The sequence below is a fragment of the Thermodesulfobacteriota bacterium genome, assembly GCA_040754335.1.
Taxonomy (GTDB): Bacteria; Desulfobacterota_D; UBA1144; order Nemesobacterales; family UBA2774; genus 2-12-FULL-53-21.
The window spans coordinates 403,699-518,639 of the sequence record JBFMCV010000002.1 but is presented as its reverse complement, the minus strand read 5'-3'; the positions used below and the strand labels follow the sequence as shown (position 1 = coordinate 518,639).

Here is a 114,941-nt window from a genome sequence, read left to right as displayed (position 1 = left end):
AGTTATCCTCACGTTAAGAGTCGCTGACCTCGGCGTGCAGATGAAATCGAGCGGCAGGAGGTCGTCCGTCTGGGGTATGGGAGGCTCCGTGTCGAAGTCGGTCGGGAGCTCGCCGCCAGTGACTTCTATCTCGAACTCCTCGCCCCCGATTACCGCCGTCCCTTCGCCGGCGGTGTTCCCGTTCTCGCGCTGTGCCCTTATCTCGATGAAGAGGTCGGTCGTCGTGTTCTCGCCCGTGCCCTCGGCGGTGAAGTTGGGCTCGTCAGACGGGCCGCCGTCGAACACGTCCCCGGCTTCGTCGCACGACCCGAACAGTAGAGCGACCGCGATGAGCAGAATAATTATCGTCGGTGTAATAAACCTGTGCATGTGCGGATACCTCCGTATCGGCATACTTGCCAGATACGTAACAGGCAACGCCCGTGCCGTGAGATCGGTCTGCCGAATTCAGAACGAGCACACGCAGTTACAAGTATAAATGACGGGTGCCGGGGTCAAAGCGGTTTTTTCTGCCGGATTTCGGACAGACAGAGATGTAGGATTTCATACACACAATGTGTGTTTCTACGATTCTTCCGGAACTCCTCAGGGCGAACGTGCTTATAATAATTTGTCATTGCGAGCGTAGCGCGGCAATCTCGCCTTTGTTTTCCACCCGACATTACAGAATCGGGCACACATTGTGCGCCTACTTCCCCCACGTTGCGGTCCGGTCGTGGAGGGTCTTATTGCCAGTGTAGGATTTAAGCCGTCACCTTCCTTCTCCTAACAGCCATGAATCCTGCAATGCCGAGGACGGCGGCCATCGCCATCAGACCCCACTCGGAGAGGGTCGGGATATTGGTTGGTGGTATATCGGAACTGAATACGCCGAACGTGAGCACCTGAGAGCTATTATTGTTTCCATTCGTTAAGACAGAAAGCGAGCTCACGGGGCCCGAGAACTGGAGTATCCCGTTTGCGAAGAAGCTTCCCGGTATAGAGAGCAACGTGTTGCCGTTAGAGACCGTCGTGCCGCCCAGGCCGGAGAGCACAGTAAACGATTGATCGAATTGATACGTGACGGGGTCGGGTCCGCCGGCAATCCCTCGCCAGAATATTATGTAGAGCAGGAGGTTCTCTACCGGCGGGTCGAACGTCGCCGTCCAATCCGACAGCACGTCGTATTCCACGACGACCGTGTTGGACGAAAGCGGGGCCGCCGCGAAGTCAGGCCCGGACAGGTCAACGATTTCAAGACCCGGTCCCGAGACATTGAGGAGATTCACGGTAGACCTTGCGAGGTTACCCTCCGTAACGGCGAATTCATCCCAAACGACGGGGATAGCAACGCCCGCCGAGGCGCTCGACGACCAGCCGATCATTGCGAGCAGGGCGGCTGAAATTATCCAGGAGTACGTGAAAAACCGAATCGATTGCTTAACCATTTTGAATCCTCCATTCAAGATGATATTTGCTTGATCCGTATTATCCGCCCAGCGTAAAGCAGCTATAAGCGCCGGCTGCCATCCATAATTGTCATGATAATACTTTCAGCAAACGCGTTAAAGCAATCAAAGTCTAAAACAAATATAATTGAATATACAACATAATTTTGGATTTTAAAACAAGCGTCGGGGCTGCGTGGCGGGGGGGGTTGGCGCTATGAATCCGGCTGCCGGAGGAACCAGGCATAGAGGAATGGGGGGATTTTGGTTTATTGTCATGCTGAACCATGTCCTGAACTAGTTTCAGGATCTATTCAGCATCTCGTTTTTTAAGCAGTTCATCGTCATACCAACCCTTCGATAAATCCTCAAGCGTGGGGTTCATGGATTTTATCAAGTTCCACTTCCATTCGCGGTGCCATCTCTTTAACTGCTTCTCTCTGGCAATTGCATCCTCTATCCTTACGCCTTCCTCGAAATAAATCAGCCGATCCAATTTATATCTCGTTGTAAAATCCGAGCCTGTTCCCAGCTTATGTTCCAGCACCCTCCTTTCCAGATCATTTGTTACTCCTATATAAAGTGTTGTGAACTTTTTATTGCTCATAATGTAAATATATGAACGGAACATGCGAATATATTAAAAGAATTTTAGATGCTGAAACAATCCTGAAATAAATTCAGGACATGGTTCAGCATGACAGATGGTAGGAATCCCGAAACCTCCCTGCCATAACCATGCCAAGTGTATGGAGACAGATCACCGTATCTCGGCCGCAAGGTCCAGAGTCCAGTACGTTTCCGTATTGCCCGCGAACTTGCCCTTGGCAGACCCGACCCCGACGTCTTCATAAGAAGGGTCCATTATGTTAGCACAGTGATCGGGGGATTTGAGCCATGCGTCCATGACAGCGGCCTCGCGATCGTACCCGACCGCGATATTCTCCCCCCAGAGCATCGTGTCATAGCCCTCGTTCATAAGCCTGTCCCCCGGGTCCGAGCCGTCGGAGCCCACGTGTCCGAAAAAATTGGTCCCGGCCATATCGGTCGAGTGGCCGAGTGCCGCCGCCGCAACCCTGTCGTCCCAGTTGAGCGGGGGAGCCGCGGGGAAAAACGTATCGCCGCAGTTCCTTCCTTCCGCCCGCGCTTTATTGATCAGACCGAGCATTACGGCCGCGTCGCGCTCTTCACAACTCGTGACGGCGCGTAATCCCGTATCGTCCAGGCAATCGTCCATATCGGGACCGCCGTTTAGGAAATCGTTTCCAATGCCGCCTCTCAACGTATCGTTGCCGGCCTTGCCTCTTAAAGTATCGGCCCCTGATTCCCCGAAAAGCTGATCGTTTCCGGCTCCGCCCACGATTAAATCATTACCCGATCCCCCGCATATCACGTCGTCGCCCCCGAGGCCCCTGATCACATCGTTCCCGGCGAGTCCGGCGATTACATCCGGACCGGGCGTACCGTTAATCACGTCATTACCGGGCGTGCCTGTGATCGTGGCTTCGAGACCGCTGCATTTGGGTTGAGCAAAAACCGGATCGGCGTACGATGCGCCGACTGCAAACGATAGAAATAACAAAACAATCGACTTCCTTAATCTCATGAAGATATTCATGTACCCGCAGGCCTCATGCGCAATACCGGCCCATAACATAATTCTCCGATACTAATTCTAATGCTCTTAATTTGTTTTTGTTGAGGTAATTGCAAGCCCTTCGTGTTTGGGCTTACGTTTAAATGGCCCGATCAAACTAACGGATATTATGCAATGCAGTTTGAAACTGCTTTCCCCGGTTACCGGGGGCTTGCTAAAACCGGGTGAAGAGCCAAGCAGGACAGGGTGTTAACTTTCAAGAGTAAAGCAGTATATTAAGTTATAGTGAGCAGTAATTTCATCTTTTAATTCCCTCCTTTGTAAAGGAGGGTTAGGGTGGATTTTTCTTTTCATTATTCAAATCCCCCTGAATTTGGTTCAACCACTGTATCGCTCAAGTTAAGAAATTTCTTTGGCTTCAATCATCTCCGACCAATTCCTCCGATTTGTCGGAATTGTTCCCCTTTACGAAAGGGGGAAAAATGATTTTTCTCCCCTCCCCCTACTTCCCCAACGCTGCGGTCCAGTCGCGGAGCGTCTTCTTTTGGGCCTACGACAGCCTGGCCTCGGGGCGTATGAAAATGTAGTACCACTGCGGCATCTCGCCTTCCTCCACTTCCTCCCATATCTCTTTATCTTCTTCTGCTTCTTCTTATCGTCGTACCCGTTCCCCAAGGGTTGTCGCTTGCCGGTCTCGACGAAGGACCGCCTCAGGTACGTCAGTAGAACTCACAGGAGAACGCTTCGTCTGAGTGAGAAAACACGTCATGCTGTCGGGTTTTTCAAGCGAGTGCAGACTCAAGTGTCAAGCCATGCTGTGAGCCTTGATCTTTTGCGGATCAAGCCGTCCTGATTGTAGTGATGCACGCAAAACATCGCCCAGGAATCTTCGAACGCCATCTCCAGGTCGCCCGTCACCGAGGTCGTGCCTCGTCCGATTTCCGCGTAGGTAAACTCGAAGCTGCCGCTCGGGCGTGCGATTGCAATGTGGAATGGCTCGCCATTGAACTCGTTGATGATCGGTCGGGCGACACTAGTTACGACACCGGGAATGTCGACCTTAGCCGCTCTGCCCTCAAGGTCTACCTCCAGTCCGATCGGCAGAAACAGCGTCTGGAAAAACTCCGTGCATAAGGAACCGAAGACCGAGAAATGATTGCTGAGGGGTTTGCACGCCTTGCCCGAGATGATTGTCTCGAGAGCCCTACGTTGAGCGTCGTCTGCTCTCTCGTCGATCACGATCTGGCGCTTGCCGTTTCCCTCCGCAATCTCGCCGGGGAATTTGCAAATCAGCGCCCAATTCAGGCCCGCGAGCGGCGTGTCGTTGAAATGCCCTTCGACGATGGAGCCGACATAGGCGAACTGACAATTGCCATGTGTCGTAGGCTCGTTGAATTGACAGCCGCAGCTCACAGAACAATTGCAGTTGTCGTAGGTATGGCTTTTGAATTCCCACTGGTCAGGCATTTGTTTCACCTCCAAGGGTCATCGCTGCGATTCAGCTGAGCATACGAACGATCACTGGCGTCCAAGATACGCCGGGTGTGGCACGGCACGGGCTGAATATCCTGAACGTAGAACCACGATACGCGACTATTCCACCACTGTGGCGTCTGCTTCTGCCCCACTGCCGTCATTGACGGGAGTCCGGATTCATGCGCCTAGCCATGCTGTGAGCCTCGATCTTTTGCGGACCAACCCATCCTGATTGAAGTGGTGAATACAAAAATGCGCCCATGAATCTTCGTACGCCATCTCCATATCACCCGTCACCGAGGTCGTGCCTTGACCGATTTCTGCATAGGTAAACTCGAAACTGCCGCTGGGACGCGCCAGCGCAATGTGGAACGGCTCGCCATTAAACTCGTTGATTATCGGTCTGCCGCTGCTCCGCATGATGCCCGGTATATCGACCCTTGCGGTCCTGAGCTCCAGGTTCGCTTCGAGACCGATCGGCAGGAACAATGTCTCGCAAAATTCCGAGCATGTGGACGCGAATACGGCGAACAAATTGCTCAAGGGTTTGCACGCCCCGCCCGAGATAATCGTTTCAAGTGCGGCCCGTTGAGCATCATCCGCACGTTCGTCGATAACAATCTGGCGTTTGCCGTTTCCATCCTTGATCTCGCCAGGCCACTTGTACAGCGCCGCCCAATTCAGCCCCGCGAGCGGCGTATCGTTGAAGTTGCCTTCGACGATGTTACCGACGAAGGCCGACTGGCAATAGCCGTGGGTGCTGGGCAAGTTGAACTGGCAGCCGCAATTCACAGCGCAATTGCAGTTATCGTAGGTTTCGCTCTTGAAAAGCCATTGATCGGTCATTTGCCGGTCCTCCCCTCAGTGCGTCTCAAAAAAAGGTTTGATAGGGCATCACCGCTGTCAAGGCGTTCAGTTTGAACGGTCGCTTAGGTTATATGTGGCCCGCCCTTCCCAATTAGTGTCGGCGACCGGCCGTCACTCATCTCTGCCACATAACTAACAGGAGACTTCGCTGGATCGATAAAATTATAAAACTTTCAGGCCGTATAGTCAACAGAATGTCAAGCCCCCGGGATCCCCCTTTTCAGTCAGATTTCTGACGGAAATCCCGCATAATGGTATTCACAAAATTGAGCCTGAAGTTGATGTGCTTCATAGTCTCTGTTCAAAGGCGACCGAATGCTCACTTGTTCGCCTTCGTTCCACGCTGGGGCGAGGGGATAAAAAATTGGACGAACGGGCAAAACTAAATCCTCCCTACCCCTCCTTTTTCTAAGGAGGGAATAAAAACGCAAGACGAAATCGTCGCTATTGCCGATCCAGGTTAAGAAAGAGGGGATAAATCATCCATGAGCACACATTGTGTGCCCTACTTCCCCCGCGCCGGAGGAAGAGGGTAAGAGGAAGGGGCGAATTTGGTTTATTGTCGTCCTGAACCATGTCCTGAACCATGTCCCGGACGTGATCCGGGATCGTTTCAGGATTGTTTCAGGATCTCGTTTTTAAATTTGTAGGAGCGGCTTCCAGCCGCGACAACAAATCACCGTTCGTCCTAAGTATGCTATTTATTTCCCCCTTAGAAAAAGGGGGAACAATTCCGAGCAACAATTCTGAGCAAGCGAAGAATTGGTCGGTCAGGGCTAAATGCAATGACGCTTAGGTTCCCCCGTGCAGATTTTCCTGAAGTCAAAATAAGAGGAATTGGTCGCAGCTGGCTGAAAGCAAGTCAGCATCTTGGCCGAAGTGCCTCACTCGGTTAAATTAAATATGGGGATTTAAAATAAGAAAAGAAAATCCTCCCTAACCCTCCTTTTCCAAAGGAGGGAATAAAAGCGCAAGACGAAATTGTTGTGATAGCTGGCTTAGGCTGGTGAGGTGCGGAATTATCATCCATGAGCACACATTGTGTGCCCTACTTCCCCCGCGCTGCGGTCCACTCTTGCAGCGTCTTCTTGTCGGCCTCCGACAGCCTGGCCTCGGGGTGCATGAGAATGTAGTACCACTGCGGCATCTCTCCTTCCCCGACTTCCTCCCACGTCTCCTTTATCTTCTTCTGCTTCATCTTCTCGTCGTACCCGTTCCACTCGGAGAAGTTGAGCTCCGCCCTCCCTTCCGTAACGTCGTCGGCGAGGAGCCAGGACGCGGGCGCGATGTACGAGTACCACGGCCACACGGTCTCGTTCGAATGGCAGTCGTAGCAGGAGCGCCTCATGAGCTCCTTCACCTGTGCGGGCGCGTCTATCTCGCCCGCAACAGGCGGGTTCGACCTCTCTACGGGAACGAACTGGATACCTATGAACGCAACGATGAGCAGAGCCGCGATTATCTTTAAATAAATCACCGCTTATCCGACCTCCGGTTTTGGTTATATCAGGGACCGCTTCTCTTGAATCGGGGATTATTATAATGGAAATTAAACCCTTATCCAGAGCGCGCGGCCGAAAAAATCACTGGAAACCCTCGCGCCTGTAAATGGTCTTCCACGTTTTGGGAAGGACTTCGGCCTCGAGCTCGTAGACGTTCCCGCCCCAGTCGATCTTCGAAGCCTGCGCCGCGTTAAGCGACGTGGTGAGCACGGGCACGGGGGGCGTCGGCTCCTCCCTCTCCCTGTACCCGGCCGGGAAGAAGGCCGTTACTGTCGCGTCCTTCACGTCGTACCCGGACGTGTAGAGCGCCTTGTACACCTTCGTCATATCGGACTCGGCCTTTATCCTGAAAAACGAGGGCAGCATCACGTCGTCGATGTTGAACTCGACGAGCACTTCGTACCCGCCTCCCGGCGCTTCCGTCACCTCAATCTTGCGCACACGGTCGAGCCCTATGTTGTTCTGCCCCTTGAGCTCGGCGGCGGCCCTGTATTTGAGCGTCCTCACCGGGTCGGCGGCGCTCAACTCGGCGGGCGGAACGTAGTACCTGGGGTCCACCTGCCGCGATGCGTTCGCGTATACCATCGCCGCTATGAGGAGCACGGCGGGGGGGAGATAGAACAGGAGCACCCCGCTCCGGGTGGCTTCCCTTGCCCACGGGAGCACGAGCCTCGGGTGCGCAAGCCCCGCGGCGAGCGCGGCGATGCAGAGGAAGAAAAGGGCGTAGAGCCTGCTCTCGAGGTTGGTGCGCGGGAAGAACACGATGCTGAGCGCGACCATCGCGAAGAACGCGTAGCCGTATACCATCGCCGCCCTCTTCCTGGTCTTTTCCCTCGACCAGGGCAGCGCGATCGCCGGGTCTATCAGCCCGACTACAATCATGATGAGGGATGCGATCGTGAGCCAGGCTATGATGATTTCCATGTAACAGTGCGCTCCGGTTCGTTAATACCCCCGCCCGCCCCGGACGAATCGCCCGAGGCGCGGCATCCCGCGACAACAAATTTACCCCTCCCGGCGCATTAACTCAAACACATAATGTGTGCTTCTACGATTCCATCCAGATCTTTTGGCCGACCGACAATAATAATCCCCGTATCTGTCTTCAATTCCGTCTTAGAAGAAGGAGGCAATTAACCGCAAATGATGAGATTGCCGCGCTTCGCTCACATCCGTTCGTTGCGCTCGCAAAGACAGGGTAAGGGGGCGATGAGAGAGACGGAGCGGGGCAGGCCGCGGCTGGAAGACACTCGTGAGAATTTTTATTGTAGGAGCGGCTTCCAGCCGCGATTAAATCTGATTATCGCGCCAAGATGGCGCTCCTACAGTAAGGTACACCTCCACCCAACTAGTGGAGGGAAATTATATTAATCCTGGCGCCCGTGCTAGAAAACAATCAGCTCGCAGGTGTATCCGAAGTTCCCGAGGTCGTCCGAGACCTGGTTGAACTTCATCTGCCCGAACTCTTCCCCGCCTATGATTCCGCCCGTGACCTGGAGCCCCTTGAGCGTCGCGAAATCCCCCGAGTCGGCAGAGAACTCGAGCTGCTTGCATTCGGTCTGCTCCCAGACGAAGTCCCCTATGTCGGAGCGCGTCCCCGTGCCGTCGGCGAAGAAGGCTATCGTGTACTCGACTACCCCTCCCGTCCTGCACTCCCACTCGGAGTCCTGGCTTGCGAAGCTGCCGCCGTTATAAATGCTGGATATGCCGAAATTGCACAAGTTGTCGCCCCCGCACCCCCCTATGTTCCCGAGCGAAACGGCCGCGACAAGAACCGCGAGCGCGGCTGACGATAATAGAAATTTCCTCATGGCCTGCATCCTCCTTCAGATGGTATTAGGCATATGATGGTATTACTCCCCCGAAGCAAAGGCAGCCCCGGGAAAGTTACATCAATTATATATCAGAATGCGGGAGAGAAATATGGCGGCGGAGCGGGATTTGAAAATAGGGGACGGCTGCCCGCACATCCTCAGCTTCCCTCGCATTGCCCTGAACAACCGTGCTTCGACAAGCTCAGCACGAACGGGGACTGGAGTGCCATGGATAAATATAAGAGTATCGTAGGTGCAGAGAAGTGACGGAAGGTTCATCTGACTAACCTGCATCTGATCCTAACCCGTTCATCCTGAGGCGCAGAATCTGCGCTCATATATGATTGCTCCGTCACTCCTCAGCTTTCGCCAAATAACGGAGCAAGGACAATACTGATCTGCGAGCCTGTCCTGAGCGAAGTCGAAGGGTCGAAGGACGAACGGGTTGAGGTTCGTCTATGGTTTAAGCCCAACCCATTTCTCCCGGAATAGATGTATATGTCAGCCGCGTATCGCCGACCGGAGCCGGGACTAAAGACGGAAAAATGAAAAGCCCCGCTCAATCCTCTTCGCCCGAGCCGAGGAACGCGAGCGCTATTCCGGGGAGCTCCCGGTTCCAGAGCACTGAGCGGCTGTCGCCGCATATCGACTCCGCGCTGCCGCGCCTGAAGTACGAGGCCGCCCTGTGGGCGTCGGCCTCGTCGTCGCGCCCGTTCACGACGAGCACGGGCGAATCTATCTTCATGAGGTCCCTGCCCGTGAATTCCGGCAGGAGCGCCCCTTCGAGCCTGGCCGCGAACGCCTTCCTGTCCCCGTGGTAAAGCTCGGCCGTGAGCCTGTACGCGTCGCCCTTAGCGGGCTTCCTGCTGAGCATGTTCTTTATGCGCGAGAGCCGCTCCGCCTCGCTGTACTGCCAGTCCCTCTCGTAGACTGCGAACCCGACGAGGACGAGCTTCCTCACCCGCTCGGACATGAGCGCCGCCTCCACCGCGACCTTGGCCCCCATCGAGTATCCCATGAGGTCGTATCCGTAGAGGCCGAGGTGCCGGGCGAGCGCCTGCACGTCCCTCGCCATCGCCCTGTTGCAGTACGATTGCGCGCTGTGGGGCTTGGCCGACTCCCCGTGCCCGCGCAGGTCGAGCATTATCACCCGCCGCCCGCTCGAGGCGAGGGCCGGATACACGCAGGTATCCGTCCAGTCCGCGGCTGACGATGTGGTGAAGCCGTGGAGCAGTATCAGGGGGAACCCCTTCCCGCGGGAGTCCTCATACGCGAGCTCGACCCCGTCGAAGCTCGTGAACTTTTCCATAAGCGCCCGCTCCGATGACGGATTTCCGGCGCAGGGAGTTCCGTTCGGGGATTCGCATCTATGTCGGAAAGGAGTTACGGAATGGAATATCAGGATCCGCCGTAAAGATGGTGAGGCCCATTGCCGGGCCGTCTGTGATGTATCCGCAAGTATCGCCCAACGCCCATATCCATTATACATCCGCGCGCGCGAAGTTTGAAGCAGCGGAGAATCTCCGCTGATAACCGGTTCTACCGTCGCATATGTGCTCGACCCGCGAACAAAGCCTATACCGTCCGTCCTGAGCCGCAGAATCCGCGTTCGTATACGATTCCTTCCAGCTCCCCTGCTCAATCCGCCGATTCCTCCCGACCCGCTCTCACAATAAACACGTACGTCAGCCCCCGCCCCCGCCTGAAAAATGCAGTATTCATGCGGGGCGCAATGTAGTATTATAGGGTGTGCGGGGTGCCTGCCGCAGTCCCCCCCGGCGGAGGTGAGAGAGATGAAGAAAACATGGGTCTTGTGCCTCCTTTGCTTATTCATAGCGCGGGCCGCCCTTGCAGCTCCCTACGCCTACATCACGAACGAGATGGACGACACGGTCTCGGTCATCGACACCGCGACCAACGCCGTGGTGGCGACGGTCGCGGCCGGGGACGAGCCGAGGGGCGTCGCCGTGAGCGCGGACGGGAGATATGTCTATGTCACGAACTATCTCGGCGACAGCCTCTCCGTCATCGACACGTCGGTCAACCGGGTCACGGCTACCATACGGGTCGGTGAAAGGCCCCAGTGCGTGGCGGTGAGCCCGGACGGCAGGCGCGCATACGTGACCAACTTCAAGAGCGGCACGGTATCGGTCATAGACACGGGGGAGAACAAGGTCGTCGCATCGGTGCCAGTCGGGAGCAAGCCCGACGGTGTCGCGGTCACGCCAGACGGGAAATACGTCTACACGGCCAATTTCGACGCCGACACGGTCACCGTCATAGACGCGTCCGAGAACACGGTGAAGGCCACGGTCCCGAGCGCGCACAGGCCCTCGGGCATAGTCGTAAGCCCGGACGGGCAGTTCGTTTACGTAACGAATATCGCGAGCGGGGACGTATCCGTTATAAGAACCGCGGACAATATGGTAATACGCACGATAAAGTCGGGGATGCTCCCGTCGGGGGTCGTCGTGAGCCGGGACGGCAGGCTCGTCTACACGGCCAATTCCGGGAGCAGCGACGTGACGGTCATAGACACGTCCGACTACGAGGTGAAGGCGACGATTCCCGCGGGCCCTCTCGCATCGGGCGCTGACCTCACGCCCGACGGGAAATTCCTCTACGTCGCCAACTCCGGGGATGATACGGTCACGGTCATAGACACGGAGAAGAACAAGGTCGAGACATCGATCAAGGTAGGCGAGAGCCCCCTCGCCTTCGGGAAGTTCATCACGCAGGGGAGCCCTCCGCCGCCGCCGACACCGGCAGCGAGCCCGGGGATGCCGACGGCTACGCCGGAGGCGGAGTAGTTGAGACTGAAGCGGCCCGCACCTTGGTGCTTTCTTTCATTCCCTCCTTTTGTAAAGGAGGGAAAGGGTGGATTTAGTTTTTGCATTTCCTATTTTAAATCCCCCTGAATCCCCCTTTTTCAAAGGGGGAAATGTTATCCCTCACTTTTAGCTATTAATTCCATCCTTTGGAAAAGAACGAATGCGAGCAAGTAAGCATTCGGACGCCATTACAACAAAGGCAACAAGAAAATTAACTTCAGGCTGAATGTCGCTAAGTCAAAAATAGGTTAGGGAAGATTTGTCTTTCATGTTGTCATTCCCGACTTGATCGGGAATCTCGTCTTTTCGATTTAAATAATCGCGCCAAGATGGCGCTCCTACATAAAAGAGCTATAAACCCCGTAGGAGCGGCTTCCAGCCGCGATGATAAACCCCTCACATCCACGCACCCCCGCCCACCTCACTCCCCGGCCATCTTGAGCCCGGCCTGGGAATAGCTCCCGACCTCCTGCCCGGTGTCGTTGTCGTATATGGTGACTACTTTCGAATTCCTGTCCTCCGTGATGTAGTAAGACCAGACGACGTTCATTAGCGAGGCCTGCTCCTCGAAGCTTAACCCGTAAAACGGCCTCATCACGTAGACGAACGGCTCCCCCGCCGGGTTCTCTATCCTCTCGGCGATCCCGCCCTCGACCATCTCGTCCATGAGCTTCTTCCGCTTGTCCTGGAGGTGACGCGTGTTCTCTATGCTCTTCTCGAGGGCCTCCTCCGAGCTCGCCGCGTCCTGCCCCGCGGCAGGTTGCGCGTCCGCGCTCCGGGCCGCCTGCTCCTCGGCCTCTATATCGTCGTCCGAGACCTGCTGCCACTGTATTATGTAAGCGGCCATAATGCCGACACTCAGTATCAGCAGCAATACGAACGCAATCCCGCTCCTCTTCATGTAAACTCCTTATCAGTCGAATTGTACGTAGTCGCAGACGACCGTGATGTCGCCCAGGTCTTCGGAGGTCTGCTCGAACGTGAGCTCCCCGAACGTATCACTGCCTATAGTGTCCACGAACCCTTCTATGTTGTCGAGGGTCGCGGTCTCGTCCGATTCCGTATCGATGTTGAGCGACCTGCACTTGGTCTGATCCCAGGCGAAATTGCCCGCGTCCGACCTCGTACCTGTGCCGTCCCCGAAGAAAGCGATGGTGAATACGACCACGCCGCCGTTTTCGCAGGACCACTCGGAATCCTGAGCCGCCTGGGAGGAGCCGTTATAGAACTCGTTGAACCTGAAATCGCAGGTCTCGCCGCTCGAGCATCCTCCTATATTGCCTAGAGCCGCGATCGTAATGAGCAAAGCGGGCGCAATCGTCAGAATAATCCTCTTCATGGCATGCATCCTCCTTTGATATAATCGTCCGGTTCAACCGCCGGGCGGACGCGTACATTATTATAAAGCAGTTTTAAGGAGGTGAAAAACCGGCGCCCCTGTTAAGCTCATCTCCCGGAGCCTACGATCAGGTCCCTGTTTATAAGCTCCGCTCCCGCCATATCCCCTAGAGCGAGCACGGCGTGATAGTAGGCGGGGGAGCAGCTCTCGGGTGTGAGCTCCCTCCCCTCCGCCCTTATCTCCATCAGCTCCGCCCTCGTCAGCGAGTCCATGCGCGCGAGCATGTCCCTGAATAATTCGACCGATACCTTGACCCTGTCTTCTGCCATGAGATAACCCCCTCCTCGGAATGTAAGTAATCGACTTGAAGGGCGGCCGCCGCCGTTTCCGGGCGGGCAGACCCGGAAGCGTTCGATCAGCCCTACCGGCCGCCGCTATACCGCCAGAATCCTTATCCCCGGTCCCTGAGAATCGTCACGAACCGGATTTCTGCCTGCGAATCAACAAAATGTTGATTGCTGTTTGCAGATTGCATATTATAATATTACATTAAAACATAATTAGATGAATTTTACAAGATGCATTTTACATTTTGATGAATAATACACGCCCGGTCCCCGGAGCGGAAAGGAAGGAGGAGACTGAATTGAGGAAATCCGTAGAGGAGATAATAGATACGATCAAATCCTTAAAGGGCTTCACGAACGATTACGAGGTAGCCGAAACGCTCGGGATCGCGAGGGCCGCGCTCTCGGGCGCGAAGAAGAGAGACAGCATCTCGTTCCTGGACGAGCTGGTCACGTTCTGCGGCCGAGAGAACCTCACGCTCGACTTCATAAGGCGGGGCACGCCCGTCCCGGGCGAAGGGATAACCAGGGTACCCGCGCCCGCGGGCATTCCTCCGGGATATGAAGAGAGGTACGTCGAGGTCCCCGTGATGTCATACGCGGGCAGCGCGCACGGAGCGCCAGAGCCCGTGGAGGTGGACACCGTCGTCGTACCGAGGGGAGTATACGGAGAGGGCTCGGTAGTGATACGGGTTAGCGGGGACTCGATGGAGAAGCTGCTCATGGACGGCTCGAAAGCCGTCGTGGATACGGGCACGAAGGAGATAATCTCGGGCTGCATCTACGCGTTCGTGATGCCGTGGGAGGGGTCGGTAGTGAGGGAGTGCGTCTCCGAGCCCTCGGGGCTGTCGCTCATCCCATGCAACAGGAACTACCCCGCGTCCTCGATCAAATGGGACGAGTTCGACCCCGCGATCGTCATAGGCAAGGTCTCATGCAGCGTGATGAACGTGTTCGGGTAGCGCAGATTCTGCGCTCATAAACGATTCTTCCGCACCTCTTCTGCCGAAGCCAGCGACAAAGCTCACCCGTTCTTCAACCCTTCGACCCTTCGACAAAGCTCAGGACAGGCAGGCTCAGGGCGAACGGGTTGGGTTTCGGTTGTAAGTTAGACAGATGTGCCCCCCATCACTCTCCCTTCGGCACGACCTTCACAACCCCCGCATGAAGTTATGCCTATTATAGAAGTACGGTTACTCCTCAGGCTGCAGTCCTAATCCGCGCTCCCGCCGATCATTCCGTCGAGGGACCACTTGCCGCCGCCGCGCAGGAGAACAATCAGCGCGAGACCCAGCGCTAGGATGTGGAACTCGAACCCCTCCCCCCTCTGCGCGCCCTCCCAGTTCATGAAAAACCCGTTCGGCAGATGCAGCAGGAACACCGCTCCGAGCATGATGAGGGTTATTCCGGCTGCGGACACCCTGCTTATGAGCCCGAGTATAAGAAAGAGCGCCCCGAAGGAATCGCCCAGTATTACCAGCACCGCTATGAAAGCGGGCACGCCTATGCCGGAGAAGAACTCCACCGTAGGGCCGAAGCCGTATCCCCCGAACATTCCGAGGAGCTTCTGCATCCCGTGGGGGAGTATCACTATCCCGAGGAACACCCTGGCAATCAGCGCCGCAATATCGTTTCCATCAGTTTCAATCAATTTCCTCAACATTGTTTTTCCTCCTTTAACTTTCTCCGTTCCTTTTCCCTCCCCCTTGAGGGGGGAGGGTTCGGGTGGGGGTGATAATTTTTTCAGTTCACTTCCAACACTTCACAAACAGCAGATCCGTCATACTTCAATTCTCCGATACAAGCGGCAGCCCGGCCTCGGCCCAGTCCTTCTTCCCTTCGACGTACTCGTAAACGTCCGTGTAGCCTAAGGCCTCGAGCGTCCTCGCGGCCTTCGTCGAGTTCTGGCACTCGGTGCTGGCGCAGTAGACGACGACCCTCGCCCCCTTGTCCGGAAGCAGATCCCCGGCCTTCTCCGCGACCTCCGTATGGTCTATCTGTATCGCGCCCGGCAGGTGCCCGTCCCTCCAGTACTTCTCCGGCAGGGCCTCGACGAGCGTGACCCTTGCCCCGTTGTCGAGCGCGTCCCTCAGCTCTTCTCTCGTAATGTGTCTCATGTGCAATACCTCCGCTTTTTTATTGTAGTTGCTATTGCAACTACTATTATACAGCTTATGATGGTTGCAATTGCAACATGGATTCACGGATTGCAAATAATGACGGATACTCGCGCGGCCATGCCGGATAGATGCCTCCGCCCGGCCTATGAGAAACCCCGGACTCCGGGCATACTTAGTAGCGCGGAGGGGACGTCATCCGACGCATAACGAGGCTTAAACAATGGATATTCTATCCGACCCTAAGCTTATAATAGAAGCAGCTCTCCTCTGCTTCATACCCATATTCGCGGCTATAGACCCGGTAGGGATAGTGCCCATGTTCCTCACGCTCACGAGGGGCTACGAGGCCCCGGAGAGGCGGAAGATAGTGCTCGACTCGGTCCTCACGGCGACGGTCATAGGGATAATCTTCGTCCTCGCGGGGAAGACGATATTCCTCCTCCTCGGCATCACTATCCAGGACTTCGCCATAGCGGGCGGGGCGCTGCTGTTCATACTCTCGATCATAGACCTCCTGGGCGACGGGAGCGCGAGGGTGCACGGGGCCGAGCCGAGGGCGCTCGGGATATTCCCTCTCGGCACGCCGCTCATAGTGGGCCCGGCCGTGCTCGCGACGCTCATAATACTCGTCGACACTTACGGGTTCCTGCCCTCGCTCATAGCTTTCGTGCTCAACCTGATTGTGCTCTTCTTCGCCCTCTTCAAGGCCGACGCGATACTTTCAGTGCTGGGGGAGAACGGGACCAGGGCCTTCGCCAAGATAATGAGCATACTCCTCGCGGCGATAGGGATAATGATGGTGCGGAAGGGGATAATGGAGCTCATCGCGCTCGCCGGGTGACGCACACGATGTGTGTGATTATATGTTTCCACCGATACTGCTCTGCTCTCTCAATACTCACGCATGCCGGCGGCAGCCCGCTTATAATCGCGCCAAGATGGCGCTCCTACACGAACGAGTTAAAACCTCGTAGGAGCGGCTTCCAGCCGCGATATGTTTTTATCTGTCATTGCGAATGCAGCTAACGAAGTTAGCGTAATGCGGCAATCTGGCCTTTAACCCGCTAATCCTTCGACCCTTCGGCTAAGCTCAGGACAGGCGCGCAGTTCAGTATTATCCTGTCTCCATTATTTGGCGAAAGTTGATGAGTGACAGAGGAATCGTACATGAGTGCAGATTCTGCGCCTCAGGACGAACGGGTTAAAGGTCATCATCCGCATCGTACATTCCCATCGTTGCATTTGCAACAAGGGTGTATTATATTATGCGCATGAAAAAAAAGAAGGCGGGCGGAAGCGGGCACGAATGGACGGACAAGGAGACCTCGGCCTGGACGGGGCTCGTCAGGGCGCAGCAGTACCTCGTAGGCGCCGTAGAGGACGCGCTCAGGGAGGAGGGCTTCCCACCGCTCCCCTGGTACGACGTGCTGTGGGAGCTCGAGAGGGCCCCCGGAGGCAACCTCCGGCTTAACGAGATCGGAAAGCGGGTGCTCCTCGACAAGTACAACGTAACGAGGCTCGTCCAGAGGCTCGAGGACGAGGGGTTAGTCAGGCGCGTCCCCTGCCCGCAGGACGGGCGCGGAGTCTTCGCCTACATCACGCCCGAGGGCAGGAGGCTCAGGAAGAAGATGTGGCCCGTGTACGAGCGCGCGGTCAAGGAGCGCTTCTTCTCGAAGCTCGGGAAGGAGGACATCGCCCGGATCGACGTCCTCATGCGGCGCATAAGGGGCGAGTCCGGGAGCTGACGCGCGCGATTGTGCGGGCCGGATATTGACAGTATAATGCTTGGAAACGTCCCGGCATACGGGGCTCGTCACAGGAGGATGTTCCGTGAAGATTATTTCCCTGCCTCTATTATTCCTCGCGCTTTCCTCGCCTGCATACGCGCAGAACCAGTCCGAATACCCGATCGCCGCCATAAAGGACGGCTTCATGCTGATAGGGCAGAAGCCCTACAGGATGACGAGCGAGTGCCCGGAATTTCAGGTCGGGGACATGGTCACGTTCTCGGAAGACCCCATAACCTGCGAGATGGTCACGGCGATAGACACGCTGAGCCTCTCCGAATGCAACCTCATATGCGTAGAGAACCTCGGCACCCCCGACCCCGATTGATTTCGGGCGGGTGAGCACCCGCGTGTAAATCAATTTGCTCAGGCACCGGTATTTATTTTCCATGACATTACAGAATTGGCGTTAATAAAATACGCACGCCTGAACGCCGTCCTGAACTTGTTTCAGGGTTTATTTAAGTAAGGGCAAAGAACACACATAGTGTGTTTTATGAAAGGTACACCCCCATCCTGTCCTTCCCCCTGATCAGGGGGAAGGAAATCAAGGAATCGCGGCTGGCCTGTCCCGGGCTTGACCCGGGAACTCGCTCCTACAAAGAAGTTATCGATCGGGATCATCTGGCTATTCAATACATGATACCTCTATCCCCCTACTCCCCGCACCGCCCGTCGTGCGCCTTCCTGACCCCGGCGTCGATCCTCATACAGTCGTTCCCGTAGACCCTGCCGTCGCACCCGCAGACGAGCTCGAATTTCCCGTCGCATAACTTCTGGAGGTCGACGCACACGCCCGCCATATTCTCCTCCCCGCAGTCCCCCGTGCCAAGGTCGCACCAGAGCCCGTCCGGACACACGGTCCCCTCGGGCCCTCCGCACGGAGATCCCTCCTTATACATCTTCTTGATATCTCTGCACCCGGCTGCGGACAGCGCCGCAGCGAACGTAATAATAAGGAGAACGGCCGCTCCCTTCGATATATTCTTTATCATCCTTCTCCCGGTCCCGTTATTCGGGATTCGGGACGCCGCAAGCCCCGGCGGCCCCCCGGTAATGAATTAAACAAATAATAAACCCCCCGGCGGCCCGGTACAAGAGCCCCGCGCCAGGGACAAAAGGCGCAAGGCCGCGCGAGCTTACACTACTCCCCCGCCCGATTTCTGGTTATAGTTAATCTTTTGCTCGTTTCGAACGGCACCGGAGAAGAGACGTATGCCCCAACCCGAAGAGAAACAACCGAGCTTCCTCACGAGGGCCCTCGCGCGGTTCAGGGCCAGGAGGTTCGCCTACCTCGCGAAGTCTATCGTTATTCTCATCGTGGCCTACCCCTACCTTGAACTGGACATCCCCGGCCAGTTGATACTGACCGTAATAACCATATTCGTGATGGTATCCCTCGTCATCGCCGTGAGCGACAAAAAGAGAAACATAATCATCGCGCTGTGCTTCGCCCTCCCCTGGTTCGTGTCTCTGATGATCAACTTGCCGCTGTTCGAGAGCGCGAGGTCCATACTCGTGAGGAAAGAGATAGTGTTCGCAGTGCTACTTTTCTCCTTCACCACGTTCAACATATTCATACACCTGCTGAAGTCCCGCGAGGTGACTACCGAGATACTCTTCGCGTCCGTGTGCGTATACCTCCTCGTCGGCCTCACATGGGCGACGCTCTACATATTCCTTGAATACGTTTCACCGGGCTCGTTCATAGACACTAGCGGCAAGATAGCTATCGACGCGCCCAGGTTCCTTTTCTTCAGCTACATCACCCTCACGACCACAGGTTACGGCACGCTCGTCCCGGTCACCGACCCCGCCCGCTCGCTCGCTCTTATGGAGGCGATAGTAGGGCAGCTCTACCTCGCCATACTCGTCGCCAGGCTCGTAGGACTCCACATATCGAAGCCAAAGGCCACGGACGGGGGGTAGGATCTAATCCCGTTAGGCTCGCTTCTCCTTACTTCGGCAAGATGCAGCGGAGTACCGGGCAGAAGTTAACCCGAAGCCGGGATTATTTCCTTCCGCAGCATTAAATTATCAAACGATCCCGACATAGATTGAATAAAATCCAACGCTATTTTATAATCTTTACAGGGTATAGGACGCCGAGAGACACGGGATAACACTGACGAAAAGCAGTTCCGCTTACCGGATATGGTTTCCGGTGCGGACCCTGCACGGAGGGTTGCGGCCGGAGGGGCCGCCTTTCTCCCGCACTGATGCGAAGCCTGATGCTACCCCGGGGTCATACGGTCCTCCGCCGGGGTGAACGGACGTGCATGGTTCTTCTCTCAGACAACAAGCCGTCAAGATCCTGAGCCATTTGAGAACGTACAGGAGGTTCTATATAGTCCTGGCCGCATTCTCCTTAAATATCTTCACCGCATTTTCCAATTTCACGATCGTACATATAAAACAATATTCATACGGAGGCTTTATTTTATACGGAATATTTTTCATATTAAGTTTCCCGCTCCGCCTCGTGCCCGGCCTGCTTTTCTTAGGCGCCGGGCTGTCCTATACGCTCTGGTGGATAAACGAAGAAAAAAGCGGTCTGACGCAGCTCCCGCTTACGGTTCTCGACTTCAGAATCACGATGTCGAACCCGGAAGGTGTTGTCGAGGCGATAAAGGCGCCCGTCTGGACGTTATATATAGTCGCCGCCGCGGCAGTAATTATCGTCCTCGTCACCGTATGGGCAGCGGTGTCCACCTTGCGCAGCATCATATCCGGTAAAAGCAAAGGCATTTACAGAAAGCTGATCCCGAACCTGCTCGCCGTCGCGTTACTCATCGTATCCGCAAACATCTTCCTCTCCCAATTCCTAAACGTAGTAAGGGAGCTCGTGCACGAAGACCACTACATGTGGGAAAGCGTGCGCTTCTCCGGTCTTTCGAGAAAAATAGGCATCTGGGGATTTTTGTTCTACTCGTATCACCTCGAGCGGATAGATTCGGGAGACTTCCTGGGTCCCAGGAAGGGCGCGCCGCCCCCGACTAACGACGAGATCGCGGAAGCGGTTCATGAATACATAAATATCGGAGGGTTGCAGCAGCACAAGAAACCGAATATCGTGGTCGTGCTCGCCGAATCGACCTTCAACCCGGAAGACGCTTTTAAACTGAGCAAACCCGTACACAACAAGTTATTCGAGCCGACTAAATACACGCAAGCCGTCGGGCCGATGCTCGTCAATGCGGTCGGCGGAGGCACATGGATAACGGAATTTGAGTTCGTCACCGGCATAGATTCCCGCCTCTTCGGCTACTCCGGATTTTATACGCATTCGTCACTCTCACCTTATGTAAAAGAGTCGTTCGCAACGTATTTAAAAAAACACGGTTACGTCACCGAGGCCTACTACGTGGCGGACGGTGATTTTTATAACGGCTCCAACGCATACAAGAACTACGGCTTCGATTCATTCCGCGGAAATATCGGTCCGGCTGGCTGGGGCACCACGGACGAGCAGGTGGCCGATATAGTAATCAGCTTGTCTAAACCGGAAGAAGCGCCGTTTTTAAAAGTCATAATAACGATCGAGAACCATTCTCCGCACGTATGTAAAAATTTCAGCAGCAAGGAAAAGCTTGTTACTACGTTCGAGGGCTCAGACGAGTTCAACGAAGCCAACTGCGCCCTAAACGAGTTCATACGTCATACCAGGTCTACCGAGCGCGGGTTCCTTAAGCTGATAAAATATCTCGAGGACCAGGAGAAGCTGACGGGGCGACCTTTCGTACTTCTTATTTACGGCGACCACCAGCCGTACACGTTCGCAAAATACGCACGGATTATGGAGTCTGAAGAGGTTATGCAATATCAGAAATTCAGGTCGAAGCTGACCGACCGCGAAACATTTTTCCACATTGTCTCGTCGATACCCGGCGTGCTAAAGTGCTGCGGCGGCACAGTCCCTCACATTACGATGATGCCTACGTTACTGAGCGCATACGTAGCCTCCGGAATCGGCGATTTGTACATGGGGGTAAATCTCTACAATTTCCGGCACTGCGGGTCAGACTTTATGAATAACCAGATTTCTAACGGCGCGTACGGAATACAAGCGCAGGACGAAAGTGAGTCGGGCAAATGCGCGGTTTATGACAAGCTCCTGACCGCCTACCGCAACTCTGGCGTATTTTAGAGCCTGACCCATCCCGTACTCCTCGTATAGGGGCCCGGAGCAGGGGACTCGGGCGGCTGAATCCGCAGCGCCCTGCTTCATCCTGCATCGTGCATCGTGCATCTTTATGTATATTAATACTTACATTCCACAAACGGAGGTCATTCCATGAGACTCGAAGGTAAGACAGCCCTCATCACTGGCGGGAACGAAGGCATAGGCAGGGCGACCGCGCTCATGTTCGTAAAGGAAGGGGCGAAAGTGGCCGTCACGGGGCGGAGGAAGGAGATGCTCGACGACGTGGTAAAGGAGAGCGGAGGGAAGATAACGGCCATACAGAGCGACGTCTCCGACGAAAAGCAGGTGAAAGCCGCGGTCGATGAGTTCATGAAGAAGTTCGGAAGGATAGACATACTCTTCAACAACGCAGGCGTGCTCGAGACGGGTACCGCCGTCACGACCAGCACGGAGTCCTGGGACAAGATAATAAACATCAACGTCAAGGGCATATACCTCATGTGCAAGTACGTTGTGCCCCACATGGTGAAGCAGGGCGGCGGCTCCATCATCAACAACGCGTCCGTCGCCGGGTTCATAGGGTGCCAGAACGTGTTCGCGTACAACACGTCCAAGGGCGCGGTCATGCAGATAACAAGGAGCCTCGCGGTCGACCACGCGAAGGAAGGCATCAGGGCGAACACCATCTGCCCCGGCTTCATCAGGACGAAGATGAACGTGGACTTCATAGGCAACCCCGACGACGCGCAGACGAAGCTCGACGAGATCGCGGCCCAGATAGTGCCCATGGGATACCGCGGCGAGCCCGACGACATCGCGTACGCGTGCGTATATATGGCGAGCGACGAGTCCAAGTACATGACGGGCGCGAGCATAGTGGTCGACGGCGGCTGGACGACGTATTGATTCATTATATCAAGTAACAATCAATCGCGGCTGGCCTGTCCCGGGCTTGACCCGGGAACTCGCTCCTACGAATGCTTGGATCCTCTAATCTGTAGGAGCGGCATCTTGCCGCGATTCCATACATCCCTTCCCGCTTGAGTGGGGAGGATTCAGGTGGGGGTGAGATTTTTTCCCATCCTTTGCGTTTAATTCCCTCCTTTAGCAAAGAACGGTTCTGAGCAACAATTCCGAGCGAATGAGGAATTGGTCTCTAATGGATGAGTCCACGAAATTTACTAATTCTTCGCACCGTAGCAACAGAAGCCATAATAGTAAGAACCGGACTCCATGACAGCAAAGTCATAGTAGTAAATTAACTTCCGGTTGAATGTTGCTAAAGTCAAAATAGGTTAGGGAGGATTTAAAACGAGATTCTAAAACGATCCTGTAACGAGTTCACGACATGGCTCAGAGTGACAAAACCTTACTGTCATCGCGAGAGCGTATTTGGATCGTAGCGATCTCATATTTTTCAGGAGATTGCCGCGCTACGCTGACTTTCGTCAGCTCCGCTCGCAAAGACAGGATAAATAGCACGTCCTTCGACCCTTCGACTTCGCTCAGGACAGGCTAAACTCAGGACAAACGGGATAAAACTAAATCCCCCTTTGTCAAAGGGGGAAAACTACGAATGAACAATTAATTTCCCCTCAATCTTTAATTCCGCACCTATTTCTCCGGCTCCTCTTCCTCAGGCTCCGCTTCTTCCTCCGCCACCCCGCATTCCCCGTCGTGGTCCTTCGCCACGCCGGCCCCCATCCTCGCGCAGTCGTTCCCGTAGGTCTTGCCGTCGCACCCGCAGACGGGCACGTAGTCCTGCGTGCACATCTCGGGCTTCACCATGCATTCCCCGATCTCGTTCAACCCCTTGCACCTCCCGAACTGTATCTCGCAGAACTGCCCCTCCGGGCATTTGACGTTGTCGAGACCTCCGCACGCCTGTCCCGGCTCCTTGCGCGAGCTCGCGGCCTCGCCGCACTTCCCGTCGTGGTCCTTCCTCACCCCGGCCGATTTCCTTTCGCAGTCGTTCCCGTATGTCCTGCCGTCGCACCCGCATACGGGCTTATACTCCCTCGTGCAGATCTGGGGCTTGTCCGTGCAGAGACCCTCGATCCCGACCGTGGAACACTTGCCCGCGGGCGTTTCGCAGAACTGCCCGTCCGGGCATGCGACCTCGAGCGCCCCGCCGCACACATGAGGGGCCTCGTCCCCCGCCAGGCTCGCGCACCCCGCCGATATAACGATCGCAGTAACGCAGAACATTATGAAGGACGTGTTTTTAAGCATGGCCGTATCCCCCCGTGACGTTCGACGGCCGGGACGCTCGCGCACCCCGACCGAATTACGAACAATAAGATTTTAAAGCGTGGAGACGCGGACTGCAACGGGTTTCTTAGGGCGTTGAGAATACGGTATATGATTGCGAGGGTTTCCGGCCGGGAGACCCCCGCCGCTACTTTCCGGACGAATGCTCGGTCTTGCTCCCTATGGTGAGGAGCCCCGTCACAGACGCAAGGAGCGACATCGCGGCTGCTATATACAGCACCAGGTCGAAACCGCCGATGAACGAGTCCCGCACTATTCGTCCGAGCGCGGCGGCTGTCTCAGGGCCGAGAGAGGCGGGTATCTCCGCCCCCGCCATCTTTATCCTCTCGCCCTCGATGAGGTCTCTCACGTGCTGAGGGACGGAAGCCGCGTCCATGCCCGCGTCGAGGCAGCCGTTGAAAGCGTGGAGTATGACGATCCCTAGCACCGCTATCGTGAGCAGCCCCGCCATCCTGGCGACAGCGTTGTTTATGCCCGAAGCGGTGCCCGAATAACCGACGTCGGCCGCGTTCATCACCGCCGTGGTCAGCGGCGCAATGCTGAGCGCTAGGCCGAGCCCGACGAGCGATATGCCGGGGAATACGGTGGTGAAGAAGCTCCCCTCACCGTTGAAGAGTGCGAGCGAGAGGTATCCCGCCGCGCCCAGCACGGTCCCCGCCGCGAACGGCAGCCTCGCACCGTATTTATCCGTGAGCCCTCCCGCCCAGCGCGAGAGGACGAATATTATGAGGATTATCGGAAGGAGCGACGCCCCCGCCTCGGTCGCCGTATACCCGTACACCTGTATGAGCGCGAAAGGCAGGAAGAAGAACACTCCGCCGAGCGCTCCGTACATGAACAGCGTGGCGGCGTTCGTGCCCGAGAACGTGACGGAGCGGAAGAGAGAAGGCGGCATCATTGGAGATTCCTCCCTCGCCTCGACGACGACGAACGTGAGGAGCGCGAGCGTCCCTAACGCGAGCGACGCTATTACGAGCGCGCTTCCGAACCCGTGGTTCGAGCTTTCGATGAGGCCGAACAGTATTCCGCCCAGGCCGAGCGTCGCGAGCAGTCCGCCCGCCCAGTCGACCCTTCCGGCCGTATCCACGCGCCTGCTCTCCGGGACGCGGAGGAAGAGTATCGTCAGCACCGCGGCCGCGATAGGCACGTTGATGAAGAATATCCACCTCCACGAGACGTTCTCTATGAGCCATCCGCCGAGCACGGGGCCGAGCGCCGTGGTGATCGCGGAGAACGCGGACCAGGTGCCTATGGCCCTCCCCCTTTCGCCGGGGCTGAAGAAGACGGTGATTATCGAGAGGCTCCCCGGTATGAGGAGCGCGCCTCCCACCCCCTGGAGAGCGCGGAACCCTATGAGCTGGTATACGGACTGCGAGAGGCCGCAGAGCACCGACGAAAGCGCGAAGAGCCCGACTCCCAGCGCGTAGACGCGCCTCCTCCCGTACCTGTCCCCGAGCGCGCCTCCCACGAGTATGAGCGCCGCGAGGAAGAGAGTGTACGCCTCTATCACCCACTGCGCGTCCGTGATGGTCGCGCCCAGCTTCTCCTGGAGCGCGGGCAGGGCGACGTTCACGGCCGTGCCGTCTATCGAAGCGATGCTCGACCCGAGGATTGTAGCTGCAAGCACCCACCTGCCCGCGGTCCTCCTCGCGGAAGCCGTCTCGACGCCCGTCTCGACGGCGGGAGCTATCACGGGGGGTTTTCCGATCAGAGCCATAAAGCCGTAAAGTAAACACTATACGCCGCAAATGTAAACCGCACACACATAGTGTGATTTTACGATTCTCTCTATCTACTCTGCTCTAACCAATAACATAACCCGTTCGCCCTGAGCTTGTCGAAGGGTTGAACGGGTATCACCCACGTTTGTCCACGAAGGTTTGAGCCGTCAGGTGATCCGGCGAAGCCTGTAGGCGAAGCCGGACTGTCCGGCGTCCCGTCCCCCGAAGCCTTGGCGAAGGGGGAAGCCTTCGTGGAGCCGGAAGCTTGTCGAAGTACTACAATTATTTCCCTCTCCCCTATCATGTGGGAGAGGGTGAAGGGTGAGGGGGTACTTTAATATGTAAACCCGCTCATACTTCTACATGCTCAGTACGAACGGTTTTTTGAAATAATGAACGGGTGATGACACACACATCTTAACCTAATTTGGTTTAGAGGAATTTGGGCTGAAGTCGATTGGTCGCATCAGTTTAGTGGTGGCTCCGACCGGTTCTTGCGCACGCTCAGAACCATTCCTCAAGGGGAGAGGAAATTATTGAGGATACGAAATGTCATAGGCTGCCGTTTCGCGCAGCTGATAATGTTTTTAATTGCTGTTGTCCCGGTTTTAATAGCCGCGGTCTTGTGGTATAACGTTTGAAGTACAAATATGACAGGACATTTAATGCTTGCGGGGAGGCAGCTATGAGCAGGCGAATAGTAGTAGGGAAATTGAGCGATTTCGAGGATGACGGCATGAAAGCAGTCGTGCTCGGGGATTCCAGGGACAAGATACTGATTTGCAGGTCAGGCGGGGAATTCTCCGCCCTGAGCCCATTCTGCACACACTACGGAGCGCCGCTCGAAGAAGGGGCGCTGAGCGATGGCAGGATCGTCTGCCCGCTTCACCACTCGTGCTTCAGTGCGAAGAACGGGGATTTGCTCGAGCCGCCGGCATTCGATTCCCTGGCCGCTTACGAGCTCAGGACGGAGGGGGAGAACCTCGTCGTCACGGTCCCCGATAAGATCGAAAAAAGGCGGCTGCCCGGCCTAACGAAACCCGACTACAAATCAGACATGAGGAAGTTCGCTATAATCGGCGGGGGAGCGGCCGGCTACTCGGCCGCCCAGACGCTCCGCGAAAACGGCTTTAAGGGCAGGATTTATATAATAACGAAAGAGAACGAACTCCCGTATGACCGCCCGAATTTGAGTAAAGAGTACCTGCAGGGCAAGGCCGAGGCGGACTGGATGCCTCTCAGGGGCCGGAAATTTTACGACGAGCACGGTATCGATACCGTCCTGGGGAGAGAGGTCTTGAAGCTGGACGTACGGAACAAAGAGCTTACGCTCGACGACGGGCAAAACCTCGTATTCGACAAGATCCTCATCGCCTCGGGCGGGAAACCTCTTAACCTCGACATCCCCGGAGCGGACCTCGGCAATATCTTCACGCTAAGGAGCTTCGGGAACGCCGATGAAATCATAACCGCTGCGGAAAAGGCGTCCAGAGCCGCGGTTATCGGGTCGAGCTTCATAGGCATGGAAACCGCTTACAGCCTGTCCGTGCTCGGCATAGACGTTACCGTTATAGGCAAGGAATCCCTGCCGTTCGAAAGGACATTGGGGAAAGAGATCGGGGAGTTATTCATGAAAGAGCACAAGAACCTCGGGATCGCGTTCGAGATGGACGCGAACGTGTCGAGATTCGCCGGGGACGGAAAAGTCGAAAAAATAATATTCAACGACGGGAAAGAGATTCCCGCCGACCTCGTCCTCGTCGGCATAGGGATAGTCCCGGCGACCGGATTTATAGAGGGCATCGAGCCCGATCCGGACGGGAGCCTCAAAACGGATATTTACCTCGCCGTTGCGGAGGACGTTTACGCGGCAGGCGACATAGCTTCGTTCCCGAACGCCGTCACGGGAGTACGCGGAAGGATCGAGCACTGGAGGACAGCGGAGCAGCAGGGGAAAATCGCGGCGCTCAACATGCTCGGCAAAAACGTCCCTTATTCGAGCGTACCGTTCTTCTGGACCGCGCAGGCGGGACTGGAATTAAGATACGTCGGACACGCCCGCGCCTGGGACAATACGATTACATGGGGGAACGTCGCGGATAAGGATTTTATCACGTTTTACATATCGGGGGGCAAGGTCGCGGCGGCCGCGGGGAACAACAGGGACGCGGAAATGGCGGCCGCGGAAGAGCTCATGAGGCTAGGCAGGATGCCCGCGCCCGGGGTCCTCGAAAAACATCAGGCGGACTTAAAGGATTTCTTGAATAAACCGGATTGAATTCTCCGGCCCGCGGCGGGTGAGCACCCGCGGGCATACGGTCCTATTCATCTATTCTGCTCAACCAAACCCGTTCGCACTGAGCGTGTCGAAGGACGGATTATTTATCCTGTCATTGCGAGGGAGCGCAGTATGCGACCGCGGCAATCTCATGAAAGTGCGAGATGCTGAAACAAGTTCAGCATGACAAGAACAGCGAGATCGCCACGGCTGCTGTCGCAGCCTCGCGATGACAGAAATGGTAAAACCGTCATACTTCGACTAATCCCCTCCACAATAAAAACTTCCCTCCCCAAAATGGTATAATTCTACCGGGCTGCGGCAAGGCCAGGCCGCCCGCGCTCACGCACATGACCACGAGAACGAAATTCAACATTCACCCGCTCCTTGCGGGCGCGTCGATCGTCATAATACTTGCGGGGGTGCGCGAGATAGCGCCCGTGCTCAACATATTCCTGGTCGCGCTGCTGCTCGCGGTGGCCGTATCGCCGCTCCTCACGTGGCAGCTCCGGAGGGGCTGGCCCAAGGCCGCGTCCCTCGCGGTCACCATACTCATCGTCATCGTCATCATGGGGTCAGTATCCACCATCCTCGGCGTGGCGATAAACAACATCATAGGCAAGGCCCCCTTCTATCAGGACAAGATAGCCGAGCTCTACCACGCGGGCATGAACGCACTCACGGCGAGGGGGATAGACGTGAGCGACGTGCAGCAGCTCAACATTTTCAGCCCCGACAAGATCGTAGGCTACATGACCACCTTCCTCCAGAACATATTCTCGACATTCGGCAACTTCTTCTTCGTCGTGCTGCTGATGGTGTTCATTCTGATAGAGTTCGCCGACATAACGGTGAAAGCCGACAGGGGCGAATTCGCCGAGGACTCCTGGCAGCACAGGTTCGGCGACATATCGGAAGACCTGAAGAAGTACGTGACCATAAACGCCATAGCGGGCCTCATCGCGGCCGTAGCCGACTTCGTCCTTCTCCTGATAATAGGCGTCGATTTCGCGGTGCTCTGGGGGTTCCTCGCCTTCCTCTTCAGCTTCATTCCGAACATCGGGTTCGTGCTCTCGGTCGTCCCCCCGGCGCTACTCGCGCTGCTCGAATTCGGCTGGGGGCACTGCATACTGGTCGTCGTCGGCTACGTTGTCTTCAACTCCATCATCGACAACGTCATCAAGCCCAGGTTCCTGGGCAAGGAATTCAAGATGTCGATACTGGTCGTGTTCCTGTCGCTGCTCTTCTGGGGATGGCTCATGGGCGCGATAGGCGCGATCCTCGGCGTCCCCCTCACGATGGCTGTAAAGCGGATAGTCGATTTCACGAACAAGGACATGGAGGCGGACGGGCGCGCCCGCGCCGCTGAGGAGCCCGTCATCCCGCTTCCGGAAACGAAGCCGGAGAAGAGCGCGGAGTCCTGACCGCGGCGGTCTCATCGTCAACCTGTCGTTCCGGGCAGCGCGAGCCGAATTTACTAATCGAAGAAACCCCTGTATCTTAATTGCATGAGCGCAAAATCATATAAGCGGGCTGACTGCCGTGGCTGACCGGGAAAATCAGGATATATACGCCATGAAGCTCCACGAGCGCATCGAATTCCCCAACTATACGGTAGACAGGGTCCCCGGCGGCTGGCTCTACACGTATCTTATCGAGCACACCTATCCGAGTCATTCGGGCCGTCAGACTGGCAGCCTTTCGGCTACGACAACTTTCGTCCCCTACAGCGAAGAATTCAGGAAGTAGAAATAATCGGCGGCAACAATACGTAGCGTCTTTATTGTCCTATCGTTCACCTCTGCAAAATCAGGAAAAAGAGAGATCGCCACGGTCGCGATCCTGAAACAATCCCGGATCGGAGTTCCTGAAGCGATCCTGAAACAAGTTCAGGACATGGTTCAGGACAGGCGCTCCCTCGCGAAGACAAAAGATCTGTCATTTCGAATCTCTGATAGAGCCGCGGCAATCTACCCATTTATTTAAATTTCCTTCCCCCTTGAGGGGGGAAGGTTAGGATGGGGGTGAAAATAATCCACTCTTTCTCAGGCTGTTAAATTATGTGATTTGCAATAATGCAATTCGAATTGTTATAATTAATTATCAATGAACAATGACAGCCCATTTAAAGAAATTTATCTTTCATCTTTTGACGAATTCGAACTTGCCTATTCAGACATTAGAATGAACCGCAAACACTATAAAACTGTCTTCAGAGGTCAAGCAGAAGCTATTTGGGGACTTGTTCCCTCAGTTCTCCGTGGTTTCAGTGATGATGTAATTCCAATGGAATCTATAAGAGAACGAATTATGCGTGAATATATCGATGTTTCATATTTTGTCATAATAGCTGATAGAATGGGATTCGATTTACCCGGAGATCTATTCGAGTTGTTAAATCCCATTAAATTTAATATCTCCGAAGATAAGAGCTTCTATGATTGGTATTGTACAACTAAGGCTGGGTGGAAAGAAGTAATATCAATTGCTCAACATTACGGTGTTAAAACCAGATATTTAGATTTTACTTTTAATCCTTATACGGCTCTTTTTTTCGCTGCGATGGAAGTCACGAGAAAGTATCTAGGCGAATGTGACAAAATTCCGGAGTCAAATAATCATTTTTCACTATGGATGTTGGACAAAGACTATTTAAATAACTCCTGCTGTACTATAGATCATTTTGAAGTGCCAACAGCTAGAAATAAATATTTAAATGCACAGAAGGGTCTATTTCTATCACCTCCTCTTCCTCCATTATATGATGCACCTTTTTATGGTGATACAAAGAAAATGAATGTAAATAAGAAATCTCTTGATATTATGGAGGAAGTCATGGGAAATAATTATCACTCTGTAAATAATGGTGACTTAGATTTAAAAAGAAGATGGCCAATAATCTATAAATACAACTTTTCTTTCACCATCGCCCCTACAATTTTACAAGAGTTAGATGCGCAGTACGATATCAATATAGCAACACAAAAACCTAATCTAGAAAATATCATTAACTACAGACAATTCAGAGAAAAGGTAAATGATCTGGCTTGTATACTCAGAGATGACTCAGATAGAAGTCCCTAATTGATTTAGTACACCCCCATCCTACCCTTCCCCCCTCAAGGGGGAAGGAAATGCGAATCACCACTATTATTAGTCAGCCCCGGCAAAAAAAACACCGCTTGACATGAGCGCCGCGTCCGTGAGAAAATAGGAATAAGAAGGGGTTAATGATTAAACATGATTATTTAAATAAACCTTAGCGGAGGGGGTGTTAAAATGGCTGATTGGTGGTGGAAGGCAGATTATTATGAGACATGCAACTGCGCGTACGGGTGTCCCTGCAACCTGACCATGATCCCGACCGACGGGACATGCCAGGCAATCGACGTCTGGAGCATAAAGGAAGGGGCGTACGGGAGCGTCCGGCTGGACGGTCTCACGATCGCACTGATCGTCCGCTGGCCCAATCCCATACATCACGGCAACGGCGAAGCGGTCGTGTATATCGACGAACGTGCCGACGAGTCGCAAAGAGAAGCGCTTGCCAAGATCGGCACGGGCAAAGCCGGTCTCGGCGGTCCGTTCGAGATTTTCTCTACTACCTATTCGAGTCCCGCCAGGGTCGTCTACGGCCCGGTCCAGGTATCTCGCAGCGGCAAGAGGGCAACCCTGCGGCTTGGCAGCGCCGCCAGCGCCGACATCGAGCCGATAATTTCCGATATGGACAAGTCGGAAGCGAACGCCCGCATGGTCCTGCCCGGCGGATTCATATGGAAGGATAGCGAAATAGTGAATACCAAACGCTGCGACGTTAACGTCGAAGGGCTCTCGTTCCGGCATGAGAACTCGAGCGCATTTCTTTCCGAGGTCGAGTATAACGTCTAGCGGCCCGCCCTCCCCCGGAAGCATGCGCCGCAGGCGGCGGATTGAGGAAGTAATCGAGGAGCACGCGTCTCCGCTTCAGGAAACAAGTTTCTGGCCGATCATCCACAAGCCGTAGCCCGCGAGCAGTACCCCTGCCGTCCTCGCCGCCCACTCGCCCGAAGGCGCGAGCTTCTCTACGAGCACGAACGCCGCGATAAGAGCGACCCAGAGGATGTTCATTACGCCCGTAACGAACAGCACCGCCATGAGCAGCCAGCAGCAGCCTACACAGTAAGTCCCGTGCCTGAGCCCCATAACGCACGCCCCGCCCGCCCCTTCCCGCCACTCAGTCATGAGGAACCCGATCGGCGTGCGGCATTGACTGAGACAGGCGTGCTTGAGCGGGGTCCACTGGAATACCCCGGCGGCTACGAGTATCGCGCCGCCCAGCACGGGGCTCGTGCTCACCATCATCGGCGATATGAGAGCGGCTTCATGGAGGCCCCACTGCGCAAGCGCAGCGATAAGGCTGAACCCGGTCCACGAAGCCAGGTAGCCGAGCGCGAACAAGCCCGTCAGGCTTATGACCCCGCCTCCGCATCCCTTCGTCCTCACATAACGCGCGTAAAGGAGCACCACCGGCGAGACCGACGGTATCATCATCGCTGCCATCATCACCGTCCACATGAGGAATAAAAGGAAGAGGTCGGTCAGGCCCCAGCTCCTGGCGGACAGGCCCATGCACGTCTCTATGTCCATGTTATTCATTACCCATGCCTCGTGCACGGTATAGGCCCAGGCGAGCGCCGCAATGCACGCGAGTCCGAGCAATACGATAACACGGTCCCGCCTGAGGGCGGACTCTATGATGGAAATGTTTTGTCCTGTGTCCAAGCTCATGCGGCCGAATAAGAAAACGGCGAGTAGTATCCGTTCTTGTTCGTTATATACCAGTTGAGCCCGCCGTCTTTAAGGTTTAATTGTTTCGATTTGGCGACTACCGACGGATACCCCGGCGCGACGCAGAACGGCGCGTTTGTCACCGTAATATCCGCGCCTCCCTGGCCGGGCAGCGCCTCGATCTCCATGTCGGCGATGTCTCCCAGGCGGATGCTGCGCGTCCTGCCGTCGGCGCGGTAATCGATCGCGACGCTCTTGACGCCCAGAATGGCCCCTACGAACGAAGCGATTGCCGCAGGGTGCCCTCCGGCCTGCCCCGAAAATATAGTGAACAGGGCGCTCCTCTGTTCATCGCTCGCCCTCTCGTCGACATACACCGCGATGCTCCACTTCACCTCCAGCATATGCCCCGGCGAGTAAACGGCGATCGCGAGGTTAAGACCGTCGAGATTAACGTCCTGGAAATGTCCCTTGTCGATATGCCAGGCTACGAGGGCCTTGCATTCCCCTTCCGTAGGCGCGCTTGTAAACGCGCACGGGCAGGCGACGTCGCAGTTGCACGCTTCGAAATACGTCCCGTCCAGCTTCCAGCTGTTTGCGGCCATATACATACCCCCTCTCATTATATTATATACTCCAAATTCATATCGACACGATACTATATTGACACATTTTGAGGGCATTGTTAAGTGGTTTTATATATTGAAATACTTCCATATATGAATCCTTCCCCGCCGGCCTCTGCGTCCCGAACGCAAAGGCCAACAATACTGTCATTGCGAGGCTCAGAATGAGCCGCGGCAATCTCGTTTTTTACCTTGATTCCCTCCTTAGGCAGAGAACGAATGCTCACCAGCTCGCAATCGTTCCCTCAAGGGAGAGAGAATTATCAAGAGGGCGAACGGGATTATCGCGGCTGGAAGCCGCTCCTACAGATTATTATAAAGAGTGGATTCCCGAATAACGGTTATGAAGGTGCGCAAGAACCGGTCGTCCTCCGCTGATTGCAATCGAGCCTCTTTATTCCGGCAGACACGATTCACAAGCCAAAATAAATCGGGAATCCATTTCCTTATAATCCTCGCCAACAATTTTTCTTCAATTCGGGGAAAATTTTTGTTATGATAGGAGACATGCCGGGAATAAGGGCAACGATAAAATTAATCGGCCCTGTGTGGTTTCTCCTGCTCCTCGTAACGCTCGCATTCCCGTCACGGGCCGATGAAGAAAAAGAGAGCGGCGGCACGCTTTTCATATCGAAAGGCTGCATGGGCTGCCACGGCGTGAGCGGCCGCGGCGGTGTCGGGCCCGCGCTCGCGCATACCGCCCTCACGTTCGATGCGTTCCTGAGCCAGCTCCGCCACCCGAGGGACATCATGCCCGCGTTTCCCGCCCAGGCGGTCAGCGACGGGGACGCGCGCGAAATCTACGCGTACCTTAAAGACGTCCCCCCTCCCGCAGAGAGGATACAGAAGGACATCCCTAAGGGAGAACTCGGCCCCGAGACGTGCGCCCCTTGCCACAAGACGCTCCATCCCGAGATAGTGAGCCAGTTCGAGTCGAGCGCGATGGGGATGGAAGGCGCGCAGAACCCGCGCGTCGATTTCCCGCTCAAACAGCTTACTTGCGCCAACTGCCACGGCACCGACCACGACGTGATAATGGCGTCCAAGGGACGCGTCCCGGAGACCATGTGCGCCGCGTGCCACGCGCAGATATATAAGGAGCACGTCCTCGACGCGGGGCATTCGTACGGTCCGGGCCCGGGCGACATCGGAATAAACTGGGAGCGCAACATCGGCGTGCCCAACTACAAGCAGATGCCGAGGAAGGTCATGCAGATGGGCTGCGACCCATGCCACGCGCAGGCGGGCGCTACGGACGCGAAATACTGGAGCGACGAACAGTTGAAATACATAGACATGAGCAGCCTCGATTACAGGAACGGCTGCATCGCCTGCCATACGCGACACTCGTTCAACCTCGAAGAAGCGCGGAAGCCCGAAGCCTGCTACACATGCCACATGGGCCCCGACCACCCGAACTTTGAGGCCTACATGAGCTCGAAGCACGGCTCCATTTACTCCGCCCGCGGGAGCGCGTGGGACTGGTCAGTACCCCTCGCCGAGGCCAAGTACGGCACGCCTACCTGCTCGTATTGCCACATGCTCTACGTCGACAACGACGGCAAGCGGTATTCGAGCCACAACATGACGCGGAAGATTATCTGGGGTATGGGGACACAGGCCGCGCTCGGCGATCTCAAGGACATAACGCTCGAGCCGGAAAATCAGGCGAAGCGGGTCGAGATGATAAAGGTCTGTCTCACGTGCCATTCGGAGGATAAGGCAAGATACTATCTCGAATCTGCGGACGCGCACAAGCTCGCGGGCGACGCTCTCGTGGTCGAGGCAAGGGATATATTGAAAGGGCTCTACGACGACGGGCTCATCAAGCCGAGCCACGGCCAAATGGCGGCAGGACTCCTGCCGGGCCCCCGGTTCACGGCGATCGACATACCGGGCGGGTTCGCGCAGCACTGGCCCGCGGGGCTTTACTTCAACGTATCGGCGATAGAACGGGAATACTTCGACATGTTCTTCTTCTCGAACCTGAAATCCTATAAAGGCGCATTCCACATGAGCCCCGATTACGCGTGGTGGTACGGCTACGCTGACGTGCTCGGGCACCTGGCGAGGATACGGGACGAGGCGGCAAGCCTGAGGGAAGCCAAGGCCACGAGCGACAGGACCTTGTTCATGATATTCACGGGCCCGCTCATGGTGCTCGCCGTGCTCCTCGTCGTATTCCTAATCTGGCGCGCGTGGCGTAAACGGACCATGGCGGGGTGAGGATGGAGTGATAATTTAGTCATCCTGAACCATGTCCTGAACTCGTTTCAGGATCTATTCAGGATCTCGTCTTTCGTGCTCTAATTCCCTCCTTAGAAAAAGGAGGGTCAGGGAGGATTTTCTTTTAGCATTCTGATATAGTTAGCTCATGCTAAACTACAACAAAAACCTGAAGCCTCTCGCACAGAAGCTCAGAAAAAATATGACCGATGCTGAGATACTCCTCTGGTCTAAAGTTAGAATGAAGCAAATTGCGGGGCTACAATTTTACAGACAAGCAATAATTGGAGACTATATCGTAGACTTATATTGCCCGGCAGCCAAGTTGGTCGTGGAAATCGACGGTGGACAGCATTATTATGGAGAAAAACAAGAAAGCGATCAAATTCGTGACAATAAATTGATCCGTCTCGGCTTGAAAGTATTAAGGTTCTCAAACCTCGATGTGCTGCAAAATATTGACGGCGTACTTGAACAAATCTATTTGAATTTAAATCCCCCTGTATCCCCCTTTGTCAAAGGGGGAGAATGATTATTCTCCATTGATTGAGAAGTAACTCCTCTCCTTAGCCTTTCATTCCCTCCTTAGAAAAAGGAGGGGTAGGGAGGATTTTTCCTTTTCTATGCTTGGCCATCTATTGATATGGCCCATTGTACAAATTATCCTTTATTCTCAGTGTAAAAATTATCGGTGCGATAATGGCGACAAAAGAAAAGGAAATAATAGTCTTATTCGATGAGTTTGGAACTCCCACATTCAAGAACAATAATACGAGCGATTATTTCTTGGGTGTAGCTGTGTTATATGAATTATCTGACGAAGATCAAATATTCAACGCTCTTGATAGACTTATGGGTTTATCAAACTCAACATCATTGAAAAATGATAGAATTGAGAATCAAAGAGCAGTGAATATTGCGAAGCAAATATGTCAACATAATTTATACATAACAGCAAAATGCATAGATTTGGCTAATAACATACTACGAAATAATACGGAAAATTATACTTTATTCGGGAATTTCAGTCGTCGTATATTCAGGGGAGTAGATGAAAGGAAGGATGCACACTTCCTCCACAGTCAAATTCTAGGAACATGCTTATTCGATGTTATTTCAAGGTTCTTAGAAAAAAACACTGGTAAGCATAGATTTGAAATATTAATAGATAATTGGAATTATCCAAAAACAGATATACACATTATTGTCGATTATTCTACAGAAAGTCTTCAACAACGCCTCAAAGAATTACACGACATTGATACAAAGACTGATACACAAATATCTCTTGAGCCAATAAAGTTTTTAAGTTCACCTAATGACAAAAGAAAAAGATTCATAGACGTATTGACCAGTATAATCAGCAGGTCATTATTAGCACAAAACAATCCTAAGTTTGATCTTCAACCAGTCAACGAACTAAGACTAGGTTTAAACAATAAATTCGTGTTTGACCATATGACAGCAGAATTAATTAATTTCACCCATGATGTAATGTACAACGACATACAAGAAACCAAAGTTAAAGAAAAGTCTAAAATCATCATATAAACCCCCCTCCCCCCTTCCTTCCGTCTCGAATCAGCATTACAATTAGTCAGCCTGTCGTCAGGGATAGCCGGGCGGTAATGCTCGCAATTCTCATCCGATCCCGTCCCTCCGTACGTACCTGTATTAAAGGGTAGTTACAGCGGCGGCACATCCAAAAAAGGAGGATTTTCCATGCGATTTACGGAATTCACTAGACTGTCTTCTTTAATCATCCTCGCTTCATTTATGGCGCTTCTCATTAACGCGGGCGGCGGCAAGACCGCACATGCCCAGGCGACGATAACCATAAACAACTACTGCTCTGAGACCATATGGGTCGGGGCTGTCCCCGGCATAACCTCGGGTACCATATCGGGCGGAAGTGACCCCGGGGCCATAAGCACGCTCAGCGGATGGGAGCTCGATCAGAACGCCACGGCCACCGTTACCGTGCCGAACAACTATTCGGGTAGGTTCTGGGGACGGACTGGTTGCAGCTTCAACGCGTCTGACGGCTGCACCGGTCAGACCGTGAACGTGAACGGCAACAATTACGTCATAGCCAACTGCTGCGACACGGGGGGATGCACGGACGGAGGAGGAAACTTCGTGCTCAACTGCGTAAATCCGGGCCTGCCGCCGGCGACGCTCGCCGAGTTCACTCTCGCTTCAGGGGTTGGAGGACAAGATAATTACGACGTCAGCATGGTCGACGGCGGCAACGTCGCGGTCGAAATAATCCCTAACTCCTCCGACTACACCTGCTCCGGCAACAGCAACTGCATATTCACCGGCAATCTTCCGGGCACAAGCTCGTCCACCTGCACGCAGGATTCGGACTGCTACCAGCTCTTCGGGTTCGGCTACAAATGGAAATGCGACCCCAATCTGAACATGTGCGTGAACCCCTTCTTCTGCGGGAGCCCCGGCTGTACCGACACCTCCGGATGCGCCCCTAGCGGGCTCGCGCAGTCAGACCTCCCCTCGTCCCCGTGGACGGGCTCGTCGGGACTTGCCGTCTCCCAGGCGAACTGTCCTTCCGAGCTTATATTGAATAGCGACCAGAACCAGGGAACGACCTACGCCGGCTGCTTTGCGCCCCAGAAATTCTGCAGGCAGGCGTGCTCGCAGGACGGCGACTGCGGCCCCCCGTATACGTTCAACTGCGGGGCTTCGGGCTACTGCGAGCAGTCGAAGGCGAACCCCGTCATACTCGGCGCCGACTGCGACACAGCTACCACGGACGGCATCACCACATACGGCAACCTCTGGGCGTGCTCGGGGCCGAACGCGGGCTCGTGTTTCACGACGGGCACGACCGACTCCAACTGCTGCGGGTGCCCATCCTGGGCGCCGGGATATCCTAACGGCGCGCCCGACGGCGCGTGCGTGGCGGGGAATAACTCCGACTGGCAGTCCATAGCCCAGCCTGTCGCAGTGGTATTCAACACATCCAGCCCGACTTCATACGCATTCCCTTACGACGACGCGATAAAGCTTTTTGCTTGCCAGAATTCAGGAAACCAGGCCGTCAACTACACGGTCAACTTCTGCCCGAACGATACGGACGGGGACGGCGTGCAGAATTCGGGCGACGCGGACACGGACAACGACGGGGTCATGAACAGCGCGGAGTCCGGGAACCAGGCCGTCACAACGAACGCAGAGGGCGACCTCGTCGGCACGCCGAACGACGCGGACGCGGACGGCATCCCCAACAGGCGCGACCTCGATTCCGATAACGACGGGCTCACGGACCATTACGAGTGCGGCGGATCAGGCGACGCGGACGACGACGGCGAGGTCGATTCCGATGTTGACGCGAACCAGAACGGCCTTCCGGACGAATACGACCCCGCCGAGGGAGGCAATATGCTCAAGTGCGCGGACACGGACGGGGACGGTATAGCCGACTCGCACGACATTAATTCCGACGACCAGGGCGGGTCCGATTACGAGGAGAACGGCGGAACGGACGCTGACGGCGACGGGCTGCCGGATTCGACCGAAGACTCGAACGGTGACGGGCTCCTCGACATATTCGATCCGGAGAGGGGCGGAGCTCCGCTAGTGATAAGGGACTCCGACGGCGACGGCATACCCGACCAGCTCGACCCCGAGAGCAGCGGGGACAAGGGAGGGAGCTGCGCTCTCGTATTATCCCGAAGCACGGAAACACCGGCAGCGCTCCTGCCTCTCCTGTTTTTACCGGTATTAATCTATTTGAGGAGGTCCTTACGTATATATGGTAAGGACTGAAAACAGTCCGCCAAAACCGGTGTCAGGGGTATCTCTCTCTCCGTAAGGACCCCTGACACTCCTTTCTTTTCAGTCATTCTGAACTACGGTTATGAGCGTGCGCAAGAACCGGACGCCATAGGCAGAGTGCAATGCAGCTATTGTTCTCGGATAATATTGGTTAACCCAAAATGTTCAGCATCTCATTTTTGTCTTTGCCTTGATTTGTACGGCTATTTGCCGTACACTATGGATGGTGAAGGAGACCGAAGATCATGCGGACGGTTAACAATCAGAATGAGAAACCAACGAAGAAGGAACGCCTTGAGGCCAGGACTACTTCCCGCGTAAAAAGGCTGATTCAGCGTGCAGCCGAGCTCGAAGGACGTACAGTTACCGATTTCATGCAGGATTCGCTGAAAAAGGCCGCAGAGAACGTCATCAGAAAGCATGAGGAAGAAACCTTGATCAAGTTATCTAATGCCGATAGTGAGACCTTCGTCAGGACGCTTTTAAACCCGCCTGCGCCGAATAAAAAACTGAAAAGAGCGGCGCGCCTTTATAAAGACCGAACAGCAGGCAAGTGAAAAAACAGCCGGTATTTAATTTCACCATCGAACGCCTGAAGAAATCGCACAGGCGCGAGGATTTTTCCTGCGGCGACGATGCGCTCGACAGGTATATCCGGCAGCAGGCAAGTCAGGACCAGAAAAAGAACGTCGCCGCGACATTCGTTCTGGTCGATCGTGACAGCGGCTCGATCGCGGGGTTTTACACTCTGTCTATGAACAGCGTCCTTCTCAATGACCTCCCGGAGGAGACAAGGAGGCATCTCCCGCGCTATCCCGATATTCCCGCGGCACTGCTGGGAAGGTTGGCAGTGGATACGAAGTACAAGGGCCGGAGGTTAGGCGAACACCTGCTTATGGACGCCATGAGGCGCTGCCTCGATAGTGAGATCGCGGTATTCTGCCTTATAGTCGATGCCTACGAAGGCGCTGTGGAGTTTTACGCGAGCTACGGCTTCATGGAACTGCCCGGTCATGCTAACCGGATGTTTCTGCCGATGAGGACAATTGAAAAACTGCTTAAAGAAGAAACGGTTTAAACCGTGAGCCATATAAACCTCGACGGCGCCTTTGATACGGTTGTAATGAGAGGGGAGCCTCCTCCCCCCCGATTGCAATAAAATCCCGAAAATACTATAATCCCCTCAAAATGCCCCCCGTCGAAAAGCCCGCGCAAACTGCCCAGCTCCTGCCCCACAAAAAAACAGTCGTCGCGAGCTCCCTCGCCATTATCCTCGAATGGTATGACTTCTCGATCTTCGGCTTCTACGCGGTCGTGCTCTCCGAGCTCTTCTTCCCGTTCACCGACGAGACGACCGCCCTCCTCTCGACGTTCATGGTCTTCGCGCTCTCCTTCCTGTTCCGCCCGCTGGGCTCGGTCGTCATATCGAGCCTCGGCGACAGGTTTGGCAGGAAGAACGCGTTCATATTCACAGTGATACTGATGACGTTCCCGACCGTGCTTATAGGCGTCCTCCCCGCTTATGCGGGAATAGGCATCGCGGCGACGGTGCTCCTCATTATTCTGAGAATCGCCCAGGCGCTCTCGGTCGGCGGGGAGAGGTCTGCGACATTATCCCTCCTTGCGGAGCTGGCCCCGCCCAACCTCCGCGGCCTTTACGGGAGCATGTCCCTCTTCAGCACGACGGCGGGGATACTCCTCGCCTCGCTCGTATGCGGACTCGTCTCGAGCGCGCTCACGCGAGAGGAGCTCCTCTCGTGGGGATGGAGGATACCGTTCCTCCTCGGGACTGTATCCGGCGTCGCGGCATATTTCCTTAGAAAAACCGTCGAGGAGTCGGGTATGTTCCTCGACCTCAAGAAGTCGGGAAAGACGTCCGATTCCCCGGTGAGAGAGTCCCTCACCGGGCACTGGAAGCCGGTGCTCATAATCCTCGCCGCGACGATAATGTTCGCCGTGAGCTTCTACCTCATCTTCGTCTATCTCCCGACGTACGCGACCAGATACGGGGGCATGACTCTCTCGCAGATACTCAACATAAACACGCTCAACCTGGCGCTCTGCACGATGCTAGTGCCGCTGAGCGGATACTTCTCGGACAGGGCCGGGAGGAAGCCCGCACTCGTCATCGGGTGCGCGGGCGAGGTCGTCATGGGCTACCTGCTGTTCAGGGTGTTCGCCGGGGACGACCTCCCGCTCAAGATTATAGTCCAGTTCGGAGCAGGGCTCATGAACGTGCTCTTCGCGGGGGCGTTCGCGGCCTACATGGTCGAGAGCTTCCCGACGCGGGTGAGGATGAGCGGTATATCGATGGGGAACGTCATCGGGTTCTCGGTATTCGGCGGCTCGGCGCCTCTCATCGCGTCCTACCTCATCGACAGGACAGGAGACGTCACCGCGCCCGGGATATACCTGGCCGCCTCTTCGGCGATCTCGCTGATTGCGGTGCTGATGGCGAAGGAGACGTACAGAAGCGAGTTGAGGTAAGAAGAATACCACACAATAATTCCTTCCCCATTGAGGGACGGTTCTTAGCGTGCGTAAGAACCGGTCGGACCTACAACGAAGCCGATGTGTCCAATCGACTTCAGCCTCAATGCTGCCTAAACCAAATTAAGGTGAGGATGGGGGTGATACCTTTTGTAGGAGCGGCTTCCAGCCGCGATAATAAAACCTGTCGTTGTGAGGAGCGACTCGTCCGGCGTAGCCTCTTGTCCTCCGAAGCCTTGGCGGAGGAGGATGGCGAAGCCGGAAGTGACGCGGCAATCTCATCCTCTATCATTATATTTATCATTATATTCCCTCCTTTGGCAAAGAACGGATGCGAACGAGTGAGCATTCGGACGCTATTACAACAAAGGCGCTTAAGCGATTCAAATCCCGGCTGGATGTTTATTAAGACCAAATAGGTAGGGAGGATTTATATTTATTTTTCCTTTTCTTTATCTTGTCCAATTTAACTTGAAAGACTTAATCCCCCTAAATCCCCCTTTTTCTAAGGGGGAAAATGATTTTATCATTCCCGACCCTGAATAGATCCCGTATCAAGTACGGGACATGGTTCAGGGCAGGCGCCGATCGGGAATCTCGCCTTTGTGGTTTCATTCCATCGCGGGTGGAAGCCGCTCCTACTATGGAGATGTCATCTCGCTGCAGACTTCGCTCGAGTTATACGCGGAACCCGCCAAACGTAACCCACCCTACTCAATCCTCTTCCCGCAATGCGGGCACACTTTGACCTGAGCACCCCTCCTCCGCATCTCCTCGACGAACCCGGACGCGATAATACCCGCCGGTATCGCGAAGAGCGCGATTCCGAGTATGGACACGCACGCGGCGACGAACTTCCCCAGCGGCGAGAGCGGGAGCACGTCCCCGTATCCGACCGTGCTCAGAGTCACGACGGCCCACCACATCGCTGCCGGGATGCTCGAGAACGCCTCCGGCTGCTGGTCGTGCTCGATGTAGTACATGAGGCTCGACGCGAGTATGATGAGCATGAGGACGAGTATCGCAGAGACGATTATCTCTCTCTTCTTCGCGCCGAGCACGTTCCCGAAGAGCTTGAACTCGTCCGCGTACCGGGTCATTTTCAAGAGCGTCAGCAGCCTGAGCACGCGGAGGAACCGGAGGTCGAGGTGCGTGATGAACGGGAGATAGAACGGGAGTATCGCGACGAGGTCTATGAGAGCGAACGTCGAGAACACGTATCTTATCCTGCCCGTGACGGGATGGCTGTATCTCTCGTCGACCGTGCACGTCCAGAGCCTGAGGATATACTCCACGGTGAATATCACGACCGAGATGATGTTGAATACGCGGAAGAACCCGCCCCACCTGGCGGAGACGCTGTCCATGGTCTCGAATATCACGGCAAGGACATTGAGCACGATGAGACCCATGATGAAGAGCACGAACACCTGCTCGGCGAGCGGGCTCGTGTCGTCGGGCTCCATCACGTCGTGGATCCTGTACTTCAGCTTTTCATACATCCGCGTCCAATAATTCTAAGGACTTACGCCCGGCATTTCAAGACAGCCCGGAAATGGGAGCCCGGGCCTTCCCCTTGCCTCCTCCGCCCCTTCATATATCCTTACTATCCGGTATATGAGAATACGCCTCGCGCACGTAAGCATCACCGCCAAGGACCTCTCGAAGCTGAGGGAGTTCTACGAGAAGGCGCTCGGGTTCGTTGAGACCAAGCCCGAGAGGGAATTCTCAGGCAAATGGCTTGATAAAGGCACGGGAGTACCCGGCGCGGGGATAAAGCGGGTGCATCTGAAATTACCGGACGATGAGCCGGGCAGCGCGCTCCTCGAAATAATAGAATACACGGGGAAAGCCGGAGCGAGCGCCACCCCCGCGGCGAATACTCCCGGATTAAGGCACGTCGCTTTCGAAGTCGAAACCCCGGAGGAGCTCGCGAGGATTCACAAGCTCGTTCTCAAGAACAGCGGCGGCAGGCTGGGCGAAATCTCGGAGAAGGAAATAGACGGCCTCGGCACGGTCACGTTCGTCTACATGACCGACCCCGAGGGGAATATCATCGAGCTGCTAAACTGGCGGACTTGAGGATGTCGACCGACCGGACTAACAGCCAAGAAAGGTGCATTCTTCTCTTGTCTTTGCGAGCGGAGCTAACGAAGTTAGCGCAACGTGGCAATCTCATGAAAAAGTTTAGATGCTGAAACAAGTTCAGCATGACAATAAAGCGAGATTGCTCCGATAATATCCCCTCCCCCTTTTTCTAAGGGGGAAATTGCTATCGCTTCTAAGTCTTAATTCCCTCCTTTGGAAAAGGAGGGTTAGGGAGGATTTTCGTATTCGCCCCTACTAACACCTTCCGTGCCGATCACTTCGAGCGGGCTTTCTTGTAGACGATCGGCGTGCGGAGCCTGCCTCCGTTCATCTCGTACTTATCTGTGGTCATCATCCTGAGCTTGTACTTGGAATCGTAGCCGTTCGTGCAGTCGTTACAGGAATAACTCCTCCTCACCTTCCTGTAAAAATGCACGGCCTTCCTGCATACGGGACACACGCCCACGTACTTCCCCCTCGGCATGACGAGACCGTCGACGGGCGCGCACCTCTCTGGCCTGCACCCTACCCTCCTCGCGACCTCCCTCCACCCGTTGTCGTGGTTGGTCTTCCCGGTCTCGATGTAGTGTATCGCGTGCGCGATCTCGTGAAGGAGCGTGTCCTTCATCACGGGGTAAGGATTCACGTTCATGAACGCGAGAGAGAGCGATATTATCCTCCTCCGGGGCTTGCAGTAGCCCAAGTGCCGCCTCTGGTTCGAGAACACCAGCCTCCAGTCTTCGAGGCCCCATTTCTCCTGTTCCCTCGCCCAAATTCTCGCTATCTTTTCACGGGAAGTCATATCGGACAGGTTATTATTATACCGTGTATAATGAATATGGAAGGGACAATTTGCATGGCCGAAAAAAAATATTATTTCGTGCTTTCCATACCCCGCGGCGAGCTCATCGAGTACTCGACCAAGCTGAGCTCGTACATCTCGAAGTTCTTCCCGGGGAAGGCCAACCCGTTTACGCTTAAGCCATTGGCAATATTGGAAAATGAGGCCGTAACGAAGATCTCCATAGAGTGTTCGGAGGAGGAGATAAGGGAGTTCGCCGGGCGCTTTTTCGAGGGCGGATACGAGCTCCGCGAGCAGGATAGCGGAGAGGTGGAAATCGTCCGCACAGGGGGCTTCGCCGAGCCCTCCGCCGGCACAGGCGACATCACCAAACACTAGCGCACACACGTAGTGTGTTTTATGATTCTGCCGAGAATCTTTTGCACGACCGGCAACATTTGCATATCCCGTTCATGCTGAATCTTTAATACTTCCCTCCCCCTCACAGAGGGGGAGGGATCGGGTGGGGGTGTAAATTATGATCCTGTCATTGCGAGTCCTTCAATTACGCTCAGGATAAACTCCGCGCGGCAATCTCATGAAAAAGATGAGATCCTGAATAGATCCCGGAACATGTCCGGGACAGGGTTCAGGATGACAGGAAAAGAAACAATTCCCTTCCCCGCGATATCCAATATACTTTTCCAGAGTGAAGAAACAGTCCCTCGCGTCACGCATCAAGCACGAAGTGAACGTCTACAGGCGGGTGATAACCCACCCCCGCTGCCCGAGGTTAGCGCGCATATGCCTCGGCGCGGCCGTCGCCTACGCTCTCTCGCCCGTGGACATCATCCCCGATTTCATCCCGGTGCTCGGATACCTGGACGACATAATCATCCTCCCCGCGCTCGTCTTCATCGCCCTCCGCTCGCTCCCCGAAGGGCTCGTCGACGAGGTCCGCGCGGAGATGATGAAGGAGAGCAACGCTGAGTGAACATCGTCCTGTTCGTCCTTATTAATAACTCCTTGCCCCTTGAGGGACGATTGTGATGGACAAGAGCAATCGGTCACTACCGCAACAAAGTCGGGGGAGTTGCTCAATCCCTACTCGTCGTTGCCTGACCCAAATAAAGGTATGGATGGGGGTGATACCTTTCACTTACTCATCCAACAACCCCCGATCGTCCTAAGCTTGTCGAAGGACAGAATTATAAATCCCCCCGAACCCCCCTTTGCTAAAGGGGGGAAATGGTATGTCTAATGCCACGGATATAAAGTCAGAAGAGAATAATCAATCCCCCACGGCTTCCATCCCCGGGTCGGGGGCCATGGTGCAGCAGTAAAAGACGCCGTTGAGCGTGTAGCAGTTCTCGTCCGGATCGGCGCAGGGCTTTGCGGGATTGCAGTCGGAGAGCGTGCAGACGTCCGATATGTCGGGGTCGTTCGGAGCGAGAGGGAATTTCTCGACGTCGCTGTCGTCATCATCCGCAAACGCAAACGGGACAGCAAGAGATAAGATCAAGATTATGACTAGGAATACTTTTCTCAGGTCTTTGAGTCCAGGCATCGTCTTCCGCTCCTTTCGGGGAAAGTTTTAAAGCGGGGAAAACCGGCTCCATTCCGCCCCCCCCTCAGAATTCTAACGCCTGTCCCCGTCTAACTCAACTGCTTTGCGACTCTATTTCTATATCGAAGTCGATTATCGACCTCGCGCCGCTTCCTCTATACGTGCCCGTGAGAGGAGCCGCCTCTTCGGGTATCACTCCGGCGGACACCGTTACGTGCTGGTCGGCCGTAGCGAGCCCTTCCGAGGGGTCGTATCCCCTCCAGCCTCCGCCCGGCAGGTACACCTCGGCCCACGCGTGGAGCTGCCTCTCGTCGCCCATCATCTCGTTCTCCCTGTACCCGCTCACGAAACGCGCCGCTATACCCACGGCCCTGCACGCCTCCATAAAGAGGACCGTGAGGTCCCTGCACGCCCCCCTCCCCGTGCCGAGCGTTATCTCTGCCGGGTAAGGAGGCCCTTCGTGCCTGACCAGCTGCTCGAAGTTCTCGTATATGCGGTTATTGAGCGCGGTGAGGAACGGCAGTGTCTCTACTCCCGACTCGTCTATCACGTCCGCGACGAACTTGTCGACCTGCCCTTCGGGCTCCGTGTTGCGCATGCAATAGGGCCTGAGCGATGGGACGTAGTATTTCGGGTAGAAGACCGGTAACTTCATCACGGAATGCTCCGTGATGACGTAATCGAACGGATTAGTCCTTAGAGTCTCGACCTCGGAGCGCGTCGTTATCGTCAGGTGGTCGTGCTTCCCCGAGAACCACACGCAGGTGCTGTCGTTCCCGGCGACGTCCACTATGTCAGTGATGCCGTCGGGCACGGGGTCTATGTCTATCTCGAAGCTGATTAGCCTCTGCGAGCCGTCGCTCTTGGGCCTTAGCCTGATAGTCTGCGGGTCGAGGAACACTTGCTCGGTATATTTGTATCTCGTCGTGTGTTTTATCCTGATAATCATCGCCGTACTCCCGTTGTTTGTCATATCTTTAGATGTCGAGTAAATCGAGGACAAATGTTGCCCCATTCCCTTCACACTCCTGCGGGAGTGACGCCCGTACAACCCATCGATCCTTCGACTTCGCTCAGGACAGGCTCCTGCTCAGGGCGAACGGGTATGGTTGAGCAGAGTCGGTGAATAGGACCGTATGCCCGCGGGTGCTCACCCGCCGCCGAGCTTGGAGAAAGCCGCCTCCACCCAGTCGTGTGGGAGCTCTCTTATCGCCTCCCTTATCCGCTTCTGCCACCATTCGGAAATCTGTATCAGCTCCGCCCGCTCGTACCTGTGCTCCACTATGTCGTACGTATCCGCCCTGTAGAGGACCACGTCGATGGGGAAGTCGACGTCTATAGCGCTCGTCCTCGTGGCGTCGAACGCGAGGTAGCCTATCTTGAGCGCGGTCTCCATGTTGAGCTCGTAGGATAACGCCCTGTCCATGATGGGCTTCCCGTAGCTCGACTCGCCTATAAGGTAATAAGGGGTCCCCTGCCCCACCTCCACCCAGTTCCCCTGCGGGTAGAGCATGTAGAGTTTATGTTCATTGTCCTTCTCGAGCTGGCCGCCTATGATCGAGAAGAGGTCGAAATGGAGCCCGCTTTCCTCAAGGGCCTTCTTGTCCTCGTCTGCGACGCGCCTCACCTGCGCCGCGAACGCGTTGACGGCCTTGTATAATCTGTCGAACGTGCTGTCGTCGTGGTCGAGCACCTCGCTGAAGTACGTGAGCGCCTTGTCCCTCACAGAGCGGAGCCCCGAAGTCATGAGGAAGAGCGAGTGCCTGCCGTACTGGTGTATCGTCACCTTCCTCGCAGTAATGCTCTCTGCGCCCGTAGTCACGAGCGTATCCGCTATCCCCACCAAACCCTTTCTCACCTTCATGCCCACACAGAACGTCACTCTTCCATACCTCCTGCTGTTTTGAAAGCTGCGGGACGCGCAGCGAAAAACGTATCCTTTATGGAATCCCCTATGCCGTTGAGCTCTATCTGGAACCTGTCCAGGTATTCATGCAGCCCACGCTTTATTATCTCGTCAATGCGCGCGTAGGTTAACTCGGCGTGAAGCCTGCCCATACGCCTCTCGGCCTCGTTCTGGAACATGCCCGCGGGCGTGCCCGTTATCGAATGGAGCGACGCCTCGGCCATTATCACGCAGTAGAGTATCGCGCGCGGGAAGTTCCTGTCGAGGAGCAGGAACTGCACGACCGACTCGGGCGTTATCTGCTCGTACTTCCTCCTGTACATGTCGAGCGCGCTCGCCGATTTGAGCAGCGCCGCCCACTGGATGTTGTCTATCGGCGTCCCCACGTCCTCGGGCTTGGGCAGGAGTATGAAGTACTTAACGTCTATTATACGGGACGTCTTGTCCGCGCGCTCGATGAGCTTCCCCATGCGCGCGAAGTGCCAGTCCTCGCCCCTGTTCATGGTCGAATCCGCGATCCCCGCGTAGAGGTGGCTCTCCGACTTCACTCTCTGGTAGAAGTCCTGCGGCGTGTCGACGGCGACGCCGCTCAGCGCGGAGTCCCTGACGAAATAGTAGAACTTGTTTATCTGCTCCCACATCTCGGACGAGATTATCTCCCTTATCGACCTCGCGTTCTCCCTCACCATCGTGAGCGTGGAGAGTATGGAGTTCGGGTTCTCCCTGTCGAACGTGAGGAAATCGAGCACGTTCTCCCGGGTAGGCACCCCGTAGCGCTCCCTGAACATGTCGAGGTCGCCCGTCGTGCTGACGAGAGGCTCCCACTGTCCTTCGTCCGTATGCATGTCGAGCATCAGGTGGAGGCTCACCTCTATGAACCTCGCCACGTTCTCAGCGCGCTCCATGTATCTCGACATCCAGTATATGGAATTCGCTACTCTGCTAAGCATATATATCTTCTTTAAAGAGTTTGATTTCCCGCTTTCGTCATCATGACCATGTCCTGAGCCATGTCCCGGACTCCGATCCGGGATTTTTTCAGGATCTATTCAGGTTCTCATCTTTTTTATGAGATTGCCGCGGTCGCTTACTTCGCTCCCTCGCAATGACACCTCTTTTTGTCATCGCGAGGCTCCGTAGCCTTGCGCGAAGGAGCCGTGGCGATCGCTCTCTTCTTGTCACCCTGAACCATGTCCTGAATTTATTTCAGGATCTATTCAGTGTCTCATCATCTAACCCATTCGATCCTTCGACAAGCTCAGGACGAACGGGTTAGATATCAAATCCTCTGCAACGATATTCTTAATTACATATATCTTGTTTTTCACGGGAGAAAGTGGATCGACGCGGCCCTTGGGTATCAGTCCCTGAGCACCCACGTGTCCTTGCTCCCGCCCCCCTGAGACGAGTTTACCACCAGTGAACCCTTCTTGAGCGCGACCCTGGTGAGCCCTCCGGGCATGACGTATATGTCCTCGCCGTAGAGCGTATAGGGTCTGAAATCCACGTGCCTGCCCTCGAAACGCTCGCCCGCCAGTATCGGGACTCTCGATAGCGACACCGTCGGCTGCGCGATGTAGTTGCGCGGGTCTTTAAGTATCTTGACGCGGAACTCCTCCCTCACGCTTGCGCTCGCCTTGGGCCCTATCATTATCCCGTACCCGCCCGATTCGTTGGCGGGCTTGACTACAAGGCTTTCCAGGTTCTCCAGAACGTATTTCCTGTCGAGTTCCTCCCAGCACACGTATGTCGGGACGTTCGGCAGGATCGGATCCTCCCCCGTGTAGTATTTTATTATCTTGGGCACGTACGCGTAGATTATCTTGTCGTCCGCAATGCCGGTCCCTATGGCGTTGACTAACGCCACGCGGCCTGACTTGTACACGTCCATTATCCCCGGCACGCCCAGGAGCGAGTCTTCCCTGAACGCTAGCGGGTCTATGAAGTCGTCGTCGATGCGCCTGTATATGACGTCCACCTTCTGGAGCCCCTTGGTCGTCTTCATGTAGACGCAGCCGTCAGTGACGACGAGGTCGCCCCCTTCGACGAGCTCTATGCCCATCTGCTGTGCGAGGAACGAGTGCTCGAAATATGCGGAGTTACATATACCCGGCGTGAGCAGGACCACGGTCGGAGACTGCAGCCCCCCGGGCGCCATGTACTGGAGCATCTCACGAAGCCTGTAGGGGTAGTCGTCGACGGGCCTGATCTTCAAGTCCTCGAATATGCGGGGGAACGTGCGCTTGAGCACCTCCCTGTTCTCGAGAACGTACGAGACGCCGGAAGGGCACCTGAGGTTGTCCTCGAGCACGTAATATACGCCGTCCCCTCCCCTCACGAGGTCCGTTCCCGAGATATGGCACCAGATGCCGCGGGGCGGCCTGAAACCTTCGCACTGCGGCCTGTAGCACTTGCTGGTCTTTAAGAGATCTTCCGGCAGCACGCCGTCTTTCAGTATTTTCTTTTCGTTGTAGATGTCGTCTATGAACAGGTTGAGCGCGTATATCCTCTGTTTGAGCCCCTTCTCCAGCGCCTCCCACTCGCGGGCCTCTATGACCCTGGGGATAATGTCGAACGGGAATATCCTCTCGGTCCCCTCCTCCTCGCCGTAGACAGTGAAAGTTACCCCCATCTGGAAGAGCCGAGCCTCTGTCGCCTTCTGCCGCCTCAGCAGCTCGCCTCCGGGGAGCTGCTCGAGCCTCTTGAGCAGCACCGACGCGCCTTCCCTCGGACTCCCGTCCGCGTGGAAGTACTCGTCGAAAAAACCTTCTGTGTCATAGTCCTTGTAATACATGACCATACCTCTAGTCTAACATTTTCTCGTCATCCTCTCATTTTTGCTTCTCTCAACCCGCCGCCGGCCGCATCCGGCCGTCCCCGGTTTCTTTTAATTTTCCCCGGGCCAAGAGAGACAGGGGGGATGGCCCGGGGATAGGCTAAAGGTGTGTCTGATTAATAGTCCGGAGCGGCCCGCGTGAGTTTCCCGGCCGCATAAAACACCCGGAGACGGGAACACCCGCATATTCCCGCCTCCGGCTACATAAGGAGGTATGAAGAAATGAGATTATATTCGTCATTGGAGTCAATTCATTCCCACTGCTTTGGGCCTCGCGTAAAAATCGCCGTCCTCTTTCTCCGAAACGGACCCGCTGTAATCGCCGGGCGAGTCGGCGAAGCTCCCGCTTACCAGCTTCTTCTCGATGAGGTACGGTATCTTTTCCTTTATCTCGGGGTCGTACGAACATACGCCCGACATCAGGAAGCCCAGGAGCGATATGTCCGTGAGGTAGCTCACGTTCGCCTCGATCACGTCCTTCGGGTATTGCCCTTCCTCCGGCTGACGGAGGTTCATATGAATGATTTCCCTGAGAGAGCGCCCGGCTTCGAAGACGTCCTTTCCGGGCTCGTTCTGCCTCATCCACACTCCCAGGTTGAATGCTGCCTTTATCGAGTTTGCCGCGCTGTCGTTGTCCATCGTCCTTTCCTCCTCCATAGAGTTTTTTCAGATGCTTTCCGACCCGTCCCCCCTTTTAACCCGCTAAAGCTCCTCATTACCGTACGCATTTGCGTATATTTTAACCCAAACACGCACGTATTTATAATAGGCAATTTTCGTGCCAATGTTGAAAATAAAGGGTTTTTTCGGCGATTTTTATTAGATTCCCAGACTTTACAGTTATTAGCAGTTGCAAAAGAATTGTGAAGGGATGGTGAAATTGCCTATATTCTATACATAGCGGGTTTATTTTATAGGCATTCCGGCCGGAATTTAAGCTGAGTACTTAAGAAATTGGTTTATCTGTGCACCCATTTGCCCTTTATTTATAATTCCTTCCCCCTTGAGGGGGAACTGCTTCGAGCGAGCGAGAAGTAGGTCGCTCTCGCAACAAGAGCAACGAAGCATCTAAACTGCTGGCTCGACGATGCCTGAGCCAAATAGTTAGGATGGGGGTGATATTTCCTTAATAATGCAAGAAAAGACGAGATGCTGAATATTTTGGATTAACAAATTATATCCGAGGAGCAATCTCTACGTTGCATTCTTACTATGGCGTCCGGTTCTTGCACCTGTTCAGAACCGTAGTTCAGCATGACAAAAAAGAGTATCGCGGCTGGAAGCCGCTCCTACAGTTATTTGTCTTTTGATTCCCCTCTCTTGTATCGGGAATCCATACCTTTAAATCAAAAAAAGAAACGACGAGATGCTGAAACGAGTTCAGCATGACAGCAAAAAAGAAAAACCCGTTCGTACTGAGCGTGTCGAAGTATGAACGGGTTACAGGACATTATCTCGCATCAGACAGCAGCTGCCCTTCTCTTATTGTTTCCGCTCCCGCGTCGCATAGTGCAATTCCCTCTTCCGCAATCAGCCAATGGCGTCCGACTCCTTACTTGCTCGCAGTCGTCTCACCGTGAAGAATATTCCAATGAGCATCAACCCCGCTGCCGCCGCGATCATGCCCCACTCGGAGAGCGTCGGAATGTTCGGCAGCGCCTGGTTGGTAAAGGTACATGCGGAGAAACCTTGAGACGAACAGCTCGCCACGACCCTGTTTTCCTCATCCACGGATACACTGATGCCGGGGCCCCCGTCTTCGCATTCGACATCGATCAGCTGCCATCCCTCGAGAGGCAGCTCGGTGATGACAACCGTCTCGCCGACTACCAAAAACTCATTCGTAGAGGTTCCGGCGGGCAGGGAAAATTCATGGTCCGGGTCCGCAGTAGATTCCGTAAGAAAATTGAATGACAGATCGACGGGCGGTATCGCCTCTTTCGTTATCCCGATCGAACAGCCCGATACAGGAGGCCCGGCTGTCGCCTGGCGTGGGTGTACAGCAAAAACGAGAACGAACAACGCACACAAGCAGACCACGGATTCCGTACATCTTCTCATTTCCCTACTCCTCCTTAATGTATTAAATTAAATGGGCTTAGGGGACTTGCCGGCTATACGAATCGATCGGCCGATCCTGCAAAAGCCGTAATCCGCACTGAATTAGCTCCTATTATAGTACAGCCAGGCACCGGAGTAAATATGAATATTGCAGGTACAGACGAATTGACAAGCCGCCTCGTAGGAGCGGCTTCCAGCCGCGATAGAAACCCGTTCGTCTTGCTTGCCGGGCGAAGGATGGAAATATTAAATCCCCCTGCATTTGGCGTTAATAACAGAGTCGTTGGAATAAAGGGCTCATTTGCCATCATTCAACTCTGACCAATTCCTCGCTCGTTCGGAATTGTTCCCCTTTACGAAAGGGGGAAAACAAAATTCTCTGCTTTAAATTCCCTCCTTTTGTAAAGGAGGGACAGGGTGGATTTGTATTTATTGTCATTGCGAGCGCAGCGCGGCAATCTCAGACAGATAGTGACGAGCCAGCGGCGGAGCCGCGCCGACCCCACATTACGGGCTCTCTTCCCCGCCGCACCCGATGGCCTTTTCGGCGCACGTCGAAGGGTCGGACCCCTGCTCGCAGAGAGTCATAAAATAAGTGCACATGCTGTGGTCCTTGATTATGCCGTCCTGATTGTTGAGACCGTATGTCAGGAGATCTGCGCCTATCGAGATAAGATTGCATTTGTCCGCGCTGAAATCGGGGAGCGCGGGCAGCGGCACGCCGAACTCTATCTGGTACTCACCGCTCACGTGGAAGTACGAGAAATCGGGGCAGTCGAGACCGAGCGGAGGAAGCTTGGGCACGACGTCGTTCGTGTTGACGATCCGCCAGCTCACGCGGTTAGTGCCGTATTCATCCTCGTACGCGCTTACGAAATCACTGTTCCCCACCGCGGGCCCGGCGAAGTTGTACATTAACACGTTCTCTATCGAAACCTTCTGCGAGAGATCGGGGAAAGCGAGCACCGCCAGCGCTCCCCCGAGGCTGTGTCCCGTAATGTACAACGTGTCGTAGCCACCCGTCATTACGAGGTTGTCGAGCACAGCGAGAATGTCCTGCTCGACGGGGTTGTCGCCCGTGCCCTCGTACGTATCGAGAAACCCCTGGGATACCCTGCCGCCGTTGTCGATATAGAAATAATCCGTCTGCAGGGCGAGAGCGTCCGAAAGAGCGTCCGAGGGATTTGACGTACCCCTGAAGGCGAGGTATATGCCGCTGCCCTCGGTCGCTATGAACGCCATGGGTACGACGCCGAAGTCATCCTTGCATGTGCTGTTAAAAGTGGTATCGACGGATTCGTAAATTACCTCCCGGAGCGTCCAGGGAGAAGGAACTGTTATCGCGTCCTTTCCTGAATCTATGCACTCTTGCAGCTGATTGTAGGCTACCAGGCTCAGCTCGCCGAGGTCGATCGCCGTTTCGAGATCGAAAGGCGGTTTTTGGGGCGGGGGCTCTTCACCGAAGCCTCCTCCCCCTCCGTTATTGCATCCTCCCGCTATTCCGAACGAGAGCGCCAGTAAAAGCGCTATACCAATTAGTCTTCCATTTCGCATGCCATCCTCCGATCCGTGGTCTATTAATTAATAGAATAACCGATGGTAACGCACAAGGATGAATTTCATGAACATACGCTGAGAGCCCGGCTCTTACGGAGTGCTGGCGATCTGTTGCGTGACTCCCGCAGGACCATCTTACACCTCCCCCTCCGCTGGTGTAAGATGTTCCCACTATGAACGCAGTCAGGTTCGGATTTTATGCGGGAATATTATGGACGCTCGTATCGCTCATACTTATCGTAGCGTCCGTGATGATAGGCTACAGGTTCGCCTGGGTGGAGCTCGATTTCAGGATTCTCTCGGGCGCGCTGTTCCTAGCCGCGAACGCGCTCGGGTTCGGAGACAGCGTGAGCGGCCTCGCGTTCTACGCGGAGACCGGGCTCCCGGTAACTCCGCTGCACGTAATCTTCTGCGCGGCGGTCTCATTCGCCGACGGATTCGCGAGCGGCTTAGTCATAGCGCTCATATATAACGCTATCAACCGGGGCAAGGGCGGAAGCATCGTCAGGAAGGCGTTATCTTTCGGCGTTGCGGCAGGCATCGCGCTCGGCGTTGCTTCGGTACTCCTCGCGCTTACGTGCATGACGTACGGCGTGGGCATAGTGTCTTTCGATTTCACAGTGAGGCCCGTGTGGCTCGCGTTTTACTTCTGGTCGAAGCTGGGGGTTCCCGACTTCCTCCTTCCGCTCCGGGATTCGTACATGTATTTCCCCAAAAATCTCGCGGGCGCTCTCGCCTGGGCCGCGTGGGGTTTCATCGACGGCCTCGTCGAGGGTACGGTGATCGCTTACCTGTTTTTAAAAGTGCGCGAGGTTTTCCGAACGTGAGAGCCTGGGAATGATTAACGATCCGCTGCGCGGCGTCCCGCTGTTCTGTTGTATAACCCGTTCAATCCTTCGACAGGCTCAGGACGAACGGGTTTTTCTTCCACTTTCCCAAGAAATACTACACACCCGTATGTCCGCGGCGGCCCCGCCGCTCAGCAGTCGGGTAGTACCCCCATCCTCTTCTTCATGAGCTCGGCGATCGATGAGGAGCGCTCCTTCGCCTTGACGGCGGTCGGGCCTTGGAAGAGCTCGTCCACGGTCCTGTGGAAGAGGAAGAGCCATCTCGTGAAGTACTGGTTCTTGAAGGGGACCTTCTTGTGGAGGTCTACGTGGACGTTCATCGCCTGCGCTCCTCCCTGATAGACCGGGTTCTGGAACAGCACCGTCTCCCAGAAATCGCTAATCACCGGAAGGTGGCTCTTGAGGTCGATCTTCGCGTAGTAGGTGAATATGAACCCGATGACGGGGTCCTCCATCATTCGCTCGTAAAACCTCTCTACGAGGAGCTCGACGTCTTTTCTACACGTGATGTCCTTCATGGCAGGGTGTTTCTCTTCCGCAAGGATTTTACCAGATTTATTCAGCACTTCCAGTTGTGAACGGGCTCATGCTTTATTGTCATTTCGAGAGCAGGGGGAGAAATCCAGTTTTTTTAAGTTGTCATTCTGAACCATGTCCTGAACTTGTTTCAGGATCGTTTCAGAATCTCGTCTTTTGCTTTTTCAACTCCTTCCTTAGAGAAAGGAGGGCGAGGGAGGATTTTTTCTTTCAGCATCCGCTCATCCTTCGATCCTTCGACTTCGCTCAGGACAGGCGCGCAGTTAAGTATTATTATGGCTCCATTATTTGGCTAAGCTAAGGGGTGACATAAGGTTTGTATACGTGCGCAGGTTCTGCGCCTCAGGACGAATGGTCATAGAACACCATCCCTCCTCCTGTATCCCGCATCCTGCATCTCGCACCCTCCCCTACCCCCTTTATTTCCGACGATCATTTGTGTTAGAATTTTATCGTTGACCGGCGAACGTTACCGGCAGCGTTTACAGTCCTCAGGGGATCAGCAGGTACGGGCCGGTTCATGATTCATACACCGGGGGTAAAGCGATGACCGCAGAGCCGCAGTTATCCATGCGCGAGATAGACGAAGACACGGTGCTGCGCCGCCTGATGGAATGCACGGCGTCCGCGACGGGCGAGAGGTTTTTCTATTCGATCGTCGAGAACCTCTCGAAAGCGCTGGGGACGGAAGGAGCGTGGGTCACCGTGCTCAACAAGGAGAAGCGCACGCTCAAGGCGCTCGCTTTCCTTATGAATGGAGAGTGGCTCGAGGACTACGAGTACGACTTCACGGGGTCCATTTGCGAGGAGGTCGTGATGGCCGACGAGCTAGTCCACCATCCCGACAACGTAATGGACATATACCCTGAGAGCGACACGCTCAAGTCGTTCAAGGCCGTGAGCTTCATGGGCGCGCCGCTCAAGGACTCCGACGGCGTGACGCTCGGCTACCTTTCCGTGCTCGACACGCGCCCCATACACATGGACGAGCGCCTGCTCGGCATATTCAACATATTCGCCGACAGGGCCGCGGCCGAGCTGTCGAGGATCAGGGCCGAGGCCACGATAAGAGAGCGCGAGATGAAGCTCTCGAGCCTCTTCGATTCGGCGATGGACTCGATAATAGAGCTCGACTCAGGGCTCAGGATCAACCTCGTGAATTCCGCCGCCGAAAAACTGTTCGGGTTCGGACCGGGAGCGCTCTCGGGCAACGACTTCACGCGTTTCCTCTCGAAGGAGAGCCGCGTGAAGCTCGCAGAGATCATCAAGGACCTCCACATGCGTCCCGACGGAAGGAAGTACGTATGGATACCGGGCGGCCTCGAAGCCGTAACGCATTCGGGAAGCAAATTCTCGGCTGAGGCGACGATATCCGCTTACGAGGCGGGCAAAAAAATCTTCTACACCCTCATACTCAGGAACGTGAACGAGCGCATAGAGGCCGCGAAGCGCATCCACTCGCTCATGGACGAAGCGAAATATCTGGAGGAGGAGATAAAGGACCTGGGCAACTTCGACGAAGTGATAGGCAGGAGCGCACCGATGGCTGAAGTCATGCGGGACGTCAGGCAGGTCGCCGGGACCGGGAGCACGGTGCTCATACTCGGCGAGACCGGCACGGGGAAGGAAGTGATAGCGAGGACGATACACGAGCTCTCCGGGAGGAGCGGGAGGCCGCTCATAAAGGTCAACTGCGCGGCGATCCCGGCGCATTTAATAGAGAGCGAATTCTTCGGGCACGAAGCGGGCGCGTTCACGGGCGCGACCCGGAAGCGCGACGGCAGGTTCACCCTCGCCGACGGCGGCACTATATTCCTCGACGAGGTGGCAGAGCTTTCCCTCGACCTCCAGGCGAAGCTCCTGCGCGTGCTCCAGGAAGGGGAGTTCGAGCCCGTGGGGAGCTCGAGCACGAAAAAAGTGGATGTGCGCGTGCTCGCGGCCACGAACCGCGATTTGAAGAAGAGCGTCGGGAAAGGGGAGTTCCGGGAAGACTTATATTACAGGCTCAACGTGTTCCCGATAAATCTTCCGCCTCTCAGGGAAAGAGGCGAAGACGTAGGGCTTTTCGCGCAGGCGTTCGCCGAAAAATTCGCGAGGAGGATGGGACGGGAGTTCGAGCCGCTGACCGACGAATGCATCAGGAGGCTCATGTCCTACTCGTGGCCGGGGAACGTGAGGGAGCTCCAGAACGTGATTGAAAGGGCTGTCATCACATCCCGGGGGAACCGTCTCGACCTCGATCGCGCCCTGCCGGAAATGTCGCCGCCCGCGGCTCAGAACGGCGGAAACCCCGGAGAGGCCGGGACCGGGGCGCCTGTGCTCACACTCGACGAGATGAAAAGCATGGAGAGGGAAAACATACTGAAGGCTCTCGTCACCGCCCACGGCAGGATTTACGGAGAGGGCGGCGCAGCGTCGCTCCTGGGAATGAACCCGTCGACGCTGCGCTCGCGCATGAAAGCGCTCGGAATAAAGAAGTACGATAACGGCGGGTGAGCGTTAAGGGCGAAGTGTGTACATTAATATTCCTGTCATTGCGAGCAACGATTGCGATGAATAAGAGCAATCGGTTGCCTTCGGCTGATTGCAAGAATGCTAAAGTATTGATGCTAAAGAGTCACACAACCCAAATTACGGAACGATAGTGAGTGTAGCGCGGCAATCTCCTGAAAAATATGAGATCGCCACGTCGCACTATATTATTATCACTTCATTCCAATGTATAGGAACATAATTGCCTTTTGCGTATGGCGTCCGATTGCTCACTTGCTCGCAATCGTTGCTCCTCGCGATGACATAAAAGACTAACACCGGCGTGTAATTTCACGCTCCCACACTGCGAAATCTCGCGCACCTCTGAAAACCGCGCCCTCCCCCTGTCAGCCGGAATTCATGCAACCCCCCGCAGGCACGCACGAATTTTCAAACACATCCTCATGGCACATTTAATGCACATAAATATTAAAAACCTTAACAGGAGGTGTTAAGAAATGAAGAAAGCATATGTCATCGGTATCGTTTATGTACTCCTGGTCTTTGTCCTCTCCGTCCTGTCGATTTCTATGCTCGCGGAAGCCCAGGAAGGCGCGCTCGACGGCAAGACCTTCACGGGCGAGATGGGCGAGACGGGCAAGGACAAGGGCGACAAGGACGAGCTCGTCTTCAAGGACGGGAAGTTCAGCTCCGTAGCCTGCGAGAAGTACGGTTTCGGAGACGCCGCTTACACGACCACGACAAGCGGCGGCACTACCACGTTCGAGGCCGACACCGTGAGCGCGAAAGAAGGGAAGATGCACTGGTCGGGCACGGTGAAGGGCGACGAGCTCACGGGCACGGCCGTGTGGACCAAGGAAGGCCAGGCGCCTGTCGAGTACTGGTTTAAGACCACGCTTGCGAAGTAGAAGTCAACTCCTTCGCAGAGTAGATTTATCACCCCACCCTAACCCTCCCCCCTCAAGGGGGAGGGTAACTAAAACGTCCCCTCTCACTTCTTCATAATCTCGGCCATGGCCATCGAGGAAACGGGAGTGATGGACGACGTGCACGTCATCATCCCCGGCTCGAGGAACTTGACGATGCTGTTATAATCGTCGGTCTCGACTATATAGACGATAGTATGAGAGCCGTGCTCGACGTACACGTTTTGCAAGGTCAGCCCCCTCACCTTCTCGTTTATCAACACCTTTCTGAAGCCGCCGATGTCCTTCGGACAGTCCTGCGGGTCGTGAAGCTGAGTGATCATGAATTGCATTTTAACCTCCTTGTGCAGATCGTTTATCGTACATTTTAGAGCGCATATTAGTTGCCATCAAATGCCCAGGCGCAACCTGCATGGATAATTGATATTATGATTTTATGAGATATCCGAATGAAAAGGAATGTCAGCTTCCCTGACAAGTTTCCGGAAGTTTCAGGAAAGAGCCGAATGACCGCACGAATCGTTATATTTCACGTTCAATTGCCGCTAAATCTCACGGTTTGTTTTATCCCGCGCTGTGTCATATCGCACGATGACTCGCATAATAAACTGTAATCACGTAATATATATTAGTCTGTAAATATCTGGCACAGTCCCTGCACATAATTCAATTAAAATCCATTTCCGACAAGGAGGCAAGTAAAATGTCAATCGATCAGAACAGGCTTAACGAGCAGCTGGGGAAAGCGATAGTGGACTTCGGAGGCACTTACCACGCCGCACTGACTGTAATAGGGGACAGGCTCGGTCTTTACAAGGCGTTAGCCGAGTCAGGCCCCCTCACCCCGGCGGAGCTGGCGAAGAAGACGGGCACGGCGGAGAGGTATGTGAGGGAGTGGCTCTCCTGTCAGGCCGCGGGCGGTTACGTGACCTACTGTCCCGAGTCCAGGAAATTCTGCCTCTCGGAAGAGCAGGTGTTGATGCTGGCCGACGAGACGAGCCCGGCGTTCCTGCCCGGCGCTTTTCAGGTGGCGGTATCGGCAATCATGTCACTTCCCGAGATCGAGAAGCGCTTCAGTACCGGCGAAGGGTTCGGATGGCACGAACACAAGCACGGCGTCTTCGAAGGGACCGAGCGGTTCTTCAGGCCGGGCTACGCCGCGAATCTCGTGAGCTCATGGATACCCGCGCTCGACGGGGTCGAGGACAAGCTGAGGAAAGGCGCGCTCGTCGCGGACGTCGGGTGCGGGCACGGAGCATCGACGATTCTCATGGCGAAGGCCTATCCCAAATCCACGTTCATCGGCTACGACTACCACAAGCCCTCGGTCGAGTGGGCTCGCAAGGCCGCGCGCGAGGAGGGCGTGTCGGGCAATACGTCGTTCGAGGTCGCCGCATCGAAGGAATATCCGGGGACGGACTTCGACCTCGTCACGTTCTTCGACTGCCTGCACGACATGGGCGACCCGGCGGGCGCTTCGGCGCACGTGCTGAGGTCGCTATCGAGTGACGGCACGTGGATGATAGTCGAGCCATACGCGAACGATAGCCTGGAGGACAACCTTAACCCCGTGGGCAGAGCGTACTTCGGAGCGTCGACATTCATCTGCACCCCCGCGTCTCTCGCTCAGGAAGTAGGCGCGGCGTTAGGCGCACAGGCGGGCGAGGCGCGTCTCAGGGAGGTAGTGACCAAGGGCGGGTTCACACGCTTCAGAAGGGCGGCAGAGACCCCGTTCAACCTCATACTCGAAGCCCGGCCGTGAAAGTTGGATACGGCAAATATACCAACCCCGCAAAAAAAATTCCCTCCCCCTATTCAGAGGGGGAGGGCCCGGGCGGGGGGGTACATTAAACTTCCTGTCATTGCGTGTCCTTCGACTACGCTCAGGATAAACTCCGCGAAGCAATCTAACCTCTTCATTTAAATCCCCCTGAATCCCTCCTTCGACAAGCTCAGGACAGGCTCTTTTTCTAAGGGGGAATTTTTTATCATCCTTACTTTATGCCTTGAGTTCCCTCCTTAGAAAAAGGAGGGTGAGGGAGGATTTAAGTTTTTCCACTTTGATGGACAACGCCGCAGCTTCCCCACCCCCCTTCCCCTCCCCGCTTTATCCATTACACTATTACTCCATGCAGGAAAAATTCGACCCCGAGAAGCGGTTCAACGAAAGGGCGTCCGTCTACGACGCGGACATACACAAGATAATCCCCGGATACGACGCGCTCCACTCGAACGCCCTCCACCTGCTCGAGACCGCGCTCCCCGAGGACGCTTTCATCCTTGTTGCGGGCGTGGGCACGGGGAACGAGACCGTAGCGGCCGCCCTCCGCAACCCCGGCTGGCGAGTTAGCGGGTTCGACATCGCGGAGAACATGATAAACGCCGCGTCCGACAAGATTAAGAAGCACGGGCTCGAGGGCAGGGTCGAGCTCATCCACGGCACCCTCGACGACGTGCTCCAGGAGTCCTTCGACGCGGCCACTGCGCTGCTGATAATGCACTTCATCCCGTACGAGGACAAGCTCGATTTCCTGAGGGGAATAAATTTCAGGCTCGTTCCGGGAGGCGTGCTCGTAACGGCGGACTTCACATGCGACAGGGAATCGTACGAGTTCGAAACGTTCGCGAGGGCGTGGGAGGAGTATATGCTCGCGACTACGGAGAAGAAGGAAGTGGACGAGAGGCTCTATCACACCCGCCGCGACCTCGACATCCTCTCTCACCACGAGACGCTCGACCTCTACGCTAAAGCGGGGTTCATGAACACGCGCCTCTTCTGGAAGTCGCTCGTCTTCAGCGCGTACATTTCGGAGAAGGGGGATCTGTGAGAGAGCTGCTCAGGACCAAGAAGTTTGTCATTCCCGAGTAACGGTTCTGAGCGTGTGCAAGAACCGTTGTTCGAAATGACAAAGAATTGTAGGAGCGGCTTCCAGCCGCGATTGAATTAGATTTAAAGAACTGGATTCCCGATAAAGATTTAGCTTATCTTGCCGAAGCTCATGAACAATAGATATCTAAGCAATCATCCGGCTGCGACTGGTTGCTCTTATTCATCACAATCGTTTCGGGAATGACAAATCCAAAAAAACTCCGCCCCCTAAAACTCATACCCCAGCAGCTCGATCTCGCGGCTGAAGAGCCTCTCTACCGCGGCCCTCCAGTCGGGGGTGTAGACCTCCCTGTACGGGCGCCTGTCCTGCCTGTAGTGCGACTTTTCGGTCGCCCCTAGAGAGCCTTCGAACGGCACGCCCAGCATCCCGAAAACGTCGGCGAGCTCCTCGTTCAGGTTCTCGTACCTGAGCACGCGGTCTACGATGATTTTGCCTTCGAGGTCCGTGTACTTCGCGTAGTTGTAGGGCAGGTCCGCCGTCTCGAGGTATTTCTCGAACGAGATGTCGGGACCGTACTTCTTGTAGCGCTGCCTCACGAAGTGGTAGTGCGAGAGCGCCTTGTCCCAGGGGTTCCTGTCGACCGTGAATTTGAAATAGCCGTCCCAGACATCGCGCGGTATCCTGTCCCTCACCTCGCGCGCCTTTATGTGGCTCTGGAATTTCTTGAGGGTGACGAACCGCCCGAGCGTCCTCAGCACCTGTGAAAAGTTATTCCTTTCGGCGAGCTCCGGGAGAGGGTTAAAGAACCCCCTGAAGTTCCGGGGGGTGTACGGCTGCTCGGGCCTGTCGATGGGCGAAAGAATATCCTTATCCCCGCAGAGATGCGAGAGATAAATCTGTATGCTCGACCCCGCGGTCTTGCGCGTCTTTATGAATATGAATTTGTACTTGTGGGACAGTACCATTTATAGCCGCCAGCCCCCGACCCGAGACCGGAATACTTTATCCGGCCATCAGAATTTTACCATCATTCGGGATGGTGGCAAGCCGGGGCCCGGACCAATTCCTCATGAACTTCTCGAAGGACGAAAATTCAAAATCCCACTGAATTTGGCTTAACTTGCTGAGACACTTCGATTAAGGAATTCCTTTGCCGCTAGCCGACATCGACCAATTCCTCGCTTGCTCGGAATTGTTCCCCTTTACAAAGGGGGAAAAAGATTCATTAGGTATTTAGTCCCCTCCTTTCGAAAAGGAGGGTTAGGGAGGATTTTATTAAAGCCTCAGCTGCTGTAAACCCTGCCCCTGTCCCCGATGCTGACCGGGCTCGGCTTCCCGCCGCCTGACGAAGCGAGCGCCGCATCGTGCGAGGCATGGAGGTTCACGAACGAGAGCACGCCCTCCGGGCCCCATTCGTTCGAGCACCAGAGCGTGTCGCCGCCCGAATAACCCGAAACCTCCTCGGGCTCGATGTGCAGGTTCCTCGGGGACTGGTTCCTGAACGCCTCGGCTTTTTTCCTTTCGGAAAAGACGGCCTTGAGCACCCTGTTCGAAAACCTGTCGATATAAAGGACACAGTAGAACGTTACCGTGCCGCGCCCCTTCCGGGGCTTCTGCGCAGCATCTCCTGCGCCTGTCGCGTATTTTTTTGTCTCTATCATGCGGAAAAGGATAGCTGACTTTGGTTAAGGCGGTGTGAAGACGGGGTTAGCCCCGCGTAAGTTGCATGCCGTGCGGATGCATGACTCGCCTGTTCGCTTTTATTCATTAGATCAGTAACAACCGTTCGTCCTGAGCGTGTCGAAGGACGGAGCCTGTCTATGACATGCACAGAATCGGCGTTAAGAAATCGTCCGTAAACACTAAAAATCTAGCAATTCCAACTGTAATCCTACGGGAGTGACACCCGTTCAACCCTTCGATCCTTCGACTTTGCTCAGGACAGGCTCCTGCTCAGGGCGAACGGGTTGGGTGAGGAGTTGACTATGCAGATGAGGTTGGAAAGAATCGTATATCTGCACACATTGTGTGCCGCCGATTCTGTGCATGTCCTATAAAAAACAAAAACCGAGACAGACGCCCCCGGCATGGTTATTTACCCAGATTCCTGTAAAATACTCAGTCGTATATACAAGGCGGGCTGGCGGCTGAACCCTATATGGACATCAAGACATCTCTCCTCACTCCCTTTTCCCTGCTCGGCCGGAAGGACAAGCCGGCCCCCACGGCCGAGGACTGGCACAAGAAGGGGAACGTCCTTTGCGTGCACCGCGATTTCTCAGGCGCGGTCGCCGCATACGAGAGGGCCATAAAGCTCAGGCCCGATTATTACTCCGCCTGGATAGGGAAAGGGAACGCGCTCGCCTCGATGGACAGATACCCGGAGGCGCTCGCCGCGTACGACGAGGCAATCAGGCTCAAACCCGGCCACCTGAAGGCCGCCGAAGGGAACGGCTTCGTCCCTTATTACATGCGGGAGCAGTCGGGGTCATCCGGCGCATCGGGGGAGACCGTCAAGTTCGAGTTCGATTTCCACATGGCGTGGATCGGCAAGGGCGAGATACTCACGGCGCTGGGGAAGCACTCCGAGGCGGCCGCCGCGTACGGAGAGGCGGTCAGCTTCGCGCCCGGATCGCACGCGGCATGGATAGGCAGAGGGGACTCGCTCTTCGCGCTCCGGATGGACGAGAGCGCGATCGAATCCTACGACAGGGCGACCGGGCTCGACCCCGACCTCCATCACGCATGGAGGAGGAAGGGGCACGCGCTCTCAAGGCTCGGCAACAATTACGCGGCAATAGAGGCGTACGACCGCGCGATAGGCATAAAACCCGATTACGAAAACGACTGGTACAGCAGGGGCCGGGCCTCTGCGGAGCTCGGCAAATACGCGGACGCGATAGAGGCGTACGACAGGGCGCTCAGGCTGAACCCCGCATACGCGGACGCGCTCTACGAAAAAGGACGCGCGCTTGCGTCCCTCGGCAGGACAGGCGACGCTATAGCCCTATTCGACGAGACCGTGAAAGTCAAACCCTCGCGCGCGGACGCGCTAATTGAGAAAGGCAGGACGCTCGCCGCGCTCGGGAGATACGACGAGGCTTTCGACTCGTACGACAAGGCGATAAAGATAAACCCCTACTCGCACGCCGCATGGATAGCCAAGGGCGACGCGCTCTACGGCATAGGGAAGTTCGGCGATGCGGCCAGCGCTTTCGAGCTCGCGCTTAAATTAAGACCTGACGACCCGGTCCCGTATCTGAGGAAGGGGGACGCGCTTGCCGGAATGAAGAGATACGAGGAAGCGGTGAGATCGTACGAGGATGCCATCACGATATTGCCGGGCGACCCGGACGCTCTCACGAAAAAAGGGGACGCATTAAACCGTATCGGAAAATACGCAGAAGCGCGGGAGATATTCGGGCGCGCGATAACCGTTACGCCCGGGCACGAGCCCGCGTGGCGAGGGGAAGGAGACGCGCTCCTCGGTCTGGACAGTCTCGTTGAAGCCCTCGGCTCTTACGAGAGGGCTATTGAGCTCGACCGCACGGACCCCCGCGCGTGGACGGGGAAAGGCGACGCGCTCTCACGCATGGGCGCGCCGGGGGACGCGATACAGGCGTACGACCGCGCGATCGCAACTGACCCCGGATACGAGCCTGCGCACAGGGGGAAGGGAGATGCGCTGCTGAGAATTGGGCACACGGGCGAAGCGCTCGAATCCTTCGACGGCGCTTTAGTGCTCGACCGTTCGTCGGAGCGCGCCTGGCGGGGGAAGGCCGAGGCGTTTGCTGAGCTCGGCGAATACTCCCAGGCCGCGGAGGCATACGCTCGCGCGTCCGAGCTGAACGCAGCCGATGCCGGCTATCCGGCGCGGATGGGCGAGGCCCTCGCGTCCGCAGGCAAGTACGCGGATGCGGTCAGGGCTTTCGACAGGTCTCTCGCTCTCGACGCGGGCGGCGCGCGCGCCATGTACGGGAGAGGGGTCGCGCTCGTATATTCGGGGAGGTTCGCGGAAGCGGCGGATTCATTCGATAAGGTCATCGCCGCCGATCCAGGCGACTCCTCCTCGTGGAACGGCAAGGGCGCGGCGTTATACCACATGAAAAAATATGCGGACGCGATAGAGGCGTACGACAGGGCGATCGGGCTTGACCCCGGAAACGCGCCCGCGTGGTTGAACAAGGCGCTCGCGCTATACGAGCTCGGGGACTTCAGGGCGGCCGAATCCGCATTCGAGAGGGCGAGGGGCATTGCGGGATGGTGGACGGAGCCTCGTATAGGGAAGGCGAGCCTCTACCTCGCGCTCGGGAGCATAGAGCAGGCCCGCGAGACCGCGGAGAAGGCGATTTCAGAGATCGGCAAAGACGCAGGGCTCGTGGCGGCGAGGGGATTCATAGAGTTAGCAGGGCTGGAGTACGGGTCTGCGTCCGTTTCGTTCAGCGAGGCGCTGGAGCGCGACCCCGGCAACCCGGCGAATCTCTTGTGGCGGGCATACGCCGATTATCTCTCGGCCGAGACGTATTCCGCCGACGACGTAAACGTATACAGGGACAGGATCTCGTCCGTATTGAGCGCGCTCGACAAGGCTCACAGGCTGACCCTGCCCGAAGAGAGAGACGAAACGCTCCCGCCGTGGATGCCGCGGGAGATGAAGAAGCTCGGCGATAAAGACGCGAAACTTTTATCCGACGTCCTCTATTTCAAGGCGAGGTGCCTCTTCAGGCTCGGCGATTACGATAAAACGGTCGCGGCGCTCAGGGAATGCGCGCGCATGAATCCTGAAAATACATCCGAAGTGAACCGCGTCCTCATGAACGTATGGAAGAACTATTCGAAGCCTTCCCTCTGGAGGTGGTGGCTCTCGACGCCGGTGAGGCCGTGGCCGAAGAGGATTTTATTCTTCTCCGTATCGCTCCTCGCGCTCGGGCTGATAACAGCGCACCCGCTGATCGCGGAGCTGATAAAGCCGTATGCCGTGAACACGGCCGTCTATATTTCCCTCGTCGTTATACTGACCGGCATACTCTTCGTCCCGCTCACGGAGAGGACGAGAGATGAAGTGTACGAGTTCAGCCTCGCGCCAGACCTGCACAGAGACCCCGTCGTCTCACCCGTCACCCTCGACGGTCATATTAAAGAGACGCGGAGAAAGTCGTCGGTTTAAACTCCTGTTCCGCTTATTTGCTTTAATTATGTCATCCTGAATTTATTTCAGGATCTCATCTTTTTGCGACAATTATACTTCATCTTATCATTGACAATCAGAAGCAATAATCACATACGTAGTGTGGTCTATGAAAAGACAGCACAGAATCTCGGCTAAATATACGCACTTCGACACGCTCAGTGCGAACGGGTTTGGTTGAGCAGAGTCGGTGCTGAGGATCGTATGCCCACGGGCGTTCACCCCTAATTTTTCCACCCCCATGAATCTATTTCCGCAGCAATCCCGTATCAATTAACACAGTTGGTAATTGCGGCGGGTATCCCGTTAGAATCGTTGGATAAAACTATTTTTCACGTTATGAATCCATCATCGTTGCAAGAGCAACTAAACAGGCAAATACATTTTTTAAGGAGGCAGTAAAATGAAGAAGTTAATAGTTGCAGGTACAATAGTAGCGGCTTTGGCGTTCCCGTTCGCGTCGCAGGCGGCGGATATAAACGCTTTCGGAGTGCAGCTCCCCTACGGTCAGAGCGCGGCTCCCGACAATGTGAAAGGCGGATACGTGCCCAAGGGTCTGAACGACACCTTCCACGTCCAGACGCTCTCTGGCGACAGCGAAGCCGCTCCGTCGGACGAAGAGGTATACGAGAACGTCTATACCGTATTCGGCATCCGTGTGAGCGGATCAGATGTCATATAACGGATGCGCGCAGTGCGCGCAGACAATTGACAGAGTGAGAAAGAAGCCCGGCTCGCTCCGGGCTTCTTCGTTGTGAGGTTGGGGTCATCTTGTTGCCATCAACCAATAGCGATCAATTGCTCAATTTCTCAGAGCTGTTGTTTACAAGCGTTATTCCTGAATGAGAAATATTTATATAGATTTTTCGCTGCTTACCTGTCCAGTGTGAACTTACTCATCACACCACCAGTTGAATGAATAAAAATTTCCCCCTTAGAAAAAGAGCCCGTCCTGAGCTTGTCGAAGGAGGGATTAAGGGGGATTTAAAATAAGGAAAGAAAATCCTCCCTACCTATTTGGTCTTAATAAACATCCAGCCGGGATTTGAATTGCTTAGGCGCCTTTGTTGTAATGACGTCCGAATGCTCACTCGTTCGCATCCGTTCTTTTCCAAAGGAGGGAATAAAAAGGTTATAGACGAGATGCCGGATTGATCCCGGATCAGAGCCCGGAACATGGTTCAGCATGACCGCCTGACTTTCACTGAAAGGGAAGGTAAGTAACATCGATCAGTGATAACGCCTGACGCTACTTCCCCTTGCGTATCCTCACAGTCTCAGCGCTGCCGGCGGAAATGTTTTGAGCGGCGGCGCCGTCCCCGCCCGGAGCGCGCTTCCCGCGTCCGAACCCGGACATGAGCAGCCCTCCGGCGGCGAGCACCGCGCCCGCCTTCACGGCCGCCTCGTTGATGACGACCAAGAAATCGAGGTGCGTCGAGAAACCGAGCACGCGCGAGACCATGACGGGCATCATGAGTATCTCGTCGTTGATCCTCCCGAGCGTCCGGTCGATGCCGAAGACGATGTAAACGAGGCCGTAGAGCGCGACGATCGAACCAGTGAGGAAGAACACCCTCCCGGTAAGCCTCCATGCCCCGAGCCTCCCGCGCGCGTATGAATATACGAGGTAGAAGTGCGCGAGCAGCAGTATCACGGCTGAGGACGCGAGAGCGGTGCGGAACCCGCCGCTCGTCCATACGTTGTACCAGAAGTAGTAAGGCCCCCTCACGGACGTGACGGCGAGTATGAGGCCCAGGAACGCGAGCACGGGCAGCAGCGAGTACGCGAACCCTCCCCGCGGGCCGAACACCGTGAACCTGAGACCGAGGAAGTAGATGAGCGCGGGCGCGACAGTCGTCAACACGAAGAGCGGCGCGCCGAAGGACGTGAACGCCTCGAGCATCCCGAAAGTGAATACGGAAAGGAAGAGCGGCGTCCCGAGCCCCGAGCCCGCGTCCCTGCCCTTCAGTACGACGAGCGCGGCAAAAATGAATAGCACCAGGAGCAGTGCCCTCGATGTCCACACGGCATAATCCGTCCTCTCCGCCTGCCTGACGCCGTTATCCGCCATCGCGAAGTTGTAGGCGGGGAAGTCGAGGTTCCCCTGATACCTCTCCATGTGCGCGCCTCTCGCCCTCTTGTACTCGGCGGCTGAATCTTTCCACCGGGCCTCCCTCTCGTCCCCGCCCTTGTCGAGCCACTCGTAGAACCCGAGCATGAACTTCTTGTGCCACGCGAGAGTCGAGAAGAGGTTTTCCTCGTAATCGAGAGACGCCTTCATTCCGGGTATCCACTCCCTGCCCTTCTCTATGCCGCCTTCGACCGAGGCGAGTATATCCTTCATGCGCCTCACCTCGGAGACCGCGGCGAAGCCGTCCCTGACCGCGTTTCCGAGCTCTCCCCTCGAAGCCTCATACACGAGGCTCATCACCGAGGTCGAGCTCTCCATCAGGTCCCAGTAGCTGTATATGACGGGCGGTATTTCCATTCCGACGCCCGTCACCTCTTTACGCGCGAACTGCGGTATGGTGAGCCCCTTTACCGCCGTCCCGTGGGAGAGAGTAAGGAGCTCGGTAAGCCCGTCCTCGACCTCTTTATCTCCGCCGAACGTGTCCCTCACCCACTGCCTCGTCCACTTCTCGACAGGCTCTCCGGGACGGGCGGCTATCATCGCCGAGGCGAACACGTTCGCGTCGGTCCAGAGCCAGTGCCCCGTGAACGGGTATATCATCATCGGCCCCTGCCTTATAGGCCCCCCGGCCTGCGTCCATACCCAGACGCCGACGATTTCGGGGTTACGCTTCATGAATCCGAGTAGCGCGTCCCGATAATCAGGCGCCACGTAATTAGGTATCACGTTGAACGCTTCGAACTCCCTCCGCGCCTGGAGCTCCACTATGCGCTTGTGCCCGCCCGAATAGAGGGTCGGGTTATAGGGAACGCTGTTCCAGAAATCCCCCTTCGTGAGCTTGGTCGAGATTATGAGGCTGTCGGAACGGATGTCCCCGAGTATGCGCTCGTAGACGGCGGTGTCCGTGTGCATGCTCCCCACTTCGCCCACGCCGACCGACCACGTGCGGAATATTATGTGCTTGCCGTGCTCCTCGGCGGTTTTCGTGAGCGACCTCAGCATCTCCTTCACAGACGCGACGCTCCTCACCATGAGCTCGCTCGTGTAGTCCCAGCCGGTCCGGTTATAGAGAGGGCCCGCTTCCCCTATCCTTATCATGAGGCCGTCCACCTGGGGCATCGTATCGAAGAGCTCGGAGAGTCCTTCCGAGTAGACGCTCCAGAATTCCGGGCTCTCGACGTCCATGCCGCCCGGCAGGCCGCCCAGATACCGACTGAGCGCGGGCGTGAGCGCGACCATGTCGGTGCTGAGTATGACGCGGAGGCCCTTCGAGCGGGCGTAGTCGAAGAAACGGGAGTAGAACGCCCGGAGCGCCTCGTGTCTCTTCCTCTCGACGCTCCCCTCGGGGTACACGTCGAAGCCCCCGCCGAGACCGTCGAAGTCGACGAGCTCGAGGAACGCCTGGAACTCGATGGCGTTGAAACCTAAGGCCGACATCCTGTCCGCGTAATCGCGGAACTGGGAGAACACGCGGTCGGCTTCCGCCCGGTCAACGAAAGGCTCCTCAGAGAGGAACACGCCGTCGAAGCGCCTCGTATTATGGGAATAGTCCTTGCCCCAGGCTTCCGCGTCGGCCTCTATGCCCACGCCGCCCAGGTCGACCATCCTGAACTGGAGCGGGGGCAGGTCCCGGGATACGGGGGACGCGGTCTCCCCGAGGTCTTTATCCTTGATGGATATGGAAAGGAACGCGTTTAACCTGCCGCTCAGGAACAGGCCCGCCGTAAGGGCCGCCGCGATAAAGAGCAGCGCGCGCACATGCATCGTCACATCTCCCCGCCCGGCAGTCCCCGCTGTGCAGCATATTTGTTAAGGCGGCGTTAAAACGCCGTTAAGCGGAGATGAATCCGGAGCAGGGATTAATTATACAGGCAATCGGCGCGCATGATAAAAATCTTAACAATCGGCGGCAGGGCGATGCTCCGGTCAGCGCGCGGGGAAGAAGCCCGCACGCGCAGCCGGAGTATAATATTGTCGATTGTCCTCGTCCCCGAAGGGACATGACCGCGAGACGCGGAACGATTCACTGGCTCTCGGAAGGCTCAGGGGTCGCAGGCCTTGAACCCGGTTTCTTCTTTCCCGGTATCGGCTCGGGATTGCAGCCGAGTATGTTCCTCTTCGTCATTATGCAGGTGCCTTTTATTTCCATTCCGCCCGTGGCTGTCACCACGCAGGCGTCGCCTTCGTTCTTCCCGCTGCAGGGCTCCGTGATTTCAGGCGGCAGCCCTTCGGCCCTCTCGCCTTTTTCCTTATCCGCTTCAGGCGCAGGCGTAACCGCCGACTCCTCCGTAGTTTCTACCTCGACGGACTCGGTCTCCTCGACCTTCTCCGTCCCCTTTTCTTCGTCTTTCGAGCATGCGCCGAAATAGAGCCCGGCCGCTATGAGCAGAAGAGCCATGGCAGAAGCCGCGGGCTTCAAACCGAACAATGAACCTTTGAACATTCTAATACCTCCCGTTGTGCTGGTGCTGAAATTTTACCTGTTTTCCGGAATTATTACTCAGGTATTTCCCGAGGCCCGCAGGACGCACCGAAAACAACGTAAATAGTCTATAGGGTTTTACGTCATTTTTCCTCAAGAATTTTGCGGGGTCGCTATTCCGAGTTTTTTCTTCCCTCTCCCCCCCGAGGGAGAGGGTGAAGGGTGAGGGGGTACATTAATGTTCTTGTCATTGCTGTAGATGTCAAGTAATTCGTGGACAAAAGTTGTCCCATCTGAATACATAATAAAGCGATATATATTTTTCTTCTTTTCCTTGATGAAAAGAAGCAAAAATCATCCGACAGCACAGAATCCTGGCTAAAATATCTTATTACGGCTAAAATCTATCAATTCCGCCCCAGACCTGATAGATTTTTACGCCTATAAGATATTTCTTAACGCCGGATTCTGTGAATGTCATCCAGAGAAATTCCAGCCACGAATTATTTAACATCTACAATTGCAAGGAGCGATTTGTCCCGGCGTAGTCTTTAGGCAAAGCCGGAAGTGACGCGGCAATCTCATGAAAAAGCGAGATTCCCGATCGGTGCTTGCCCTGAACCATGTCCCGTGCCGCGACACGGGATCTATTCAGGGTTGGAAATGACAAATAAAATTAAAACTTACCCTCACCCGTCTTCACTCTGCCTGCCCGTGCGCATGAATATGAGCGCGACGAAGAAGGCCGCGAGCACGACAGAGCCCGCGAAGTAGTACCCGGCCGCAATGCTCCTCGCCACTCCGGCGTTTAACTCCGCGACGAGCGCGGGCGAGACCGCCGTGAGCTCCCTTATCGCGTCCGCCTGTCCCTTGAGCGCGCCGTCTACGAGGGGCGCGAGGCCCGCCTTCACGCTGTCAGGGCCCGCGAACCCGTTTATAATCCCCGACACCTCGCCCTTCTGCACTGTAGCCACGAGCCCGCCTATCGACGCGAGCCCCACGGTCGCACCTATCTGCCTCATCGTCTGCACGACGCCCGAGGCCTGCCCCCTGTACTCGCTCCCCGCGCGGTTAAGCGCGTCCGTGCTAGTCGGCACCATGACGAACCCGATCCCGAAGCCGAGCACTATCATCCCCGGCAGCACCTTTAAGAAATCGCCCCCTTCGAGGAAAGGCGCCTGCGCGAAGAAGCCGAGCGCGATGAGGAACGCTCCCGTGAGAGCCGGGACCTTCACCCCCACCCTGTCGAAGAGGCGGCCCGACACCTGGGACATTATCACCACGGCGATGATGATGGGCATGATCCCGAGCCCCGCTTGCAAAGGCGTGAACCCGAGGTTCTTCTGGAGGTAAATAGCGCCGAAGACTATCAGGCTTATCATGGCGAACTGTATGCAGAAGAGGAGCGCACAGTCTATCGCGAACGCCGGGTTCCTGAAGAGCCTCAGCTGTATGAGCGGGTCGTCGCTCTTTATCTGTATGAACGAGAATATTTCGAGCAGCACGAGCCCTGATGCGAGGAAGCCGAGCGTCACGGGCGAAGACCACCCCCAGAGGTGCCCCTGCTGGAGCCCGAACACGAACGCGAACATGCCGAGTATGAGTAAAAGCGCGTATGCGGGCCGCACCTTGCCTCCGGCGGATTCCATTCCGGCGGGTTTGGAATACCAGGTCATCAGGATAGCGAGCGCGCCCACCGGGAGGTTTATCCAGAACACCCACCGCCAGGAGAGGTACTCGGTCAGGAAACCGCCTAACAGAGGGCCTAACGCGAGGAACGCCTGCGCCACGCCTACGTATATCGCCATCGCCTTCCCCCTCTCCCTTATGTCGAACGATTCGATGACAATCGCCGCGGAAGACGGCAGCATGAGCGCCGCGCCCAGGCCCTGGAGAGCGCGGGCGGCGATTATGACGCCTTCATCGGGCGCGAGGCCGCACAGCGCCGAGGCTACCGCGAAGACGACTACGCCCGTGACGAAAGCGCGCACCCTCCCGAATATGTCCCCAAGCTTCCCGCCCAGCGCGACAGTGACCGCGAGAGCGAGCACGTACGCGTTCACAATCCATTCGAGGCCCGTTTGCGACACGGCAAGGTCGGACTGTATCCTCGGGAGCGCCACGCTCACGACCGTCTGGTCGACGAAGATCATGGAGAGCGACCCCGTCATCGCGATGAGCGTAAGCCACTTGTGGGAATGTTCTCTGTTCATGGATAGGGCGCGGGCAGCCCGGCCCGTCAGGCGCGGGTGCGGTAAATGTAATTACGGCGTATTAAATGTCAACCCGCAGGTGAAGCCGGGGAGGGATTGTGAGACGTTTATTGAATTTTTCCTCGCATTGATTTATAAATACGTCTATATCGGCGAAACGGGATGGCGGCAGCGGTATCCCATGAACAGACCCGCAGCCCGCTCAACCAGCAAGAAGGAGATCCCGCCGGGAGGTGCGTCTTGAAAGCGGTAGTAATCAGTCTCATCATATTCGTGTGCATAATCGGAGGAGCGTTTATCGGCATATTCCTCCGCAAAATGCTGCCCGAGCGTCACCTTAGCGACGAATCGAGGAACATGGTCACGATCGGCATGGGAATCGTCGCCACCATGGCGGCGCTCGCGGTCGGGCTCATGATACAGGGGGCGCAGACCAATTTCAACAACCAGCGCAGCGACCTCATAGACATGTCGGCCAAGATAATCTTCCTCGACAAGCTGCTCGCCGATTACGGACCCGGGGCGGAAGGAGCACGCCAGGTGCTGCGCAGCTCGCTCGAACGCACTATTAATCAGTTCTGGCCCAAAGACGGCTCCGGAGGTGCGATGATAGAGACGCCCGAATCCAGAGCAGAAACCCTTTACTACCAAATCCTCTCTCTTACTCCGGACAACGATGTCAGGCGCGCGATACGCGACGAGGCGGTTTCACTCACATACGACCTCGCGCAGGCGCGCGACACGCTCGTGATGGGGCAGACGAGGTCTATTCCCGGAGTATTTTTCATCCTGCTGGGCATAATCCTCTTCTGGTTCGTCGCCATATTCTTCAGCTTCGGACTCTACGCCCCGACGAACGGGACTGTAGTGGCGACGCTCATAATATCCGCACTGGCCGTCACGCTCGCGCTCTTTGTAATAATGGAGCTCAACAGGCCGTTCGACGGGGTTCTCCGCATGCCGAGCGAGCCTCTCGTGGAAGCGCTGCAGAATATAGGGAAATAGCACGAGGCCTTTTTTCCCGTCATCGCGGGGGGGTTTGTCTTTCCCGACATTCACAGAATCGGCGGCGGGTGAATACCCACAAATAAATTTCCTCCCCCTTGAGGGGGGAGGATTAAGGTGGGGGTGACACCTTTCATTCATTCAACCAAACCCGTTCGCACTGCTTGCGGCACGTCACCCGAAGGCTTTGAGCCGTAGGGTGATCCGGTGTAGCCTTTTTATCCTTCGAAGCTCGGCACGTCGCCCATAGGCTATGAGCCGTCGGGGGATTAGCGAAGTAGGATGGCGAAGTCGGAAGCGACGTGGCGATCTATTTTTTTGTCATTCCCGACACCGATCGGGAATCTAGTTTTTTCTTGTTTTGATTTAAAGATATGGATTCCCGATTTGTTCTGGCTTGTGATACTTGTGCGTCGGAATAATGGGGCTAACTTGCAATCAACCGTGAGTGACCGGTTCTTGCACACGTTCAGAACCGTTATTCGGGAATGACAGAAAAAAGAATGAGATTGCCACGCGGAGCCTGTCTTGAGTACATCGAAGGACTCGCAAAGACAGCCTTTTTCCGTCTTCGCGAGACCACGAAGTGGTCGTGGCGATCTCGCTTTTATCATGAGATTGCTTCGCCTGCGGCTCGCAAAGACAGGAAGGGGTGAGATTTCCATGGCCGCCGACAGCCGGAAAGATAACCCCCCTATTTCTATGACTTCGGGATCTCCGAGAACACTAGCAGCAGGAGCTCCGTGCCTTCGATTCGCAGGTACGAGAGCTCGATCGTCGTAGAAGGGAACGCCCATTTGCGCTCGGCTGACGTGCCGGGGTCGTTTGACGTCTCTTCCTGATCCGGGTCGCCGTACATTGAGACGAGATACTCCTCGACCTTTATGAAAGTCCCGGCCCAGGCGTATCCCTCGGGCTCGCCCCTGGGGACGAACACTATCTTCGAGAGCTTCTTCGTGCCGGTGCCCATCCAGAGGCTCGCCCTGAAGGGCTCGCCGCCGATCGAGATTCCAGTGAGCTCGAGGTTGCTGAAGACGCCTTCGCTCGCGTCCTCCCTCGCCTTGTGCACCTTTATCTCCTTCCCGTATGCGGCCTTTATCTCGTCCCCGGTCATGCCCCATTTGAGCTTGTCCCAGCCGAAGACGTCAGGAGGCTTCTGGGCGGCACGCGCTCCCTCCGCGGATATGAATAGAAACGCAAGCAACAGAACAGCGATCGACGCTCTTGTCACGACGGCCTCCGGGTATGAATGAAAAGTTGGAATATTCTTATACAAGAACTATAAAATAAGGGCGGCGGAAATGGAAATGGTTTTTACATAGGGAGGAGCTGTACTACTTCGCCGTTACTGGGGCTAAACACCGCATGGCTATCCAGTCTTTCAAATTTATTTCCCTCCCCCTCTATTGGAGGGATGATTGCAAGCGAGCGTGCAATCAGTCGCCCTGGAACAGCGACACAGAGGCACATTAACTTCCAGCTCAATGTTGCCTAAAACAAAACAGGGTTAAGGGTGGGGGTGTACCTTAATTACGAATATTTTTGTCATTCCCGGATGCATTTCTCGGAAATCCACACACAGTGTGTTTCTACTATTTTTTTGTACCTCCTCCGCCTCTTTTGTACCTCCTCCGCCCTCCCAACAACCATAGCCCAACCCGTCCATACTTCGACAAGCTCAGCACGAACGGGTTGTTCCTGCTCATGCCTAAGGAATTACTTCATGTCCATATGTTCGCGGCAACTCAACGTCCTCTCGTGCTCCCTCGACCTGTGCAGCAGCCCGAAGTCGTAGCCGCTCTCCCCGTCCATGAGGACTAGCCTTATGACAGAGCGGCCGGTCATCCATTCGCTCAGATATATGAGCGGGCGCGCATCACTGCACTCCCCGCCGGAGCATCTCACGCAAAAATCCCCGCATTCCCTGTACTCTCCCTCGTCGAGGGCGGGCTCCCCGTAAGAGCCCGTGAGCATGCCCTTCACCTTCGAGTATTCGCGTATGTATACGCGCCCGCCGCCGAGCGGCTCCCTGAACGCATATCCCGCCTCGACCAGCGCGCCGTCCCGGAAATGATAGCCCACCACGGAGTCGAGTCCCATTACCCGCTCCCCGTAGGTGATGTAGCCCTCCCCCTCGCTCAGGGGGACGAGACCCTCCGAGCGTTTGACCTCGTCCTTCGACATGCCCCAGTAGGCCCCCCTGAAGTCTCCCCCGGCGTCAGAAAATTCAGAAACAGCATATATGAGATCCATCTCGATCCTCCCTTCAATCCGTGATAGCTGAAATACGGCGCGGGCTGCCTTAACGCCTGACGCGGACCGGCCGCCCGGATGCGCCGCAAGCGCCCCGCTTCACGCGGACATCCTCCATAGGGCGCACGGCCTGTCCGCGTGAGGCGAAGCTGGAACAGCAGCCCGTCCTTAAAACAGTGCATATACATATAATATCCCCGCTTCCCGTATCCGCAACTGTCCGCATGCTCGTCTTTCATTACTCCGCCATGCAAAAAATAGTTTGTATCCGCAATGTTAAAGCTTCATTAATATCGCTGCATAATGCCGCGAGTCTTCCCAATCGCGCTGACGCCGCCTCCCGCACCCCCCGCCCCCCTACCTGAACACGTTTATCACGCTGCAGAACACCCTGCCCACGACCATCTCAGGGTCGAACTCGCCCCAGCCGAGCAATGTGGGCGTATAGTTCCTGTTGTAAGGCCTCAGGAGTAACCCCACCGGACCCGCATGGCACTCCCTCAAAATGCAGCCCTCCTTCGGTATGCTGAGGGCGTAGATCGAGCCCGATATTATCTCCCTCGACGATATGTCTATGACCACGCTCGCCCCGTCCATGATGAGCTTCTCCATCGAATCCCCCCTGTTCCGGAACACTATGAAACCTTCTTCAAACAGCTCCTTCGGTATCTCGATCGCCAGAGCGGGATCGAATTTCGCAAGCTCCGTCAAAAAGCCTCTCCCTTCCTGCGGTCATGGCCGTCGACCGTGTTTCCGTCCGAGGGCCGGCTTCCGAATATGTGTCCGGACGTCCGGGCGGAATAGTTTCTCGCACCTTCCCCGCGCGTACGCACCAGAGCCGCGCTGCGGGACCCGCACTCGAATACTTCGCGGGTGTGTGATTGCTGCCGCCTGAACCTGAGAGTCCCCCTCTCGAAATCGCGGTCGATATGTATCCGGGAATCAATTATCCGAAAACGGAGGGGCCATTTCAATCGGGTAATGCCTGTATTTTATTTAGGGTATCTATGTAGAAACGGAGCGTAACGTGCCGGAACGCCGGGATAATGTCCCTGGAAAAAAATTTTTCCGGAGAAGAGAAAATTGAAAAATCGGGAGGCGGAAACGACCCGAGGATATGGTGCGTGCAAGGGGCGCTTAGTTTTTTCCGCTGCTGCTATTCCGGGAGGAAGGATACTCGGCCCCTCCGACGCGCGCGCCGACGAGCGTATACGCGGCGCGTCCCTTCCGTGAATTCTGCTCGTGCGATATGAGTCCGACCCCCCTCGCGTAGACGTCCCTGAACCAGAAGTCCCCTCCCCCGGGCATTGTCACGACCATCACTCCACTGAACACGCCCGCAGGGGTCGTGACGGGCTCTTCGGGAAATTCCGTTACGACGTCCGGGCCGTAGAACGTCCCCACGCCGCCTTTCGACGAGATTAATATTTCGCCGCCCCGGGATATCTTCATGCCGACTCCAGGGACTCCGAAGAACGAGTCGAAGACGGACCAGCCGTCCGACTCCGAAACGACCGAGTTCGTGACCTCGGACGGGCCCTTTTTCGTTTCCGCCTTGTAGGTCCACGTGTTCCCCTTGTCGAGCGGAAGGTATTCCGCGATGCGCGCGTTCTCCCCGCCCGAGAGCACGTTCGTGTATTCCCTGAACTGCCCGAGCCCCGTGCCGGACGAGATCGCGTTCACGTAGTCCTCGTCTATGAACCTCACCGGGGCGTCTGAAGCCGGGGCAGGGCTCAGCTTCGCCATGAGATAGGGGTAGGATGCCTTGCCCGGGGAAGCCGGCGCGGGCCCTTCGGCCCTCATCCTGTACCTGACCTCGAGCGCGCCGCCCGCGGCGGGGCTCACGCCCGAAACCTCTATGATCCCGCCGGTCCCATAGCCGGGTGCTATCAGGAGGATCGCGTTTTTCGTGAAATCCACGGGAGGGAGCGGGCTCTTTATGCCGAGCGCTTCCCCGGCCTCAGCAAACTCGCCGCCCGACCTTATGACGGCGTTCTTCACCCCGGGCTCCCTGCCCAGTACGCCGCTCGCAATGGTCTCGACCGAGTAGTCTCCGGCAAAACCCGCCCGGAGCGGAAGCGTTAACAATATGAGAGCCGCCGCGAAGCGGAGAACGTTTTTCATTGAGGCTCCCTTCGGTATTTCATAACCATACAATTATACTTCCGTTAGGCGGTTTATGGCGGTATTTAAAGCGTACGCAGACACTCATCACATCAACCCACACCATTCGTCCTGAGGCGCAGAATCTGCGCTCATATATAATTGCTCCGTCACTCCTCGGCTTTCGCCGAATAACGGAGTAAGGACAATACCGATCTGCGAGCCTGTCCTGAGCGAAGTCGAAGGGTCGAAGGACAGTCAATGGCTGATAAAGATGAGATGCTGAAACAAGTTCAGCATGACGAAAAAGAGGTGTCATTTCTCGGCAAAGTCAAGAAATATATATTCTGCATGTTATTTTTAATTCCCTCCTTTGTAAAGGAGGGTTAGGGTGGATTTAGTTTTTGCCTTTCCCCAACATGCATAGAACCTCGCAAGCTCTACTCCCTCACGTAGCCTCGACCTCTCTCATTGCCTCTTTGAAATCTTCTATCTTGAACGGCTTCGACAGGTATCTGTTGCCGGTGCCGATTATGAAATCGAGTGTCTCGGTGCTCGGATCCCCCGTCATGAACAGCATCTTTCCGGCAAGTGCCGGGTCCGTCTCCCTCACCCGCCTGTAAAACTCCATGCCGTTCATGTTGGGCATCTTTATGTCGCAGATGATGACGCTGTACGCCCCATCCCTTATCATCGAGAGCGCATCTTCCCCGTTGGAAACGAAGTCGGCGTCATACCCCTCGCCCTCTAGGATGCCGCCTATCAGGCTCGTGACGAGCTCCTCGTCGTCGACCACGAGCACGGTCCGCCCTCTCCTCTCGGGCCGTGGCTCTTTTTCCTCCGCCGCCTCGGGCTCCTCCTCAGTGAGGAGATAGTCCCTGTAGTCGCGCACGGGGAGCCTCACGGTGAAAGACGCTCCCCTGCCGGGCTCGCTCTCGACGGAGATCTCGCCGTCGTGCTCCTTCATTATCCCGTACGAGACCGAGAGGCCGAGTCCGGTCCCTACGCCGGGGGGCTTCGTAGTGAAGAACGGGTCGAATATCCTGCGCACGACGTCTTCATGTATGCCGGGCCCCGTGTCCGAGATGACGGCTTCGATATCGCCCCTCATCCCCTTTCTCGTCTTTATCGTGATCGTGCCCCCGTTAATGGAGGAGCCGCTTATGGCGTGGCAGGCGTTCAGTATGAGGTTCGTGAACACCTGGTCGATCTGAGTCGAATCGGCCATGGTCTTCGGCAGCTCGCTGTCGAGGTCCATGACGACGCCGATGTTCTCGAGCTCGAGCTGGTACTGCCTGAACTCGACCGCGCTCCTCAATATCTCGTTTATGTCCACGTACTCCCTTCTCGGCTTGTCTTTCCGGGCGAAGGACAGGAGGTTCTCGACTATCTTCCTCACCTTGTCCGCCGAATTATGTATGACCTCTATGAACCTCTGCCTCTTTTCCTCGTCGGTATCGGGCGAAGCGAGGAGCATCTGCGAATACCCCAGTATAGGCGTGAGGGGGTTGTTTATCTCGTGCGCTATGCTCGAGACGAGCTGCCCGAGCGAGGCAAGCTTCTCGGTCTGTATCAACTGGTCCTGCGTCAATTTGAGGTCGTGGTAGAGCCTTTCGAGCTCCTTCGTGCGCTCCCCGGCCTCTTCGAACATCTTAGCCTTGGAGACGGCCGTGCCTATCTGGTTGCCGAGGGAATACAGTATGTCGAGCTCGTGCTTTTCGAACTGCCCCTTTTCTTTCCTGGTGAAATGGATGACCCCTATGGTCTGCCCCCTGTGCTTGAGAGGCAGCGACAGCACGACCCCCGGCGAAACCGCCTGACCGGCGGGCCCGAGCGGGCACGGCTCTCCGGGGAGCCTCCTGAAATAAACGGGCTCGCCCGAGTTTATGACCTTCCAAGTCACGCCCCTGGGATAAGGGATCCTCCCCGCCTTCTTCATATATTCGTCGGGAAGCCCGCGGTGAATGCGGAGTACGGCCTCGCGCGAGCCGCCGTTTTCCTCGACGAGGTATATGCACATGATGTCCACCATCTTCACCCCGCCGATCATGTCGAGGAACGTCTCGAGTATGAGCTTGAGGTCGGCCGAGCCGTGCACCTTCTCCCCTATCACGCTCAGCACGGACAGGTTCTCGTTCCTCTCCTCGAGCTCGAGAGTCTGCTTGGCCCTCGCGATGGCGAAGCCGATCTGGTTCCCTATCGTCGTGAGCAGCTCGACCTCGCTCCGCGTGAACCTCTCTTCCTCGTACCTTGCGAACCAGATGACGCCTATGGCCCTGCCTTCGAGGAGTATGGGCACGCCGAGAATGCCGTGGAACCCGGCACTCTTGCCGGCAGGGCCTATATCCTTCACCTTGTGTATGTCGTCTATGTTGAGAATCCTTGAGGAGTTAATAACCTTCCACGTGATCCCGACCGGACAGGGTATGACGGACGCCTTCTCCACGTACTCCGGAGGGAAATTCCTGTGCCCCTTAAGGACCGCCGAGTTCGAGCCCTCGTCGACGAGGTATACGGCCGCCATGTCCACCTTCTCGAGCTCCATGACGAGGTCGAACGCCTTGTCGTATATGTCCTTCAGGTCGGACGAGCTGTGCACCGCTTCTACGACCTTTATCAATACCCTTAGATTGTCTGCTATTCGTCTGGGCAGTCTTAAAGACTGTTTTATTTCCATTCCTGAGTCGTCCCGATAGCGCTAATTATATCTACTGATGAATTGGTTGCGCAAGTGACAGCCGCGGCCGGCTTCAAAGCGGGTGAAACCGTGTATCCGTGTGCTAGACTTAATATTGGAATCAATCGGTTCTGACGGAAACACCGCAGGGGGACAAAATGAAAAGGCGAATAGCATATTTAATCTTCGTTATGTTGGTTACACTGGCCGCTGAGCACGGGCCGTACTCGCGCGCGGACGAGCAAGGCTCAGGTGAAAGCGGGCAGAAACCCGTAAAGGTAATCGAATCCGAAGAGGCGAAAGTGATAATCGATGAGAATAAAGGTAAGCCCGGCTTTATAATTCTCGACGTGAGGACGGCCGAGGAATTCTCCGGCGGGCACATCGAGGGCGCCCGGAACATCGACGTGAAATCGGAATCGTTCAGTGACGAGGTCGGCAAGCTCGACAGGTCGAAGACTTACCTCGTCCACTGCCGCACCGGGCGGAGGAGCGAGACCGCGGTCGAGGTGATGGAGGAGATGGGGTTCACCGATATCTACTGGATGCAGGACGGCATCGTCGGCTGGCAGGACGCGGGGTATCCCGTGACGAAGTGATTAATTATCGTAGGAGCGGCTTCCAGCCTCGATGATCTCTTCTTTTTTCTTTCCCGACATTACATAATTTGCGTATAGAAAATAGATTATTAAGGCGTGAAAATCGTTCAGGGGTGTGGGCGGAATTGAACGATTTTAGCCTTAATATGATATTTTTAGCAAATTATGTTCTGTCGGATGATTTTTGCTTCTTTTCATCAAGGAAAAGAAGAAAGCATACAGCCTTTTCCTTTTCATTTGTCATTCCCGGATGCCCTTATCGGGAATCCAGTCATTTCAAACTGTAGGAGCGCCATCTTGGCGCGATACACAGGATGGTCGCGGCTGGAAGCCGCTCCTACACAGGCAAGTTTAAGGAATCCGACAATCCGACAGATCCGGGGAGGCTATACTCTGCGGATGTGTCGTATGGCGGATGATGAAAAATCCACCTGAATCCCCCTTTACAAAGGGGGAAATTGTTATACTTTCGCTTCTAAGTCTGTAATTCCCTCCTTAGAAAAAGGAGGGTTAGGGAGGATTTAGTTTATCCGTACTTTTCTTTCAATCCCCCCTCATCATCCCCGGCCTGTCGAGGACTATCCCCTCCACACCCTTCCACGCGAGGAACCTTGCGACGTAGTAATTGCCCACGTTCCACGCCCAGACCGCGTATCCCCCGCGCCTGAGCCTCCACGCGAGAGAAGGGTCGAGCGCATACGCCGGCCAGAAGACGCTCACGTACTTCACCTCGCTGGCGGGCGGGATGGAGAAGGGATAGACGTACAGCGCTCCGAGAGGGACTCCCGGCGCGAGCTTGCGGAATTCCCCGATCCAGCCGGGGTCGAACGATATGACGACCACCCTTTTCTCCATACCGTATTTATTGAGATAGTCAGCAAGCACATTCCCGATATCGGGATAATCTCCGGGACTCTTCACTTCTATCACGAGAGTTGACCGCGTACCTTTCATGTATTCGAGTACCGCGCCCAGGTCCGGGACGGGCTCTCCATTGAATTTGGGAGAGAAATGACTCCCCGCGTCGAGATTCCTCACGTACTCCCGCGTCCGCTCATTCACCCGTCCCGCGCCGTCCGTAGTCCTGTCGAGCGTGCCGTCGTGCATGAGCACGGGCACGCCGTCCGAAGTGAGGCGGACGTCGATCTCTATATAAGGCGCGCCTGAATTCACGCCAGCCTTCACCGCCGCGAGCGTATTCTCGGGGGCGAGCCCCGCCGCTCCCCTGTGCGATACCGGGTAAACCTCTCCCCTCTCCGTGAGGGAAGCGAAGACGAGCTGGAGCGCTATATTGAGCGCTACGAGCGCGGCTAGGATTTTCAGGACCCTCACACGCTTACCCCGTCTTTTTTTACGTGAGACACAGGGGAATGATATAAAAGACCGCGGGGTTAGTAAAGGAAGGCCGAAGCGCTCGCTGTAAGCTGAACAGGGCGAATGTGGGCTCTTCGCCAAGAGGAGAAATCTATCTTTTCCTTACATTCCCTCCTTTGGAAAAGGAGGGTTAGGGAAGATTTTTCTTTTCTTATTTTAAATCCCCCTTTTTCAAAGGGGGAAAAGTTACACTTTCGCTATTAATCCTTTAATTCCCTTCGCCTGTCCTGCTTGTCCGGTGTAAACTTTGGCGAAGACGGAAGCTTGATTCAGGAAAGCCGCTCCTGCAGTTGAGTGATTCATTAACCGAGCTTTAATCCGCCCTTATCCTTTACTCAACATACGGAACCATGGCAACACAAAAAAAATAAATATTTTAAGAGGATAAGGCCGCAGATTATTAAATATCCCGGCTCATAGCCCACGTAACCACTTTATCCGAAATCGGCATTAAAATTTATACATACGGCAGGGGGCCGGGCGAGGTAACGACTATTAATGAACTACGATGAGAAAAGCAGACAAGAGCTGATTAATGAAAATATCGATCTGCTCATCGATCTGACGAAATGCAAGAATAAAATCAAGGAGCTCGACAAGAACATATCCAAGCTGTCGGTCGCGTTCCACAGCATCGGCGACGGCATCATCATCGTCGACAAAGAGCGGGACATACTCCTCTTCAACCCCGTAGCCGAGAGGCTCACCGGGTGGAGCATCCAGAAAGCCCGCGGGGCGTCTTCGGACGAGGTACTGAGACTCGTAAACGATAAAACCGGCCAGACGTATGATAACCCGGCCTTGAAGGCCATCGAAACGGGGGAAGCGGCAGACCTCGACGGCGACGCGGTTCTGATCTCGAGCGACGGGACCAAACGGTTCATTTCCGGAAACTGCTCGCCGATATTCGACGACAGGAACAGGTGCTCGGGCGCGGTCCTAGTATTCCGGGACATCTCCGGGATCAGGAAAGCGGAAGAATCGGTCATCGAGAGCGAGGCGAAATACCGCGCTCTCGTCGAGAACAGCCGGGACCTCATCTACGAGGTCAGCACCGCCGGCAAGGTCCTCTACGTGAACCCCGTCTGCAGTCAGATACTGGGCTTCGAGCAGCAGGAGCTTCTGGGCACGTCCGCCTTCGACCTGATCCATCCCGACGATCTCCCCCGCGTGATGTCGGAGTTCGGGAGAGCGATCATGAGCATGTCCTCGGGCGAGGCGACGTACAGGGCGCGTGACAAGAGCGGCCGCTACCACTGGTTCGAGTGCACCGGGAACCCGGTCCGGAAAAAGAACGGCGAGATAGTGGGAGTGGTAATTACGAGGGACATTACCGATCGGAGAGAAGCACAAACCGCTCTCGCCCGGAGCGAAGCGCTCTTCCGCGCGATATTCGATAGAGCCGCAATAGGAATAGCGCTCGTTGATCCGGACGGCCGCCCCAAAACGATCAACCCGGCGCTCGGCAATATGCTCGGCTACTCGGAAGAAGAAATAAAATCGATGGTGTTTACCGAATTCACTCACCCTGAAGACGCTTCCAAGGACTGGGCCCTTTTCCGTGAGCTGAATGAAGGCAGGATCGGGGATTACCAGATGGAAAAGAGGTACTTCCATAAAAACGGGCAGATAGTGCACGGACTTTTGAACGTATCGCTGATAAAAGGCCTCGAAGGGAACGAGCCTTACGTGCTTGCGACCGTCGTCGACATAACCGAAAGGATGCAGACGGAAGCGGAATTGTCAGTGCTCAACAATCTCATGCAGGCCGTCCACAGGTTCCTCGACCTCGACGAAGTATACAAAGTCGCGCTCGACATGGTAGTCGGTACGGAAATCGTGGACATGGCTATGATATACCTCGTGGACGAAGAGAAAAAGGAAGCGGTGCTCCAGGCAGAGAGGAACGTGCCTGAGACGTATGTGCGGAAGGCGGGCAGGATACCCCATCCGAAAGGAAACACCTGGAGGGTGATCGAGACCGCTTCGATGATCAACATCGAAAACGCTCAGAATGACATGACAATGGGTCCCGCGGGAAGGGAGCTCGGCGAACACAGCGCATTGGGCATTCCGATATTCATTAAAGAGAAAGTAATAGGCGTCCTCTGGTTTTTCAGCGTAAAGGAGCGCAAATTCACGGAAAAGGAAATAAGGTTCCTGACGACGCTCGGCGACCAGATAGCGGTCGCCGTCGCGAAGGCGAAAATGATGAGGGAGATAGAGATCGCGCAGGAGCAGTTGATCCAGTCGGAGAAGATGGCTTCCATAGGGAGGCTGATCTCGAGCATCGCGCACGAGATAAATAATCCGCTTACGCCGATAGTCGGGTATTCGCGGAGGCTGCTTGAGAAAGACGGCCATGACGAGCAGGAGCGGCACGCGCTTGAGGTCATCTACAACTCCGCGCAGCGTGTCGTGAGGATCATCGACAAGCTGCTCTCGTTCTCGAGAAAATCCCTGCCCGTCAGGAGCTACGAGGACATAAACGGTCTCATCGAGCAGGCGCTCGAATTCAGGGAATACCAGTACAGGCTGGGGAACGTCGAGATCGTAAAGAAGCTCGACCCCGGGCTGCCCAAGACTATGGTGGACCCCAACCAGATACAGCAGGTGCTCATGAACCTGCTTCTCAACGCCGAGCAGGCGATCGTCGGCGCGCGCGGGAGCGGGAGGATAGAGATAACGTCCGGGCTCGGGAGCGGCGGCGCTATCGAGATAACCGTCTCCGACGACGGGCCGGGCATCCCGGATGAAATCAGGGGAAAGGTGTTCGACCCGTTCTTCACGACAAAGGAGCCGGGGGAGGGAACGGGGCTCGGCCTGTCGGTGAGTTACGGCATAGTAAAGGAGCACGGGGGAGACATATACATACGCGAGGGCGGAGGGGAAGGAGCTACATTCGTAGTCGAGCTGCCTCTGCTTACGCCCGGAGCGGGCGCCCCGGACGCCGAAAAATACGAGGCCCGGAACGATTTGAAGGAGCTGAGAAAAATTCGGGTCCTCATAGTGGAAGACGAAGTGGTCGTGATAAGCCTCCTGAAAACGGTCCTCGAAGAGCTGGGTCACGCCGTCGAAATTGCATCTAACGGGAAAGAGGCCATACGGGGCCGCGACCTCGGCTCTTATGATCTCATCGTCTGCGACATCAGGATGCCCGACATGAACGGGGTCGAGTTTTTCGAAGAGCTCCGGAAATCCTATCCGGAGCTGACCGGCAGGGTAATATTCATAACCGGCGACCCGAGCCGGAAGACGGCTGAATTCCTCGACAGGGTCGGCAACCCCTATCTCATCAAGCCTTTCAAGATAGAGAAGTTCAAAGACCGGGTCAACGAAATCCTGTCAGGCGTGCCGCACCATCCCGTGCAGTAGCTCGCGGGCTTAATTCTACAGAATCCAGATTTCTTCCTCGCTAACCGACGAGCCTAAAGTCTTAAGATTCATAAATTTTTAATACTTTAGACTTATTCCGATTCAATACTTGCATTCAATCAGCGGACAGATTACTGTCATTATTGCTTAATATACTTTATATCTATAAAAGAATTCACGATTACATTTAATATTTTTCCGGCGGCTAAAACCTACCAGTATGAGGATATGCAAATGGCAAAGAAAATATCATTATTGTCTTTATTTCTGATTCCGACAATTGTTGGGTGCATGACTGCGGCTGAGCATCAGGCAAGCCTGCCCTCGACGCAGGAACAGGAGATGACAGTTGGTGTCGTGCAGAGGGAAATTCGCGTCGGAATGTCAGGGGCTGACGTAGCCCAGGCACTGGGCTCTCCAAATATAGTAACGAAAGACAGCGCGGGAAAGGAGACGTGGGTGTACGACAAGATAGCATCCGAGGTGTCTTATTCGAAGGACGCTGGAGGAACAGGGCTGATAATAAACCTCTTCGGCGGATACGGCAGGGAAGCGGGAGCCGTTAGCTCTACACAGAAGACACTAACTGTCATTATCAAATATGACAGCAAAGGTCTGGTCGAATCGTTCTCTTATCACGCGAGTAAGTTTTAAATAGTTTTAGTATTTTGAATTTTGTCAGTAAAAAGGGGGATATTATGAAATACACATTGGCACTGCTATCGCTTTTGTTCGCATTTATGCTTTCCTGCGCTCCCGCCACAAATGTTGAACCGGAGAAAACGCAGCTTCAAATACGCGAGTATCAGACGCGGACGTATGAAGTAAAAGACCCGTTAATGGTGATGAAAGCCGTCGCCAATGTCCTGCAGGACGATGGATACATAATCAAAGATGCGGAAGTCGATCTCGGGATTATAAGTGCAAGCAAGGAGGTCGATATAGAAAGCGGCTGGGAAGCTTTCTTCTCAGTTTTGGCTTTCGGCGCCAACGCCAGATGGAAGAAAAACATGATCATTGAATCCACCGCGAATGTCAGTGGATTCGGCGATAAGGTAAAAGTCCGCGTCAACTTTCAAGCAAAAGCTCTTAATAATAAGGGAGAGGTTATAGAAGTCGCCCAAATTGAAGAGGAGAAATTCTATCAAGATTTCTTCGCGAAAGTGGACAAAGGAATCTTCATTCAGAAAGAAGAAATCTGAGGCGGACGCCTGATCCATCCGCACGGCGAATCATCGCTGGCTGCGAAGAGTCCCCACTCACTCCCAGAACTTGAAGTCCTTGAGGTCGGAGACCTTGAGCACCTCGACCTTTTCCTCGGTCCTTATGAGCTTCCTTCCGAGCTTCGGGTACTCGATCATCTCGTGCTCGCTGCTCTCCCCCCCGACGAGGTAGACGAGGTCGGCCTTCCCGTCGTTCCGCATGTTGTGCGCGACCCCGGGCGTGGGGAACCCCATGAAGTCCCCGGGCCCCACCTTGTACTCCTTCCCGTTTATCTCGGCGACGCCGCTGCCTGACAGTATGTAGATCCACTCCTCCTCGAACTGGTGCGAGTGGTAGACGAACGACTCCTTGCCGGGCGGTATCGTTGCGATGTTGACGCCCGTCCTCTTGAGCCCGGTCTTCGCGGCGAGCCTCGCGCCGATCAGCTCCGATTTAGGGTTCCAGGGGTGAGAGAACTTCTTCTGCATCTTTTTAATTTCCCCGGCCTTCAGTAAATACGTTTGCTTGCGTGCGCCCATGGGAGCCTCCGTCGATGTCTTTTTTTCCTGTCATTGCGAGCCCCCGAAGCTCGGCACGTCGCCCAAAGGCTTTGAGCCGTCGGGGGATTAGCGTAGGGGGCGCGGCAATCTCGTGAAAATTGCCGCGACCACGATCCTGAAACAATCCCGGATCGGAGTCCGGGACATGGTTCAGTACAGGCCGTCTCGCGATTTCAGTTCGTCCCATTAGTATAGGGGATTACTCGCGCGGAATAAAGTGCGGCGCGGCGCCAGTCTGTCTTATCTTCAAACTCCCTCTCCCTCTAAAGGAGGCGAGAGGGTTTGCCCGCAGTTTATTTTTTTATCCGTCATCCTGAACCATGTCCTGAACTTGTTTCAGGATCTATTCAGCATCTCATTTTTAAATCCCCCTGTTTTGGTTCAACCGAGTGGGTCACTTTGGCGAAGATGCTTATTCGCTTTTAGCCAACACCGACCAATTCCTCACTCGCTCAGAATTGTTCCCCTTTTCTAAGGAGGAAATTATTATTCCTTCAGCCTATGCCGTGTGAACTCATTGCTCCAGTCCCTGTCTTTGCATACAGAAAAAAATTTCCCCCTCAGGCGGCGTCAGACAACTCCCTTCTCGAACATTTCTATGACCTCTTCCTCATCCACGGCGGCGCGGATCCATTCGCGGACGTGCCCGTCCGTAAGCACGGTCTCGATGTAGCTCCTCGAATGTCCGCCCGCCTCTATGCCGTAGGTATCGAACCTGAGCGCGACAGGGGCGTACATCGCGTCAGCCGCCGTGAAGTGTCCGAAGAGCCAGGGACCGCCTTTTCCATATACGCTCCTGCAGGTCTCCCATATCTCGAGTATCCTCTCGACGTCTCCTACGGCGTCCCCTCCGAGCTCCACCCACCTGTCCCCTGCCCTCGCGTTCATGGGGAGCGTATTTCTCAATGCCGCGAACCCGGAGTGCATCTCGGCGCATATGGAGCGCGCGAGCGCCCTGGCTTTCGCGTCCGCAGGCCAGAGCGAGGGATGCTTTTCGGCAAGATATTCGAGTATGGAGAGCGAATCCCAGACAGTGAGACCGTCCTCGATATAGACGGGCACCTTCCCCGCGGGTGAATACTTGAGAATCTTCTCCCTCGAGCCCTCGATGTATAGCGGTATCCGCACCTCGTCGAATTCGATCCCGAGATGCTTGAGCGCGAGCCATGGCCTCATCGACCAGCTCGAATAGTTCTTGTTCCCGATTACCAGCAGCGGTTTTGGCATTGTCGTCTCTCCCGAAGCCGGAAAAATATTATCCTACCGAGCAGGACACGGCAATCCGGGAGGCCCTTTCAGCTCACGGCAACGGCAGGAGACGCGCTATGTACAATCAGCCGTTGCGGTTAGGCGTGCCGAGTATGTGGGACTTGGGCGGCATCATCACGTTGTCGAAGTTCTGCGTGAACATAGCGGCCGCGAAGAAAGCCACCGCCCGGAGCGTTTCCTTGCCTGCGTTGGCGAGGTCGTGCTTTACGCCCGTAGGGAGAACGAAGACGCTGCCCGGACCCACCGGGTATGTGGAGCCGTCCTCCAGAAAGAGCTTGCCGCTTCCGGCGATTATGTACTGGGTCTCTTCCGTAGCGTCCGTATGCCATCCGAGCCTGTGGCCCGGCTCGATCTCGTACACTATCGTCGATGACTGCGTCGTGCCGTGCCCTCCATAGACGGCGAATGCGCCCGCCCAGTGGACTGCAGGGTCGTCTTCGCCCCATACTTCGGCGCGCGCGAGCTTGTTCGATTCAACGACTGGTTTCATGCTTCTCTCCTCAGCGGACTTCCGCCCGCTTATATGGAATTTATCTTGCCTTAGGACGTAATACGGAATAACCCCTTCGCTCTTTCCCGAAATATATGTTCGGAGTCAGGTCAAGTCAACGGGATTTATTTTATTAACCCGCGGCCGCGGCGATCTCATCACCCTAATGTCATTGCGAGCGAAGCGATTTATCCCGGCGTAGCCATTTTGGCGAAGCCGGTAGCGTAGCGCGGCAATCTCATGGAAAAGATGAGATCCTTAATATTTTGGGTTAACCAATTAATATCCCAGGAACATTTGCTTCATTGCATTCCGCCCATGGCGTCCGGTTCTTACGCAGGCTCAGAACCATCCCTCAAGGGGGAAGGAAATCAAGGAATCGCGGCTGGAAGCCGCTCCTACAAATAGTTGTCATTGCCGGGAGCACGGCCTGTCGCCCCACAACAAATCCCCCGCCGAAGGGTTTACCCCCTCTCGCGCGTATATACATACGAAGCATGCTTGAACCCGAAAATCACACAGGAGGTAGTAAATAAATGAAAAGGAATTTGGTACTTACGGCAGTACTAGGGCTGTTTATGACGGGGGCGGCCGCAGCGATCGCCATGCCCCACGGCGGACCCTTCGGGATAGAAAGGCTCGAGGCCTTCTCGAAGCTCCCCCAAGACAAGCAGCAGCTCATCATCAGCACCCTCAGCGCGGTAAAGGAAGAGAACGAAGGGCTCAGGGACGAGATAGAGGCGACACACGACAAGCTGAAAGAGATACTCACGGCCGAGGAGTTCGACGCGGAGGCTTTCAAGGAGAACTCCGAGAAGCTCCAGACGCTCATGGCCCAGGGCTTCACGTCTTTCTCGAACGCGATAGCGGAGCTCGCCCCCCAGCTCACGCAGGACGAAAGGGAGATACTTGCGGAGCTAGGCCCCGGCGGACGCCACCATTGGAAGAAATAAAGGCGCAAGGCACATAATCATCCTCTCAGACCGGCGGGCGGGGTAGAAGCTTTACTATTCCGCCCGCGCAGGTTTTAATATTTTAAGGGACCAGATGGATACGACCGTCACTCTTCCGATCGGGAAAATGGCCATAGAGACCGAGGGGTTCACAGACGAAGAGCTCATGGGGCGGATAAGGAACGGGGACAGGGATGCGTTCTCGATGCTCGTAATGCGTCACACGAAGAAGTTCTACAGCCTGGCCTACAGTATGCTTTCGAGCAGGGAAGAGGCCGAGGACACAGTGCAGGAGGCGTTCCTCACGCTGTGGACGAACCCGGGGAAATGGGACGGCGAGAGGCAGACGAAGTTCACGACGTGGTTCTACAGAGTAGTGGCGAACGCGTGCATAGACCGTAAGAGGAAGCAGAAGCCGCTCCCGCTCGAAGACGGGTTCGACCCTCCGGACGAGGGGCGCGGGGCGGAAGAGGCGATCGAAATGAAAAGGAGAAAGGACGACATAGACGCGTGCATAGGCGAGCTTCCCGAATCGCAGCAGACCGCCCTCGCGCTCTGTTTCTACGAGGGGGTGAGCAACAGGGAGGCTGCCGAGATAATGGGAGTGAGCGTGAAGGCGCTCGAGTCGCTCCTCATGCGCGCGAAAGCGTCTCTCAGGCAGAGGCTCGCAGGAGATAACAGGAGGGAGGAGAACAAGGATGGATAGGAAAGAATTCATGCGTTATCTGGAATTATACGGAGGGGACATCGGCAGATGGCCCGGGGAAATCAGGGAAGAAGCCGGGAAGGCATGCGCAGGCTCCGCGGAGCTGAGAGAAGCGCTCGAAGAGGAGAGGCGCTTCGAGGAATCCCTCATGGATAGGGGGTTCGAAGAGCCCTCGCCCGGACTCGAAGCGAGGATCATAAGCGCGGCAGTCGAAAGAAAGAGGCCCGAACCTGCGGGGAATTCCGTCTTCGGAATCCTCGGCGCGATATTCTCCGCAATACCCTTCCCCCGGCCCGCGATCGCGCTCCCGCTCCTTCTGATTATCGGTATGGCGGCCGGTTACCTCTACGCCAACTACGCGGAGCAGGATACGGACAATTCGCTTTACTCCGAGATGCTCTACTACGGGGAGGAATACTATGAGTAAGGGGCTGAAAATATTCCTCGCTTTGTCGGTGTTACTTAACGTGCTGCTTATCGGCATACTCATAGGGACTCTCTCGCATACGTTCTTCTGGCACATGGAGAAAGGCAAGCGAGCGTTCCATTTCATGAAGGAGCTTCCGCCCGAAAAACGCGAGAAGGTCATGGAAACGATAAAAGACCTGAGAAAAGAGTCGCTCGAAACGAGGAAGAAGATAAAGAAAAAAAGGGACGAGGTCATTGACGTATTCTCCGCCCCCGAGTTCGACCCCGCGCTCTTCGACAGGAAGGTCACCGAGCTCCACGCGCTCATGGGCGAGCTCACGGACGAGATCGCCGACGAGACGAAGAAGATAGCGTCCGACCTGACCCGGGAGGAGAGGAAGGCCATAGCCGACATAATCAGGCGCGGACCCGGACCGCCTTTCCCGCGGTTCTTCATGGAAGGGTTCCACGGAGGCAAGAACGACGTCCACGGCGAAAAATTCCATATGGAGAGGTTCGACGGACCCCCTCCTCCTCCGCCCCCTCCTGACTGGGAAGAGCCGCCCGACGGGCCCGGAGGAGAGCCGCATGACGAGCCCCTATGACGACCACCCCCGCGTGATCGCGCCGCCACCGCTCATCGTGCTCATAATCATCGCTGCGGGCACGGCCGCGGGCCTCATATACCCGCTCCGGTTCATCGAAGGGAACGCGAGATACATAACAGGCGCAGCTCTCTTAGTACTCTCCGTAATCATAACGTCATCCGCGTTCTTCATGATGAAGCGCGCGGGCACGAACGTCGACGTGAGGAAGCCCGTGACAGCAATCGTTACGGGCGGTATATACTCCTTCACGCGGAACCCGATGTACGTGTCGCTCGTAATTTTTCTCATCGCGATATCCATACTCCTCAATAACCTGTGGATAATGATACTTATACCTCTGTTCATCACGGTCATGAGGAAGGGAGTCATCGAGAGGGAGGAGCTGTACCTCGAAGAAAAGTTCGGCGCGCAGTATACGGAATACAAGAGCCGCGTCCGAAGGTGGCTGTAGGCGCAGAACCTGCGCTCGTGGTACATACCTTCCAACAACTCCTCTGCCTGACCAATTAATCCCGTTCGCTCTTATTTTTAGCTCCCTCCCCCACGAAGAGGTAAGGAAATTAAGGAGTCGCGGCTGGAAGCCGCTCCTACAAAATTAGTCGTGAACCCCGTAGGAGCAAGTTCCCGGGTCAAGCCCGGGACAGGCCAGCCGCGATAATATTGAGCCATTGCGTGTGCATCAAACAAACGCCAGCGCGCTCCCCCAATTCCCGTCCCGAATGTCCCCCGAAATCAGCCCCTCGGCGCGTCCTGCCATGCCCTCCTCGCCCGTCCTAACCTGCTGCGATCACACGATATCATCCGGGCCTCGAAATATTTTTTCAGCTTAACAAAATACCATATTGACATCATTACGTAATGATGTAATAATGAGACCATGACGGCGGCAACCATTCAGCAGCGGGCAAATCCAGAGAAGATGCACAGAGGCTCCCTCTACATCCCGGCTCTCCTTTACGAGAAGCTGAGGCTCTTCTCCTTCGTCTCCAGAAAAAGCCAGTCCAGGATCATCGAGGACGCAATCGCCGAGTACCTCGACAACCACATGACGGGCAAGGAGTTCGAAAACGTGCTGATGTACAGGAAGGACGGATAGCAGAAATCGCTTCAAAAAATACCCTGTGAGAGGATGGAGATCATGAAAGTGAGAGAGGTGATAAAGTTTCTGGTGGAGAACAACGGATGGTATCTCGTGAGGATTTGCGGAAGTCATCGTCAGTTCAAGCTCAGGAGCAAGAAGTCGAGGCTCACCATCAACTGCAAGATGGACAAGGAGCTCCCGGAAGGCGCGCTTTATTACTCTCTCAAGCACTGCTTCGATTCGCAGGAAGTAATACATAAGGAACATTATGAGATCACCATCGAGCAGTCGAACGACTGTTATTCGGCTTACTGTCCGGACCTCCCCGGCTGCGTCGCCGTCGGAGATACGCTTGAGGAGACGAAGGAGCTCATGCTCGACTCGGTACGCCTCCACCTCGAAGGGCTCAAGCAGGACGGTGTTCTGGTTTCGGAACCGGGGAGCACATCGGCCTTTTTTGAGATCAGGCAAGCCTCCTGATGTCGGCAGCTTGACTTCTTTACGGGCTGCCGACATCAGGGCCGTAAGACCCTGACTGGAGAAACAGGCGATACGGCACTAATAACGACATAACCCCATACCCCCCCCTTAGAGCGCCAGGTATTGATTCTGCGAAGAACTCGATCCCTGGCGCTCCCTTTTTTGCACACAATGTGTGCTTATAGATGATTCTCATGTGACATCAGCGGCTAACTGGCAGAGAAGTCCAACCCGTTCGTGATGGGGGGCTTGTCTCAGGGCCTATTTTTGTTTGTCTTTGCGAGCGCAGCGTGGCAATCTCGTCTTTTTCCTTTCTGTCATTCTCGAGTAACGATTGCATGCAACAGTTCCGAGCAAGCAATGGATTCGAGCGAGTGAGAATCCGGTCTCTTCCGGCTGAATACATGGACGGTTATAGGTTGAGATGCTCTATTGAAGCCAAAACAAACTGGTCGCCGCCGGCTTATTACTAATGCGTTATTATACTTGACAAGATGCATATCAATACAAATCTGCAATCGGTCGCCCCGGGCTGATTGCAAATATACTTCATTCTCCCAATATCTTGCAGCACAAGCCAAAACAAATCGGGAATCCATATCTTCTCAACAATAGTAATAACAGATCGCCACGGCCGATTCTCTCCCTCGCGATGACACATCAGGCCACCCCCCCTCCCCTTTCGTTGACACTACCACCCCCTTTGGTTACTTTATATGTTCTCAATAAAGCTGCGGAATTACCTGTTTAGAGACCCGTACGGAGAGGTGGCCGAGAGGTCGAAGGCGCTCGCCTGCTAAGCGAGTAAGGGGGCTTAAACCCCCTTCGAGGGTTCAAATCCCTCCCTCTCCGCCAGCACACAATGTGTGTTCATATACGATTCTGACCATATACTCATCACTCACAATACTCCCGTATGTCCGGGACAACTCGCTGCCCGTTCGCCCTGAGCTTGTCGAAGGGCATATGATCTGTCTGCGATCGCGAGGGAAAGAATCGACCGTGGCGATCTGCCTTTAATCATGAGATTGCCGCGTCGCTTCCGGCTTCGCCATAGGCTACGCCGGACAAGTCGCTCCTCGCAATGACAGATAATCTGAAATCATTGCAAACTGTAGTCCCCCCGCAGATTCCTGTTGCCTCTTCCTCCCCCGGAGTGTATAACTTTCATACAGGCAATTCGCTCTGCCGCGGGACACGCTCATGGCGTACGAGCTCATCGTAAAAAGGTCACTCGAAATCAAAGCCCCGGCGTCGAGGGTCTGGGAGGTCCTCACCGACCCCGAGCATACGAAGAAGTACATGTTCGGATGCGAGGTCATCTCCGACTGGACACCGGGGAGCCCCCTGATCTGGAAGGGGGCCGCCGACGGGATCGTTTACGTAAAGGGCAATCTCGTCAGGCTCGAGAAGGAGTGGCTGTTCGAGTTCACGGTCTTCGACCCGAACGCGGGCCTGGACGACATACCCGCCAACTACTCGACCGTGACGATAGTGCTCACGCCCGGCAACGGCTCCACTACCCTATCCGTAACGCAGGGGGATTTCGCGGGGATGGCCGACGGCGAGAACCGTTTCATGAGCGCCGAGGCCGGGTGGGATATGGTGCTGCCCAAGATAAAAGAGATGGCTGAACAGTAAACTAATCCATAGTGTTGATTATGGAGCGCTGCAATGCCTTCAGTCGCCGATCTGACCGATGAAGATTCCCTCCTGAAACTCTCGTCGAGCTCCAACTTCCGCCTGGGTCAGGAAATCGCGGAGAGCGGAGGCGTCGAGCTCGTCGAATTCGGGCCCGTGAAGGTGGTGGCGGAGGTGACGCCGCCCGGCGGGGTGAAGAGGACGGTTACACTGTTCTTGTCGGGTCAGAGACTCGGGTGGAAATGCACGTGCATGTCCCGCGTGGACGTATTCTGCAAGCACTGCATCGCCGCAGGTATAGTTACCCGGCAGAACGCCCCCGAGCGAAGGTGAAATCCGAATCACTCTTTGTTCTGTAATTCCTTCCCCCTTGAGGGACGGTTCCGAGCAACAATTCCGAACAAGTGAGGAATTGGTCTCTGTTGGTTGAGTGCACGAATCTTATTCACTCATCGCTCCATTGTTCCAGAAGTCAAAATAACAAGAACCGGTCGGATCTGCAACAAAGGCGTTGCAGCCAATCAACTTCGGGCTCAATGCTGCTAAACCAAATCAAGGTCAGGATGGGGGTGGAATGTTGACCATATCACAAAGAGCCAGAAGTAGCTCATCCCCCTATACTCCCGAAAACCCTGAGCAGGTAATCACCGCTCTCCCTCGCGAACCTCACGATCTTTTCCTTCTGTTTACCCGTGAGCTCGGGCTCTATCTTCCTCACGGTCTTCTTTATCGCGACCGAGTGGCCGGGATCTTCCTTCGCGTGAACCTCGATGAACCTGGACGGATAAGGCAGTTTTTTGTGTTTGGGGAACATTATCCCGGACGCGTTCTCGAATAAGTATGAATGCCCCAGCACGCCGAGCGGGAATTTCCCGGCCTCGTGCTGGAGGAATTCGTCATATTCCAGCGCGGCGGGCGATGTCGACATGTCCACTCCATTGATTCCCATTCCCGCCAGGTCCTCGAGCGCGATCTCCGCGTGCCCCGCCTCTCCCCGCGCGCATACGAGGAACCTCGATGCGAGGTACGGGTTAGTTTCTTCCGTATTTTTTGCTGCCCTCAGCACCGCCTCCCGGCTTATGTACTCGATAACGTAGAAGGTCTTGAGGAACCTGACGTAGTCCTCGCGAGATATCTCCCCCGAGAGGAGCGCCTTAACCTCGTCCATCCTTTCCACCCTCTCCAGGTATTCCCCGACTTCCCTGTCGAGCATCTCTTCGAGTTTTTCCATAGCGGGAAAATATCATATACGAGTTTCCGGGAATTTCACGTGCGCCCGGAGGGACAGTTCCGATGAATAAGGGGAACCGGTCGTAGATGGAAAACGGCTGCATAGTAACAGTGCTTCGGGAATGAAGAGCGCGCCCGGAGGGACAATTCCGAGCGAGAGAGGAATTGGTCACTGCTGGGAAATGGCTATATTGTAACAGTGCTTCGGGAATGAAGAGCGCGCCCGGAGGGAGTTGAACCCCCAGCCTTTGGATCCGTAGTCCAACGCTCTATCCAATTGAGCTACGGGCGCGTATTTGTTCAAAGAGTAGATTAGTTTACCGAAATTGCCGTGTTCATCAATAGCGGGACGGGCACTTATTGCCCGCTCGGCCAAAGGATCAAAGGGTGTACACAATCCATGTCACCCGGGCCCGGTAGAATAGCCCGGCCCGTCTCCCGAAATCATCTTTTAATATAAATAACAAAAGAATCCCTCGAAGGTCTAAAAGTATCTATAATTATAAAGAGTGGGCAGTAATTGAAATAATGGGGTGAATGCAATGAGAACGATATCAGGTCTTTCGTCCATTGTACCGGTTCTGGTTTTTACTCCACAGTCCCGTGCACAGCAGCAGCCGGAATTGCCTCCGAGAGATATATTTTTTGACCAGGGTCAATTCATCCTAAGAGAAGACGCCAAGCCCGCGCTCGGGGAGAACTCAGAGACCCTTGCAATGAACCCCGGCATCGACGTCGAGATAGTGGGTTACTGCAACAGCAACGAATACAGTTCGAATCACGATCTGGGACAGAAAAGGGCGGAAGCCGCGAGAGGCTTCCTGATCAGACAGGGAATAAATCCTCAAAGGATAAGATTGAGCGCGGAGTGCGAGGGCGAGAGCGGTGGAGAAAATATTCCCCCGGACGTGTCGGAGGTCCGGTTGCATCTCGACAGCAAAGTGGAGCTGAAACCGTCCCCGCAATTTGAACCCGGACTCCTCTGACTCAGGTCGATATGAACGGAATGTCTTAAGCTAAAGCAATTGTTTTCTGTCTTAACATCTGACATTCGAAATCGGATGCATATGTGACTTACCGTTTTTATTAGCGTTCGCAGTGGCATAGAAATTGCTTGTAAAATAGCTGTCAATAGTAATACCGCAACGGGGAATACGGCATATATTGAGTGGATTGAAATGACGAAAACATTAATAAGCATCTTATTCGCAGTCACGCTTTTCCCCGCGGCGGTCCATAGCCCCGAGCCCGGACCGGGAGAACACTCGTTTATCGTCCAGCAGTATCGCTGTGAAATTATCAATGGTTATATCTACCTGAGAAAGATAACCGACAAGTTCGGCGAAATTCTGCTTTCCGAAAATTATGAAGATATCTTTCCGGCAAGCATAGCTGTCATCGCGTCTCTCGACGAGATGAAGAATGAGCTTGAATCCACGGACGTCCCAGCGAGCATGCGCGAAGCTCACGACGTATTCCTCAAATCGGTGGATTCCTACAGACAAGGCGCCGACCTCGTACGGATTGCAGTCGGGACGTACCTCGGCAAATACGAGCGGAAGGGGAACGATATACAGGAATTGATCGATCAAAGCGTCCGCCGCGTGACGATGGCGAACAATTATCTCGGTCAAAGCCTCGCTCTTCACGGGAGCTTACTCGGGACCTATGAAGAGGGCTCCGGCGAATGCAAAAAAGTCGTCGCATTTAATTACTGAACGCAATTTGAAGCATGAACAAGAACCAACGCGGGGGAGTTTCTCGCCGGCTAAACATTGCATCCAGCCGAATACAAATTGCATCCAAAAGTAATGTGAGGTAAAACAGCTATTAGCCGCTGCAACGTATTCAAGCATGTAAACCGTTGCGTGCAGGCCCTCAATCTTAATATCTTCAACGGAGGTTATCATGTCCAAAGAGAACGTCCGTGTTATCCACAACATATATGAGGCATTCAATAACGGGGATTACTCGTCCGTCATGGCCGCGCTCGACCCGCAAGTGGAGTGGCGTATGGCGGAGAACTTTATCTACACCGGCGCGAAGCCCAAAGTCGGTCCGCAGGCGGTGCTCGAAGGCTTCAAGCGGATAGCCGAAGACTGGGAAGATTTCACCGTTTCGCCGGAAGCAGTGCACGATGCTGGAAACGCGGTTGTCGCGGAAGGCTACTATACCGGCACGCACCGTAAGAGCGGGAAAGAAGTGCGGGCGCAGTTCGCGCATTTCTACAAACTGCGTGGCGGGCGTGTGACCGAGTTTCAGCAGTACACGGACACGGCGCAATTCCGGGACGCGGTCGCCGACTAGGTGCGCGGTTTTCCCCGACGGCATAAGACAGAAGCAAATCTCCTCCGCTTAGACCGCTCATAAACACTTAGCCGTTCGTCCTGAGGCGCAGAATCTGCGCTCACATACGATTCCTCTGTTGCTACCCAGCATTCGCTAACCAATAGAGCCAAGACAATATTGATCTGCGAGCCTGTCCTGAGCTTGCCGAAGGATCGAAGGACGGATGCGCACGCACACCATGCCCCTTCAATGCTCAAGAGGGCCCTCAGCTGCGAGACCCGGCTCATCTCCCCATTTCGTAAAAATAATCCGCGAGCCTGTCTCTGAGGAAGAGCCTCGCTCTGTGTATCCTGGATTTGGCGGAGCTCAAGGATATTCCGAGGGCCTCCGCCGTCTCGACCGCCGTGAGCCCCTCTTCCTGGCTAAGGTGAAAAACTACCCTGTACGGGTCCGGGAGCTCGTTCACGGCGTTCATTATTATCGCCAACCCCTCCCTGCCGAGGAGCTCCTCGTCCGGTCTCCGGCTAAAGTCCTTTTCCACTATTTCCCTGAGCGAGCCCGTCTCGTCGTAAGGCGCATAGTCCTCGAGGCTCACTTCGTTCGTATGTATCTTCTTATCCGCCCTTATGCGCATGTAGCTCGCGTTTACGGCTATCATGTAGAGCCACGTCGAGAATTTCGACTCTCCCCTGAACGTGCCCGCCTTGGTTGCAAGTATAAGGAACACCTCCTGGAGGACGTCCTCGGCGTCGGAGGTGTTGTGCAATATCCTGAGAGCGGTCTTGTAGATCCTGTCCGCGTAGCGGTCAACGATCTCGGAGAACGCGTCCTCGTCCCCTTCCTCCGAGTATATCGCGGCAAGCTCCGCGTCGGGCGTCTCTTTATAATCGGGAGCCGTGACCCCCTTCGGGTTTTCCCTGCCGCACATGAATGCGAAATTGAATTTTGCGTTACACTGCATCAGAGTTTCCTCCCCGCTTTCGCGGAATGAATTGTTTTACGCAGGGCGGAGAATATACTCAGCCGCGCCGCGTATTCAGCCTTTCAGGCCGTCCGTTATCTTCTCGAGCGTAAAGTCGATCAGCCGCTCCTTATCCGTCCACGGGAAATTCGGGTGCGTTATGAGGAGCGATGTCACCCCGTGAACGACCATCCACAAAGTCTGTGTGGCGGTCTCCACGTCAGCGCCCGGGAACTTCCCCTGCGCGACGCATTCCTCGACGATCTTTCTCAGATACCCGTACGCACGCATGCCCATAGAGCCCTCGCGCAGGTATTCCGCCGGGTCCTTGTCGGGCCTGAGACTGAGCATGAACGTCACCTTGTAGTCGTTCGGGTACCTGAGCCCGAATTCTATATAAGCCCGGCCGCATTTCTTCAATGCCGCGACAGGGTCGCTCAGGTCTCCGCCCAGAGTCTCGAACATCTCCACTAACTTTACGAACGATTCTTCGCACAGATTTCGGACAAGGTCCGCCTTGTCGTCGAAATAAATGTAGATAGTCGTGGGCGAGTACTCGATCTTCTCTGCTATCTTGCGCATGGATACGTTCTCGTAGCCTTCCTTGATAAAAAGGTCCCGCGCCGCGTCCAGGATCTCCTGTCTCACCTGCTGCTTTTCCCGCTCCCGCCTTTCTTTTACTCCCATGATTCGAATATCCCCTTTACGTTGGTATTTTACTTAACACTGTTAATTATATTATAGGCGTTTACCATGTCAAGGGATTTTTAATATTTGGGGTCGATGCGGGTGTGGTAGACCTAACCGTTGCCGAACCTGTGCTTTTTCGGGGGGACTAGAAAAACTAAATCCTCCCTATCCCTCCTTTGCCAAAGGAGGGAACTAAAAACTTTCCCCCTTTGAAAAAGGGGGATTAAGGGGGATTTAAATTCTAATGGGCATCGAAAGGGATAAAGAAGTGGATTCCCGATAAAATCACTCGGGAATGACAGGACGGGATAATGTGAGTAATTATGAGCAGGGAGCGGTCGCGGCTGGAAGCCGCTCCTACAAGGTCGAGGGTTGACCGGTACGATTAATTCCCGCACCTCGACAATTCTTCCATCCAGAGCTCGAGCGTCCAATGGCTTAGAGAGGTTTCCCTGTCAACCGGTCCGTCCGGATACTTCTTGTCGTAAAACATTCTCCAGTAATAATGAACTATCCATGTCAGAAGGCGGAGCGAATGAATCTGTGTCCGGGAAATTCCGAGTCCGTTCATATATGTGTCCATGCAATTACGGAATACAGTCCCGGTGAAAGTATCGCCGTCGAGCATTTGCCTGTAACACTCTCTGATCGCGATTGATCTAGGCGCGCCTTGAATCTGCATAGAAGCGCGAGTCAGAAAGAATATCAAATCGAGAGCAGGCAAGCCCGACAGCCTGCTAAACTCCCAATCGATTACGCCCGGATTTTCCCCATTCACATAGATATTCTGAGGCCCGAAATCTCTATGCTCGCAAACAAGGCAGGGTATTTCAACACCCTCCAGCGACTTGACGGTTTTACTCATGAAATCCGGGCTTACAGCGCCGCCCAAAAGCGAATCGAGTTCGGACAAAACGGAAAATACCATTTTAGCGCGCCAGTCCTCAGGCAGCTCGGTTCTCGTATTCTCGGCAAAATTCACAAGCCAGCCGGTAATCATTTCCGCATATTGACGATAATTACTCTCGTTTAAAAGCGAAGACAGCTCGACTCCGCTGACAACTGTCTGAATGCTAATATTAATTTCACCTCCGAGGCTCCGGCACAGGATCTTCGGGACGCCCCGGATTTTTCTGAACTTATCATTAATCGCCCGCAGCACCTCGCTCTCGTTACGGAGCATGTCGGCGGAATCTTCAGATTTGGATATTTTAACGATTGCAGAGGGGTTATTGTCCCGGCCCCGGTATATGTATAAAACATTCTTGTCAACGCTGTCCGCGCCCCGGGCGAGCATCATGGCCGAAAGTCCTTCAGCTCGGCCGTCCAAGCCCAGGCGCGCATAATCTCTCAGGATTTTAAGGGGAGTCTCCGTGGCTCCCATTGCCGATACGTTCTCATCCGGTTTACAGCAAATCGAGCAAACGGTAAATCTATTCGACCCCGAGCTCAACAGCCACGGGTATTTTAAGAACAACCCGGGTATTAATCTCCAAAAAAACCTGCGTATGGTTCGACCGATCCTTTTTGCGAATCTCGCTGTGGTATTCCGTGAGTGGCCTGCGTTTACAAGGAACTCGATCGCCCCGGTTACTCCCAGCGGGATCCATGCTGTAGGTATGGAGTTGGACGGATCAGGCCTTGGCAGATAAAGGCAGATACTATCGAATCCAATCCTGCTCAATCTTTCTGTTATGACCCTGGATTCAAACCTCCGGTCCACAGTCCATTCCGCGTAGAGATTACCCCCCGGCCCGAGAGCCGAGAAAGCCGCCTCGAGAATCTCCCGACCGGGGTTAACCGCAACAAACAGGTCACAACGGGTGGCCCGACTATCCGCCGCAAATTCGACTGCTGTTTCCGAAATCAAGCCCGTAGCGTCGAGCAGCAAACCACCGGCTGAACAAATACTGATTTGAGGCCTGAAGTCCGACAACAAAAAACGAAAATCGGACCTTCCCATAGCTTCTTTATACGATTTATCGGAAAGGTTATCTGTTTCCGGCATAATGGTTTTTCCCGCAAAATAAGCACTATAAGAAAAGCCCGGCTAGTATAAACACAGATTATCATTGGGTTCTGCGTTTGTTAAATAATCTATTCCTTATAACGATCGGATGGCGGACACATTGAATTAATGCCTTCTTTATTACTTCCGCACGTAAGCGCCGGGCTTTACAACTTACCAAAAAGGATTCACGCCCTCCTTCCCTTTCCCTCCCCGAAATTGTAGAATTTCCCGGCAGTGACGCAGACTGAATCTTCGAGAAAAAGGAGGGAGATGCTCGCCGTCTGCCTGGCCGCCATAGCCGGGTACGTGGACGCCTACGGCTTTCTGACCTTCAGCACGTTCGTATCGTTCATGAGCGGCAACACCACGCACGCTGGCATAAGGCTCGGCGAGCACACGTTCCCGGCCGCGCTCCCGGCTGCCGCAGCAATCATCTCCTTCGTCGCGGGCGTCATAGCGGGTACGCTGCTCACGAGCTCTTCCTTAAGAGAGTCGCGCCGCGTCCTCTACCTGACCACAGCCGCACTCCTCGCGATCAACATTGGAGCGTCGCACGTCGCCTCCGCGATTATCTACCCCGGCATCGCAATGCTGAGCTTCACCATGGGAATGATGAACACGGCTCTCTCACGCGTGGGCAGGCAGGCCGTGAACATCACGTTCGTCACGGGCACGCTGAGCCAGATAGGCATGCACCTGGCGCTGGCAGCGAAGCGCGCGCCGCTAGAGGACGGAGAAGGCGGCTGGGACACTCACCTCCGCCGCGCCTTGATGCTCACTCTCGTTTGGGCGGGGTTCCTCGGGGGCGCGATACTGGGGGGACTCGCGACTCCGCGCCTGGGCGTGTGGCTCCTCCTTCTCCCCCTCCTTATAATGCTCGCCCTCGCGGCGCTCGACCGGACGCCCGGCGACGCGTGACTGGAGCGCTACCGGAGTCCCTACCGGAATCTGGTCTATGAACAGCGAAGAGCTCTCGAACTTGAGCGGAGCGCCGCCGTCGAGACGCTTTATGCTGAAGACCACGGACCCGCCTTCTTTCGATATGGACAATAGCTCCACGACCGCGTTCTCCCTGCCCGACGGGTCGAGGACCGAGAGCACGGCGTTAGGCGGGTCGGCCTTCATCGACGCCGACTCCTTGTCCCACACCTCGATGAACTTTTCTATGCTCATATGCCCCGCGACCCTGTTCGGGCGGTCGGAGAAATAGACGACGTTGGGCACGCCGCTCATGGTGAGCCTTTCCCCTTCGAGCGACCCCGACGCCGCGCTCATGACGAAGAGATAACCGGGGTTCTGGGTATCGTCGAGCACGTTCCTCGCGGATACGAATACGGGTACGAGCATTAACATCATCGCTAATATTCCTGCCATGCTTCTGCGCTTCATCGAAACACCTCCGATAAAATTATGGACTACGCAGATTCTATAGCCGAATCGCCGTTTACACAATATCCGCCGCAGGTTTAACATTACGCAGCCGCCCGTCTCAGGGAAGGACAGGGCACATTACCGGAACGAAGATTTTACAATCGATAACACAGTCGTGTTGACTTCCCTTCCCGTTTTTAACACCATATATGTGCGCATGGCTTTGACAAGCTCACACACGGTCGCGGCCCTCGTCGTAGGATCGCTCCTGGGGATAACTATAGGCGTAGGGACGTTCACGTTCGTCTATGCGCGCGGGGCGTCGTATCTCACGAACGACCCCAGGGCATGCGCCAACTGCCACATCATGAACGAGCAGTACGACGGCTGGGTGAAGTCGAGCCACAGGCAGGTCGCTGTGTGCAACGACTGCCACGCTCCGCATGACTTTATAGGAAAGTACACGACCAAGGCGCTCAACGGGTTCCTTCATTCCTACGCCTTCACGACTAACGATTTCCACGAGCCGATACAGATAACGGAGCGCAACAGGCGCATCACGGAGGAAGCGTGCCGCAGCTGCCACAGCGACCTCGTAGCGCAGATAGACCACCCCGCCGCAGGCGGCTCCCCGCTTCTCTGCATCCGCTGCCACCCCGGAGAGGGGCACATGGAGCTGGCCAGCGTGGGGAGCGTCCCCGAGAAAGAGACAGCACGAAAGGAGGAGAAGAAAGATGACCGAGACGAATAACCCGCGATCGACCAGACGGTTTCTCACCCGCATGATAGCGCCGGTAGTTGTAGTGGTCGCGCTCATGTCGATCGGAGTGACAGCGCTCCTCGTGAATATAATGGAAAGGAAGCGCGAAGCCGCGAACCCGCTCTTCCGCGTGGTCGAGGTTACGGAAGGCACGGTCGACCCCGCCGTATGGGGGAAGAACTTCCCTCTCCAGTACGACGCGTATAAGAAGACGGTGGACCAGAAGCGCACCCGCTTCGGGGGCTCCGAATCCGTGCCGAGGACGCCCACGGAGGCGGACCCCCGCTCGGTCGTCTCGCAGTCACGGCTCGAAGAGGACCCGAGGCTCAGAACCATGTGGGCGGGCTACGCGTTTTCAAAGGACTTCAGGGAGGAGAGGGGACACGCATACATGCTGGAGGACCAGACGTTCACCGAGAGGCAGAAGGCCGCAAAGCAGCCTGGCACCTGCCTCAACTGCCACGCGTCTATGGCCGCCGTTTATAGAGAAGCGGGGGACGGCGACCCGGTAAAGGGGTTCGAGAAGATAAACTCCATGCCCTACTTCGAGGCGCGGAAGCTCGCTACGCACCCGGTCGCCTGCATCGACTGCCACGACCCGGACACGATGGCATTACGGGTGACGAGGCCCGCTTTCATGGAAGGCATGCGCGCATATAAAGCCTCACAGGGTATCGACGAATACGATGTGAACCGCGACGCGACAAGGCAGGAGATGCGGAGCTTCGTCTGCGGCCAGTGCCACGACGAATACTATTTCAAGGGCGAGGAGAAGCGCCTCGTCTACCCCTGGCGGAACGGGCTCAAGGTCGAGGACATGCTCGCATACTACGACGAGGTCGGGCACAAGGACTGGGTGCACGACGAGACGGGCGCGCCCGTGCTCAAGGCGCAGCACCCGGAGTTCGAGATGTGGAACCAGGGCATACACGCGCGGAACGGCGTCGCGTGCGCAGACTGCCACATGCCCTACACCCGCGTGGGCGCGCTCAAGGTGAGCGACCACCACGTGAGAAGCCCCGTGCTTAACATCAACCACGCGTGCCAGACATGCCACAAGGCAAGCGAAGAGGAGCTCAGGCAGAGGGTCGAGACCATACAAGAGCGGACATTCGAGATGCGGAACACCGCCATGGACGCGCTCGTCTCGCTCATAGGTGATATAAAGGCCGCGAGAGAGGCGGGGGCGACTGACGCGGAGCTCGCCCAAGCGCGCGACTACCAGCGGAAGGCGCAGTTCCTCCTCGACTTCATCGAGGCCGAGAACTCGATGGGTTTCCACGCCGACCAGGAAGCGGTGAGGATTCTGGGGCAGAGCATCAACTACACGAGGCTCGGGCAGATAAGCCTGAGGGACGGAGAGGAGGTTAACGGTGCGCAAGAATAAAGTGAGATCACTGCATCGGTGAACCGCTATCTAAGCGGCGTGCGGCCCCGGTCTAGCGGACGAGTCCGAGGCGCTCTTTCTCCCCGGGGTCGTCCGTGAGTATGCCCTCGTACGCGGCCCTGGCGTAGGCCTCGTAACCCTCCTCGAGCGGATGGCCGTCGTCGGTCGTCGAATAGACGTGCCCGGGCCCGTATAATTCCCTCTCGACGTAAGGGCGCGCGTCCGTGAACTCGATCCCCTGCCGGTCCATGTAACGCGAGAGCTCGGCGACGAGCTTTTTTTCGTTATCGACGAGCTGGATGTAATCGTCGGAGGGCTCGTAGCCGTTCTTTCTAAGGTATTCGTAGAACACGATCTCCTTGGACGGTATGAGCACGACGCTGAACTCTATGCCCAGCGCGCGGGCCTTTTCATTCATCTCGCGGAGCGCGTCTTCGGTCACCGCGAGCCCCAGTGAAATCTTCTCCCGCGAGAGATCCATCTTTTTTTTATGCGAATCGATGGTCGCGTATTTCATGATGGTAGGGTTTTTCTGATCCTCTATGCTTATCGCGTCCCCGAAATCCGTGCTCTCGTTCAGGCGCTTTATCGCCGAAGCCGCCATCCAGTACACGTGCAGCCCGGAGAGCGTCCGGTTGAGACGGCCGAGCAAGCTCGTTGAACCCGCGCAGATTCCGACGTCGTAGCCCCGCGTGTGCGCCCACTCCCGCCAGTATGAGGACTCGTCGATGAGCTTGCATACGTCGCTCAGGTCGTTTGCGGGATAGAGCCCCACTATAATGCGCTCGGGCCTGAGTTTCACCGCGGAGTCGAGGAGATAATAATACTGAAGAGTGCCGTACCCTCCGACGCCGAGGTTGTAAACGGGGAGGCCGGACATGCGGGCGAGCTGCGCAGGCCACGATTCGCCCGACACCACGTTGACGCCGTAGGTGTGGGAATCACCCAGAACGACTACGCCCGTATCCGCGGGGACTTCGGGGTTCCTGAACCCGTTCTCGTCTATGTCGGGGAGCGAAGGGTCGATCCTCCTCCCAAGCCTATCGTCGTAGACCTGTGTGCTCTTGGGCGAGTATATGAGGGTAGCGGAGAGGACCCTGAGCCCGATTTCGAGAACGATGAGAGAAATGAGAATGGAGGCGGCCAGGACGAGGGTTTTCTTGAGCTTCATGGGGTGCTGTCTCGTTCAGGCTTCTAAGATAGCATCATATTCGTCCGTTTTCCAATCGGCGCGGGAAATGAGACGCGAGCCTTCTCGGGTCCGCAGCGTGCTTGTTGACTCCGGAAAACGCCCTGCCGTATAATGTGTGAATGAGAAGGGGCGGTTTTGCTCACGTAACAACCTTTTCCCCTCCTTACCAGTTACACAAGCAGATGCATCTGTGTCCGCGCGAATACATCGAGGACTATATTTACTCCGGAAACACGTCGTCGATCGCCTCGCCCCTCCTCACGACATGCGCCTTGCCCCCCTCTATCATCACGATCGGAGGGCGGGGGAATATGAACGCGCCCGACTGGGGGACGTTGTAGGCTCCGACGTTTTTCACGACGAGCCTGTCGCCGGCTTTGAGATCGGGGAGCCTGCACTTTCCGATTATGTCCGTCTGGAGGCATAGCGGCCCGTAGACGGTTGTATCCCGCAACTCCCCTCCCCTGTCCCGAACGCACTCTATGTCCTGGAATCTCCAGAACGAAGTGGGGAGTACGTTTATTCCCGCATCCGCTACAACTGCTCTCACTCCGCCCGCGAGCTCCTTCACCGCAACTACGGTCGTTATCAAATGTATTGCGTCCCGCACTATCGCCCTACCCGGCTCGAGTATCAGTAACGGCGGATCGTCCTTGCCGAAGCCCGCGAGCATAGGGCCCGTCACCGCCTCGACGTAGGGCGGAAGTGTGCCCGCGTCGGGGAACCCGCCCCCCATGTCGATGTACTTCATGCGGACGCCGGATTTTTCCCCGAGCTCTTTCGAGAAGCGCGTCACAGCATCGGCGGCTTTCCTGTACGCGTCCGGGTCCTTGGGCCAAATATGCTTTATGTGCGCTGCCGGCACACCCCCTTCTTCGTGTGGCTCGATTATGTAGCTCGTGAGATGGACGTGGAGCCCGGCGATTCGCAGGAGCCCGCCTGCGCACGCGCGCTCTACCGCACGCATCGCCTCGCCCGATTCTATATTGAAGCCGAACCTGTCGGGGAGCTGATGAATGCCGGTCTCCATGCTGACCCTTATTCCTATTTCCACCGTGCGGTCCTCTCCGCGCGCGATTTCCTCAAGCGCCTCTATCTCGTCGAAATGGTCGGCGTTGATGACCGCTCCCTCGTTCACCGCCTTCCTCAGCTCTTCCTTCTTCTTATAAGGCCCGTTCAGGATTACGGCGTCCCCCGGCACGCCCAGCCTCCGCGCAAGCTCGTACTCGAAACCGGACGCCGCTTCGGCCCACAAGCCTTCGCCGTGTATTATGCCGAGGATGGCCGGGACTGAGTTCACCTTGTAGGAGTACGCGACCTCGACCTTCGGGTATGCCTTGGAGAAAGCGGCCCTGAACGCGCGGCAGTTCCGTATTATGGTAGAAGCGGATGCTGCAAAAAGGGGCGAGCCGAATTCCCGCGCGAGAGCGTCTATAGAAACACCGTCTATTTTATCCATGGATGATAACCCGCGGTTAAATGAGTATATCAGAGAAACGCCGTGAATTTGGAGAGATACTTGAGGCCCGAATCGGGGAGTATGACGACTATGCGCTCCTTTCTCCCGTTTGTCCGCGCGTACTCTATCGCGCCCGCCATCACGGCGCCGCTAGAATCGCCCGCGAGTATGCCCTCACTTTTTACGAGGGCTTCGACGGTCTCGAGCGCTGACTTCTCGTCTACCTGTATCACGTCGTCTATGTAATTGAAGTCGATCACGCCCGGAATGAAATTCTTCCCTATGCCCTCTATGCTGAACTCGCCCGCCTCGACGAGCGCCCCCTTTTCGAGATAGTCCCTGAACACCGAGCCCCGCGGCTCGACGCCTATGACCCTCACTTCCCCGTTCATTTCCTTGAGATACCTCCCTATGCCCGTGATCGTCCCCCCCGTCCCGATGCCGCAGACGACGGCGTCGACGCCCCCTCCCGTGTCCCTCCATATCTCGGGCCCCGTAGTCCTGTAATGCGCCTCGGGGTTGAGCGTGTTGAAATACTGGTTCACGTAGAACCCTCCCTTCTCCCGCGCAATCCTCTGCGCCACCTTGTAACAGCTCCTCTCGTCAGAAGGCGGGAGGCCCCTCGGCGTGAGCACGACCTCTGCCCCGAATAGCCTTATCGCGAGTATCTTCTCCTTGCTTATCGTCTCGGGTAGCGTGAAGATGCACCTGTAGCCCCTGACCGCGCCCACGAGCGCGAAGGCGACCCCCATGTTGCCCGACGTGGCCTCGACTATCAGGTCTCCCGGTTTTATGAGGCCCCTCGACTCGGCGTCGTCGATTATATACTTCGCCACCCTGTCCTTGAAGCTCCCGCTCGGGTTATAGAACTCGAGCTTCGCGCAGATCTCGCTCCCGAGACCGCGGGCGAGCTTCCGCACGCGGACAAGAGGCGTGTCGCCGATGAGACTGAGCACGTCTTCCGATACTTTCATCCCTGTCGCTTTATCCTCCGCACTATTTCACGCGCGCGCTCGCTCTGCCTGCTCTCGAAAAATTTTATGACGCCCTCCCTGTAATTGCCGGCGCGCGCTTCCGCGATCGCCTCGGGAAGCGATTCCGCCAGGTGCGAGAACGCCCACGTATCGGGCCTCGATATGTTGAGCCTTATGTAGTCAGTAGCCCCGACGTCGCCCAGGCCGTCTCCCGGATAGACCGCGACCCTGCGCTTGAAGAGCGCGACCGTCAGCTCCTGAGCGGTAACGCCCGCGCCCGAGACGTCGAGCACCATCGAGAAACCGTATTCGGGCCCGGCCGGGACAGACACCCCGGGGTTCTCAGAGACTATTTTTTTTACGAGTCCGAAGTTCCGCCTGATTATCTCTTCAGATTCCGCGACATAGCCCTTGTCTTTTATAGCGGCAAGCGCCCCGTGCTGTGCGATGAGGTTCGTGTTTATCCTCGTGAGCGCGACCTTCGCCGTGAGGCATGCCCTCATCACGTCCGGGTGGCCGGCGAGGAACCCGATCCTCACGCCCGCCATGCCGTATCCGTGGGATACGCTGAACGTGGAGACCACGTGGTCGGTACCCGTCTCCCCGTGAAGAGAGCTCATCGGAATGTGAAGCGAGCGGGGCTCGACCCTGTGCGTGCCGTGCGTTATGTCGTTTATTATGATTATCCCCTTAGCATCCGCTATTTCCGCGAGCGCGAGGAGCTCTTCCTTCTTCTGCACCGTGCCGAAAGGGTTGAGCGGATCGCAGACTATTATCGCCTTCGTCAGCGGCGTGATCCGCCCTTCGACTTCGGCCGGATTCATGCGGAAGCCGTTCTCCACGCCGAGCGGTATCCTCACGGGCACGCCGCCCGCCATCAGTATCGACGAGGTGAAGTGGAAATATCCGGGGTCCGTGATAATCACCTCGTCGCCGGGATCGATGAAGGTCTCGAGCGTGTATGATATCGCCGCCTGGCTGCCCTCGACCCCGATTACCTCGAAGGACTCTCCCCTCGGGCGGCGGAACTTTATCCCGGCGGCCGCGTCCCTGAGCGGGCTTATAAGGTCGGGGGAATAGGGGTTCACGTTCTCCCTCGTAGTATTCTCGCGCATCGCCTCGACAGCGCTCTTAGGCGGCCCGGCGAAGCAGGTCATCCATCCGAAATCCGCCCATGTCCTGGGGTCGAGGTCTATGCGGCCGCCCTCGTATATCTCCCCAGCGTCCAGGCCGAGGATACCGATCGCGTCCCTGTAGGACATGTAGTTCCACATCCCGTGGGGGCTCTCCATGACCGCCCTCACCCTCCCGGAATACAAACCGTGAAGGAACTCCGGGCCGCCTCCCCCCTCCCATCCAAGTATGAACCTTTCCTTTCCCATTCTCGGTTTCCGTCCCGGTCCCGCCGCCTCCCTCAGCTCCTCATCATCACGACCGCGTATATGCGGTAAGGGTCGTACGTGACCCTGGGCTCCCTGAACCCCGCCTCCTCCGCCCAGCCGATCACATCCTCGACCGGACGGAGGTGCCATACGCACCTCTCGCCTTCCTGGTTCCTGAAGACCCTCGCGATGAGCTCTATCTGGGGGTTCTGCGTCTGCACGTTGAACAGCAGCGCGTCCGGGTTTAGTATGTCCCGGAGCTGCGCGAGGTGCGCGCGCACGAGGGCGTCGTCGTGGATTATCCCGTAAAGCCCCGCCTCTATAACGAGGTCCGGTTTTTCCGGGGCCGCCCTAAGGCTCTCCGGGTCGAGCGCGTCCCCGCGTTTGAACGAAACCCTCTGAGAGACACCGAGGCGGCTCGCCGTCCTTCTGCTCCTCTCGAGCGTCGTCTCGTTTATATCCCGGAGGAGCGCCCTCACCCCGGGACCTGTCTGTCTCAGCACGTCGAAGAGATAGTCGGCTTCCCCCGAAGCCATGTCCGCGATGAACGTGTCCCTACCGTCCCGCTCCGACAGGTAGCTCAGTATCATGTTCTTCTGTATCTCTTTGACCGCCCTCCACGCCCTGCACGTGACCTGGTTGAGGAAGGCTTCGTCGAGCTTCCTGCCTATGTAGAATTTCCCTCCGGGCGAGTTGTCGTACACGTAGTTCATCAGCACCCCGGAGTCGAACCCGTATTTCCATCCCGTCCTTATCCCGTCCGACAATTGTCCCACGGTCCCGAGGAACAGGGAGACGAGGCCGTAATACAGGCTCCGGAGAGAATACCGGGGAAGCGGTTTCAGCAGCTCTTCAAAGCCGGGCGACCCGTTACGACGCATACCACTCTATCTCCACGTCTTCTCTGTCGGCATAGATCCTGTCTGCGACCGATTTGATCTCCTCGGCCCTCTTCTTTTTTTCGGGCTTGTCGGCGCTGCGTGCGAAGTATCCTTCGAGTTCTTTAAGGTGCCTCCTCACGTCCGTCTGCACCTCCTCTATAACGCGCAGGCTCTTCCCGTCCGCAACAGAATGGTAAACGTCGAGCAGTGCGGAGAAATGCACGAGCGACCCCCAGGCATAGGCGAGCTCGTCGAACGTATCGTCGTAGGACTCGAGTATGTCGTATATCTCCTGGCCTATGCGCGGGGGCTTGTAAGTCTCCGGAGTCTCTCCCAGCTCCCGCGCCCTGTCCGAGAAGAGCTTCGCGTGTTTCGCGTTGTCGGCGATTATCACGGCAGCGACGAGCTTCACGTCGAGGTCCCTTATCGTCTTCAGCTTCGCTCCGAAGAGGTCGACCCACGCGAGCATGCCGTACGTATGCCTGCTGAACGCCCTCGCCAAGCGCTTGGGGTCGGAGAGCGTCTTTCTCAGCCTTTCAGGGTCGCGTATGCTCATTCCGTACGCCTCATCTTTTCCATGTGCCCGAACGTCCGCATTCAGCGAGGTTCAGTACATCTTCTTCAATATATCTATAATTTTTTCGTCCCCTCCAGCTGGAACCTCCCAATCCACCTGCACCACCTTTACGCCCTGGGCCTCGAGCGCGTCCCTGAATATATCGAGACCGATGTTCACGGCCCGTATGTCCCGGTTGAATATGTCCCGGGATTCGCTCCCTCCGGCGGAAGAGCCGGCCGAGATCATCTCCTCCATCGCGTCGAGCGCCCTTTCGGCGGCGGCTTCCGAGGCCGCCTCTACGGCGATCACCAGGTCTCCGCCCGAGGCGTCCTTTATCTCCCGCGTAAGTAGCCCCGCCGTCTCGAGCGCGAACTTGGCTTTCTCGGTCGCCATCACGGCGGTCGCCTTCTTCACGCCGTCCATTCCGCCCGCTGTCTTCGATATCCGCATCAAGCGGAGCGCGTCCTGAAAGTAATTCTTTTTAATCCTGAATAATACCGGCAACGCGTATCTCCTTGATTTTCCGGGCCCCCGCTATATGACCCTGAATTCGATCGGGCACCGGTTTGTGATCGTCCTGCTCACGAAACAGTATTTCCTCGCCTCTTCGATGAGCGCTTCGAGGGTGCGGGCCGGGACCGTGCTCCTCACCTTGACGATGAGCTTCGTGAACACGAAGTTCTTCACGTCCTTCTCGCCCTCGACGTCCACCTCCATATCGTCCACCTCGATCCGCCTCTTCGTGGCCACGTATATGATAGCCATGCAGAAGCAGGACGCTACGGACGCGAGGAAAAGCTCCGTCGGCATCATGCCCGCGTCCTCGCCGCTGAAATCGGGCGGCTCGTCCGTGAGCACGCTGAACTGCCGCGCCCTGACGTCCACCTGGTACTTCCGCCTCCAGAACGCCTTTACCTCCATCTCTTCACCCTGCCTGCCTCGATTTCACCTCGCCATACATCGTTCAGTATCCCGCTGTAAAAAGTGACGTGCCCCAGGGCCGCGTTCTCCCAGCTGTACTCCTCCGCTGTCTCCCTCCCCTTCCGCGCGAGCCTCGTCGTCAATTCCCCGTCATCCGAGAGCTCTATTATACGTGACGCTATAGCCTCATGGTCCATGGGCGAAACCAGGAGCGAATTCAGGCCGTCCCTCAAATATTCGGTCATGGGCTCTATGCCCGAAGCGATAACGGGCACG

At 55.7% G+C, this 114,941-nt stretch carries 110 protein-coding genes and 2 tRNA genes (2 of these 112 only partly in view); 52 read left to right on the top strand and 60 right to left on the bottom strand.

The annotated features are described in order from the left end of the window. The 10 genes from AB1598_05810 to AB1598_05765 form a co-directional block, all read right to left on the bottom strand. Positions 1–369, bottom strand: the 5' portion of a protein-coding gene (locus tag AB1598_05810) for a hypothetical protein (protein ID MEW6144517.1). 312 nt of this gene lie to the left of the window's left edge; 369 of the gene's 681 nt are visible here — the first part of the coding sequence; the start codon lies at positions 367–369; its stop codon lies off the left edge, out of view. Between the two features lie 374 nt (positions 370–743). After that, the gene (locus AB1598_05805; GenBank protein MEW6144516.1) at positions 744–1,427 is read right to left on the bottom strand and encodes an IPTL-CTERM sorting domain-containing protein; all 684 of its coding nucleotides are present in this window, start codon (positions 1,425–1,427) and stop codon (positions 744–746) included. Positions 1,428–1,737: 310 nt separating this feature from the next. Further along, entirely contained in the window at positions 1,738–2,058 is a 321-nt protein-coding gene (locus AB1598_05800) for a GIY-YIG nuclease family protein (protein ID MEW6144515.1), read from the bottom strand. A 129-nt stretch (positions 2,059–2,187) separates the two neighbouring features. After that, positions 2,188–3,045, bottom strand: a complete 858-nt coding sequence (locus tag AB1598_05795) for a CAP domain-containing protein (GenBank protein ID MEW6144514.1) — start codon at positions 3,043–3,045, stop codon at positions 2,188–2,190. Between the two features lie 777 nt (positions 3,046–3,822). Continuing rightward, a complete protein-coding gene (locus tag AB1598_05790; protein MEW6144513.1) occupies positions 3,823–4,491 on the bottom strand; it encodes a DUF1326 domain-containing protein in 669 nt (222 codons plus the stop codon). A 186-nt stretch (positions 4,492–4,677) separates the two neighbouring features. Then, entirely contained in the window at positions 4,678–5,346 is a 669-nt protein-coding gene (locus AB1598_05785; protein ID MEW6144512.1) for a DUF1326 domain-containing protein, read from the bottom strand. Positions 5,347–6,415: 1,069 nt separating this feature from the next. After that, positions 6,416–6,844: a heme-binding domain-containing protein gene (locus AB1598_05780; GenBank protein ID MEW6144511.1), complete on the bottom strand. Its 429-nt coding sequence runs from the start codon at positions 6,842–6,844 to the stop codon at positions 6,416–6,418. A 106-nt stretch (positions 6,845–6,950) separates the two neighbouring features. Then, a complete protein-coding gene (locus tag AB1598_05775; GenBank protein ID MEW6144510.1) occupies positions 6,951–7,793 on the bottom strand; it encodes a hypothetical protein in 843 nt (280 codons plus the stop codon). Positions 7,794–8,254: 461 nt separating this feature from the next. Beyond that, on the bottom strand, positions 8,255–8,680 hold the full coding sequence (locus AB1598_05770) for a hypothetical protein (GenBank protein ID MEW6144509.1): 426 nt from the start codon (positions 8,678–8,680) through the stop codon (positions 8,255–8,257). A 562-nt stretch (positions 8,681–9,242) separates the two neighbouring features. Further along, entirely contained in the window at positions 9,243–9,992 is a 750-nt protein-coding gene (locus AB1598_05765; protein MEW6144508.1) for an alpha/beta hydrolase, read from the bottom strand. 484 nt (positions 9,993–10,476) lie between these two features. On the opposite strand from AB1598_05765, the gene AB1598_05760 reads away from it, so the two are divergent. Next, positions 10,477–11,493, top strand: a complete 1,017-nt coding sequence (locus AB1598_05760) for a cytochrome D1 domain-containing protein (GenBank protein ID MEW6144507.1) — start codon at positions 10,477–10,479, stop codon at positions 11,491–11,493. A gap of 442 nt (positions 11,494–11,935) precedes the next feature. Here the strand turns inward: AB1598_05760 and AB1598_05755 are convergent, their stop codons facing one another. From AB1598_05755 to AB1598_05745, 3 genes are all read right to left on the bottom strand, one after another. Next, on the bottom strand, positions 11,936–12,415 hold the full coding sequence (locus AB1598_05755) for a hypothetical protein (protein MEW6144506.1): 480 nt from the start codon (positions 12,413–12,415) through the stop codon (positions 11,936–11,938). 12 nt (positions 12,416–12,427) lie between these two features. Further along, positions 12,428–12,853 (bottom strand): hypothetical protein, encoded by a 426-nt coding sequence (locus tag AB1598_05750; protein MEW6144505.1) that lies wholly within the window; start codon positions 12,851–12,853, stop codon positions 12,428–12,430. Positions 12,854–12,960: 107 nt separating this feature from the next. Further along, positions 12,961–13,182: a hypothetical protein gene (locus tag AB1598_05745; GenBank protein MEW6144504.1), complete on the bottom strand. Its 222-nt coding sequence runs from the start codon at positions 13,180–13,182 to the stop codon at positions 12,961–12,963. 317 nt (positions 13,183–13,499) lie between these two features. Between AB1598_05745 and AB1598_05740 the strand changes: the two genes are divergently transcribed. Continuing rightward, the gene (locus tag AB1598_05740; protein ID MEW6144503.1) at positions 13,500–14,162 is read left to right on the top strand and encodes a S24 family peptidase; all 663 of its coding nucleotides are present in this window, start codon (positions 13,500–13,502) and stop codon (positions 14,160–14,162) included. A 251-nt stretch (positions 14,163–14,413) separates the two neighbouring features. On the opposite strand, the gene AB1598_05735 is transcribed toward AB1598_05740, so the two are convergent. Both AB1598_05735 and AB1598_05730 read right to left on the bottom strand, forming a co-directional pair. Continuing rightward, positions 14,414–14,863 (bottom strand): DoxX family protein, encoded by a 450-nt coding sequence (locus AB1598_05735; protein ID MEW6144502.1) that lies wholly within the window; start codon positions 14,861–14,863, stop codon positions 14,414–14,416. A 124-nt stretch (positions 14,864–14,987) separates the two neighbouring features. Further along, complete coding sequence (locus tag AB1598_05730; protein MEW6144501.1) at positions 14,988–15,317, bottom strand: rhodanese-like domain-containing protein; 330 nt, start codon at positions 15,315–15,317, stop codon at positions 14,988–14,990. Between the two features lie 223 nt (positions 15,318–15,540). Here AB1598_05730 and AB1598_05725 point away from each other — a divergent pair, with 223 nt between their 5' ends. From AB1598_05725 to AB1598_05715, 3 genes are all read left to right on the top strand, one after another. Then, positions 15,541–16,161 (top strand): MarC family protein, encoded by a 621-nt coding sequence (locus tag AB1598_05725; protein MEW6144500.1) that lies wholly within the window; start codon positions 15,541–15,543, stop codon positions 16,159–16,161. 424 nt (positions 16,162–16,585) lie between these two features. Next, positions 16,586–17,065, top strand: a complete 480-nt coding sequence (locus tag AB1598_05720; protein MEW6144499.1) for a MarR family winged helix-turn-helix transcriptional regulator — start codon at positions 16,586–16,588, stop codon at positions 17,063–17,065. A gap of 85 nt (positions 17,066–17,150) precedes the next feature. After that, on the top strand, positions 17,151–17,435 hold the full coding sequence (locus tag AB1598_05715) for a hypothetical protein (GenBank protein MEW6144498.1): 285 nt from the start codon (positions 17,151–17,153) through the stop codon (positions 17,433–17,435). A 328-nt stretch (positions 17,436–17,763) separates the two neighbouring features. Here AB1598_05715 and AB1598_05710 read toward each other — a convergent pair whose 3' ends face one another. Continuing rightward, on the bottom strand, positions 17,764–18,102 hold the full coding sequence (locus AB1598_05710) for a Kazal-type serine protease inhibitor (GenBank protein ID MEW6144497.1): 339 nt from the start codon (positions 18,100–18,102) through the stop codon (positions 17,764–17,766). 220 nt (positions 18,103–18,322) lie between these two features. On the opposite strand from AB1598_05710, the gene AB1598_05705 reads away from it, so the two are divergent. From AB1598_05705 to AB1598_05695, 3 genes are all read left to right on the top strand, one after another. Then, complete coding sequence (locus AB1598_05705; protein MEW6144496.1) at positions 18,323–19,036, top strand: ion channel; 714 nt, start codon at positions 18,323–18,325, stop codon at positions 19,034–19,036. A gap of 394 nt (positions 19,037–19,430) precedes the next feature. Continuing rightward, on the top strand, positions 19,431–21,254 hold the full coding sequence (locus AB1598_05700) for a sulfatase-like hydrolase/transferase (GenBank protein ID MEW6144495.1): 1,824 nt from the start codon (positions 19,431–19,433) through the stop codon (positions 21,252–21,254). 147 nt (positions 21,255–21,401) lie between these two features. Continuing rightward, positions 21,402–22,157, top strand: a complete 756-nt coding sequence (locus tag AB1598_05695) for a glucose 1-dehydrogenase (protein ID MEW6144494.1) — start codon at positions 21,402–21,404, stop codon at positions 22,155–22,157. Positions 22,158–22,865: 708 nt separating this feature from the next. Here AB1598_05695 and AB1598_05690 read toward each other — a convergent pair. After that, positions 22,866–23,483, bottom strand: a complete 618-nt coding sequence (locus AB1598_05690) for a Kazal-type serine protease inhibitor domain-containing protein (protein ID MEW6144493.1) — start codon at positions 23,481–23,483, stop codon at positions 22,866–22,868. 166 nt (positions 23,484–23,649) lie between these two features. Continuing rightward, a complete protein-coding gene (locus tag AB1598_05685; GenBank protein ID MEW6144492.1) occupies positions 23,650–25,215 on the bottom strand; it encodes an MFS transporter in 1,566 nt (521 codons plus the stop codon). A 713-nt stretch (positions 25,216–25,928) separates the two neighbouring features. Here AB1598_05685 and AB1598_05680 point away from each other — a divergent pair. The 5 genes from AB1598_05680 to AB1598_05660 all read left to right on the top strand — a co-directional run bounded on the left by AB1598_05680 (position 25,929) and on the right by AB1598_05660 (position 31,409). Beyond that, positions 25,929–27,521: an FAD-dependent oxidoreductase gene (locus AB1598_05680; GenBank protein ID MEW6144491.1), complete on the top strand. Its 1,593-nt coding sequence runs from the start codon at positions 25,929–25,931 to the stop codon at positions 27,519–27,521. A gap of 350 nt (positions 27,522–27,871) precedes the next feature. After that, positions 27,872–28,945 (top strand): AI-2E family transporter, encoded by a 1,074-nt coding sequence (locus AB1598_05675; GenBank protein MEW6144490.1) that lies wholly within the window; start codon positions 27,872–27,874, stop codon positions 28,943–28,945. A 118-nt stretch (positions 28,946–29,063) separates the two neighbouring features. Further along, complete coding sequence (locus AB1598_05670) at positions 29,064–29,270, top strand: hypothetical protein (GenBank protein MEW6144489.1); 207 nt, start codon at positions 29,064–29,066, stop codon at positions 29,268–29,270. 357 nt (positions 29,271–29,627) lie between these two features. After that, complete coding sequence (locus AB1598_05665) at positions 29,628–30,605, top strand: FRG domain-containing protein (GenBank protein ID MEW6144488.1); 978 nt, start codon at positions 29,628–29,630, stop codon at positions 30,603–30,605. A 195-nt stretch (positions 30,606–30,800) separates the two neighbouring features. Further along, complete coding sequence (locus AB1598_05660) at positions 30,801–31,409, top strand: DUF1326 domain-containing protein (protein ID MEW6144487.1); 609 nt, start codon at positions 30,801–30,803, stop codon at positions 31,407–31,409. Between the two features lie 75 nt (positions 31,410–31,484). On the opposite strand, the gene AB1598_05655 is transcribed toward AB1598_05660, so the two are convergent. Both AB1598_05655 and AB1598_05650 read right to left on the bottom strand, forming a co-directional pair. Beyond that, complete coding sequence (locus tag AB1598_05655) at positions 31,485–32,282, bottom strand: DUF2182 domain-containing protein (GenBank protein MEW6144486.1); 798 nt, start codon at positions 32,280–32,282, stop codon at positions 31,485–31,487. A gap of 2 nt (positions 32,283–32,284) precedes the next feature. Beyond that, positions 32,285–32,893 (bottom strand): DUF1326 domain-containing protein, encoded by a 609-nt coding sequence (locus AB1598_05650; protein MEW6144485.1) that lies wholly within the window; start codon positions 32,891–32,893, stop codon positions 32,285–32,287. 516 nt (positions 32,894–33,409) lie between these two features. On the opposite strand from AB1598_05650, the gene AB1598_05645 reads away from it, so the two are divergent. The 7 genes from AB1598_05645 (at position 33,410) to AB1598_05615 (ending at position 41,425) form a co-directional block, all read left to right on the top strand. Beyond that, entirely contained in the window at positions 33,410–35,140 is a 1,731-nt protein-coding gene (locus tag AB1598_05645; protein ID MEW6144484.1) for a multiheme c-type cytochrome, read from the top strand. Positions 35,141–35,288: 148 nt separating this feature from the next. Next, positions 35,289–35,672, top strand: a complete 384-nt coding sequence (locus AB1598_05640) for a DUF559 domain-containing protein (protein MEW6144483.1) — start codon at positions 35,289–35,291, stop codon at positions 35,670–35,672. 167 nt (positions 35,673–35,839) lie between these two features. Continuing rightward, positions 35,840–36,691, top strand: coding sequence for a hypothetical protein (locus tag AB1598_05635; protein MEW6144482.1), 852 nt, complete (start codon positions 35,840–35,842; stop codon positions 36,689–36,691). 171 nt (positions 36,692–36,862) lie between these two features. Next, positions 36,863–38,929: a thaumatin family protein gene (locus AB1598_05630; GenBank protein ID MEW6144481.1), complete on the top strand. Its 2,067-nt coding sequence runs from the start codon at positions 36,863–36,865 to the stop codon at positions 38,927–38,929. 254 nt (positions 38,930–39,183) lie between these two features. Next, positions 39,184–39,495, top strand: coding sequence for a DUF1778 domain-containing protein (locus AB1598_05625; protein MEW6144480.1), 312 nt, complete (start codon positions 39,184–39,186; stop codon positions 39,493–39,495). Beyond that, on the top strand, positions 39,492–40,016 hold the full coding sequence (locus tag AB1598_05620) for a GNAT family N-acetyltransferase (GenBank protein ID MEW6144479.1): 525 nt from the start codon (positions 39,492–39,494) through the stop codon (positions 40,014–40,016). The genes AB1598_05625 and AB1598_05620 overlap by 4 nt, the downstream gene beginning before the upstream one ends. A gap of 110 nt (positions 40,017–40,126) precedes the next feature. Next, on the top strand, positions 40,127–41,425 hold the full coding sequence (locus AB1598_05615) for an MFS transporter (protein MEW6144478.1): 1,299 nt from the start codon (positions 40,127–40,129) through the stop codon (positions 41,423–41,425). A gap of 713 nt (positions 41,426–42,138) precedes the next feature. On the opposite strand, the gene AB1598_05610 is transcribed toward AB1598_05615, so the two are convergent. Further along, positions 42,139–42,930: an ion transporter gene (locus AB1598_05610; GenBank protein MEW6144477.1), complete on the bottom strand. Its 792-nt coding sequence runs from the start codon at positions 42,928–42,930 to the stop codon at positions 42,139–42,141. A gap of 115 nt (positions 42,931–43,045) precedes the next feature. On the opposite strand from AB1598_05610, the gene AB1598_05605 reads away from it, so the two are divergent. Then, positions 43,046–43,510, top strand: a complete 465-nt coding sequence (locus tag AB1598_05605) for a VOC family protein (GenBank protein MEW6144476.1) — start codon at positions 43,046–43,048, stop codon at positions 43,508–43,510. 280 nt (positions 43,511–43,790) lie between these two features. Here the strand turns inward: AB1598_05605 and AB1598_05600 are convergent, their stop codons facing one another. Then, positions 43,791–44,318, bottom strand: coding sequence for a SprT-like domain-containing protein (locus tag AB1598_05600; GenBank protein ID MEW6144475.1), 528 nt, complete (start codon positions 44,316–44,318; stop codon positions 43,791–43,793). Between the two features lie 54 nt (positions 44,319–44,372). Here AB1598_05600 and AB1598_05595 point away from each other — a divergent pair, with 54 nt between their 5' ends. Beyond that, on the top strand, positions 44,373–44,696 hold the full coding sequence (locus AB1598_05595) for a hypothetical protein (protein ID MEW6144474.1): 324 nt from the start codon (positions 44,373–44,375) through the stop codon (positions 44,694–44,696). Positions 44,697–45,006: 310 nt separating this feature from the next. Then, a complete protein-coding gene (locus tag AB1598_05590) occupies positions 45,007–45,291 on the top strand; it encodes a YkvA family protein (protein ID MEW6144473.1) in 285 nt (94 codons plus the stop codon). Between the two features lie 297 nt (positions 45,292–45,588). On the opposite strand, the gene AB1598_05585 is transcribed toward AB1598_05590, so the two are convergent. The 8 genes from AB1598_05585 to AB1598_05550 form a co-directional block, all read right to left on the bottom strand. After that, positions 45,589–45,864: a hypothetical protein gene (locus AB1598_05585; GenBank protein ID MEW6144472.1), complete on the bottom strand. Its 276-nt coding sequence runs from the start codon at positions 45,862–45,864 to the stop codon at positions 45,589–45,591. Between the two features lie 94 nt (positions 45,865–45,958). Then, the gene (locus tag AB1598_05580; GenBank protein ID MEW6144471.1) at positions 45,959–46,813 is read right to left on the bottom strand and encodes a transglutaminase family protein; all 855 of its coding nucleotides are present in this window, start codon (positions 46,811–46,813) and stop codon (positions 45,959–45,961) included. A 201-nt stretch (positions 46,814–47,014) separates the two neighbouring features. After that, a complete protein-coding gene (locus AB1598_05575) occupies positions 47,015–47,746 on the bottom strand; it encodes a peptidase (protein MEW6144470.1) in 732 nt (243 codons plus the stop codon). Continuing rightward, positions 47,743–48,720: an alpha-E domain-containing protein gene (locus tag AB1598_05570; GenBank protein ID MEW6144469.1), complete on the bottom strand. Its 978-nt coding sequence runs from the start codon at positions 48,718–48,720 to the stop codon at positions 47,743–47,745. Before AB1598_05570 ends, AB1598_05575 begins: the two co-directional genes overlap by 4 nt. Before the next feature lie 410 nt (positions 48,721–49,130). Next, complete coding sequence (locus tag AB1598_05565) at positions 49,131–50,564, bottom strand: circularly permuted type 2 ATP-grasp protein (GenBank protein MEW6144468.1); 1,434 nt, start codon at positions 50,562–50,564, stop codon at positions 49,131–49,133. A 288-nt stretch (positions 50,565–50,852) separates the two neighbouring features. Further along, positions 50,853–51,245: a hypothetical protein gene (locus AB1598_05560; GenBank protein ID MEW6144467.1), complete on the bottom strand. Its 393-nt coding sequence runs from the start codon at positions 51,243–51,245 to the stop codon at positions 50,853–50,855. 891 nt (positions 51,246–52,136) lie between these two features. Beyond that, a complete protein-coding gene (locus AB1598_05555; GenBank protein MEW6144466.1) occupies positions 52,137–52,667 on the bottom strand; it encodes a hypothetical protein in 531 nt (176 codons plus the stop codon). Positions 52,668–53,174: 507 nt separating this feature from the next. After that, on the bottom strand, positions 53,175–54,221 hold the full coding sequence (locus AB1598_05550; GenBank protein ID MEW6144465.1) for a lipase family protein: 1,047 nt from the start codon (positions 54,219–54,221) through the stop codon (positions 53,175–53,177). Positions 54,222–54,397: 176 nt separating this feature from the next. Here AB1598_05550 and AB1598_05545 point away from each other — a divergent pair, with 176 nt between their 5' ends. After that, positions 54,398–55,051 (top strand): hypothetical protein, encoded by a 654-nt coding sequence (locus tag AB1598_05545; GenBank protein MEW6144464.1) that lies wholly within the window; start codon positions 54,398–54,400, stop codon positions 55,049–55,051. Between the two features lie 152 nt (positions 55,052–55,203). Here AB1598_05545 and AB1598_05540 read toward each other — a convergent pair whose 3' ends face one another. Further along, positions 55,204–55,590 carry a group III truncated hemoglobin gene (locus AB1598_05540; protein ID MEW6144463.1) on the bottom strand — a complete coding sequence of 129 codons (387 nt, stop codon included), beginning with the start codon at positions 55,588–55,590 and terminating at the stop codon, positions 55,204–55,206. Between the two features lie 565 nt (positions 55,591–56,155). Between AB1598_05540 and AB1598_05535 the strand changes: the two genes are divergently transcribed. Next, positions 56,156–58,105 (top strand): sigma 54-interacting transcriptional regulator, encoded by a 1,950-nt coding sequence (locus tag AB1598_05535; GenBank protein MEW6144462.1) that lies wholly within the window; start codon positions 56,156–56,158, stop codon positions 58,103–58,105. 494 nt (positions 58,106–58,599) lie between these two features. Then, complete coding sequence (locus AB1598_05530; protein ID MEW6144461.1) at positions 58,600–59,010, top strand: hypothetical protein; 411 nt, start codon at positions 58,600–58,602, stop codon at positions 59,008–59,010. Positions 59,011–59,093: 83 nt separating this feature from the next. Here the strand turns inward: AB1598_05530 and AB1598_05525 are convergent, their stop codons facing one another. Then, entirely contained in the window at positions 59,094–59,351 is a 258-nt protein-coding gene (locus tag AB1598_05525) for a DUF3303 family protein (protein ID MEW6144460.1), read from the bottom strand. Between the two features lie 380 nt (positions 59,352–59,731). Here AB1598_05525 and AB1598_05520 point away from each other — a divergent pair, with 380 nt between their 5' ends. Further along, on the top strand, positions 59,732–60,790 hold the full coding sequence (locus tag AB1598_05520; protein ID MEW6144459.1) for a class I SAM-dependent methyltransferase: 1,059 nt from the start codon (positions 59,732–59,734) through the stop codon (positions 60,788–60,790). A 367-nt stretch (positions 60,791–61,157) separates the two neighbouring features. Beyond that, the gene (locus tag AB1598_05515; GenBank protein MEW6144458.1) at positions 61,158–61,856 is read left to right on the top strand and encodes a methyltransferase; all 699 of its coding nucleotides are present in this window, start codon (positions 61,158–61,160) and stop codon (positions 61,854–61,856) included. Between the two features lie 269 nt (positions 61,857–62,125). Here AB1598_05515 and AB1598_05510 read toward each other — a convergent pair whose 3' ends face one another. Continuing rightward, on the bottom strand, positions 62,126–62,824 hold the full coding sequence (locus AB1598_05510; GenBank protein ID MEW6144457.1) for a sulfotransferase family 2 domain-containing protein: 699 nt from the start codon (positions 62,822–62,824) through the stop codon (positions 62,126–62,128). Between the two features lie 318 nt (positions 62,825–63,142). Continuing rightward, positions 63,143–63,520 (bottom strand): hypothetical protein, encoded by a 378-nt coding sequence (locus tag AB1598_05505; GenBank protein ID MEW6144456.1) that lies wholly within the window; start codon positions 63,518–63,520, stop codon positions 63,143–63,145. 497 nt (positions 63,521–64,017) lie between these two features. Between AB1598_05505 and AB1598_05500 the strand changes: the two genes are divergently transcribed. Further along, positions 64,018–67,026 (top strand): tetratricopeptide repeat protein, encoded by a 3,009-nt coding sequence (locus tag AB1598_05500; GenBank protein ID MEW6144455.1) that lies wholly within the window; start codon positions 64,018–64,020, stop codon positions 67,024–67,026. Positions 67,027–67,450: 424 nt separating this feature from the next. After that, positions 67,451–67,729 carry a hypothetical protein gene (locus tag AB1598_05495; protein MEW6144454.1) on the top strand — a complete coding sequence of 93 codons (279 nt, stop codon included), beginning with the start codon at positions 67,451–67,453 and terminating at the stop codon, positions 67,727–67,729. A gap of 567 nt (positions 67,730–68,296) precedes the next feature. On the opposite strand, the gene AB1598_05490 is transcribed toward AB1598_05495, so the two are convergent. From AB1598_05490 to AB1598_05480, 3 genes are all read right to left on the bottom strand, one after another. Continuing rightward, positions 68,297–70,948, bottom strand: a complete 2,652-nt coding sequence (locus AB1598_05490; protein ID MEW6144453.1) for a hypothetical protein — start codon at positions 70,946–70,948, stop codon at positions 68,297–68,299. Positions 70,949–71,201: 253 nt separating this feature from the next. After that, on the bottom strand, positions 71,202–71,621 hold the full coding sequence (locus AB1598_05485) for a hypothetical protein (GenBank protein MEW6144452.1): 420 nt from the start codon (positions 71,619–71,621) through the stop codon (positions 71,202–71,204). 668 nt (positions 71,622–72,289) lie between these two features. Beyond that, a complete protein-coding gene (locus tag AB1598_05480; GenBank protein MEW6144451.1) occupies positions 72,290–73,813 on the bottom strand; it encodes a DHA2 family efflux MFS transporter permease subunit in 1,524 nt (507 codons plus the stop codon). 240 nt (positions 73,814–74,053) lie between these two features. Between AB1598_05480 and AB1598_05475 the strand changes: the two genes are divergently transcribed. Next, positions 74,054–74,818: a hypothetical protein gene (locus tag AB1598_05475; GenBank protein ID MEW6144450.1), complete on the top strand. Its 765-nt coding sequence runs from the start codon at positions 74,054–74,056 to the stop codon at positions 74,816–74,818. A 700-nt stretch (positions 74,819–75,518) separates the two neighbouring features. Here AB1598_05475 and AB1598_05470 read toward each other — a convergent pair. The 4 genes from AB1598_05470 to AB1598_05455 all read right to left on the bottom strand — a co-directional run bounded on the left by AB1598_05470 (position 75,519) and on the right by AB1598_05455 (position 79,195). Continuing rightward, complete coding sequence (locus AB1598_05470) at positions 75,519–76,049, bottom strand: hypothetical protein (protein ID MEW6144449.1); 531 nt, start codon at positions 76,047–76,049, stop codon at positions 75,519–75,521. A gap of 485 nt (positions 76,050–76,534) precedes the next feature. Continuing rightward, positions 76,535–77,071 (bottom strand): hypothetical protein, encoded by a 537-nt coding sequence (locus AB1598_05465; GenBank protein ID MEW6144448.1) that lies wholly within the window; start codon positions 77,069–77,071, stop codon positions 76,535–76,537. Positions 77,072–77,428: 357 nt separating this feature from the next. Next, positions 77,429–77,782: a S24/S26 family peptidase gene (locus AB1598_05460; GenBank protein ID MEW6144447.1), complete on the bottom strand. Its 354-nt coding sequence runs from the start codon at positions 77,780–77,782 to the stop codon at positions 77,429–77,431. 426 nt (positions 77,783–78,208) lie between these two features. Next, positions 78,209–79,195, bottom strand: a complete 987-nt coding sequence (locus AB1598_05455) for a hypothetical protein (GenBank protein MEW6144446.1) — start codon at positions 79,193–79,195, stop codon at positions 78,209–78,211. Positions 79,196–79,435: 240 nt separating this feature from the next. Between AB1598_05455 and AB1598_05450 the strand changes: the two genes are divergently transcribed. Further along, on the top strand, positions 79,436–79,564 hold the full coding sequence (locus AB1598_05450) for a hypothetical protein (protein MEW6144445.1): 129 nt from the start codon (positions 79,436–79,438) through the stop codon (positions 79,562–79,564). Between the two features lie 58 nt (positions 79,565–79,622). On the opposite strand, the gene AB1598_05445 is transcribed toward AB1598_05450, so the two are convergent. Beyond that, positions 79,623–81,851, bottom strand: a complete 2,229-nt coding sequence (locus tag AB1598_05445) for a GAF domain-containing protein (GenBank protein MEW6144444.1) — start codon at positions 81,849–81,851, stop codon at positions 79,623–79,625. 158 nt (positions 81,852–82,009) lie between these two features. On the opposite strand from AB1598_05445, the gene AB1598_05440 reads away from it, so the two are divergent. Next, positions 82,010–82,450 carry a rhodanese-like domain-containing protein gene (locus AB1598_05440; GenBank protein ID MEW6144443.1) on the top strand — a complete coding sequence of 147 codons (441 nt, stop codon included), beginning with the start codon at positions 82,010–82,012 and terminating at the stop codon, positions 82,448–82,450. A 543-nt stretch (positions 82,451–82,993) separates the two neighbouring features. On the opposite strand, the gene AB1598_05435 is transcribed toward AB1598_05440, so the two are convergent. After that, positions 82,994–83,782, bottom strand: a complete 789-nt coding sequence (locus AB1598_05435) for a glycerophosphodiester phosphodiesterase family protein (GenBank protein MEW6144442.1) — start codon at positions 83,780–83,782, stop codon at positions 82,994–82,996. A 540-nt stretch (positions 83,783–84,322) separates the two neighbouring features. On the opposite strand from AB1598_05435, the gene AB1598_05430 reads away from it, so the two are divergent. The 3 genes from AB1598_05430 to AB1598_05420 all read left to right on the top strand — a co-directional run bounded on the left by AB1598_05430 (position 84,323) and on the right by AB1598_05420 (position 88,401). Next, positions 84,323–87,199, top strand: a complete 2,877-nt coding sequence (locus tag AB1598_05430) for a PAS domain S-box protein (GenBank protein ID MEW6144441.1) — start codon at positions 84,323–84,325, stop codon at positions 87,197–87,199. Positions 87,200–87,433: 234 nt separating this feature from the next. Next, the gene (gene bamE / locus AB1598_05425; protein MEW6144440.1) at positions 87,434–87,853 is read left to right on the top strand and encodes an outer membrane protein assembly factor BamE; all 420 of its coding nucleotides are present in this window, start codon (positions 87,434–87,436) and stop codon (positions 87,851–87,853) included. Between the two features lie 44 nt (positions 87,854–87,897). After that, positions 87,898–88,401, top strand: coding sequence for a hypothetical protein (locus tag AB1598_05420; GenBank protein MEW6144439.1), 504 nt, complete (start codon positions 87,898–87,900; stop codon positions 88,399–88,401). 57 nt (positions 88,402–88,458) lie between these two features. Here AB1598_05420 and AB1598_05415 read toward each other — a convergent pair whose 3' ends face one another. From AB1598_05415 to AB1598_05405, 3 genes are all read right to left on the bottom strand, one after another. After that, complete coding sequence (locus AB1598_05415) at positions 88,459–88,941, bottom strand: cupin domain-containing protein (GenBank protein ID MEW6144438.1); 483 nt, start codon at positions 88,939–88,941, stop codon at positions 88,459–88,461. 591 nt (positions 88,942–89,532) lie between these two features. Continuing rightward, positions 89,533–90,189, bottom strand: a complete 657-nt coding sequence (locus tag AB1598_05410) for a glutathione S-transferase family protein (GenBank protein MEW6144437.1) — start codon at positions 90,187–90,189, stop codon at positions 89,533–89,535. Between the two features lie 106 nt (positions 90,190–90,295). Next, a complete protein-coding gene (locus AB1598_05405) occupies positions 90,296–90,721 on the bottom strand; it encodes a cupin domain-containing protein (protein ID MEW6144436.1) in 426 nt (141 codons plus the stop codon). A 536-nt stretch (positions 90,722–91,257) separates the two neighbouring features. On the opposite strand from AB1598_05405, the gene AB1598_05400 reads away from it, so the two are divergent. The 10 genes from AB1598_05400 (at position 91,258) to AB1598_05355 (ending at position 96,931) form a co-directional block, all read left to right on the top strand. After that, positions 91,258–91,674, top strand: a complete 417-nt coding sequence (locus AB1598_05400; GenBank protein MEW6144435.1) for a periplasmic heavy metal sensor — start codon at positions 91,258–91,260, stop codon at positions 91,672–91,674. Positions 91,675–91,768: 94 nt separating this feature from the next. After that, complete coding sequence (locus AB1598_05395) at positions 91,769–92,380, top strand: sigma-70 family RNA polymerase sigma factor (GenBank protein MEW6144434.1); 612 nt, start codon at positions 91,769–91,771, stop codon at positions 92,378–92,380. After that, on the top strand, positions 92,373–92,807 hold the full coding sequence (locus tag AB1598_05390) for a hypothetical protein (protein MEW6144433.1): 435 nt from the start codon (positions 92,373–92,375) through the stop codon (positions 92,805–92,807). The genes AB1598_05395 and AB1598_05390 overlap by 8 nt, the downstream gene beginning before the upstream one ends. After that, the gene (locus AB1598_05385; protein MEW6144432.1) at positions 92,800–93,393 is read left to right on the top strand and encodes a periplasmic heavy metal sensor; all 594 of its coding nucleotides are present in this window, start codon (positions 92,800–92,802) and stop codon (positions 93,391–93,393) included. The genes AB1598_05390 and AB1598_05385 overlap by 8 nt, the downstream gene beginning before the upstream one ends. Next, positions 93,377–93,847, top strand: a complete 471-nt coding sequence (locus tag AB1598_05380; GenBank protein MEW6144431.1) for an isoprenylcysteine carboxylmethyltransferase family protein — start codon at positions 93,377–93,379, stop codon at positions 93,845–93,847. The genes AB1598_05385 and AB1598_05380 overlap by 17 nt, the downstream gene beginning before the upstream one ends. A gap of 468 nt (positions 93,848–94,315) precedes the next feature. After that, a complete protein-coding gene (locus tag AB1598_05375; protein MEW6144430.1) occupies positions 94,316–94,492 on the top strand; it encodes a hypothetical protein in 177 nt (58 codons plus the stop codon). A gap of 42 nt (positions 94,493–94,534) precedes the next feature. Next, positions 94,535–94,957, top strand: a complete 423-nt coding sequence (locus AB1598_05370) for a type II toxin-antitoxin system HicA family toxin (protein MEW6144429.1) — start codon at positions 94,535–94,537, stop codon at positions 94,955–94,957. Positions 94,958–95,718: 761 nt separating this feature from the next. After that, positions 95,719–95,812: transfer RNA gene (locus AB1598_05365), tRNA-Ser, on the top strand. A 348-nt stretch (positions 95,813–96,160) separates the two neighbouring features. Next, positions 96,161–96,598: an SRPBCC domain-containing protein gene (locus AB1598_05360; GenBank protein ID MEW6144428.1), complete on the top strand. Its 438-nt coding sequence runs from the start codon at positions 96,161–96,163 to the stop codon at positions 96,596–96,598. Between the two features lie 33 nt (positions 96,599–96,631). Next, complete coding sequence (locus AB1598_05355) at positions 96,632–96,931, top strand: hypothetical protein (protein MEW6144427.1); 300 nt, start codon at positions 96,632–96,634, stop codon at positions 96,929–96,931. A 274-nt stretch (positions 96,932–97,205) separates the two neighbouring features. Here the strand turns inward: AB1598_05355 and AB1598_05350 are convergent, their stop codons facing one another. Then, positions 97,206–97,829: a hypothetical protein gene (locus AB1598_05350; GenBank protein MEW6144426.1), complete on the bottom strand. Its 624-nt coding sequence runs from the start codon at positions 97,827–97,829 to the stop codon at positions 97,206–97,208. Positions 97,830–98,046: 217 nt separating this feature from the next. Continuing rightward, positions 98,047–98,120, bottom strand: a tRNA-Arg gene (locus AB1598_05345). A gap of 250 nt (positions 98,121–98,370) precedes the next feature. On the opposite strand from AB1598_05345, the gene AB1598_05340 reads away from it, so the two are divergent. From AB1598_05340 to AB1598_05330, 3 genes are all read left to right on the top strand, one after another. Beyond that, positions 98,371–98,814: an OmpA family protein gene (locus tag AB1598_05340; GenBank protein ID MEW6144425.1), complete on the top strand. Its 444-nt coding sequence runs from the start codon at positions 98,371–98,373 to the stop codon at positions 98,812–98,814. Between the two features lie 192 nt (positions 98,815–99,006). Beyond that, entirely contained in the window at positions 99,007–99,546 is a 540-nt protein-coding gene (locus AB1598_05335) for a hypothetical protein (protein ID MEW6144424.1), read from the top strand. 190 nt (positions 99,547–99,736) lie between these two features. Next, positions 99,737–100,135: a nuclear transport factor 2 family protein gene (locus AB1598_05330; GenBank protein MEW6144423.1), complete on the top strand. Its 399-nt coding sequence runs from the start codon at positions 99,737–99,739 to the stop codon at positions 100,133–100,135. A gap of 265 nt (positions 100,136–100,400) precedes the next feature. Here AB1598_05330 and AB1598_05325 read toward each other — a convergent pair whose 3' ends face one another. The 3 genes from AB1598_05325 to AB1598_05315 all read right to left on the bottom strand — a co-directional run bounded on the left by AB1598_05325 (position 100,401) and on the right by AB1598_05315 (position 103,776). After that, the gene (locus tag AB1598_05325) at positions 100,401–101,078 is read right to left on the bottom strand and encodes a sigma-70 family RNA polymerase sigma factor (GenBank protein MEW6144422.1); all 678 of its coding nucleotides are present in this window, start codon (positions 101,076–101,078) and stop codon (positions 100,401–100,403) included. Positions 101,079–101,153: 75 nt separating this feature from the next. Further along, positions 101,154–101,765, bottom strand: a complete 612-nt coding sequence (locus tag AB1598_05320) for a TetR/AcrR family transcriptional regulator (protein ID MEW6144421.1) — start codon at positions 101,763–101,765, stop codon at positions 101,154–101,156. 388 nt (positions 101,766–102,153) lie between these two features. Next, positions 102,154–103,776, bottom strand: a complete 1,623-nt coding sequence (locus tag AB1598_05315) for an aminoglycoside phosphotransferase family protein (protein MEW6144420.1) — start codon at positions 103,774–103,776, stop codon at positions 102,154–102,156. A gap of 237 nt (positions 103,777–104,013) precedes the next feature. On the opposite strand from AB1598_05315, the gene AB1598_05310 reads away from it, so the two are divergent. The 3 genes from AB1598_05310 (at position 104,014) to AB1598_05300 (ending at position 107,297) form a co-directional block, all read left to right on the top strand. Then, the gene (locus tag AB1598_05310; protein MEW6144419.1) at positions 104,014–104,697 is read left to right on the top strand and encodes a YoaK family protein; all 684 of its coding nucleotides are present in this window, start codon (positions 104,014–104,016) and stop codon (positions 104,695–104,697) included. A 670-nt stretch (positions 104,698–105,367) separates the two neighbouring features. Next, positions 105,368–105,901, top strand: a complete 534-nt coding sequence (gene nrfH, locus AB1598_05305) for a cytochrome c nitrite reductase small subunit (protein ID MEW6144418.1) — start codon at positions 105,368–105,370, stop codon at positions 105,899–105,901. Beyond that, positions 105,885–107,297 (top strand): ammonia-forming cytochrome c nitrite reductase subunit c552, encoded by a 1,413-nt coding sequence (locus AB1598_05300; protein MEW6144417.1) that lies wholly within the window; start codon positions 105,885–105,887, stop codon positions 107,295–107,297. The genes nrfH and AB1598_05300 overlap by 17 nt, the downstream gene beginning before the upstream one ends. Positions 107,298–107,349: 52 nt before the next feature. Here the strand turns inward: AB1598_05300 and AB1598_05295 are convergent, their stop codons facing one another. The 9 genes from AB1598_05295 to AB1598_05255 all read right to left on the bottom strand — a co-directional run. After that, complete coding sequence (locus AB1598_05295; GenBank protein MEW6144416.1) at positions 107,350–108,468, bottom strand: SGNH/GDSL hydrolase family protein; 1,119 nt, start codon at positions 108,466–108,468, stop codon at positions 107,350–107,352. A gap of 241 nt (positions 108,469–108,709) precedes the next feature. Then, the gene (locus AB1598_05290; GenBank protein ID MEW6144415.1) at positions 108,710–109,948 is read right to left on the bottom strand and encodes an alanine racemase; all 1,239 of its coding nucleotides are present in this window, start codon (positions 109,946–109,948) and stop codon (positions 108,710–108,712) included. 29 nt (positions 109,949–109,977) lie between these two features. Further along, positions 109,978–110,922: a cysteine synthase family protein gene (locus tag AB1598_05285; GenBank protein ID MEW6144414.1), complete on the bottom strand. Its 945-nt coding sequence runs from the start codon at positions 110,920–110,922 to the stop codon at positions 109,978–109,980. Next, complete coding sequence (locus AB1598_05280; protein MEW6144413.1) at positions 110,919–112,304, bottom strand: pyridoxal phosphate-dependent aminotransferase; 1,386 nt, start codon at positions 112,302–112,304, stop codon at positions 110,919–110,921. The genes AB1598_05285 and AB1598_05280 overlap by 4 nt, the downstream gene beginning before the upstream one ends. Positions 112,305–112,336: 32 nt before the next feature. Further along, positions 112,337–113,185 (bottom strand): class I SAM-dependent methyltransferase family protein, encoded by an 849-nt coding sequence (locus tag AB1598_05275; protein ID MEW6144412.1) that lies wholly within the window; start codon positions 113,183–113,185, stop codon positions 112,337–112,339. Then, positions 113,175–113,741 carry a hypothetical protein gene (locus tag AB1598_05270; protein ID MEW6144411.1) on the bottom strand — a complete coding sequence of 189 codons (567 nt, stop codon included), beginning with the start codon at positions 113,739–113,741 and terminating at the stop codon, positions 113,175–113,177. The genes AB1598_05275 and AB1598_05270 overlap by 11 nt, the downstream gene beginning before the upstream one ends. Before the next feature lie 51 nt (positions 113,742–113,792). Further along, entirely contained in the window at positions 113,793–114,248 is a 456-nt protein-coding gene (locus AB1598_05265; GenBank protein MEW6144410.1) for a hypothetical protein, read from the bottom strand. A 30-nt stretch (positions 114,249–114,278) separates the two neighbouring features. Further along, a complete protein-coding gene (locus AB1598_05260; protein MEW6144409.1) occupies positions 114,279–114,665 on the bottom strand; it encodes an OsmC family protein in 387 nt (128 codons plus the stop codon). After that, positions 114,656–114,941: the 3' portion of an MSMEG_0565 family glycosyltransferase gene (locus AB1598_05255; GenBank protein ID MEW6144408.1), read on the bottom strand. Its footprint extends 929 nt past the window's final position; 286 of the gene's 1,215 nt are visible here — the last part of the coding sequence; its start codon lies beyond the right edge, outside the window — the gene reads right to left on this strand; its stop codon occupies positions 114,656–114,658. The genes AB1598_05260 and AB1598_05255 overlap by 10 nt, the downstream gene beginning before the upstream one ends.

What these genes read in the sequence shown, in the direction of transcription:
- AB1598_05805 (MEW6144516.1), bottom strand. Translation starts at nt 1,427, where the DNA reads ATGGTTAAGCAATCGATTCGGTTTTTCACGTACTCCTGGATAATTTCA.
- AB1598_05800 (MEW6144515.1), bottom strand. Translation starts at nt 2,058, where the DNA reads ATGTTCCGTTCATATATTTACATTATGAGCAATAAAAAGTTCACAACA.
- AB1598_05795 (MEW6144514.1), bottom strand. Translation starts at nt 3,045, where the DNA reads ATGAATATCTTCATGAGATTAAGGAAGTCGATTGTTTTGTTATTTCTA.
- AB1598_05790 (MEW6144513.1), bottom strand. Translation starts at nt 4,491, where the DNA reads ATGCCTGACCAGTGGGAATTCAAAAGCCATACCTACGACAACTGCAAT.
- AB1598_05785 (MEW6144512.1), bottom strand. Translation starts at nt 5,346, where the DNA reads ATGACCGATCAATGGCTTTTCAAGAGCGAAACCTACGATAACTGCAAT.
- AB1598_05775 (MEW6144510.1), bottom strand. Translation starts at nt 7,793, where the DNA reads ATGGAAATCATCATAGCCTGGCTCACGATCGCATCCCTCATCATGATT.
- AB1598_05770 (MEW6144509.1), bottom strand. Translation starts at nt 8,680, where the DNA reads ATGAGGAAATTTCTATTATCGTCAGCCGCGCTCGCGGTTCTTGTCGCG.
- AB1598_05765 (MEW6144508.1), bottom strand. Translation starts at nt 9,992, where the DNA reads ATGGAAAAGTTCACGAGCTTCGACGGGGTCGAGCTCGCGTATGAGGAC.
- AB1598_05760 (MEW6144507.1), top strand. Translation starts at nt 10,477, where the DNA reads ATGAAGAAAACATGGGTCTTGTGCCTCCTTTGCTTATTCATAGCGCGG.
- AB1598_05755 (MEW6144506.1), bottom strand. Translation starts at nt 12,415, where the DNA reads ATGAAGAGGAGCGGGATTGCGTTCGTATTGCTGCTGATACTGAGTGTC.
- AB1598_05750 (MEW6144505.1), bottom strand. Translation starts at nt 12,853, where the DNA reads ATGAAGAGGATTATTCTGACGATTGCGCCCGCTTTGCTCATTACGATC.
- AB1598_05745 (MEW6144504.1), bottom strand. Translation starts at nt 13,182, where the DNA reads ATGGCAGAAGACAGGGTCAAGGTATCGGTCGAATTATTCAGGGACATG.
- AB1598_05735 (MEW6144502.1), bottom strand. Translation starts at nt 14,863, where the DNA reads ATGTTGAGGAAATTGATTGAAACTGATGGAAACGATATTGCGGCGCTG.
- AB1598_05730 (MEW6144501.1), bottom strand. Translation starts at nt 15,317, where the DNA reads ATGAGACACATTACGAGAGAAGAGCTGAGGGACGCGCTCGACAACGGG.
- AB1598_05725 (MEW6144500.1), top strand. Translation starts at nt 15,541, where the DNA reads ATGGATATTCTATCCGACCCTAAGCTTATAATAGAAGCAGCTCTCCTC.
- AB1598_05720 (MEW6144499.1), top strand. Translation starts at nt 16,586, where the DNA reads ATGCGCATGAAAAAAAAGAAGGCGGGCGGAAGCGGGCACGAATGGACG.
- AB1598_05710 (MEW6144497.1), bottom strand. Translation starts at nt 18,102, where the DNA reads ATGATAAAGAATATATCGAAGGGAGCGGCCGTTCTCCTTATTATTACG.
- AB1598_05705 (MEW6144496.1), top strand. Translation starts at nt 18,323, where the DNA reads ATGCCCCAACCCGAAGAGAAACAACCGAGCTTCCTCACGAGGGCCCTC.
- AB1598_05695 (MEW6144494.1), top strand. Translation starts at nt 21,402, where the DNA reads ATGAGACTCGAAGGTAAGACAGCCCTCATCACTGGCGGGAACGAAGGC.
- AB1598_05690 (MEW6144493.1), bottom strand. Translation starts at nt 23,483, where the DNA reads ATGCTTAAAAACACGTCCTTCATAATGTTCTGCGTTACTGCGATCGTT.
- AB1598_05680 (MEW6144491.1), top strand. Translation starts at nt 25,929, where the DNA reads ATGAGCAGGCGAATAGTAGTAGGGAAATTGAGCGATTTCGAGGATGAC.
- AB1598_05675 (MEW6144490.1), top strand. Translation starts at nt 27,872, where the DNA reads ATGACCACGAGAACGAAATTCAACATTCACCCGCTCCTTGCGGGCGCG.
- AB1598_05665 (MEW6144488.1), top strand. Translation starts at nt 29,628, where the DNA reads ATGAACAATGACAGCCCATTTAAAGAAATTTATCTTTCATCTTTTGAC.
- AB1598_05660 (MEW6144487.1), top strand. Translation starts at nt 30,801, where the DNA reads ATGGCTGATTGGTGGTGGAAGGCAGATTATTATGAGACATGCAACTGC.
- AB1598_05650 (MEW6144485.1), bottom strand. Translation starts at nt 32,893, where the DNA reads ATGGCCGCAAACAGCTGGAAGCTGGACGGGACGTATTTCGAAGCGTGC.
- AB1598_05645 (MEW6144484.1), top strand. Translation starts at nt 33,410, where the DNA reads ATGATAGGAGACATGCCGGGAATAAGGGCAACGATAAAATTAATCGGC.
- AB1598_05640 (MEW6144483.1), top strand. Translation starts at nt 35,289, where the DNA reads ATGCTAAACTACAACAAAAACCTGAAGCCTCTCGCACAGAAGCTCAGA.
- AB1598_05635 (MEW6144482.1), top strand. Translation starts at nt 35,840, where the DNA reads ATGGCGACAAAAGAAAAGGAAATAATAGTCTTATTCGATGAGTTTGGA.
- AB1598_05630 (MEW6144481.1), top strand. Translation starts at nt 36,863, where the DNA reads ATGCGATTTACGGAATTCACTAGACTGTCTTCTTTAATCATCCTCGCT.
- AB1598_05625 (MEW6144480.1), top strand. Translation starts at nt 39,184, where the DNA reads ATGCGGACGGTTAACAATCAGAATGAGAAACCAACGAAGAAGGAACGC.
- AB1598_05615 (MEW6144478.1), top strand. Translation starts at nt 40,127, where the DNA reads ATGCCCCCCGTCGAAAAGCCCGCGCAAACTGCCCAGCTCCTGCCCCAC.
- AB1598_05610 (MEW6144477.1), bottom strand. Translation starts at nt 42,930, where the DNA reads ATGTATGAAAAGCTGAAGTACAGGATCCACGACGTGATGGAGCCCGAC.
- AB1598_05605 (MEW6144476.1), top strand. Translation starts at nt 43,046, where the DNA reads ATGAGAATACGCCTCGCGCACGTAAGCATCACCGCCAAGGACCTCTCG.
- AB1598_05600 (MEW6144475.1), bottom strand. Translation starts at nt 44,318, where the DNA reads ATGACTTCCCGTGAAAAGATAGCGAGAATTTGGGCGAGGGAACAGGAG.
- AB1598_05595 (MEW6144474.1), top strand. Translation starts at nt 44,373, where the DNA reads ATGGCCGAAAAAAAATATTATTTCGTGCTTTCCATACCCCGCGGCGAG.
- AB1598_05585 (MEW6144472.1), bottom strand. Translation starts at nt 45,864, where the DNA reads ATGCCTGGACTCAAAGACCTGAGAAAAGTATTCCTAGTCATAATCTTG.
- AB1598_05580 (MEW6144471.1), bottom strand. Translation starts at nt 46,813, where the DNA reads ATGATTATCAGGATAAAACACACGACGAGATACAAATATACCGAGCAA.
- AB1598_05570 (MEW6144469.1), bottom strand. Translation starts at nt 48,720, where the DNA reads ATGCTTAGCAGAGTAGCGAATTCCATATACTGGATGTCGAGATACATG.
- AB1598_05565 (MEW6144468.1), bottom strand. Translation starts at nt 50,564, where the DNA reads ATGTATTACAAGGACTATGACACAGAAGGTTTTTTCGACGAGTACTTC.
- AB1598_05560 (MEW6144467.1), bottom strand. Translation starts at nt 51,245, where the DNA reads ATGGACAACGACAGCGCGGCAAACTCGATAAAGGCAGCATTCAACCTG.
- AB1598_05555 (MEW6144466.1), bottom strand. Translation starts at nt 52,667, where the DNA reads ATGAGAAGATGTACGGAATCCGTGGTCTGCTTGTGTGCGTTGTTCGTT.
- AB1598_05550 (MEW6144465.1), bottom strand. Translation starts at nt 54,221, where the DNA reads ATGCGAAATGGAAGACTAATTGGTATAGCGCTTTTACTGGCGCTCTCG.
- AB1598_05545 (MEW6144464.1), top strand. Translation starts at nt 54,398, where the DNA reads ATGAACGCAGTCAGGTTCGGATTTTATGCGGGAATATTATGGACGCTC.
- AB1598_05540 (MEW6144463.1), bottom strand. Translation starts at nt 55,590, where the DNA reads ATGAAGGACATCACGTGTAGAAAAGACGTCGAGCTCCTCGTAGAGAGG.
- AB1598_05535 (MEW6144462.1), top strand. Translation starts at nt 56,156, where the DNA reads ATGACCGCAGAGCCGCAGTTATCCATGCGCGAGATAGACGAAGACACG.
- AB1598_05530 (MEW6144461.1), top strand. Translation starts at nt 58,600, where the DNA reads ATGAAGAAAGCATATGTCATCGGTATCGTTTATGTACTCCTGGTCTTT.
- AB1598_05525 (MEW6144460.1), bottom strand. Translation starts at nt 59,351, where the DNA reads ATGATCACTCAGCTTCACGACCCGCAGGACTGTCCGAAGGACATCGGC.
- AB1598_05520 (MEW6144459.1), top strand. Translation starts at nt 59,732, where the DNA reads ATGTCAATCGATCAGAACAGGCTTAACGAGCAGCTGGGGAAAGCGATA.
- AB1598_05515 (MEW6144458.1), top strand. Translation starts at nt 61,158, where the DNA reads ATGCAGGAAAAATTCGACCCCGAGAAGCGGTTCAACGAAAGGGCGTCC.
- AB1598_05510 (MEW6144457.1), bottom strand. Translation starts at nt 62,824, where the DNA reads ATGGTACTGTCCCACAAGTACAAATTCATATTCATAAAGACGCGCAAG.
- AB1598_05505 (MEW6144456.1), bottom strand. Translation starts at nt 63,520, where the DNA reads ATGATAGAGACAAAAAAATACGCGACAGGCGCAGGAGATGCTGCGCAG.
- AB1598_05500 (MEW6144455.1), top strand. Translation starts at nt 64,018, where the DNA reads ATGGACATCAAGACATCTCTCCTCACTCCCTTTTCCCTGCTCGGCCGG.
- AB1598_05495 (MEW6144454.1), top strand. Translation starts at nt 67,451, where the DNA reads ATGAAGAAGTTAATAGTTGCAGGTACAATAGTAGCGGCTTTGGCGTTC.
- AB1598_05485 (MEW6144452.1), bottom strand. Translation starts at nt 71,621, where the DNA reads ATGTTCAAAGGTTCATTGTTCGGTTTGAAGCCCGCGGCTTCTGCCATG.
- AB1598_05480 (MEW6144451.1), bottom strand. Translation starts at nt 73,813, where the DNA reads ATGAACAGAGAACATTCCCACAAGTGGCTTACGCTCATCGCGATGACG.
- AB1598_05465 (MEW6144448.1), bottom strand. Translation starts at nt 77,071, where the DNA reads ATGGATCTCATATATGCTGTTTCTGAATTTTCTGACGCCGGGGGAGAC.
- AB1598_05455 (MEW6144446.1), bottom strand. Translation starts at nt 79,195, where the DNA reads ATGAAAAACGTTCTCCGCTTCGCGGCGGCTCTCATATTGTTAACGCTT.
- AB1598_05450 (MEW6144445.1), top strand. Translation starts at nt 79,436, where the DNA reads ATGGCTGATAAAGATGAGATGCTGAAACAAGTTCAGCATGACGAAAAA.
- AB1598_05445 (MEW6144444.1), bottom strand. Translation starts at nt 81,851, where the DNA reads ATGGAAATAAAACAGTCTTTAAGACTGCCCAGACGAATAGCAGACAAT.
- AB1598_05440 (MEW6144443.1), top strand. Translation starts at nt 82,010, where the DNA reads ATGAAAAGGCGAATAGCATATTTAATCTTCGTTATGTTGGTTACACTG.
- AB1598_05430 (MEW6144441.1), top strand. Translation starts at nt 84,323, where the DNA reads ATGAACTACGATGAGAAAAGCAGACAAGAGCTGATTAATGAAAATATC.
- bamE (MEW6144440.1), top strand. Translation starts at nt 87,434, where the DNA reads ATGGCAAAGAAAATATCATTATTGTCTTTATTTCTGATTCCGACAATT.
- AB1598_05420 (MEW6144439.1), top strand. Translation starts at nt 87,898, where the DNA reads ATGAAATACACATTGGCACTGCTATCGCTTTTGTTCGCATTTATGCTT.
- AB1598_05415 (MEW6144438.1), bottom strand. Translation starts at nt 88,941, where the DNA reads ATGGGCGCACGCAAGCAAACGTATTTACTGAAGGCCGGGGAAATTAAA.
- AB1598_05410 (MEW6144437.1), bottom strand. Translation starts at nt 90,189, where the DNA reads ATGCCAAAACCGCTGCTGGTAATCGGGAACAAGAACTATTCGAGCTGG.
- AB1598_05405 (MEW6144436.1), bottom strand. Translation starts at nt 90,721, where the DNA reads ATGAAACCAGTCGTTGAATCGAACAAGCTCGCGCGCGCCGAAGTATGG.
- AB1598_05400 (MEW6144435.1), top strand. Translation starts at nt 91,258, where the DNA reads ATGAAAAGGAATTTGGTACTTACGGCAGTACTAGGGCTGTTTATGACG.
- AB1598_05395 (MEW6144434.1), top strand. Translation starts at nt 91,769, where the DNA reads ATGGATACGACCGTCACTCTTCCGATCGGGAAAATGGCCATAGAGACC.
- AB1598_05390 (MEW6144433.1), top strand. Translation starts at nt 92,373, where the DNA reads ATGGATAGGAAAGAATTCATGCGTTATCTGGAATTATACGGAGGGGAC.
- AB1598_05385 (MEW6144432.1), top strand. Translation starts at nt 92,800, where the DNA reads ATGAGTAAGGGGCTGAAAATATTCCTCGCTTTGTCGGTGTTACTTAAC.
- AB1598_05380 (MEW6144431.1), top strand. Translation starts at nt 93,377, where the DNA reads ATGACGAGCCCCTATGACGACCACCCCCGCGTGATCGCGCCGCCACCG.
- AB1598_05375 (MEW6144430.1), top strand. Translation starts at nt 94,316, where the DNA reads ATGCACAGAGGCTCCCTCTACATCCCGGCTCTCCTTTACGAGAAGCTG.
- AB1598_05370 (MEW6144429.1), top strand. Translation starts at nt 94,535, where the DNA reads ATGAAAGTGAGAGAGGTGATAAAGTTTCTGGTGGAGAACAACGGATGG.
- AB1598_05360 (MEW6144428.1), top strand. Translation starts at nt 96,161, where the DNA reads ATGGCGTACGAGCTCATCGTAAAAAGGTCACTCGAAATCAAAGCCCCG.
- AB1598_05355 (MEW6144427.1), top strand. Translation starts at nt 96,632, where the DNA reads ATGCCTTCAGTCGCCGATCTGACCGATGAAGATTCCCTCCTGAAACTC.
- AB1598_05350 (MEW6144426.1), bottom strand. Translation starts at nt 97,829, where the DNA reads ATGGAAAAACTCGAAGAGATGCTCGACAGGGAAGTCGGGGAATACCTG.
- AB1598_05340 (MEW6144425.1), top strand. Translation starts at nt 98,371, where the DNA reads ATGAGAACGATATCAGGTCTTTCGTCCATTGTACCGGTTCTGGTTTTT.
- AB1598_05335 (MEW6144424.1), top strand. Translation starts at nt 99,007, where the DNA reads ATGACGAAAACATTAATAAGCATCTTATTCGCAGTCACGCTTTTCCCC.
- AB1598_05330 (MEW6144423.1), top strand. Translation starts at nt 99,737, where the DNA reads ATGTCCAAAGAGAACGTCCGTGTTATCCACAACATATATGAGGCATTC.
- AB1598_05325 (MEW6144422.1), bottom strand. Translation starts at nt 101,078, where the DNA reads ATGCAGTGTAACGCAAAATTCAATTTCGCATTCATGTGCGGCAGGGAA.
- AB1598_05320 (MEW6144421.1), bottom strand. Translation starts at nt 101,765, where the DNA reads ATGGGAGTAAAAGAAAGGCGGGAGCGGGAAAAGCAGCAGGTGAGACAG.
- AB1598_05315 (MEW6144420.1), bottom strand. Translation starts at nt 103,776, where the DNA reads ATGCCGGAAACAGATAACCTTTCCGATAAATCGTATAAAGAAGCTATG.
- nrfH (MEW6144418.1), top strand. Translation starts at nt 105,368, where the DNA reads ATGGCTTTGACAAGCTCACACACGGTCGCGGCCCTCGTCGTAGGATCG.
- AB1598_05300 (MEW6144417.1), top strand. Translation starts at nt 105,885, where the DNA reads ATGACCGAGACGAATAACCCGCGATCGACCAGACGGTTTCTCACCCGC.
- AB1598_05295 (MEW6144416.1), bottom strand. Translation starts at nt 108,468, where the DNA reads ATGAAGCTCAAGAAAACCCTCGTCCTGGCCGCCTCCATTCTCATTTCT.
- AB1598_05290 (MEW6144415.1), bottom strand. Translation starts at nt 109,948, where the DNA reads ATGGATAAAATAGACGGTGTTTCTATAGACGCTCTCGCGCGGGAATTC.
- AB1598_05285 (MEW6144414.1), bottom strand. Translation starts at nt 110,922, where the DNA reads ATGAAAGTATCGGAAGACGTGCTCAGTCTCATCGGCGACACGCCTCTT.
- AB1598_05280 (MEW6144413.1), bottom strand. Translation starts at nt 112,304, where the DNA reads ATGGGAAAGGAAAGGTTCATACTTGGATGGGAGGGGGGAGGCGGCCCG.
- AB1598_05275 (MEW6144412.1), bottom strand. Translation starts at nt 113,185, where the DNA reads ATGCGTCGTAACGGGTCGCCCGGCTTTGAAGAGCTGCTGAAACCGCTT.
- AB1598_05270 (MEW6144411.1), bottom strand. Translation starts at nt 113,741, where the DNA reads ATGAGCATACGCGACCCTGAAAGGCTGAGAAAGACGCTCTCCGACCCC.
- AB1598_05260 (MEW6144409.1), bottom strand. Translation starts at nt 114,665, where the DNA reads ATGGAGGTAAAGGCGTTCTGGAGGCGGAAGTACCAGGTGGACGTCAGG.